Origin of the sequence: Pseudovibrio sp. Ad37 (assembly GCF_001623075.1) — a bacterium.
Lineage (GTDB): Bacteria > Pseudomonadota > Alphaproteobacteria > Rhizobiales > Stappiaceae > Pseudovibrio.
In genome coordinates this window covers 115,064-218,669 of the sequence record NZ_LMCF01000223.1, presented here as the reverse complement: position 1 = coordinate 218,669, position 103,606 = coordinate 115,064, and the positions used below count along the sequence as shown (strand labels likewise).

At 51.3% G+C, this 103,606-nt stretch carries 98 protein-coding genes and 2 tRNA genes (1 of these 100 only partly in view); 58 read left to right on the top strand and 42 right to left on the bottom strand.

Translation table 11 applies throughout. The features are described from left to right. Nucleotides 1-874 precede the first annotated feature (874 nt). From PsAD37_RS26830 to PsAD37_RS26815, 4 genes are all read left to right on the top strand, one after another. Nucleotides 875-1,897: a prolyl oligopeptidase family serine peptidase gene (locus PsAD37_RS26830; RefSeq protein ID WP_063298678.1), complete on the top strand. Its 1,023-nt coding sequence runs from the start codon at nt 875-877 to the stop codon at nt 1,895-1,897. 529 nt (nt 1,898-2,426) lie between these two features. Then, the gene (locus PsAD37_RS26825; protein WP_063298677.1) at nt 2,427-3,158 is read left to right on the top strand and encodes an energy-coupling factor ABC transporter ATP-binding protein; all 732 of its coding nucleotides are present in this window, start codon (nt 2,427-2,429) and stop codon (nt 3,156-3,158) included. Further along, nucleotides 3,155-3,772, top strand: coding sequence for an energy-coupling factor transporter transmembrane protein EcfT (locus tag PsAD37_RS26820; protein ID WP_063298676.1), 618 nt, complete (start codon nt 3,155-3,157; stop codon nt 3,770-3,772). Before PsAD37_RS26825 ends, PsAD37_RS26820 begins: the two co-directional genes overlap by 4 nt. Nucleotides 3,773-3,777: 5 nt before the next feature. Continuing rightward, entirely contained in the window at nt 3,778-4,344 is a 567-nt protein-coding gene (locus PsAD37_RS26815) for a biotin transporter BioY (protein ID WP_084408133.1), read from the top strand. A gap of 100 nt (nt 4,345-4,444) precedes the next feature. Here the strand turns inward: PsAD37_RS26815 and PsAD37_RS26810 are convergent, their stop codons facing one another. Both PsAD37_RS26810 and PsAD37_RS26805 read right to left on the bottom strand, forming a co-directional pair. Then, nucleotides 4,445-5,653, bottom strand: coding sequence for an ROK family protein (locus tag PsAD37_RS26810; RefSeq protein WP_063290401.1), 1,209 nt, complete (start codon nt 5,651-5,653; stop codon nt 4,445-4,447). A gap of 198 nt (nt 5,654-5,851) precedes the next feature. After that, entirely contained in the window at nt 5,852-7,090 is a 1,239-nt protein-coding gene (locus PsAD37_RS26805) for an MFS transporter (RefSeq protein ID WP_063290400.1), read from the bottom strand. A 129-nt stretch (nt 7,091-7,219) separates the two neighbouring features. Here PsAD37_RS26805 and PsAD37_RS26800 point away from each other — a divergent pair, with 129 nt between their 5' ends. The 4 genes from PsAD37_RS26800 to PsAD37_RS26790 all read left to right on the top strand — a co-directional run bounded on the left by PsAD37_RS26800 (nt 7,220) and on the right by PsAD37_RS26790 (nt 9,951). Next, on the top strand, nt 7,220-8,488 hold the full coding sequence (locus PsAD37_RS26800; RefSeq protein ID WP_063298675.1) for an SLC13 family permease: 1,269 nt from the start codon (nt 7,220-7,222) through the stop codon (nt 8,486-8,488). A gap of 215 nt (nt 8,489-8,703) precedes the next feature. Next, nucleotides 8,704-8,841: a hypothetical protein gene (locus PsAD37_RS28490; protein WP_193778338.1), complete on the top strand. Its 138-nt coding sequence runs from the start codon at nt 8,704-8,706 to the stop codon at nt 8,839-8,841. Nucleotides 8,842-8,871: 30 nt separating this feature from the next. Further along, on the top strand, nt 8,872-9,468 hold the full coding sequence (locus PsAD37_RS26795) for a hypothetical protein (protein WP_063291818.1): 597 nt from the start codon (nt 8,872-8,874) through the stop codon (nt 9,466-9,468). Between the two features lie 69 nt (nt 9,469-9,537). Continuing rightward, nucleotides 9,538-9,951, top strand: coding sequence for a hypothetical protein (locus tag PsAD37_RS26790; RefSeq protein ID WP_063291817.1), 414 nt, complete (start codon nt 9,538-9,540; stop codon nt 9,949-9,951). Nucleotides 9,952-10,026: 75 nt separating this feature from the next. Here PsAD37_RS26790 and hppD read toward each other — a convergent pair whose 3' ends face one another. Beyond that, nucleotides 10,027-11,139 carry a 4-hydroxyphenylpyruvate dioxygenase gene (gene hppD, locus PsAD37_RS26785; RefSeq protein ID WP_063298674.1) on the bottom strand — a complete coding sequence of 371 codons (1,113 nt, stop codon included), beginning with the start codon at nt 11,137-11,139 and terminating at the stop codon, nt 10,027-10,029. Between the two features lie 233 nt (nt 11,140-11,372). Here hppD and PsAD37_RS26780 point away from each other — a divergent pair, with 233 nt between their 5' ends. From PsAD37_RS26780 to PsAD37_RS26760, 5 genes are all read left to right on the top strand, one after another. Beyond that, complete coding sequence (locus PsAD37_RS26780) at nt 11,373-11,840, top strand: Lrp/AsnC family transcriptional regulator (protein WP_063298673.1); 468 nt, start codon at nt 11,373-11,375, stop codon at nt 11,838-11,840. Between the two features lie 183 nt (nt 11,841-12,023). Beyond that, nucleotides 12,024-12,800 carry a tellurite resistance TerB family protein gene (locus PsAD37_RS26775; protein ID WP_063298672.1) on the top strand — a complete coding sequence of 259 codons (777 nt, stop codon included), beginning with the start codon at nt 12,024-12,026 and terminating at the stop codon, nt 12,798-12,800. 85 nt (nt 12,801-12,885) lie between these two features. Beyond that, on the top strand, nt 12,886-13,353 hold the full coding sequence (locus PsAD37_RS26770) for a DUF1203 domain-containing protein (protein ID WP_063298671.1): 468 nt from the start codon (nt 12,886-12,888) through the stop codon (nt 13,351-13,353). An 83-nt stretch (nt 13,354-13,436) separates the two neighbouring features. Further along, complete coding sequence (locus tag PsAD37_RS26765; protein ID WP_063298670.1) at nt 13,437-15,047, top strand: GMC family oxidoreductase; 1,611 nt, start codon at nt 13,437-13,439, stop codon at nt 15,045-15,047. A gap of 29 nt (nt 15,048-15,076) precedes the next feature. Further along, nucleotides 15,077-15,715 carry a VOC family protein gene (locus PsAD37_RS26760; protein ID WP_063298669.1) on the top strand — a complete coding sequence of 213 codons (639 nt, stop codon included), beginning with the start codon at nt 15,077-15,079 and terminating at the stop codon, nt 15,713-15,715. Between the two features lie 128 nt (nt 15,716-15,843). Here the strand turns inward: PsAD37_RS26760 and PsAD37_RS26755 are convergent, their stop codons facing one another. Continuing rightward, nucleotides 15,844-16,530 carry a YafY family protein gene (locus PsAD37_RS26755; RefSeq protein WP_063298668.1) on the bottom strand — a complete coding sequence of 229 codons (687 nt, stop codon included), beginning with the start codon at nt 16,528-16,530 and terminating at the stop codon, nt 15,844-15,846. Between the two features lie 144 nt (nt 16,531-16,674). On the opposite strand from PsAD37_RS26755, the gene PsAD37_RS26750 reads away from it, so the two are divergent. From PsAD37_RS26750 to PsAD37_RS26680, 15 genes are all read left to right on the top strand, one after another. Then, nucleotides 16,675-17,163, top strand: coding sequence for a RidA family protein (locus PsAD37_RS26750; protein WP_063298667.1), 489 nt, complete (start codon nt 16,675-16,677; stop codon nt 17,161-17,163). A 190-nt stretch (nt 17,164-17,353) separates the two neighbouring features. Continuing rightward, a complete protein-coding gene (locus PsAD37_RS26745) occupies nt 17,354-18,241 on the top strand; it encodes an NAD(P)/FAD-dependent oxidoreductase (RefSeq protein WP_063298666.1) in 888 nt (295 codons plus the stop codon). Nucleotides 18,242-18,484: 243 nt separating this feature from the next. Next, nucleotides 18,485-19,273, top strand: a complete 789-nt coding sequence (gene modA / locus PsAD37_RS26740) for a molybdate ABC transporter substrate-binding protein (RefSeq protein ID WP_208992106.1) — start codon at nt 18,485-18,487, stop codon at nt 19,271-19,273. Further along, nucleotides 19,270-19,974 carry a molybdate ABC transporter permease subunit gene (gene modB, locus PsAD37_RS26735; RefSeq protein WP_063298665.1) on the top strand — a complete coding sequence of 235 codons (705 nt, stop codon included), beginning with the start codon at nt 19,270-19,272 and terminating at the stop codon, nt 19,972-19,974. Before modA ends, modB begins: the two co-directional genes overlap by 4 nt. Beyond that, entirely contained in the window at nt 19,967-21,034 is a 1,068-nt protein-coding gene (gene modC / locus PsAD37_RS26730; protein WP_063298664.1) for a molybdenum ABC transporter ATP-binding protein, read from the top strand. Before modB ends, modC begins: the two co-directional genes overlap by 8 nt. 88 nt (nt 21,035-21,122) lie before the next feature. After that, entirely contained in the window at nt 21,123-22,952 is a 1,830-nt protein-coding gene (locus tag PsAD37_RS26725; protein ID WP_063298663.1) for an ATP-binding protein, read from the top strand. A gap of 1 nt (nt 22,953) precedes the next feature. Continuing rightward, the gene (locus tag PsAD37_RS26720; RefSeq protein WP_063298662.1) at nt 22,954-24,321 is read left to right on the top strand and encodes a sigma-54 dependent transcriptional regulator; all 1,368 of its coding nucleotides are present in this window, start codon (nt 22,954-22,956) and stop codon (nt 24,319-24,321) included. 179 nt (nt 24,322-24,500) lie between these two features. Then, nucleotides 24,501-25,502 (top strand): DctP family TRAP transporter solute-binding subunit, encoded by a 1,002-nt coding sequence (locus PsAD37_RS26715; protein WP_063298661.1) that lies wholly within the window; start codon nt 24,501-24,503, stop codon nt 25,500-25,502. A 121-nt stretch (nt 25,503-25,623) separates the two neighbouring features. Further along, nucleotides 25,624-26,256: a TRAP transporter small permease gene (locus tag PsAD37_RS26710; protein WP_063290431.1), complete on the top strand. Its 633-nt coding sequence runs from the start codon at nt 25,624-25,626 to the stop codon at nt 26,254-26,256. Between the two features lie 5 nt (nt 26,257-26,261). Next, the gene (locus tag PsAD37_RS26705) at nt 26,262-27,662 is read left to right on the top strand and encodes a TRAP transporter large permease (RefSeq protein ID WP_057460816.1); all 1,401 of its coding nucleotides are present in this window, start codon (nt 26,262-26,264) and stop codon (nt 27,660-27,662) included. A gap of 152 nt (nt 27,663-27,814) precedes the next feature. Then, nucleotides 27,815-28,828 (top strand): DctP family TRAP transporter solute-binding subunit, encoded by a 1,014-nt coding sequence (locus PsAD37_RS26700; protein WP_063298660.1) that lies wholly within the window; start codon nt 27,815-27,817, stop codon nt 28,826-28,828. An 81-nt stretch (nt 28,829-28,909) separates the two neighbouring features. Continuing rightward, complete coding sequence (locus tag PsAD37_RS26695; protein WP_063298659.1) at nt 28,910-30,094, top strand: citrate synthase family protein; 1,185 nt, start codon at nt 28,910-28,912, stop codon at nt 30,092-30,094. A gap of 346 nt (nt 30,095-30,440) precedes the next feature. Further along, nucleotides 30,441-31,373: a LysR substrate-binding domain-containing protein gene (locus PsAD37_RS26690; protein ID WP_063291799.1), complete on the top strand. Its 933-nt coding sequence runs from the start codon at nt 30,441-30,443 to the stop codon at nt 31,371-31,373. A gap of 331 nt (nt 31,374-31,704) precedes the next feature. Continuing rightward, complete coding sequence (locus PsAD37_RS26685; protein WP_063298658.1) at nt 31,705-33,351, top strand: U32 family peptidase C-terminal domain-containing protein; 1,647 nt, start codon at nt 31,705-31,707, stop codon at nt 33,349-33,351. A 348-nt stretch (nt 33,352-33,699) separates the two neighbouring features. After that, entirely contained in the window at nt 33,700-35,079 is a 1,380-nt protein-coding gene (locus tag PsAD37_RS26680; protein ID WP_063298657.1) for a methyl-accepting chemotaxis protein, read from the top strand. A 136-nt stretch (nt 35,080-35,215) separates the two neighbouring features. Here the strand turns inward: PsAD37_RS26680 and PsAD37_RS26675 are convergent, their stop codons facing one another. Further along, entirely contained in the window at nt 35,216-36,298 is a 1,083-nt protein-coding gene (locus PsAD37_RS26675) for a MaoC family dehydratase (protein WP_063298656.1), read from the bottom strand. Nucleotides 36,299-36,830: 532 nt separating this feature from the next. Between PsAD37_RS26675 and PsAD37_RS26670 the strand changes: the two genes are divergently transcribed. The 3 genes from PsAD37_RS26670 (at nt 36,831) to PsAD37_RS26660 (ending at nt 38,342) form a co-directional block, all read left to right on the top strand. Further along, nucleotides 36,831-37,022, top strand: a complete 192-nt coding sequence (locus PsAD37_RS26670; RefSeq protein WP_063298655.1) for a hypothetical protein — start codon at nt 36,831-36,833, stop codon at nt 37,020-37,022. A 109-nt stretch (nt 37,023-37,131) separates the two neighbouring features. Further along, nucleotides 37,132-37,515 carry a RidA family protein gene (locus PsAD37_RS26665; protein ID WP_063298654.1) on the top strand — a complete coding sequence of 128 codons (384 nt, stop codon included), beginning with the start codon at nt 37,132-37,134 and terminating at the stop codon, nt 37,513-37,515. Between the two features lie 149 nt (nt 37,516-37,664). Then, entirely contained in the window at nt 37,665-38,342 is a 678-nt protein-coding gene (locus PsAD37_RS26660) for a carbonic anhydrase (RefSeq protein ID WP_063298653.1), read from the top strand. A gap of 62 nt (nt 38,343-38,404) precedes the next feature. On the opposite strand, the gene PsAD37_RS26655 is transcribed toward PsAD37_RS26660, so the two are convergent. The 4 genes from PsAD37_RS26655 to PsAD37_RS26640 form a co-directional block, all read right to left on the bottom strand. Next, entirely contained in the window at nt 38,405-39,844 is a 1,440-nt protein-coding gene (locus PsAD37_RS26655; RefSeq protein ID WP_063298652.1) for an APC family permease, read from the bottom strand. Then, the gene (locus PsAD37_RS26650) at nt 39,844-41,274 is read right to left on the bottom strand and encodes an amino acid permease (RefSeq protein ID WP_063298651.1); all 1,431 of its coding nucleotides are present in this window, start codon (nt 41,272-41,274) and stop codon (nt 39,844-39,846) included. The genes PsAD37_RS26655 and PsAD37_RS26650 overlap by 1 nt, the downstream gene beginning before the upstream one ends. Before the next feature lie 119 nt (nt 41,275-41,393). Next, a complete protein-coding gene (locus PsAD37_RS26645; protein ID WP_063298650.1) occupies nt 41,394-41,729 on the bottom strand; it encodes a hypothetical protein in 336 nt (111 codons plus the stop codon). Further along, entirely contained in the window at nt 41,726-42,067 is a 342-nt protein-coding gene (locus tag PsAD37_RS26640) for a helix-turn-helix domain-containing protein (RefSeq protein ID WP_063298649.1), read from the bottom strand. The genes PsAD37_RS26645 and PsAD37_RS26640 overlap by 4 nt, the downstream gene beginning before the upstream one ends. A gap of 82 nt (nt 42,068-42,149) precedes the next feature. On the opposite strand from PsAD37_RS26640, the gene PsAD37_RS26635 reads away from it, so the two are divergent. Further along, nucleotides 42,150-43,040: a DMT family transporter gene (locus tag PsAD37_RS26635; RefSeq protein ID WP_063298648.1), complete on the top strand. Its 891-nt coding sequence runs from the start codon at nt 42,150-42,152 to the stop codon at nt 43,038-43,040. Between the two features lie 47 nt (nt 43,041-43,087). On the opposite strand, the gene PsAD37_RS26630 is transcribed toward PsAD37_RS26635, so the two are convergent. The 3 genes from PsAD37_RS26630 to PsAD37_RS26620 form a co-directional block, all read right to left on the bottom strand. After that, nucleotides 43,088-44,908, bottom strand: coding sequence for a hypothetical protein (locus PsAD37_RS26630; protein ID WP_063298647.1), 1,821 nt, complete (start codon nt 44,906-44,908; stop codon nt 43,088-43,090). After that, nucleotides 44,905-45,384 carry a CesT family type III secretion system chaperone gene (locus tag PsAD37_RS26625; RefSeq protein ID WP_063298646.1) on the bottom strand — a complete coding sequence of 160 codons (480 nt, stop codon included), beginning with the start codon at nt 45,382-45,384 and terminating at the stop codon, nt 44,905-44,907. Before PsAD37_RS26625 ends, PsAD37_RS26630 begins: the two co-directional genes overlap by 4 nt. A 201-nt stretch (nt 45,385-45,585) precedes the next feature. Continuing rightward, nucleotides 45,586-46,965, bottom strand: a complete 1,380-nt coding sequence (locus PsAD37_RS26620; RefSeq protein ID WP_063298645.1) for an MATE family efflux transporter — start codon at nt 46,963-46,965, stop codon at nt 45,586-45,588. Nucleotides 46,966-47,270: 305 nt separating this feature from the next. Between PsAD37_RS26620 and PsAD37_RS26615 the strand changes: the two genes are divergently transcribed. Then, complete coding sequence (locus tag PsAD37_RS26615) at nt 47,271-47,666, top strand: VOC family protein (RefSeq protein ID WP_063298644.1); 396 nt, start codon at nt 47,271-47,273, stop codon at nt 47,664-47,666. Nucleotides 47,667-47,678: 12 nt separating this feature from the next. Here PsAD37_RS26615 and PsAD37_RS26610 read toward each other — a convergent pair whose 3' ends face one another. Then, nucleotides 47,679-48,602 (bottom strand): NAD-dependent epimerase/dehydratase family protein, encoded by a 924-nt coding sequence (locus PsAD37_RS26610; protein WP_084408131.1) that lies wholly within the window; start codon nt 48,600-48,602, stop codon nt 47,679-47,681. Nucleotides 48,603-48,791: 189 nt separating this feature from the next. On the opposite strand from PsAD37_RS26610, the gene leuB reads away from it, so the two are divergent. Further along, nucleotides 48,792-49,913, top strand: coding sequence for a 3-isopropylmalate dehydrogenase (gene leuB, locus PsAD37_RS26605; RefSeq protein ID WP_063298643.1), 1,122 nt, complete (start codon nt 48,792-48,794; stop codon nt 49,911-49,913). 62 nt (nt 49,914-49,975) lie between these two features. Here leuB and PsAD37_RS26600 read toward each other — a convergent pair whose 3' ends face one another. After that, nucleotides 49,976-51,100 carry a linear amide C-N hydrolase gene (locus PsAD37_RS26600; protein ID WP_063298642.1) on the bottom strand — a complete coding sequence of 375 codons (1,125 nt, stop codon included), beginning with the start codon at nt 51,098-51,100 and terminating at the stop codon, nt 49,976-49,978. Nucleotides 51,101-51,317: 217 nt separating this feature from the next. Here PsAD37_RS26600 and PsAD37_RS26595 point away from each other — a divergent pair, with 217 nt between their 5' ends. Together PsAD37_RS26595 and PsAD37_RS26590 are read left to right on the top strand one after the other, a co-directional pair. Next, the gene (locus PsAD37_RS26595; RefSeq protein ID WP_063298641.1) at nt 51,318-51,734 is read left to right on the top strand and encodes a hypothetical protein; all 417 of its coding nucleotides are present in this window, start codon (nt 51,318-51,320) and stop codon (nt 51,732-51,734) included. A 73-nt stretch (nt 51,735-51,807) separates the two neighbouring features. Continuing rightward, complete coding sequence (locus PsAD37_RS26590) at nt 51,808-52,302, top strand: hypothetical protein (protein WP_063298640.1); 495 nt, start codon at nt 51,808-51,810, stop codon at nt 52,300-52,302. An 18-nt stretch (nt 52,303-52,320) separates the two neighbouring features. Here the strand turns inward: PsAD37_RS26590 and PsAD37_RS26585 are convergent, their stop codons facing one another. The 3 genes from PsAD37_RS26585 to PsAD37_RS26575 form a co-directional block, all read right to left on the bottom strand. Next, nucleotides 52,321-52,830 carry a GNAT family N-acetyltransferase gene (locus PsAD37_RS26585; RefSeq protein WP_063298639.1) on the bottom strand — a complete coding sequence of 170 codons (510 nt, stop codon included), beginning with the start codon at nt 52,828-52,830 and terminating at the stop codon, nt 52,321-52,323. 70 nt (nt 52,831-52,900) lie between these two features. Continuing rightward, nucleotides 52,901-53,398 carry a hypothetical protein gene (locus PsAD37_RS26580; RefSeq protein WP_208982061.1) on the bottom strand — a complete coding sequence of 166 codons (498 nt, stop codon included), beginning with the start codon at nt 53,396-53,398 and terminating at the stop codon, nt 52,901-52,903. A 199-nt stretch (nt 53,399-53,597) separates the two neighbouring features. Beyond that, nucleotides 53,598-54,359: a murein L,D-transpeptidase family protein gene (locus PsAD37_RS26575; protein ID WP_153039865.1), complete on the bottom strand. Its 762-nt coding sequence runs from the start codon at nt 54,357-54,359 to the stop codon at nt 53,598-53,600. Nucleotides 54,360-54,423: 64 nt separating this feature from the next. Here PsAD37_RS26575 and PsAD37_RS26570 point away from each other — a divergent pair, with 64 nt between their 5' ends. The 7 genes from PsAD37_RS26570 (at nt 54,424) to PsAD37_RS26540 (ending at nt 61,378) form a co-directional block, all read left to right on the top strand. Continuing rightward, nucleotides 54,424-55,191, top strand: a complete 768-nt coding sequence (locus PsAD37_RS26570; protein WP_063298637.1) for a 2-phosphosulfolactate phosphatase — start codon at nt 54,424-54,426, stop codon at nt 55,189-55,191. A gap of 401 nt (nt 55,192-55,592) precedes the next feature. Next, nucleotides 55,593-56,630 (top strand): aspartate-semialdehyde dehydrogenase, encoded by a 1,038-nt coding sequence (locus PsAD37_RS26565; protein WP_063298636.1) that lies wholly within the window; start codon nt 55,593-55,595, stop codon nt 56,628-56,630. A 681-nt stretch (nt 56,631-57,311) separates the two neighbouring features. Continuing rightward, nucleotides 57,312-57,761 carry a GNAT family N-acetyltransferase gene (locus tag PsAD37_RS26560; protein WP_063298635.1) on the top strand — a complete coding sequence of 150 codons (450 nt, stop codon included), beginning with the start codon at nt 57,312-57,314 and terminating at the stop codon, nt 57,759-57,761. 275 nt (nt 57,762-58,036) lie between these two features. Beyond that, a complete protein-coding gene (locus PsAD37_RS26555) occupies nt 58,037-58,729 on the top strand; it encodes a TenA family protein (RefSeq protein WP_063298634.1) in 693 nt (230 codons plus the stop codon). Nucleotides 58,730-59,100: 371 nt separating this feature from the next. Next, nucleotides 59,101-59,847, top strand: a complete 747-nt coding sequence (locus tag PsAD37_RS26550; protein WP_057465114.1) for an amino acid ABC transporter substrate-binding protein — start codon at nt 59,101-59,103, stop codon at nt 59,845-59,847. 128 nt (nt 59,848-59,975) lie between these two features. Beyond that, nucleotides 59,976-60,650, top strand: a complete 675-nt coding sequence (locus PsAD37_RS26545) for an amino acid ABC transporter permease (protein WP_057465115.1) — start codon at nt 59,976-59,978, stop codon at nt 60,648-60,650. Then, a complete protein-coding gene (locus PsAD37_RS26540; RefSeq protein ID WP_063298633.1) occupies nt 60,647-61,378 on the top strand; it encodes an amino acid ABC transporter ATP-binding protein in 732 nt (243 codons plus the stop codon). Before PsAD37_RS26545 ends, PsAD37_RS26540 begins: the two co-directional genes overlap by 4 nt. Before the next feature lie 45 nt (nt 61,379-61,423). Here PsAD37_RS26540 and PsAD37_RS26535 read toward each other — a convergent pair whose 3' ends face one another. Further along, nucleotides 61,424-62,374 carry a threonine/serine dehydratase gene (locus tag PsAD37_RS26535; RefSeq protein WP_063298632.1) on the bottom strand — a complete coding sequence of 317 codons (951 nt, stop codon included), beginning with the start codon at nt 62,372-62,374 and terminating at the stop codon, nt 61,424-61,426. A 74-nt stretch (nt 62,375-62,448) separates the two neighbouring features. Beyond that, nucleotides 62,449-63,621 carry a M20 aminoacylase family protein gene (locus PsAD37_RS26530; RefSeq protein ID WP_063298631.1) on the bottom strand — a complete coding sequence of 391 codons (1,173 nt, stop codon included), beginning with the start codon at nt 63,619-63,621 and terminating at the stop codon, nt 62,449-62,451. A gap of 239 nt (nt 63,622-63,860) precedes the next feature. Between PsAD37_RS26530 and PsAD37_RS26525 the strand changes: the two genes are divergently transcribed. Then, the gene (locus PsAD37_RS26525) at nt 63,861-64,226 is read left to right on the top strand and encodes a hypothetical protein (RefSeq protein ID WP_063298630.1); all 366 of its coding nucleotides are present in this window, start codon (nt 63,861-63,863) and stop codon (nt 64,224-64,226) included. Nucleotides 64,227-64,241: 15 nt separating this feature from the next. On the opposite strand, the gene PsAD37_RS26520 is transcribed toward PsAD37_RS26525, so the two are convergent. The 6 genes from PsAD37_RS26520 to tsaD form a co-directional block, all read right to left on the bottom strand. Beyond that, a complete protein-coding gene (locus PsAD37_RS26520; protein WP_063298629.1) occupies nt 64,242-64,895 on the bottom strand; it encodes a methyltransferase in 654 nt (217 codons plus the stop codon). A 7-nt stretch (nt 64,896-64,902) separates the two neighbouring features. Further along, the gene (locus PsAD37_RS26515; RefSeq protein WP_063298688.1) at nt 64,903-65,331 is read right to left on the bottom strand and encodes an EVE domain-containing protein; all 429 of its coding nucleotides are present in this window, start codon (nt 65,329-65,331) and stop codon (nt 64,903-64,905) included. Between the two features lie 84 nt (nt 65,332-65,415). Further along, nucleotides 65,416-65,706: a YciI family protein gene (locus tag PsAD37_RS26510; RefSeq protein WP_057461912.1), complete on the bottom strand. Its 291-nt coding sequence runs from the start codon at nt 65,704-65,706 to the stop codon at nt 65,416-65,418. 85 nt (nt 65,707-65,791) lie between these two features. Further along, entirely contained in the window at nt 65,792-66,802 is a 1,011-nt protein-coding gene (locus PsAD37_RS26505) for an NAD(P)H-dependent glycerol-3-phosphate dehydrogenase (RefSeq protein WP_063298628.1), read from the bottom strand. A 10-nt stretch (nt 66,803-66,812) separates the two neighbouring features. Beyond that, nucleotides 66,813-67,295: an NUDIX domain-containing protein gene (locus PsAD37_RS26500; protein ID WP_244272574.1), complete on the bottom strand. Its 483-nt coding sequence runs from the start codon at nt 67,293-67,295 to the stop codon at nt 66,813-66,815. A gap of 646 nt (nt 67,296-67,941) precedes the next feature. Continuing rightward, a complete protein-coding gene (gene tsaD / locus PsAD37_RS26495; protein WP_063298686.1) occupies nt 67,942-69,054 on the bottom strand; it encodes a tRNA (adenosine(37)-N6)-threonylcarbamoyltransferase complex transferase subunit TsaD in 1,113 nt (370 codons plus the stop codon). Nucleotides 69,055-69,181: 127 nt separating this feature from the next. Between tsaD and hemC the strand changes: the two genes are divergently transcribed. From hemC to PsAD37_RS26460, 7 genes are all read left to right on the top strand, one after another. Then, nucleotides 69,182-70,105, top strand: coding sequence for a hydroxymethylbilane synthase (gene hemC / locus PsAD37_RS26490; RefSeq protein WP_063291779.1), 924 nt, complete (start codon nt 69,182-69,184; stop codon nt 70,103-70,105). Further along, complete coding sequence (locus PsAD37_RS26485) at nt 70,105-70,815, top strand: uroporphyrinogen-III synthase (RefSeq protein WP_063298627.1); 711 nt, start codon at nt 70,105-70,107, stop codon at nt 70,813-70,815. The genes hemC and PsAD37_RS26485 overlap by 1 nt, the downstream gene beginning before the upstream one ends. A gap of 202 nt (nt 70,816-71,017) precedes the next feature. Further along, nucleotides 71,018-72,931, top strand: coding sequence for a hypothetical protein (locus tag PsAD37_RS26480; RefSeq protein WP_063298626.1), 1,914 nt, complete (start codon nt 71,018-71,020; stop codon nt 72,929-72,931). Nucleotides 72,932-72,952: 21 nt separating this feature from the next. Next, complete coding sequence (locus PsAD37_RS26475; protein WP_063298625.1) at nt 72,953-74,761, top strand: heme biosynthesis HemY N-terminal domain-containing protein; 1,809 nt, start codon at nt 72,953-72,955, stop codon at nt 74,759-74,761. A 161-nt stretch (nt 74,762-74,922) separates the two neighbouring features. Next, a tRNA-Thr gene (locus PsAD37_RS26470) sits at nt 74,923-74,998 on the top strand. A gap of 193 nt (nt 74,999-75,191) precedes the next feature. After that, complete coding sequence (locus PsAD37_RS26465; RefSeq protein ID WP_063298624.1) at nt 75,192-76,391, top strand: AGE family epimerase/isomerase; 1,200 nt, start codon at nt 75,192-75,194, stop codon at nt 76,389-76,391. A 32-nt stretch (nt 76,392-76,423) separates the two neighbouring features. Next, nucleotides 76,424-77,428 (top strand): Gfo/Idh/MocA family protein, encoded by a 1,005-nt coding sequence (locus PsAD37_RS26460; protein ID WP_063298623.1) that lies wholly within the window; start codon nt 76,424-76,426, stop codon nt 77,426-77,428. 117 nt (nt 77,429-77,545) lie between these two features. On the opposite strand, the gene PsAD37_RS26455 is transcribed toward PsAD37_RS26460, so the two are convergent. Continuing rightward, on the bottom strand, nt 77,546-78,700 hold the full coding sequence (locus PsAD37_RS26455) for an alpha-hydroxy acid oxidase (protein WP_063298622.1): 1,155 nt from the start codon (nt 78,698-78,700) through the stop codon (nt 77,546-77,548). A gap of 1,146 nt (nt 78,701-79,846) precedes the next feature. Between PsAD37_RS26455 and PsAD37_RS26450 the strand changes: the two genes are divergently transcribed. Continuing rightward, nucleotides 79,847-80,332 (top strand): hypothetical protein, encoded by a 486-nt coding sequence (locus PsAD37_RS26450; protein WP_063298621.1) that lies wholly within the window; start codon nt 79,847-79,849, stop codon nt 80,330-80,332. Nucleotides 80,333-80,519: 187 nt separating this feature from the next. On the opposite strand, the gene PsAD37_RS26445 is transcribed toward PsAD37_RS26450, so the two are convergent. Next, on the bottom strand, nt 80,520-80,795 hold the full coding sequence (locus PsAD37_RS26445) for a hypothetical protein (protein ID WP_063298620.1): 276 nt from the start codon (nt 80,793-80,795) through the stop codon (nt 80,520-80,522). Nucleotides 80,796-81,283: 488 nt separating this feature from the next. On the opposite strand from PsAD37_RS26445, the gene PsAD37_RS26440 reads away from it, so the two are divergent. Continuing rightward, the gene (locus tag PsAD37_RS26440; protein WP_063298619.1) at nt 81,284-81,484 is read left to right on the top strand and encodes a hypothetical protein; all 201 of its coding nucleotides are present in this window, start codon (nt 81,284-81,286) and stop codon (nt 81,482-81,484) included. Nucleotides 81,485-82,078: 594 nt separating this feature from the next. On the opposite strand, the gene PsAD37_RS29660 is transcribed toward PsAD37_RS26440, so the two are convergent. The 9 genes from PsAD37_RS29660 to PsAD37_RS26400 all read right to left on the bottom strand — a co-directional run bounded on the left by PsAD37_RS29660 (nt 82,079) and on the right by PsAD37_RS26400 (nt 88,071). Further along, nucleotides 82,079-82,315 (bottom strand): Rha family transcriptional regulator, encoded by a 237-nt coding sequence (locus PsAD37_RS29660; protein ID WP_063298685.1) that lies wholly within the window; start codon nt 82,313-82,315, stop codon nt 82,079-82,081. 1,174 nt (nt 82,316-83,489) lie between these two features. Then, on the bottom strand, nt 83,490-83,906 hold the full coding sequence (locus PsAD37_RS26430) for a hypothetical protein (RefSeq protein WP_063298618.1): 417 nt from the start codon (nt 83,904-83,906) through the stop codon (nt 83,490-83,492). A 34-nt stretch (nt 83,907-83,940) separates the two neighbouring features. Continuing rightward, entirely contained in the window at nt 83,941-84,069 is a 129-nt protein-coding gene (locus PsAD37_RS29460; RefSeq protein WP_275078352.1) for a hypothetical protein, read from the bottom strand. A 367-nt stretch (nt 84,070-84,436) separates the two neighbouring features. Then, nucleotides 84,437-85,153, bottom strand: coding sequence for a hypothetical protein (locus PsAD37_RS26425; protein ID WP_063298617.1), 717 nt, complete (start codon nt 85,151-85,153; stop codon nt 84,437-84,439). Between the two features lie 64 nt (nt 85,154-85,217). Beyond that, nucleotides 85,218-85,577: a hypothetical protein gene (locus PsAD37_RS26420; RefSeq protein WP_153039864.1), complete on the bottom strand. Its 360-nt coding sequence runs from the start codon at nt 85,575-85,577 to the stop codon at nt 85,218-85,220. A gap of 17 nt (nt 85,578-85,594) precedes the next feature. Then, a complete protein-coding gene (locus PsAD37_RS26415) occupies nt 85,595-86,041 on the bottom strand; it encodes a hypothetical protein (RefSeq protein ID WP_063298615.1) in 447 nt (148 codons plus the stop codon). Then, complete coding sequence (locus PsAD37_RS26410) at nt 86,038-86,292, bottom strand: AlpA family transcriptional regulator (RefSeq protein WP_063298614.1); 255 nt, start codon at nt 86,290-86,292, stop codon at nt 86,038-86,040. Before PsAD37_RS26410 ends, PsAD37_RS26415 begins: the two co-directional genes overlap by 4 nt. Nucleotides 86,293-86,610: 318 nt before the next feature. Continuing rightward, entirely contained in the window at nt 86,611-87,840 is a 1,230-nt protein-coding gene (locus PsAD37_RS26405) for a site-specific integrase (RefSeq protein ID WP_063298613.1), read from the bottom strand. 154 nt (nt 87,841-87,994) lie between these two features. Further along, nucleotides 87,995-88,071: transfer RNA gene (locus tag PsAD37_RS26400), tRNA-Arg, on the bottom strand. Between the two features lie 315 nt (nt 88,072-88,386). Here PsAD37_RS26400 and PsAD37_RS26395 point away from each other — a divergent pair. Together PsAD37_RS26395 and PsAD37_RS26390 are read left to right on the top strand one after the other, a co-directional pair. After that, nucleotides 88,387-89,085, top strand: a complete 699-nt coding sequence (locus PsAD37_RS26395; protein ID WP_244272576.1) for a nuclease — start codon at nt 88,387-88,389, stop codon at nt 89,083-89,085. An 84-nt stretch (nt 89,086-89,169) separates the two neighbouring features. Beyond that, nucleotides 89,170-90,576 carry a M48 family metalloprotease gene (locus PsAD37_RS26390; protein WP_063298612.1) on the top strand — a complete coding sequence of 469 codons (1,407 nt, stop codon included), beginning with the start codon at nt 89,170-89,172 and terminating at the stop codon, nt 90,574-90,576. Between the two features lie 23 nt (nt 90,577-90,599). Here PsAD37_RS26390 and PsAD37_RS26385 read toward each other — a convergent pair whose 3' ends face one another. The 5 genes from PsAD37_RS26385 to PsAD37_RS26365 all read right to left on the bottom strand — a co-directional run bounded on the left by PsAD37_RS26385 (nt 90,600) and on the right by PsAD37_RS26365 (nt 96,584). Further along, nucleotides 90,600-91,469, bottom strand: coding sequence for an RNA polymerase factor sigma-32 (locus PsAD37_RS26385; RefSeq protein ID WP_063298611.1), 870 nt, complete (start codon nt 91,467-91,469; stop codon nt 90,600-90,602). 121 nt (nt 91,470-91,590) lie between these two features. Beyond that, complete coding sequence (locus tag PsAD37_RS26380) at nt 91,591-92,175, bottom strand: CarD family transcriptional regulator (protein ID WP_063298610.1); 585 nt, start codon at nt 92,173-92,175, stop codon at nt 91,591-91,593. A 514-nt stretch (nt 92,176-92,689) separates the two neighbouring features. Beyond that, nucleotides 92,690-93,028, bottom strand: a complete 339-nt coding sequence (gene fdxA / locus PsAD37_RS26375) for a ferredoxin FdxA (RefSeq protein WP_057461898.1) — start codon at nt 93,026-93,028, stop codon at nt 92,690-92,692. A 186-nt stretch (nt 93,029-93,214) separates the two neighbouring features. Further along, nucleotides 93,215-93,616: an RNA-binding S4 domain-containing protein gene (locus PsAD37_RS26370; protein ID WP_063298609.1), complete on the bottom strand. Its 402-nt coding sequence runs from the start codon at nt 93,614-93,616 to the stop codon at nt 93,215-93,217. 22 nt (nt 93,617-93,638) lie between these two features. Next, a complete protein-coding gene (locus tag PsAD37_RS26365; protein ID WP_063298608.1) occupies nt 93,639-96,584 on the bottom strand; it encodes a helicase-related protein in 2,946 nt (981 codons plus the stop codon). 959 nt (nt 96,585-97,543) lie between these two features. Between PsAD37_RS26365 and PsAD37_RS26360 the strand changes: the two genes are divergently transcribed. The 3 genes from PsAD37_RS26360 (at nt 97,544) to PsAD37_RS26350 (ending at nt 102,955) form a co-directional block, all read left to right on the top strand. Further along, nucleotides 97,544-98,263, top strand: coding sequence for a LuxR family transcriptional regulator (locus PsAD37_RS26360; protein ID WP_057461895.1), 720 nt, complete (start codon nt 97,544-97,546; stop codon nt 98,261-98,263). A gap of 339 nt (nt 98,264-98,602) precedes the next feature. Beyond that, nucleotides 98,603-102,049 (top strand): pyruvate carboxylase, encoded by a 3,447-nt coding sequence (gene pyc / locus PsAD37_RS26355; protein ID WP_063298607.1) that lies wholly within the window; start codon nt 98,603-98,605, stop codon nt 102,047-102,049. Nucleotides 102,050-102,349: 300 nt separating this feature from the next. After that, nucleotides 102,350-102,955: an acetate uptake transporter family protein gene (locus PsAD37_RS26350; protein ID WP_063298606.1), complete on the top strand. Its 606-nt coding sequence runs from the start codon at nt 102,350-102,352 to the stop codon at nt 102,953-102,955. Between the two features lie 50 nt (nt 102,956-103,005). On the opposite strand, the gene PsAD37_RS26345 is transcribed toward PsAD37_RS26350, so the two are convergent. Further along, nucleotides 103,006-103,606: the 3' portion of a glutamine amidotransferase gene (locus PsAD37_RS26345; RefSeq protein ID WP_063298605.1), read on the bottom strand. Its footprint extends 149 nt past the window's final position; 601 of the gene's 750 nt are visible here — the last part of the coding sequence; its start codon lies off the right edge, out of view; its stop codon occupies nt 103,006-103,008.

The window sequence follows — 103,606 nt, the reverse complement described above, 5'->3', positions numbered from 1 at the left end:
ACAACCCGTTCACGTAATTCTATCGGATATGGCTTGCCCATGTGCCCTCCAAAAACAAGGATGGCAACATTGAATCACAAAAAGTTAAAATGAGAAACCTGAATCAGATCTGGCGCAGCACGCTCTAGATAACCGCTCAAGGTGCGAGGGAATCTGGGTACGCTGAAGCGCTGGATCTCTGACTGGTGTCCACGCCGTGCGAAGTTCCATTGATCTGCGACGTGTCTTTGGTCCAAGCACTTGGAGACAACCAGATCTGTCGCCTCTCTTCCCTCGTCTTTTCGCCAGGAAAGCCAGTGTTGGAGCCGAAGGAGCTGGTTGCGTAGGTAATGTCTAATGGGGCTTTTGCTCCTCGGCAATTGCATGGGTGATCATGTTCTTTGAAAGATCAGCACCAGACATGCGAGCACCCGCTCTTGTCAGCTTGCGGGTGTTGTTGTCTTCCCCGCAACCGAGATTAGTAATGCGCTCGCCGCTGACATTGCCCAGAAAGGCCTCAAAGGAACAAGAAATTATGAGGTATGACTTTTTGAGCCCATTGCAGTCCTTCGTAAAGGCGTAGGCATTTGCGGGCGCAGCATGGTGTTGATGGCATATTTGCCGGTATTCTTCTCAGAGCAGGGCCTCGCCGGTTTTATGTTCTTGCTATTTCTGATTGCGTGCGTCCCGCGAGTTAGCACAGAGTGCAAAAGAAGGCCCAATAGCAGCAGAGCGATAATCATGGGTATCTGGCATCAGGCGAGGTCCTTTTCCTTACTTAATAGGACCTAAATCCTGATCTGCGTGACCTTAAACCGGATCTAGGTCGAATAAAATCTCGTCAGCGTCTGAATGAAGGTGTCAACATTCAAACCACTTCACCGATAGGCACTCCATGAAAACTACTGTCCTTGCCCTCGCTTCGATCCTCTCTGCTGGCACTGGAATCGCAGCACAAGATGTCGGCCTCAACGAGCTGACTATAGCGGCTCCCCATCATGACCAAGATATGCAGATGGCTGTCATGTTCCCTACCGTGGGTCAGCACCAGACTGTGATTGCTGAAAATGAGATATTCTATGGAACTTCTGTGTTCAAAGACGCCGAGCCAATACAAGGACAATACCCAGTCGTTCTTCTCTCACATGGATGGGGCGGAAATTACGCGCGCATGGCTTGGCTTAGCGCCGGGTTGGTTTCGAGAGGGGCAATCGTTGTAGCGGTCAATCACCCAAATACTACAACCTTCGACTTTGACTACGCCTCCGCACTCGACCATTGGACTCGCGCCGAAGACATGTCCGCCGCGTTGGACTATGTTTTACAAGATCCGATTTTCGCACCCATCATCGACGAAACACGGATCTTTGCCACAGGTTTATCCTACGGGGGATGGACTGCCCTTTCTCTTGCGGGCGTCCAAGGCAGTCGCGATGGGTTTTTCGACTATTGCAAAACTGCTGGTGCAGGGTCACAGTTTTGCAATGAACTGACAGCAGAGGGCGTCGACATTACGGCAATCGATCAAGACAGGTATGAGGCATCCTACAGGGATCCACGTATCAGTGGCGTCGCGGCTATTGATCCTGGTCTAACTTGGGATCTTGCGCCACAGGATGTGCAGGATGTAACGGTTCCGCTTCTTCTTGTAGGGTTGGGCGAAGGAACCCATAGGCTTAATGCGACAGACACGAGCGCCATGGGCAGCAATTTTGAGGCTTTGGTGCCGCAGGCTTCTGTTAAGACTATCGCACCCGCTACGCATTTTACAGCACTTGGACTGTGTAAGCCCGCAGGTGAAGCTCTTCTGATCGAAGAACAAGACGATCCTGTCTGCACTGACCCGGTGGGGACGGATCGAACTCAGGTGCTTAACACCATTATCGACGCCTTGGCGGATCACTTTGAATTAAACTGAGGCACTCCATGGGGCATCTGGGCATGGGGGTACAGATGTCCTTGCTATCTTTCAATGCGGCACACTGATACCTACTGAATTGGCGTAGTATTGCCGACTTGATTCAACGTTGCATGCCCAACGCCAAGCCGAGACAGTCGATATTGGTGCAGACCGCAGCAATTGGCAAATAGGCTCAACGACCCGTGACACATCCAGCAAAAGTGAGCACAGAGGTCCAACCGAAAAGTGTTCATGAAAACGCCCGCAGTAACTTCTAAAAGAATTGCCTCAACCCCAGATGGAAACGCTCGAATTTCCGTTGTTGGCCAGACTCGATCAGCAATAACTTGATATTGATCTGCGTTTGGCCTCAATGGTTGGCAACAAGGGCATTGGTGAACTGCTTTGCTGAAAAGGTTGCGGACATGACACATAGGACTAGGCTTGTCGAACCGTGATGGTCAGCCCTGATCTCTTAGATTTCCGTGGTGTTGGCATGCTGCATTGTGTATAGGAATGCAACTCCTTTGGCAGGTGATATTGCGGCGTGAACGACACTTCAAAAACAATCAATTTTGACCATGTTTCCATTGAACGGAGCGGTTTGACGATCATCAGTGATCTGAGTGTTGCGCTGCCGGATCAGCGGGTTGGGATTATTGGTCGGAACGGGTCTGGCAAGTCTACGCTTGTGCGCAGCCTGAATGGTTTGCTGCCGGTGAGTGCCGGATCTTTGCTGGTTCACGGTGTTTCTGCTGAGGAAGGGGCCAAGAAGCTGGCACGGGTGACTGGGTTTGTGTTCCAGAACCCGGATCATCAGCTGATCTTTCCGACCGCTCTGGAAGAGTTGAGCTTTGGCCTGCGCCAGATTGGGGTGGGCAAAGCGGATGCAAAGGTGCAGAGCCTTGCGTTGTTGAGAGACCATGGCATTGAGCAGTTGGGAGAGCGTCCGGTTCATGAGCTTTCTGAAGGTCAAAAGCAGCTGATCTGTATTTTGGCCGTGCTCATCATGGAACCGAAACTGCTGGTGCTGGATGAGCCGTTTTCCAGTCTGGATTTGCGGACACGAGTGGCACTGCGGCGGAAGCTGGAGAAGCTGGATCAGCAGATCCTCTTTGTCAGCCATGAGCTGGATGCGCTGAGTGACTATGACAAAGTGCTCTGGATTGAAGACGGTAAGCTCAAGCAGTTTGGTGTGCCTGCGGATGTGCTGGCAGACTATCAGGCGCATGAGCTTTCTGGCGTGGACCTTCATTTTGAGGGGGTAGCGCGCGCATGATCTCCCTTTACATGGCGGGTAACAGTTGGGCGCATAAGCTTCCTGCCAGAGTGAAGCTGATCTTTTTGTTTGTGCTGAGCCTGCTGATCATTCCGTTCAATACGCTTTGGTTCTCTGCTGCTCTGCTGGTGTTTGTGGTGGCGCTGTATGCGACGCTTGGCCGGCAGGGGCTGGAGAAGGTGAAGGTGGTTCGCCCGCTGCTCTGGATGATGGGGATCATTTTTCTGGTGCATGTGTTTTTAGGCGATATTGAGCAGGGCATCATTGCTGTGTTGCGTCTATTGGCGATGGTGCTCCTTGCCAATTTTATTAGTATAACAACGCATATGGAGGCCTTGATGGATGCGGTGGAACCGTTGTTCCGGCCTCTGCGTGTGTTTGGTATGTCTCCAAGGCGCATCTCGCTGGCAGTGGCTTTGGTTATCCGGTTCGTTCCGGTGCTGCTGGCGGTTTATGCGTCGCTGCAAGAAGCGTATAAAGCCAGAACAGCCCACGCCAACAGCTGGCGCTTGCTTGCCCCATTTGCGTTACACGCGATTAAAATGACAGATCATGTTGCCGAAGCTTTGACAGCCCGAGGCGGGGCTGACGGCTTTGACCGTGATAAGAAATAGATAGGATGACTATGTCTAGCGATCGTTCTCTTGTTCAGATTGCATTTTATGCGGCGCTGATTGCTGCTCTGGGTTTGGTGCCCAGGATTGAGCTGGGTCTTGCTGGTGGAATTCCAATTACTGCGCAGTCGCTTGGTGTGATGTTGGCTGGCATGATGCTTGGTCCAGTGCGTGGTGGGCTTGCGGTTGCTTTGCTGCTGTTTTTGGTGGCGCTTGGCCTGCCGTTTCTGGCTGGTGGCCGTGGTGGCATTGGCGTGTTTTATGGCGCGACAGCTGGCTATCTGGCAGGCTACTTTGTTGGTGCGATTGTTGTTGGGGCGATCATGAAAGCTATGCGCAACATGAATGTGGTGTTTGGCGCAGTTGTTTCCGGCGTGATTGGCGGCATTGTTGTGGTGCATGCGCTTGGCGTGCCGGTGCTGGCTTACAAAGCTGGTATGACCATGGAGAAGGCCATCATGGTTGGCAGCTTGCCGTTTCTTCCGGGAGACCTGATCAAGGTTGCTCTTGCTGCTGTTGTTGCGCACACAATTGCACGCGGTTTGCCTTCTGCAATGCTGTCACGCAACTGAGCGTGCTCAAGCGAGTTTTGAGAAAGCCGGTTCCTTTGGGGCCGGCTTTTTTTGTGTACACGCTTATCCGAAAACCGGAGCCACTTTTCGGGAGTACGCCTTAATGGATCAGTGCCTCATCCAGATGCTTCAGGGCTTTGATCAACAAGCCCTGGAGGATGAAATCTTCATCCCATGGTAGCACTTCAAGGTTCACTGAATCCAGCAGAGGTGCCAGCAGGCCACTTTCCAGCCCTTTGTTCATGCCGTGCTTGAAGAGGTCGTAGGCTTGCATGGCTTTGCCGGTGAGGACGATGCGGCTTGGGTCCAGCAGGGAAATGGTGCGGGCGAGGCTGACGCCCAGAGCGAAGCCTGCATCTGTGAAGACCTTTTGCGCCTGCGCTTCACCTATGCGGGCTCTTGCACGTAGGTTCTGAATGTACTCCGGCCCATAGAACATGGCGGAGGGAGAGGTTTCCTTGGGCAGCTTCTGGGCTTCACGGTAGAGCGCGTAGTCAGCGATGTAGGCTTCCAGACAGCCCTTCTTGCCACATCTGCATGCCGCTCCTTCTGGCGTAAAGGGTGAGTGGCCGTATTCAGCGGCGGCTCCGGTTTCGCCACGGTAGAGCGCGTTTTTGATGAAGATGCCCATGCCGACGCCGCGGTCGATATAAACCACCACGAAGTTGCCGCTGTATTTCTCAGCGTCTTGCCGGTGCAGGGCCTCGGCGATCATGTTGGTGTCGTTGTACAGCGTGCAGGTGATGCCGAGGGTCTTGGAGAGCTTGGCAGTGAGTTCCACCTGTCGTTCTGCAATGGTGGGTGACCAGATGATGGAGCCGTTGCGTTTGCCAACGATGCCTTGCGTTGCCACGGTGATTTCCATGACGCTGCGGGCGCGAAGCGGCTCTGTTTTCATCAGCGCTTTTATTTCGCGGGCGAGCAGGGCGATGAATGCTTCGCCGCCCATATCTGAGGATTCCACCATGAACTTAGCTTCGGCATGCTGGTGGCCGGTATAGTCCACCAGAGCAAGCGAAACACGGTCTACTGAGAGCTTGACTGTGACCACATGGGCGACATCATCACGCAGACGCAGATAGGTGCGCGGGCGGCCACGGGTGTTGGCATCCGGATTGGGCTGTTCTTCCACCTCTGTGATCAGACCGCGATCTTTCAGATCAGCGGTGATGGAGGTGACGGCGGCTAGAGAAAGACCTGTTAGCCGGCCAAGGTCGACACGGGCCAGAGTGGTATGACGCCGCAACGTGGACAACACCACGAACCGGTTTTGGCGACGAACCTGCTCTCTACTGGCTTTTTCGATCATTCGAGTACTGGCCTGCACTGTGTGTTCAAAACATGTCCGCGTTCATTTGTATTCACGCCTCAGGCCCTGAACATTTGTTTTCTAGCGCATTCTTTTATCTGCGAGATAAGCATAAGTATTTGAGGACCAGTAAATAAAGAGAGTAATCGTATAAATCAGCGTTTTCACCCGAAAGTTGAGGTGACCTAATCGTAAGTCCTAGCTCGTTTGTTGAGGTGCTGTTCCGTCATCTTCATCTGTTTGAGCTGGCAAAGTTTCCGGCATCAGAAACAGGTACATTGTGCCGCCAATGAAGGCCAGAACCGCAAGGGTGATGAAGGCGGGAGAATAGCCGAAAAACTGGACGATTTCTTCAGCCAGCAGGTTGGATGCAGCCGAACCAATGCCAACCACGGCGGCGAGGGCGCCTTGCACCAGATTGAAGCGGCCTGTGCCTCGGGTCAGATCTGCAGCGATGAGCAGGATAATCACACCGAAGATGCCGTTGGCGATGCCATCCAGTGATTGCACGGAGATGAGTGCGACGGGGTCTTCCAGCCACATGAACAGCATGCCACGAATGGGCAGAATGAAGAAGGCGAGCAGGAAGAGTGGCTTGCGGCCCCATATATCGGCTCTGGCAGCGCAGATGATGGACATGATGGTCATCCAGAACTGTGCCACGACGATGCAGGTTGCCGCGAAGGCGACGCCGATGTTGACGTTGGAATTTACCGAGAGCTTCTGCCCGACCAGCGGCAGCATGGCAGCATTGGCGAAATGGAACATGAATACGCAGAGCACCAGTGTGAGCAGGCGTTTGTCTGCCAGGATAGTGCTGACGGTAGACGGTTCATCGCCATCGTTGGGAGTGTGGTGCAAGCCGCCTCGGGCTGCGTTGTGGTTGATGGCCGAGCCGCTGACCATGCCGATGCTGATGGCCATGCCGACGGCCATGAGGGCAACGAGCCAGAACACGCCTTCTGCCGAGATCCACAGTGCGAGACCTGCGCCCAGAATGGCGGCAAACACATTGCCGGAATGGTTAGCGGCCTGATTGGCGCCCATTTGTACAGTGAAGTGGTCTGGTCCTGATATGCCCAGAGTTATGGCAGCGATGCAGGGGCCGACAAAGGCGACGGCAATGCCCATGAAGATCTGCGCAATGTAAATCACCGCCGGATACTGCGAGAACAGCAGGATCGAGATGGTTGCGAAGCCGATGAGCAAGGCACACGAGGCGAGGAGCAGGCGTTTTTTGCGGGTGCTGTCGATGAAGGCGCCAGCTGGTGTTTGCAAGGCGACGGTTGTCAGCGAGCCAATGGCGAGGACCATGCCGATGTTGCCGGGGGACCATTGCAAGCCCGTGAGCAGGTAGATTGCAAGATAAGGTCCAATTCCACCCACGACATCGCCGGCGAAGAAGTTCGTCGAAAGCATTGCCTTGTTGAGTTTCATGGAGACCCTGGACTGTTGCGTGATCTGCGTTGAGAATAGGTGAGAGTTCTCTCCAAGCCCCCAAGGATTTTGGTCTATTGTCGAAGTGGCGGTTAAGCTGCTGTCAAACCACGGTGGCTACGGTGGGGTATGTCGGTTTCTCTTGCTGTTTCCGCCCTCATTTTCCTCGGAATTGCCGTACGCCAGTGGCTTCCGCCCATGGTGCGGATCTGGCACATCATGCTGACGGGCGCGATTGTGCTGTTGGTGCTGGGGGAGATCAGGCCTGTGACTGCGTTTCATGCGGTGGACTGGCAGCTGATCTTCTATCTGTTTGCCGTGTTCAGCATTGCTTCGTCGCTGTATGACACAGGTCTTTCGCAGGAAATCGCGGATATGCTGCTGAAGCGGGCCAATGCTGGCGTCGTGCTGCTGTGGTTCATTGTGGCCTCGGCGATTTGTGCAGCGGTGCTGACCAATGATGCGGCGGCGGTGATTGGGGTGCCTATTGCTATTATCCTGAGCCGTGCCTTCAAGTGGAAACTGGCGGTGGTTTTGGTGACGCTGTGTGCGGCGGTGACGGTTGGTTCCATGGTCTCACCCGTTGGCAACCCGCAGAACATTCTGGTGGTGAATGCCGCTAATTTTCAGAATATGCTGGCGACGTTCATTGTGTGGGCTCTGGTGCCCGGTGTGGTCTGCCTTGTGGCTGTGTTCTTCCGCTTCCACCAGCTGGTGAAGAAGAATGGATCGGATGAGAGTGCGCTGGTCTCTGAAGACGTAGAAACGCAGGCAGAAGCGGTTGAGGTGAGCCCTCGGCAATGGCCAGCGATGGTTTCTGTTGTACTGCTGGTGGGCATCATCACAGGCGATAGTTTGGGGCGGACGTACTTTCACCTTGGTCCGCTGCCGTTTGGCTGGGTTGGGCTGTTGTCCTGCCTGCCGATCTATCTGGCAGGAGATGAGCGCCTGCGGGTGTTCAAGGAGGTGGACTGGGCGACGCTGATCTTCTTTGTGGCTATGTTTATCGTCACTGGCTCACTCTACCAATCCGGCTCCCTGCAATATCTGCTTGGCTCCTTGCAAGGGGAGCTGGCAGACCTGACGATAACCGCTGTGGTGAGCTTTTGGGCCAGCCAGCTGTTTTCCAACGTGCCAGTGGTGGAACTTTACCTGAAGCTGCTGGATGGTGGCAGCACTGGCACCTTCATGATGCTCTCCACCATCTCCACCGTGGCCGGAAACCTCTTCATCATCTCCGCTGCCAGCAACGTCATCGTGGTCCAGCAAGCTGAGAAATTCGGCGCCACCCCCTTCACCTTCTGGCAATTCTGCTGGTGGATGCTCCCGATTACGGTGTTTTGCGTGGTGGTGAGCTATGGATGGATTGTGGGGCTGACGTGGTTGGGTGTGGGGTGAGTTTTGGAGACTTACAGCTTAAGATTGTGATTTAATGTAGTCTCCAATAGTCTGACATCTGTACTTATATTGCTACTAATTAGCCCTAGTTTGTTGAGGGTACATTGCTTTAAACGTAGTTCGCTGACGAAGATGGTTCAGCTTGTTTCCAGCAAATTTGTTAAGCCGGATGACCGCCAGAAAATTTTGAAAGATTGGGTAAAATGGAAACTGGCATGAGAATACTTTACGCTGTTGTTTACAGCGTCGTCGGGTTTACCCTGATTGAGTTAAGTGGTTTCGGTATGCTCTGGCCGATTGTTATTCCGTTCGTTGTTGGTTTCGCATGGTTGACGCAATTCCTACGCGAATAGATTTTTACTCTTTGCAGAAAGCATCGAAAGATGACCCATCCCTTAAAGTTAATTGATTATCGCGTAAACGAGCGTGGTGATGTCTCAGGTGTTTTGTTCGAGAACCCACGGGTTAGCGTTCGGCGGAATCTTTATTGGTCTGCTTGTATTGAGTTATCCCGATTCACTTATTTTGGAGAAGACTGGAAAACGATCTTAAGTTTTGAGTGGCTGGTATTGCCCTCAGAGAAAACATCCTTTGAGATATCTGACCAGAATATCGATGGCGTGGAGTGCTCATGGTACTTCATTTATCAGCACATCGCTGCGAAGTCGGGAACTCTTACGTTGGAACCAGTAGACGAGTATCGCGCTTTTGAGATCTCATTCTCAGTAGTTGTCGACTCCCCCGGATGGGACGATGATCCATGTCAAGATATTGAAATCGCAGGTACAGTGAAACTCCCTTGTTCCGGGATATCACTCATGCGGAACAGTTTTTTCCCTAAACCCAACTCAGAGATTGAGGCTCGAGAGATGATTGCACCTTTCTTTCCTAAGATTGCTGATTTCACCCTTAAACAGCAGGAAGATGAAGACGGCTGGCCAATCCAAGAGAAAACTAAGTTTCATTTTGTTCCGCAATAAGTGTTTTGCTAATTTCTATCTCTGGATTGAGCGTAAGTTGATGTCGTTGAGGTTCGTGTTTGAGGGACTATGCTTCAGTTGGTTAAAATCCTCGTCAGAAGTGTTCTAGCAATAACTATTGTTTCCGGAATTACATTTTACATTCTTGTAAATCATTCCACAGATGCCATGAATCTTACCTGCAAAGGAAAATGGCTGCAGTCTGGCAAAGGTGAAACTCTGTTTGCTGCCTTTGAATTTTATCGCCCTTGGATTTTGTGGGCTGAAGCAGATGGAAATGTTAGAGTAGAAACGGCCCAATTCCCATTATCTTCATACTTTTCTGAAGTAAAAACTATCGGACGAGAACCGCTGCGATTGTTTGAAATTACAGATTCTTATCGAGCAGGGATGATCGGGGGGTATCGTGAAGCTAGCAAAGAAATTGCGATAAACTTCTCAAAAGGTCTTACTTTTACGGGGAACTGTCGAGACGGGATTTGATTATCAATCCTACACAAAAAAGACCGAAAGCGCCCCCGTCGCTTTCGGTCTTTTTTCTAGCAGGTGTACTGCTAGTTATTCGGCTGCGTCGTGTTTTATGACGCCGCGTTGGATTTGGTCTTCTTCTATGCTCTCAAAAAGGGCACGGAAGTTGCCTTCGCCGAAGCCTTCGTCGCCTTTGCGTTGGATGAATTCGAAGAAGATTGGGCCGATGACAGTTTTGGAGAAGATCTGTAGCAGGATCTTTGTCATGCCGCCGCCAATGACGCCTTCGCCATCAATAAGGATGCCGTGTTTGGCCATGCGGTCGAGCGGCTCGGTGTGGCCGTGTACACGCTCGGTACTGCGGTCGTAATAGGTCTGTGGTGGGCCGGGCATGAACTTGAGGCCGTCTTCTGCCAGTTTGTCGGTGGCTTCATAGATGTCGTCGGTGCCCACAGCGATGTGCTGGATGCCTTCGCCTTTGTACTTCTTCAGGTACTCTTCGATCTGGCTGGTGTCGTCCTTGGACTCGTTCAGCGGAATGCGGATTTTGCCACATGGGGATGTGATCGCGCGGCTGACGAGGCCGGTGATGCGGCCATCAATGTCGAAGAAGTGGATCTGCTTGAAGTTGAAGAGCTCGCGGTAGAACGTCCACCACTTGTCCATGTTGCCGCGATAGACGTTGTGGGTCAGGTGGTCGAGGTAATAGAAGCTCTTGCCCGCTGGTTTGGGGTCTGCTTCGCCCAGCCAGTCAAACTCTTCTGAGTACGCAGAGCCTTTGTCGCCGTACTTATCGATGAAGTAAAGCAGGGAGCCGCCGATGCCTTTGATTGCGGGTGCATCAAGGGTTTTGTCGGAGCCGGTGTAGGCTTCTGCCCCGCAGCTCACCGCGTGCTCAAATGCGTGCTGTGCATCAACAACGCGCCATGCCATGGACGGGGCGCATGGGCCGTGCTCGTCAATGAAGCGGGAGGCGAAGCTGTTTGGCTCTGCATTGAGGATGTAGTTCACATCACCCTGACGGTAGAGCGTGATGTTTTTGCTCTTATGCTTTGCAACAGGTGCAAAGCCCATGCGGCGGAAGAGGACGTCCAGCTTTTCCGGCTCTGGGTGGGCAAATTCAACGAACTCGAAGCCGTCGGTGCCAGCAGGGTTTTCTGCTGTAATCTCAGCTGGTCCTGCATCATGCGGAAATGGGCCCATTTGTTCCTCCTCAAACAAGGCGATGAAGGCTGTTTGTCATCGTTTGATACGATGAAAACTGCCTTCCTATTCGTCCTGCGTATCTTTGTCCGAAAACCGGTTCCCACTTTTCGGCGATACACTGCAATTTATAGCCATTCTGAAATATCTGTGGCGCGACAGGTTTGCATTCTTACGTAAAATCACGCAGTATATGCACAAAATGTGCGTCATATATTGATTTGGTGCGAATGATGATTGAGCTTGACCAGTTTGACCTAAAGTTACTTGCAGCGCTGCAGGAAGACGCCAGCCAGACCAATCAGGAATTGGGGGAGGTGATTCACCTTTCTGCCTCGCAGGTCTCGCGTCGGCGGACACGGCTGGAGCAGGAGCGGGTGATCCGTCGCTATAAGGCTGATCTTTCACCGGAGTATCTGGGGCTGGATGTGATGGCGTTTGTTGGAGTGGCGCTGGCTACGCACAACAAGGAGAACGCCAGGTTGTTTCGTGATCTGGTGCGGACCATCCCCAGCGTGCAGGAAGCCTACGCTATGACGGGGGACATGGATTACATGCTCAAGATCCGGGTGAAAGATCTGAAGGCCTTGAGTGAGATGATCAACAATGATCTGCTGCCTCATGAGGCGGTGCAGAACGTGCGCAGCTCCATCGCGATGGATACGCTAAGGGACGACAACCATTTGCCGCTTGGGCAGTAGATTAACTGATGGGTACTCTAATCCGAAAACCGGTGTCCACTTTTCGGGAGTACGCTCTCAAACATTACAATTTTGTCAGGTTGTGTTTTTGCGGGATGGGGCATCTTGAAGTGAAAACTTTGGGTTCCCATCTCCATAGAGATTTGACGGGTAACGTCCAAAAGCAAAGGGATAGGTTTACAGATGTTCGACAGCAAGGCACTTCTTGATCAGTTCTTGGGTTCCAACGGTGGCAATCAGGCCCGTGGTGCCTTGGACAAAGGGCAGTCGTACATCAAAAACAACGCCGGCGGACTTGCTGGCGGTGCCGTTGCTGGTGGATTAGCCGGATACCTTCTTGGCAGCAAGAAAGGCAAGAAACTTGGCAAAAAGGCTGTGAAATACGGCGGCATGGCGCTGGTTGGTGGCCTTGCCTACAAAGCATTCCAGACATGGCAAGACGGTAAGAACAATAGCGGCGGTGGTGCAGCTGCGCCTCATGGTTCTGCGCAGACGCAGACTCAGGCAGCGCCCGCAACCGTTGTACCTGTACCAGAGCCGCTTGCCTTGCCGGACCCGACTGGCACAGCGTTTGACCCGGATGCAGGTGCTGGTGATGCCAAAGAGTTTGCTATGGCGCTGATCGTTGCGATGATCCAGGCGGCCAAGGCAGATGGCACTGTGGACGGCGATGAAATGCAGCGCATTTTTGAAAAGCTGGATGAGCTTGGTCTGGGTGCTGAAGAAAAAGCGTTTGTGCTGGATGAAATGCGCGCGCCGCTGGACATTGACCGCGTGGTGGCGTTTGCGACCTGTCCGGAAACGGCTGCTGAGATCTACACCGCATCGCGCCTTGCAATTGACCCGAACCTACCTGCCGAGCAGGCCTATCTGATGATGCTTGCCGCACGGCTGGAGCTGGATAGTGGTTTGGTTACGGAGTTGGACAAGGCGATTGCGGCGGCTCAAGCGCAGGCATAACTGCGCTGACATTTGAATTGCTCGCAAATCGGGTGGTTACGGTTTGCGGAAGGCCATAGGTTGCTCCCAACTTGAGGAGTGACCTATGGCTTTTTTTATTTCCGGATTGAAATCCGACGAGTTTGATGTGCTGAACGGCCTGAGCGAAGAGCAGCTGGCAGAGCGTAATGTGGTTGTTTATGTGGCTGATGAGAAGCCGGGCTTTCCGTGCCGTGTCACACTGGATGATGCCGAGGTAGGGGAGCGGGTGTTTTTGCTGAACTATGCCTACCAGCCCAATGACACGCCCTACAAAGCGTCCCATGCGATTTTTGTGCGCGAGAATGCAGCGGATGCAATGCCCTTTGAGAATGAAGTTCCGGTGTCTCTGTCCTCCCGGTTGTTGTCACTGCGCGGGTTTGATGCAAACCACATGATGATTGAAGCGGATATCGCGCAAGGGTCTGACATCAAGCCGATGCTGGAGGGCTTCTTTGAGAACCCGGATGTCTCTTATATTCAAATGCATTATGCACGGCGTGGGTGCTTTGCAGCGGTGGCTCATCGTGGGTGATCTAAACATATCTTACTAGTGCAAACCTCCCGCTCAGTTTCTATCCTAGGCAGCATCGAGACTTAGGGCTTGGGAGGGCCGGCATGCGCGCATTGGGAACCTGGGATTACATCGTGGTTGGGGCTGGCTCAGCGGGCTGTGTTGTTGCAAACCGACTTTCTCAGGACCCGGATGTGAAGGTGCTGCTGCTGGAAGCTGGTGGGAACGATAAACATCCGTGGGTGCATATCCCTGTCGGCTATCTGTACTGCATGGGCAATCCGCGTATGGACTGGGGGTTCCAGACCGAGGCCGAACCGGGGTTGAATGGCCGCAAGCTGAACTATCCGCGCGGCAAACTGTTGGGCGGGTGCTCTTCCATCAACGGCATGCTGTATCTGCGCGGACAGGCGCAGGATTATGACAACTGGCGCCAGTTGGGTCTGACTGGCTGGGGCTGGGATGATGTGCTGCCGTACTTCCTGAAGTCAGAGGATCATTATGCCGGATCTTCCAAGGTGCATGGGGAAGGCGGGGAATGGCGCGTTGAAGAGCAACGTTTGTCGTGGCCGATCCTTGACCGTTTCCGTGATGCTTGCGAGGAAGTGGGCATTCCGAAAATTGACGACTTCAACGGTGGTGACAACTTCGGCTCCTCCTATTTTCAGGTGAACCAGCGCAAGGGCGTGCGTTGGAGTACGTCCAAGGGGTTTTTGAAGCCTGCTGAGAACAGAGGAAACCTGAAGGTTCTGACGAATGCACAGGCGACTGCGCTCGTGTTTGGCGGGCGCCGCGCCACTGGTGTTTGCATGATGGTGAACGGGGAAATGACTTCTGCTGCCTGTACAGGAGAGATTATCCTGAGTGCAGGGGCCATTGGGTCACCGCAAATTCTGGAATTGTCCGGTATTGGGTCTGGAGAGCGTTTGACCCAGCATGGCATCGATATGGTGCTGGATCAGCCTCAGGTTGGCGAGAACCTGCAGGACCATCTGCAGATCCGCAGCATCTATAAGGTTCAAAACACTGTTACGCTGAACCAGCGAGCCAACTCGTTGATTGGCAAGGCGAAGATAGCGGCTGAGTATGCGCTGAGCCGGTCTGGTCCAATGTCCATGGCGCCCAGTCAGCTTGGGGTGTTTACGCGCTCTGACAGCTCCTATGAAACGCCGAATATCGAGTATCACATTCAGCCGTTGTCGCTGGATAAGTTTGGCGATCCGTTGCACGAATTTCCGGCGATTACAGCGAGTGTTTGTAATTTACGGCCAGAGTCTCGCGGCAGTGTTCATATCGGGTCCGGCAATGCAATTGCACATCCAAAGATCCAGCCAAACTATCTTTCTGCCGAGAGTGACCGACGTGTGGCAGCTGACAGTTTGCGCCTGACACGGACAATCATGGAAACCAGGGCGATGGCCGAGTTTTTGCCGGAGGAGTATCTACCGGGTGCGCATGTCGTCAGTGATGAAGACCTTGCTATTGCAGCGGGGGACATCGGCACCACCATCTTCCACCCAGTCGGCACCTGCTCCATGGGCACGGTGGTTGATGAGCGTCTGAAGGTGAAAGGCGTTGAGGGCCTGCGCGTTGTTGACGCTTCCATCATGCCTCGCATCGTCTCCGGCAACACCAATTCTCCGACAATTATGATTGCGGAGAAGGCATCGGATATGATCCGCGAGGACCGGAAAAACGCGGTGGTTGCCTGTTAGAGAGCTTACTGGAATGGAGATGTCTGGATTTGTTGAAACTTGACCACATAACCGTCATTGCACCAACCTTGAATGAGGGTGTGTCTCATGTCCGGAGTTGTCTTGATCTGGATGTACCGTTTGGGACGCGCCACACTTATATGGGGACGCACAATCGCAGGCTCCAGCTTGGAGAGAGTGTCTATCTGGAGATCGTTGCGCTTGATCCGAATGGAGTTAAGCCGAACCGGGCGCGATGGTTTGGCCTTGATGATCAGGAAAAAGTGCGAGCGGATTGGGAGGAAGGCCGACGTCTTCGGGGCTGGGTCGCAAGTTCGGAAGATATCGGCGGAATTTCATCCAAATACACTGGGATTTTTGGTGATGAAGTTTCGCTTCCTTTTGTCGATCCTGAATTTGCATTTTCGATCCCCAAGGATGGTTCCCTGCCGCTAGATGGGGCTTTGCCTTCGCTGATTGACCACTGGGGCGTGCCAACTTCCATGTCGGAAATTCCAGATATGGGTGCACGACTGCATGGTCTGACAGTAGAGCATCCTGATCCAACTGAGATCGAAAGGCTCTACAACGAATTCGCCTTAGACCGTCCACCGTTGGTCACTGAAGGGCCCAAAGTGCGTTATCGGGCGCAAATCGAGACGTCTACGGGTGTTAAAGAGCTGAGTTAGCAAACAAAGGAGAAGCTGCCGGTGTTTTGGTCACCATTGGTTTTGTGCAGTGGGACACATCAGCCCCAAGGTGTGAGGACCAGAAAAATGCGGTGGCAGCTTAGACGTGGTCTGACTGGGCTCTGTGGTTACTCACATTCTTTTTCGCGCTCGAAGTAATCGCGCAACAAGCCTACACGTTTGGGGCGGAAGGATTCTTCCAGGAACTCGACTGACTGGATCCGGTCCAGCCGGAACATGCGGAAATCTTCTCGTAAACAACACCAGGAGATCAGAGCCTGCACTTCGCTGAAGAAGTAGATGGTGAGCGGCCAGACTTTGCGTTTTGACAGGCGGTCTTTCAGATCCAGATAATTCAGAGACACCACCTGTTCATTCCAGATTGCTTCGCGAAGACCGGGGAAGTCCGCCTCAGATGTGGGCGTGTTGCGCAAGATGTGGCTGCCGACGGTTGCATGCCGCAATCGCTGGCGCATGCTTTGCGGAAGGCTTGCTTCCAACTTCACCAAAGCATTTTGTGCTGCATACGTGAATTCTATGTTGCCGAGTTTGGCGACGGTATGCAGGCCAAGAGCCAACGCCTCCACCTCGTCGGCTTCAAAATGCATTGGTGGCAATGAGGGGTCTTCTGTCAGCGTATAGCCAAAGCCTGCTTCCCCATCAATGATTGCGCCGGAGGACCGAAGGCTTTGAATGTCTCGGTAGATGCTGCGCTGGGAGACTTCCATTTCCAAAGCCAGCCTTGATGCCGTCACTGGTGAGGGCAATCGCCGCAAGACTTGCATTAGGCGAATTAGGCGGTCAGAGCGGCTCACGAACAGTCTCCAGTTTCAACATGTCTACGCATGATTGAGTTTAAGTATAACCATGCTGACAAGAATTGTCAGGAGCTCCTTCGTATTTAGGTGCAGCATAGAGCTAACACATCAAGTTCCATGAAACTGGTCAGGGAAACCGGCATGTCGCACTTAAAGACTATTTTTGTAATCGGAGGTCTCCTCGCAATGTCTACTACTTTTTCAACCACTGCTTCAGTTGCTGAAACTGCGGATAAACTCACTATCGTCAATCCTCAGAGCCTTTATGATCCATCTGCCCATGGCTACAGCGTGTCCGTGGTAGCGCCAGCTGGCGCACGGGTTGCCTATGTTTCCGGGCAAGGTGGTGCCGATGACAAAGGCGCTTATTCGCCTGATTTTTCGGTACAGGTTAAGCAGTCATATGCAAATCTGAAAAAGGTGCTTGATGCACTTGATGCCACACCAGCTCAAGTTGCCAAGCTTACCGTCTATGTGGTTGACCATGATCCATCGAAGCTTGGCGTGCTGACACAAAATGTCATTGAGATGTTTGGAGAAACGCTGCCAGCACAGACGCTGGTTCCTGTACCCAAGCTGGCAATTGACCCGATGCTGTTTGAAGTGGAAGCGGTCGTTATCCTTCCATAGCTTTTGCAAAGGATGCGCTTCCTTTTGGATGCGTGAGACCCTGCGATGAAGTCCCCAAGTTCATTGCAGGGCAACCCCTTTTGCTGCGTTTAATGATGCCTTTGCAGAAGTTGAGGCATCATTGCCAGAGTGTTTTCGGCGCGCGATGAGCGAGACGAATATCTGAACGCCAGCAGCAGGAGGCCTGAGGATGCATGATGTGATTGTGGTTGGGGGGAGTTACGCCGGAATGGCTGCTGCCTTGCAATTGTTGCGTGCTCGCAGATCTGTTCTGGTGATTGATGCAGGTGAGCGACGGAACCGCTTTGCCAAGCATGCCTACGGTTTTCTGGGCCAGGATGGGGTGAGGCCTGATGACATATGGAAACAGGCGAGAGACCAACTTGATGCCTATCCGGGGCTCACTTGGTATACGGGGACGGTTCAGGAAATTTCTGGTGAGATTGGAATGTTTCGTGTTTGCACCGATATGGGCGCGGACTTCACATCTCATCGGGTTTTGTTTGCGACAGGTGTTTGTGACGAGCTTCCCGATATTCCGGGTTTGGCTGAGCGCTGGGGCAAATCGGTTTTGCATTGTCCGTATTGCGATGGATACGAGCTGAACAACGGACCAATCGCTGTGATTGCCTTCAATCCCGTCTCTCTGCATCAGGCTGAGATTATGCCGGAGTGGGGACCAACGACCTTTTTCACCAATGGTGCGTCTTCACTGGAGGATGAGCAACGAGCACATCTGCTTCGTAGAGGCGTTACTCTTGAAGATACTGGGATCAGCCGCATAGACGGCACCGCTGATATTGTGCTTGAGGATGGCCGTAAACTTGAGTTCTCCGCTGTTTTTGTTGTCTCCAACACATATCCACCCAACTCTTTGGCTCAATCGGCTGGCTGTGCGCTGGAGGATCACCCTATGGGGCAACAGCTTGTGACTTCTGAGTTCAAAGAGACGACTGTGCGCGGTATTTTTGCTTGTGGTGATATTGCGCGCGTTCCGCACTCAATCTCCTTTGCCGTTGGTGATGGTGTCTGGGCCGGAATGCAGGTGCATCGGTCATTGATTGATCCCAGTCTTTGAGGGGTGAGGTGCAACCTCCGAGATACCTGTTTGACTGAGCTTTCGCGGAGGAGGCAGACGGTGCTGTCACTTTGGGAATCGCAACCTGAAAGACTTGGCTGAAAAGGTGAGAGAGCCAGGAGCTGTTGCGGCTTAGAGAATGAATACGCTTGACGAAACCCACGTGGGCCTTGATATGAGTCAGTGGTTCGGGTGGGTTAGGTCCTTATAGTTCAAGCTGGACTCGCGAAATGGAGTGTCTTGGTGGTGACTGGTATCTGGCGTTTTCTTTCTGCAGTTGTTGTGAGCCTCGCGCTGGTTGTTGGCGGCGGGGCTAGCTCGTTTGCGCAGGAGCCGGAGCGCATACTGGTGTTTGCCGCGTCCAGCTTGAAAGATGTGCTGGAGGATGCTGGCGCGCAGTTTGATCAATCCCATAACACCAAGACAGAGTTCTCCTTTGGAGGTTCGCAGACCATAACCCGCCATGTTGTGGCTGGTGCGCCTGCTGATGTGCTGGTAACGGCAGATGATGCGTGGATGGCGTATGCTGTGAAGAATGGCGTGCTGGTGGATAACAGTGTGGTGGATCTGGCCTCCAACGGGCTAGTATTGGTTGGCTCAGATGCGCTGGGCGCTGAGGCGGTTGAGCTGAATGCAGAGGTGTTGCAAGCTGCTTTGGCGGATGGGCGTTTGGCGATGGGAGAGCCGGAGACGGTGCCTGCCGGACGTTATGGCAAAGAAGCTCTGAGCAATCTCGGTTTGTGGGAGAGTGTGGTGCATCGGGTGGCTCCAATGGAGAACGTGCGTATTGCTCTGGCAGCCGCTACGCGGGGGGAAGTGCCAATGGCGCTGGTCTATTCTTCTGACGCAAAAGTGGAACAAGGTGTGCGGGTGCTTGCGGAAATTCCGCAGGACAGTCATCGTGCTATTGTTATTCCGGGTGCCTTGACCTCTGGCCATTCCAAGGCTAGCGAAGGGTTTATGGAATTTTTGAAGAGTGCTGAGGGGCGCAAGATCTTTCAGGCTCATGGTTTCAAAGTGAGCGGCGATTGAGCTTTTATCTGACGGATGCAGAATGGGCGGCTATCCAGCTGTCGCTGCAGGTTGCGAGCCTCGCAATTGCGATTGCGCTGCCGCCTGCGATACTGCTCGGCTATGCTCTCGCCCGCTGGAAGTTTCCCGGTTATACGCTGGTGAATGCCTTGGTGCATTTGCCGATTGTGCTGCCGCCTGTGGTGACCGGTTATGTGCTGCTGGTGCTGTTTGGACGGCAGGGCATGTTGGGCAGCTTCTTTGCTGATGTGTTTGGCATTGTGTTTGCCTTCCGCTGGACAGGGGCTGCGTTGGCTGCGGGGATTATGGCGTTTCCGCTGATCATTCGGCCTGTAAAGCTTTCCTTTGAGTTGTCCGATGGGCAGTTGGAAGAAGCTGCGCATTCGCTGGGGACGTCGCGCATCAGAACCTTTTTGCTGATTACGCTGCCATTGGCGCTGTCGGGTATCCTGAGTGGCGCGGTGCTTGGGTTTGCCAAGGCGATGGGTGAGTTTGGAGCGACGATTACGTTTGTCTCCAACATTCCCGGAGAGACACGGACGCTGTCGCTGGCGCTTTATACGGAGATGCAAAGCCTTTCCGGTGATGCGGGAGCAATCCGCCTGACGGTGATTGCGATTGTGGTTTCCATTGGTGCTCTGGTGTTCTCTGAGGTGATCTCGCGTCGCCTTTCCCGCAAGTTGGGAGGTCAGCATGATTGAGGTTGATGTTGCCAGCCGGTTGGGTGATTTCTCGCTTTCCGCCAAGTTTGCGGTGAACAGCGGGATAACGGCAATCTTCGGCAAGTCCGGTGCTGGCAAGTCCTCGTTGATCCGCATGATTGCGGGCTTGAGCGCGCCGGATAGTGGACGCATTGCGCTGGGCGAGCGTGTTGTGTTTGATCGGGCAGCTTCCATCAATATGCCAATTCAGCAGCGCGGTGTGGGCATGGTGTTTCAGGATTCCCGCCTGTTTCCGCATATGAATGTGGAACGGAACCTGCTTTATAGCCAGTGGGCAGCGGGGCGGAAATCTGCTGTTGGTCTGGGTGAGATTGCAGAGCTGCTGGGGATCTCTCACTTGCTGAAGCGCCGGCCTCATGGGCTTTCCGGCGGCGAAAAGCAGCGTGTGGCGATTGGGCGGGCGTTGCTTTCCAATCCGCAGCTGCTTGTGCTGGATGAGCCGCTGGCATCGCTGGATGCCTCGCGCAAAGCGGAGATCCTGCCGTATCTTCTGAAGCTGAAGAACGAATTCGGCATTCCTATGCTGTATGTGAGCCATAGCCTTGGTGAGATTGAGCAACTGGCGGATACGCTGGTGTTGCTAGACGCTGGCAATGTGGTTGCGCATGGACCGATTGCGCAGATGCTGAGCAATCTGGAACTGCCGCAGTTGGCGAGTGGGCCGGACGCGGGCTCGCTGCTGTTTGCCACGCTGAACCATTACGATGAGCAATGGCAGATCACCGAGTTTGGTTTGGAAGGGCAGGCATTGCAGCTTCCGGGGCAGTTGGGGAACGTGGGGCAGGATGCGCGTGTTCGCATCAAGGCCAAGGATGTAGCTCTTGCGCGTAAAGCGCCAGATGAAGCTTCCATCCGCAATGTGCTTTCTGTCGTGATTGAAGGCATTACGGAGACCTCCGGCCCATATGCCGAGGTGGACTGCCGTGTTGGAGAGCAGCATTTGCGGGCGCGGCTGACACGCCATTCTGTGCATGAGTTGCAGCTGGCTGCCGGACAACAGGTATTTGCTTTGATCAAAAGTGTTGCGCTAGACCAGTGAACGAACACGGGTTACACCGTAAGTGATTAGGCGCATTTGGTGATGTCTTGGGAGGCATCACGACGATATTCAAAACCGGACAAGCGACGTGAACAGGACAAGCAGATCTGAGCGATGGCAGCGGGTCTCCAGTGTTGCACTGGTGACGTTTGCTGTGTTTGCGCTTGTGGTGGCCTGGGTCGCGATGCAGTTGAGCAGCCAGTTTTATATGGCTGACTTGCAAACGCGTGGGCAGGCGACTTTGTCTGTGCAGGCGGCAGGGCTTGAGAAGTACCTCGATAAATATCGCTTGCTGCCACCGTTGTTGGCGCGGCGCTCTGACATCGTACAGATCCTTGCCAATGATGAACATGAGCGCGGGCAGAATGTTGCCAAGGTAATTGCAGGGATGTCTGGCGCGCAGGAGGTCTGGTTCCAGAAGCCTGACGGCCAGATTGTTGCGTCCAACCTGATCGACAACGCCAGTATGGCGGAACAGGGCATGTCCTCTTATGCGGATGCGTTGCAAGCTGCGCAGCAGGGGCGTCTTGGGCGGCAATTGGTTCTTTCCCGCAGTGGTGGGCCTGCCAGCTATGTGTTCATCGCTCCGGTTCGGCAGGGGGAGCACGACTACGGCTTTATTGCGGTTCGTGTGAGCCTTGAAGGGGTTGAGCAATCCTGGGCGCTTTCAAAGGATCGCCTTGTTGCTGTGGATCAGAACGGCATTGTGGTTGCCACCAACCAATCCAGTTGGCGCGGAGAGCGGTTGTTTGCACAGCGTACAACGCGACGCGGACGTGTGTCTGCTACTCTCAATGGGGTGATTGAGCAGCGCTGGTATGATCTGGATTTCCAGCTTGTGCGATTAAGCCCACCTTTCAACAAACCCAACTTCCAGATGATTGAGCAGGAGCTGCCTGTGCTGAACTGGAAGGTGGTGTTGTTTGCCGATACCTCTCAGGTTCGGCAACAGTCCATCTGGGCGGCGCTGGTGGCTTTGCTGCTGTGTGTTGTGAGTGGTGGTCTGTTCTGGATGGCGGGTGAGCGGCGGCGGCGTTTGCTGGAACGTATCCGGCAGGACAAGGTTTATGCGGCGAGGTTGGAAGAGCGCGTGCATGAGCGTACCCGTGAGCTTTCCACCATGAACGCTTTGCTGGCACAGGAAGTGAAAGAACGTGAAGCTGCAGAAAAAGGCTTGCAACAGGCGCAAGCCAGTCTGGTGCAATCTGCCAAATTGGCAACACTGGGCGAAATGTCTGCTGCGCTTTCTCATGAGTTCAACCAGCCGCTGGGTGCGATCCGCACGCACTCCGAAAACGCTCAGGTGTTGATTGAGACAGGCAAGTCAGACCGCGCACTGAAGAGCCTGGGCAAGATTGTTGCCATGGTGGAGCGGATGGCGGCGATCAGTCAGATCCTGAAAGGGTTCACCCGTAAAGCGGGACGTGACCTTGTTCCGGTGAAGGTTTCTGCCGTTGTTGGTGAAGTGCTGATGCTGACGGGGCCACGTTGCAAGCAGATGGGCGTGCACACTGAGGTGGTGCAGGACGACAAATCCATTGAGGTTCTGGCTGGGCAAGTTCGGCTTGCACAGGTGCTGATGAACCTGATGAGCAATGCGCTGGATGCCATGAAAGTGCAGGCTGAACCATGTATCCGGATTTCAGTTTCTCATTATGAGCAGCAGGTGGTCATTCGCTTTGAAGACAATGGACCAGGCGTGCCAGAGGATGTTGTTGCGAGCATTTTTGATCCGTTTTTCACCACAAAGGATGTGGGTGAAGGATTGGGGCTTGGCCTTTCCATTGCCTATAAGATAATCGAGGATCTGGAAGGGCAGTTGCGCTATGAGCAGTCTGAGCTTGGCGGCGCATGCTTTGTGATTGTGCTGAAGGATGCCACGGAGACTTCCGGCGATCTTGAGGAAGAAGAAGTTTAGTATGGACGTATGGGCGATCGATAAAGCCACCATTCTTCTGGTCGATGACGACGAAGATATGCGTGAAGCGCTGGTGGAAGGGCTGGAACTGGCCGACTATCATGTAGTGTCGTTTTCTCGCGCTGAAGAAGCGTTGGAGCATATCACGCATGAGTTTTATGGCGTTCTGGTCAGCGATATCCGTATGCCCAAGATGGGCGGCTTTGATCTGATGAAAGCTGCTTTCGAGATCGACAGTGCGTTGCCTGTGGTGTTGATCACCGGTCATGGTGATGTGCCGCTGGCGGTGGAAGCCATGCGGGCCGGGGCCTATGATTTCAAAGAGAAGCCGTTTCCGGTTAGCGGGCTGGTTGCCGTTGTGGAGCGTGGGCTGGAAAAGCGCCGTTTGACGCTGGAAAACCGCGTGCTGCGTGAGGAGCTGGGCAAGCTCTCAGGTCTGGAAGAGCGCATTGTTGGCAAGTCCCCGTCCATGGAAGAGCTGCGGTGTACGATTACCGCGCTGTCTGGTACGGATGCGGATGTGCTTATTCTGGGTGAGACAGGTTCTGGTAAAGAGGTCGTTGCTCGTGCGTTGCATGAAGAAGGCTTGCGCAAAGATGGACCGTTTGTGGCGTTGAATTGCGGAGCGCTGCCTGCTGATATCATCGAGAGTGAGTTGTTTGGGCATGAGAAGGGCGCCTTTACCGGTGCAAGTGGCCTGCGGATTGGCAAGCTGGAGCATGCGCATGGCGGGACGGTGTTTCTGGATGAGATTGAGTCCATGCCGCTCGACTTGCAGGTGAAATTGCTGCGGGTTTTTGAGACGCGGACGATTGAGCGTCTTGGGTCGAATAAATCCATTCCGCTGGACCTGCGTTTTGTGGCTGCGACCAAGGAAGATCTGGAAGCGGCCTCCAACCAAGGGCGGTTCCGGAAGGATTTGTTTTACCGCCTCAACGTGATCACGCTGGCTATTCCGCCGCTCCGAGAACGGTTGGAGGATATTCCGGTGCTGTTCCACTATCTGACGCGTGGGGCGCGGGCGCGTTATCGGAAAGAAGTGCCGGAAATTTCGAGGGAGTTTCTCGGTGAACTGATGCAGCGGGAGTGGCCGGGAAATGTGCGTGAACTGCGCAACGTGGCGGACCGGTTTGTACTGGGGCTGGAAGGTCAGCCAAAGGCCGCTGGTACGACTGCTGCAGTTGCGGGCCCGCAGAGTGGTACGCTGGCAGAACGTGTCAGCACCTATGAGCGCGATATTATTGCTGCTGAACTTGAGAAGAACGATGGCAAGATCAAACCGACCTATGAAGCGCTGTCCGTCTCCCGCAAGGCGCTTTATGAGAAGATGAAGAAATACGGGCTTGGGAAGGATGAGATTGGTGAATAGAAATGTGTCGAATTCGACGCATCTTTGAGTAGTCAATGTTACTTATTCGTAACAAATGTAAATCGAATAATTAGGTAGATATCCGTAAGTAGCTGAAAATACTAATAGTATTAAAACTGGCACGCAGATTGCTTTTGGTATCGCGAGGAGCTTCGCTCCGTTCCATCTGGGAGGATACTATGAAGAAATTGGTTACTGCTGCCACAGTTGCAGCTGGCATGTTCACCGCTACTCAAGCCGTTGCTGCTGAAGCGTGTGATCCGGGTGAAGTTGTTATCAAGTTCAGTCACGTTGTGTCTGCGACCGGCCACCCAAAGGGTGACTTTGCAACTGCATTGGCAGAGCGTATCAACACTGAGATGAATGGTAAGGCCTGTATGCAGGTTTTCCCAAGCTCCCAGCTGTTTGATGATGACAAAGTGATGGAAGCTCTGCTGCTCGGCGATGTTCAGATCGCTGCGCCTTCTCTTGCTAAGTTCGAAGCTTACACACTCAAGTACCGTGTGTTTGACCTTCCGTTCCTGTTCTCCGACATGGATGCAGTGAACAACTTTACGCAGGGTGAAAAAGGTCAGGAACTGCTGGGCGCGATGTCTGACATCGGCTTTGTTGGTCTCGGCTACGTTTACAACGGCATCAAGCACTTCTCCGCCAACAAGCCTTTGCTGACACCTGCTGATGCTGCTGGCCTGAAGTTCCGCGTTCAGACCTCTGACGTTGCTGTTGCGATGATTGAAGCAATGGAAGCAAACGCGCAGAAGCTTGCGTTTAAAGAAGTATACGGCGCGCTGCAGACCGGCGTTGTTGATGGTCAGGAAAACACCTGGTCCAACATCTACACCAAGAAGTTCTTTGAAGTTCAGGACGGTATTACAGAAACCAGCCACCAGCTGCTGTCTTACCTTGCTGTGACCTCTCAGGAATGGCTTGATAGCCTTGATCCAGAAATTCGCGACCAGTTCATCACTATCTTCACCGAAGTGACCAACGATGCGAACGCTCGTAGTTCCGCTATCAACGAAGCGAACAAGCAGAAGATCATTGAATCTGGTGTAGAAGTTCGCAGTTTGACACCGGAGCAGCGTCAGCAGTGGGTTGACGTGATGAAGCCTGTATGGGGCAAGTTTGCTGATGACATCGGTCAGGATGTGATCGACGCTGCCGTCGCAGCAAACAACTAATCCAATACATCTTGATAGGTCTGTCCGGCTATTGGTCGGGCAGACCCTGAAAAACCACAATGGTTTCTTTCTCCGTGCCGCAACACACTGAGAAATGAGAGTGCTGTTGGGGGAGGGCGCTTTGTCTCGACTAAATAAAATAATAGATGCTTTCGAAGAAGGCTTTATCGCCACTATCCTTGCGGTGATGACGCTGGTCACCTTCTGGCAGGTCGTCATGCGGTACGGCTTTAACTCGGGTTGGGGTGGCGCGCTACAGTTCACCCGCGTGCTGTTTGCATGGCTTATTCTTTTCGGCATGAGCTATGGCCTGAAAATTGGCTCGCACCTTGGCGTTGATGCTTTCATCCGCCTGTTTCCGAAACCGGTCTTCCGCACCTTCGGGCTGATTGGTGCGCTGGTGACGTTGCTGTATGCGGCGCTGCTGTTTGATGCAGACTGGTTTGGCTGGTTGCTTGGGCTTGATAACCGCGGGTCTTCCGGCGGTGCGTTTGATTACGTTGCCAAGTACTACAAGCTTCCAATCGGCATGGAAGATCTGAAGTTTCCTGAGTGGTATCAGGAGATGTTTGGCGTGAAAGAGCGTGTTCCGCGGTGGTGGGGCTATGTCATCTTGCCAATCGGTCTTGCCCTTCTGGCTTTCCGGTCGCTGCAGATGTGCTGGTTCATTCTGACTGGCCAACGCGACACGATGATTGCCGCGCACGAAGCTGAAGAGCTCGTTGAAGAAAACAAAGACGTGCTGAAGGACTAAGCCCAATGGAAACCGCTGTTCTCTTTTTGCTGCTCTTTGGGCTGCTTCTTATCGGGGCACCAATCGCGATTGCGCTTGGCTTGTCTTCCGTTCTCTATATCGCATTGTTCTCTCATGACTCTATGAGCTCTGTGACCATTCAGATGTTCAATGCGTCGCAGAACTTTACACTGCTCGCGATCCCGTTCTTCATTCTGGCTTCCAGCTTCATGTCCACTGGCGGCGTTGCTCGCCGTATTGTGAACTTTGCTGTGGCCACTGTTGGCTGGGTGCGTGGTGGTCTGGCTATGGCTGGCGTGCTGGCCTGTATGATCTTTGCTGCGCTTTCTGGTTCGTCTCCAGCGACCGTGGTTGCGATTGGTACCATCGCGATTGCTGCGATGCGTCAGGCTGGTTACTCCAAGGAATTTGCTGCAGGCATCATCGCCAATGCTGGTACGCTGGGAATTCTGATCCCGCCTTCCATCGTGATGGTTGTTTATGCGGCTGCAACCAACGTTTCTGTTGGGCGCATGTTCCTGGCGGGTGTCATCCCGGGCATTGTTGCTGGTCTGATGCTGATGGTGACGATCTACATTATCGCCCGCAAGAAAAACCTGCCTGCGCAACCGTTCCCAAGCATCAGGGTGCTGTGGTCCACGTTTGCTGAAGCTGCGTTTGGTATGTTCCTGATTGTGATCATCCTTGGCGGTATTTACGCAGGTGTGTTTACACCAACAGAAGCTGCGGCTGTGGCAGCTGTGTATGCGTGCCTGATTGCTCTGTTCATCTATCGTGATATGGGGCCGCTGAAGGACAAGAAATGGCGTAAGTCTGGTGAAGGACTGCTTGAGGCAATTGTCCGTAATATTGGATTGAGTGTTCTTTACTTCTTCCCTGCTTTCTTCCACCGGGATACCCGCAAGGTGCTGGTTGAGAGTAGTAAGACCACGATTATGTTGATGTTCATCATCGTGAATGCGCTGCTCTTTGCTCACACACTCACTGCTGAGCGTATCCCGCAGGTCATTACCGACTGGATGTTAGGTGCGGGTTTCAACTGGTTCACCTTCCTGATTGCCGTCAATATTATCCTGCTGATTGGTGGTCAGTTCATGGAACCATCCGGTTTGCTGCTGATTGTGGCGCCTGTGGTGTTCCCGATTGCTGTGGAGCTGGGCGTTGATCCAATTCACCTGGGTATCATCATGGTGGTGAACATGGAGATTGGCATGATCACACCGCCTATCGGGCTCAATCTGTTTGTGACCTCGGGCATAACGGGTATGAGTCTGGTGCAGGTGGTGCGTGCCGCTGCACCGTTTGTGATGGTTCTGCTGGTGTTCCTCGTATTGGTCACGTACTTGCCATGGCTCTCCACGGCGCTGCCGACCTATATGATGGGGCCAGAGGTTATCGTCAGGTAGCTGGCACCAAGATATGTTTTGAAAGGCCGGGGCATTTGCTCCGGCTTTTTTGTTGCTGCTTATTCGAGGCAAATGCGCCGCAATAGCTTAGGCGGATTTTGGGGGTAAACTGCGATAATAGGTGGGTACTTTAATGTTGCCGTGAGGAGCTGATGAGGAGAGCATTTACTGCCGTAATTCTCGCTCTGGGCATTGTCTTTGCCGCACCTGCATTTGCCCAGATTGACTGTAAGCTTGGTGAAGTCGTCATCAAGTTCAGCCATGTTGTGCCACCGAGAGGGCATCCCAAAGGGGATTTTGCGCGCATGCTGGCAGAGCGGGTGAACACCGAGATGAATGACCGGGCATGTATGCAGGTGTTTCCCTTTTCCCAGCTTTATGATGATGAGAAAGTGATGGAAGCCCTGATACTGGGTGATGTGCAGTTGGCTGCGCCCTCTCTTTCAAAACTGGAAGTCTACACCAACAAGTACCGGCTTTTTGACCTGCCTTTCCTGTTTGAGGATATGGACGCGGTGCAGCGATTTACTGCCAGTGAAAAAGGACAGGAATTGCTCGGTGTCATGTCTGATTTTGGGGTTGTTGGGCTTGGGTACCTCTTTGATGGATTAAAGCACTTTTCTGCTGATAAGCCGCTGCTTGTGCCTTCTGACGGGGCAGGGCTGAAGTTTCGGGTACAAAACTCTGATGTGGCAGTTGCGATGATTGAGGCGATGGGGGCGAGTGCGCAGAAGCTTGCGTTCAAAGAGGTTTACGGGGCTTTGCAGTTGGGAGTTGTCGATGGGCAGGAGAACAGCTGGTCCAATATCTTCACCTCGCGTTTCTTTGAGGTTCAGGACGGGATTACTGAGACCAACCATCAGCTGCTGGCTTATGTTGTGTTTGCGCCTAAGGAGTGGTTGGAAAGCCTGGAGCCTGATTTGCGGGAGCAGTTTTTGACTATCTTCCGAGAAACGCTGGTAAAGGCCAACGGGCAAGCTGCAAAGACGAGCGAAGAGAACCGGCAGCGGATTGTTGATGCGGGTTACACCGTCCGTGAGCTGACGCCAGAACAGCGGCAACAATGGTCGGATGTGATGCGGCCTGTATGGGGCGAGTTTGAAGATGAGATCGGCAAGGATCTGATTGATGCCGCAGAAGCAGCTAATGTGACCAAGAACAACTGATGGACTTTTAATCGGTCTGAAAGCTATTGTGTGAGTACGTCTATTTCGTATGATCAATGTTGATCATGTGATAGGTGTGCGATGTCTGAAGTTATTTATCTTTCTGCCAAAGAAGCTGCCAATGAGTTGGGCGTACGCCCAGCCACGCTCTACGCTTATGTGAGCCGTGGGCTGATCCGTTCTGTTCAGGGGCCGGGGCGGACGCGGCTTTATGATGCATCAGACATTCGCTTCCTGAGAAGTCGCCGGGCTGGAGAAGGTCCTGAGGAGCGAGAAGGGCAATCGCGTAGTGCTGCTGCCAAGGGCGTGCTTGAGACCAAGCTAACGCTTTTGACAGATGAAGGGCATTATTATCGTGGTCAGTCTGCATTGGAACTCGCAAAAGCTGGGACGCTTGAGAGTGTAGCTACGCTGTTGTGGGATTGTGAGAATGATCCATTTGCTCAACCTGCTCCAGATGCCGTCGAGGTGGTGAACGGGCACCGCCGACCAGTTGAGCGCGCGATTGTGGCGCTCTGTTCCTGGCCGGAACAAGACAGCGCGGCCTACACGCTGTCTCAGGAGCTGCTCAAGCGGAAAGGGGCGAGCCTCATTCGCCTTGCAGCGAGTGCTTTGCTGATGCAAGCGCCGAGCACTGAGCCGATGCACAGACAGATTGCGCAGGCATGGGGTGTGAAGAATGAAAAGGCCATCGATCTGATCCGTGCGACGCTTGTTTTGTGTGCGGACCATGAGCTCAACACCAGCGCATATGCGGTGAGATGTGCTGCTTCGACTCGGGCGCCGCTGCATGCTGTTCTTGTTTCCGGACTTGGGGCGTTTATGGGGCCCAGACATGGAACAAACGCAGAGCGTGTGCTGAGTTGGCTGAAGCACATTCATGTAGTTGACGATATAGAGAACGTGTTGCAAGAGCGATGTATGAACGGAGAATATCTGCCGGGACTTGGGCATTCCGTATACGGTGGGCCTGATCCAAGGGGCGAATTTCTATTAGACAAACTCATGCAAAGTGAGCTGGATCACCCGCTTGTTGAACTGATTCCACCGTTGCTGGAAAGATCTCGTGAGCTTTTCGGAAAGCACATGAATGTGGATTTTCCACTAGCACTTTTGGAGCAGATTTTGGGCTTACCAAAAAATTCTGCAGGAATTTTGTTTTGTATTTCAAGAATTAGCGGCTGGATTGCTCAAACGCTCGAACAGTATCAAATGCAAGAACAAATACGTCCGCGCGCTGCATATGTTGGTATTCGTCCGACCTAAAGCAGGCGTCAGTTGAATAGTTAATTTTTTTGATCTTTAACCTAGGCGTGTATCTAGGGGCTATTCTATGATCTCCTAGCGTAAAATTGATAATGTTATGTTCTTTCTCTGTAATGAAATTTATATCGATTATTTTGTCTGATTATCTGAAAGTATTCCTTAGATTATCAATAATTGAGTAGTTCATATGTGGTGTTATCTATTGTGGAAATGTGCTCTTTTACATAATTTTTGACGTGACCTAGTTGATTTGAGGGTGTTCAAATTGGGGAGGCGCTATGTTACGTCTACATCATTAATCGGAATATTGGTTGTATCTCTCACTCTATCAAGAATAAGGCATTTCATGAATCGTTTGCCCCCTTTGAATGCTTTGGTCGCGTTTCGTGCAGTTATGGAAACTGGGAGTTTGGTTTCGGCGGCCCAAAAGCTAGCAATTACGGCTAGTGCGGTCAGTCACCGGCTCAAAGCGCTGGAAGATCACCTGGGATTGGAGCTGTTTGAGCGCCGTTCCAGAGCGGTTTTCCCGACTGCAGCGGCCTATCGATATGCCTCGGAGATTGCCGAGGCATTTGACAGAATCTCAACTGCGACGCGCACTATTGAGGCCGTCGGGAACAGAGATACCTTGAGTATCCATTGTTCTTCAAGCTTCGCCAGCAATTGGCTGTTGCGCCGCCTTCGTTCGTTTACTGCGCATAATTCAGAGATCACGGTGACTGTTTCCAGCAGTGGCTCTGATCAGAATATTGAAGGCGGGCTTTATGACCTTGTCTTTACGCGCCAGTCCAATACTCCAGAAGAGTTTCAGGAGATCTCTTTAGGACGCGAGAAGTTTCGTCCGCTGATTTCACCTGAACTGCTGGATAATCTTGGCTACCCGAAAAAGCCGAATGAGTTGCTGAAGCTGCCGATTATTCGCAGTGAAGGTGCCACGGTTTCCTGGGAGACATGGCTGTCTGAAGCTGGTGTTCCAAACCCGATCGTCAACGAGATGATGGTGTTTGAGAATGCGGCTCTTTCTCTTGACGCTGCCGAAAAGGGGTTCGGCATTGTTCTAGAGTCCAATCTGCTGAGTGCCGAAGCTGAAACCGCCGGACGCCTTGTGCCGATCTTCCCTGAATATCAGCGGGATGGTCGTGAACATAAGCTGATGTGGCGTGAGAAGCGTGGAGCTGAGCCCAAAATTCGCAGCTTCCGTGATTGGTTTGAAAATCAGTTGCGCTACGATTTCGTAGATGAAGAAGCTTATGAACCAGTGGCTGCGCTCGTCGATTAAGCGAGTGTTGCTGTTTGTAGCTGACGGCGGGGGCAATTAACCGTCAGCTTACATGAGTGTTCTTATGATTTGGGTGGGTACTTAGGTATCCGCCCATTTCTTTGTAAGCATAGTTATACGGATTTATTGGAGTGGTGTGCTGCTGAGCGATGGAATTGCTGTAGCCCATCAAACTGGGTGAGACAAAATTGTTCTGTTCATCCTTGATGAAATCCCTTAGAAGCACCCCTAAATACGCGCCCTTTTGCTGTTTCCCAAAGACACTGCCGAGGCGCTGGTCAATAGCTTGACAACAGAGCTTTAGAAAACACCAGAGAATTTGGTCGCCACTATGAGAACTTCAGAACTCCTGATGCCTGCGGGCAACCTTCAGAAGCTAAAGATTGCTGTGCTTTATGGAGCAGATGCGATCTACCTTGGTACGCCAGATATGTCCCTGCGTACGAAGGCAGAGTTTACGCTTGAGCAGGTTGTTGAAGGGATTGAATTTGCGCATAAGCATGGCAAGCGTGTTTATCTGACGCTGAACTTGTTTTCTCATAACAAAGACGTTCCTAAACTGAAGGAATATGCCGAGACTATTCGCGATATTAATCCGGATGGGTTGATCATTGCTGATCCGGGTGTGTTCCAGTTTATGCGTAAAGAGCTGCCAAATGTGCCGCTGCATATTTCCACGCAGGCGAACGTTTGCTCGTGGCTTTCGGTTGATTTCTGGAAAGAGCAGGGCGCTGACCTGGTTGTGTTGGCGCGTGAAGTGTCCTTTCCTGAGCTTTCTGAAATTCGTGAGAAGTGCCCGGACATTCGTCTGGAAGCATTTGTTCATGGTGCGATGTGCATGACCTATTCTGGTCGCTGCCTGCTTTCCAACTTTATGGCGGAGCGTGGCGCGAACCAAGGGAACTGCGCAAACTCCTGTCGCTGGAACTACAAAGTGCGCATGCGCATGAAAGACGGCACGATCAACGAGCTTGAGCTGAACGAAGACAACATGGACATGTTTGAGTTCTTGCTGGAAGAGGGATGCCGCCCTGGCGAGTTGATGCCAATTCTGGAAGATGGTCGCGGTTCTTACATTCTGAACTCCAAAGACCTGTGTCTGATGCCGAAGCTGAATGACTTCCTGCGTATTGGCGTGGATTCTCTGAAGATCGAAGGGCGTGGCAAGTCCATGTACTACGTTGCGGTTGTTGCACGTGCCTACCGCATGGCGATTGATGATTACTATTGTGACCCTGAGAACTGGAACCCGCAGAAGTACATGGATGAGATGTATAGTGTTGCCAATCGTGGCTACACCACTGCGTTCCATGAAGGCCGTTTGAACTACTATGCCCATAACTATGAAGACACACATTCAATTGGTGAGTGGGAATTCGCTGGTATTGTTGAGAAGGTGACTGACGAAGCGTTCTACATGAAAGTGAAGAACAAGATTGTTGCCGGGGAAGTGCTGGAGTTTCTGCAGCCTCTGTCCGACGACAGCGTCTTGCTGCGTATCTATGAGTTTGAAAATGCGAAGTCTGGTGAGATTACGCAGGAAGTACACGCTGGCAAGCAGCCATTGGTGCGTATCCCGTTCTCCCTGTTTGATAAAGACGATGCAGCGGACTTTAAAGATCGCTTCCCGGTAAACACTGTGGTGCGTAAAGAGCGTCCGTTGACACCAGAGCAGTGGAGTCGCCTGAAGCTGGATCGGACTGCAGAGCGTATTGAAGCGCGCGGTGAAGCGACGAATGCGCAGCAGAACAAGTATGAGAGGCAGCGTGGTCGATTGATTGATGCGATCGTTGAGGGAAGTCAGGATCGTAAACCAAAATCTCCTCGTCTTGGCTTGGAAGGTTGTTGTGGTCGTGGCTGTAACGGTTGCATGATCTTCTGGGAAGATCCGAAGTTTGAGAAGGCTCGCGAGATTCTGAAGACTAAAAAGCAGGGTGTGATGCTGGCGCGGAATGCGTTGAAGCACGAAGTGAGCTGATAGCTTAGTTAGATTGATGTACTCAAAGCCCCGGTCCGAAAGGTCGGGGCTTTTATTCTGTCTGGCCCTTATGAGAACATACTGAATTTCAAAGCCAAAACCATATTTATTAGGCTAGTAAGCTATTATTAGTAATAATTTATGTATGTTTTAAGCATGAGTCTTTCAAGCTCATAAGTTTGACGTTGGGATAGTTGCACTTGTTGTCTTGAATGACTTGTTGTGGGGTACGTAAATACGCTGATCTTACTTATTTTTCCTCTACTGACTTGGCTGGGTTGTGGTGGTGAGAGATTGGCGGTTAGGGAATTATCTGCACTGAATGTGCAGTTTGGAAGGTAATTCAAGATGAACTGGTCCGAAATGTTGAAGAGCGCACCTAAGGCTGAGGGATCACATCAGACAGATGTGGGCGGCATCAATCGTGAAGGAATTGATGCACTTCTGTCGGCTTTGATGGAAGATCGTCCACTTCCCGAAGTGGAAGGTGTTTCAGCAGATCTTTACGAGCGCTTTGAAGCACTAAAGCAGAAGCTTGATGATCAGGATGAGCGCACCCTTGGCCAAACGGTAGAGTACTCCCTGCAAGCCAGTGAATCGATGGCAGCGATCTCCCAAATCACATGGCATATTCGCAAAACGGATGAAGGCGCGCAGACAATTGCGACCGGTGTTGAAGAGCTAAACGTTTCCTTCTCTGAAATTGCCTCTAGCGCTCAAGGAGCTGCGGATGCGGTGGAATCTGCAAATGAAGCCATGCAGCAGGGAGAAACAGCAACTCGAGAATCTGCAGATGCCAGCCAGCATATTGGTCGGTTCTTTGAAAGTATGACTGCTGCTGCAAATGAGTTGACCGCTGCCGCTGTTCAGATTGGCACATTTGTCGGTACGATTGAGGCCCTGGCCAAGCAAACAAATCTGCTGGCACTGAACGCGACGATTGAAGCGGCGCGTGCTGGCGAGGCGGGCAAGGGCTTTGCTGTTGTGGCTTCCGAGGTGAAGGATCTCTCCGGTCAAACACAGCAGGCAACAGATGATATTCGGTGCCGGATTGAGACCTTGCAAGCTCACGTGAACGATGTGAACTCAGCTGTGAGTGATGCACAGTCTCTGGTTGGCAAGAGTATTGATAATTCACAGAATGCCGAGAGTTTGATTTCCGAAGTGATGCGCGATGTAGGAGTTGCGAGTACGCAGATGCGTGAAATTGCACGCCAGCTGACGCAGCAGGAAGAGGCAACCAGCGAAATCAATCGCGGTGTGCATGCAATTGCAGGGCATGCACGCGATGTGAATGAGCGGATTGAACATGTGATCGAGACGGTTGCTCAATCTGAATCCATCGTGGAAGAGCAGTTTACTGAGTTTGATAAGCGAGGCGTGCCGAACTTCATTCTGCATCGTGCTAAGGCTGATCACATAATCTGGAAGAAGCACCTTGCCGAAATGTCAGTTGGCCTCAGTCATTTGCAGGTGAGTGAGCTTTCAGATCATCATCAGTGCCGTCTTGGTAAGTGGTATGACAAAGTGGATGATGCTCGTGTTCGCGATAGTCTGGCGTTTAAGAAACTGTTGCCTGTTCATGCTGAAGTTCACGAACAAGGCAAGGAATGTGCGCGCCTTTTTGGAATAGCAGATCATGCAGGCGCAGATGCTGCCTACAAACGCATGGAAGATGCTTCAGTCGAGGTACTTCGCCATCTGGACGAGTTGTTGTCTAAGCGGTGAGGTGTATTCTTCGAGTTGATTGAAAATCAGAAAAGCCCGGGCACATGGTGCACCGGGCTTTCTTTTCGTGTTGTTTTATTTCTATCGTTTTGTCGCATCCTTTAGAGACCTTGGCTCCTCAAGGATACGTTGAAGATCAAACCGGGATGACGACCCAGTAATCCAGATCAAGGATTACGCCGTCTTCGTATTTCCCGTCTTCATTCTTGTATGGGAAATCTCCGCAAGTAAGATCTTTTGTTGCGATGAGGCGCAGGCGTAGTGCTGCGATATCGCTTCTTTCTTCAATCCGTTTTTTGTCCAGAACTTCAGACCATGCGTAAACGGTGTCACCCGCAAAGAGCGGTGCAACGTGTCGTCCTGCATTGATGCCCGTGATATGGAAAGCATTGCCGAGTCCGTTGAAAGACAAAGCACGCGCAAGCGAGATGACATGGCCACCGTAGATCAGGCGTTTGCCAAAGCGACTGTTTTTCTCGCTGTGATGATTGAAGTGGACTTTCGCTGTGTTCTGGTAAAGACGTGTTGCGAGCTGGTGTTCAGCTTCTTCCACGGTCATACCGTCGACGTGAGCGATCTTTTCACCCACTTCGTAGTCATCGAAGCGGAATGGTGAACCGGAAAGGTCAAAGTCCCAATTATCGATTGAAAGCTCTGGAACGGCTTGCCCAAGGCAGTCCTCGGAAATTCCGTCTGGCAGATCCGGCAGGGCGGTTTCTGGTGCAGACGCATCTTCATCGCGCTTTTTCACCATGACCCAGCGGGTGTATTCCAGAACCTTTTCAGGATTCCCTGGCTCTTTGTGGCGATAGCCAGTAGAGCGCACGTAAACAACACCGGTTTTGCCGTTTGAATTTTCTTTCAGCCCGATGACTTTTGACGTGGCAGAGACAGTATCTCCGGCATAGACAGGCATCAGGAAACGGCAGTCGGAATACCCCAGATTCGCGACGGCATTCAGTGAGATATCTCCCGCTGTTTTACCGAAGACCACGTGGAAGACTAGCAGGTCATCCAACGGGTAATACGGGTATCCAATGGTTTCTGCAAAAGCAGTTCCCGACTGTACCGCAAATCGAGATCCGTATAATGCAGTATAAAGAGCTGTATCTCCCTCGTTTATTGTCTTTGGTGTGCCATGTCTTATGACCTGGCCCACGTGAAAATCTTCAAAAAAGTTACCGCAAGACGTTTTTGTCTTAACCGCAGTTAACGTCATGTATGTAGTCCCCCAACAACAACACGGCAGGCATTGAATAAGAAGTATTTTTAGTTATCAAGCAATACCTTAGAAAGTTGACACTTTGCATAGTATGTGTCGCTTTTGATCTTTTTTCTTATCCCTTTATATTTTCCTTAGTTGTCCAATTGACTTGTTTAATTAAACAAATTCAATAAGTTGCCGGATGACGTGATGATTTCCGTAATCCGTGCTCCAGATGATCGACAAAAATACTCAAGAGAAACAAGCAAGCTTTCTGTCCATTTGAGATCCTTTATATCCCAGAATTAGTAGAAATGAGCAAATTAAATGTAGGTTATGATTATGTAATTGTGTCGTGTTTTTAGCTAAACTTACATCGTGACGTTGAAATTGTAGGATTATGCAAGCGAATCAGTAAAAATGTTAGCAAATCTCGCCTGATTCACTTTGAGTGACTGTGCTGAGTTGTTCACTGTTTGGCCCCCCAAAACCGTAGGTTTTTCTTCAAGATCAAAGCGTTACTATGAGTGGTAGGAGGATTTCGCCCATGATGAGCTTTTTCTGGCGGATTATAGGTGTTGTTTTGCTGGCGTGGGTCGCTTGGGATCTCTATGCGGGATACACGCTTCTTTATGATGTCATCTACAGAACTGTAGACCCACTGATGTACTGGATTGGCATCGCTTTATGGACTGCACTTGGGCTGAGCTGCTTTTTCTCATCAAGTCGTCAGGAATAAGGTGCCAATTTCTCAATTGATCTGAACTGTCCCGGTTGTATCCTGCAAATAGTGAATGCTGCTGATGGTTCTGCCGCAGTATGTTGAGTTGTAGTCGAGGGAGGTTGTTATGTCGGAGAGAACTTTAATTTCTTCAGGATCACCCTTTGAAAAGACCGCTGGATATTCTCGTGCAGTTGTAGATGGCGACTTCGTCCATGTTTCTGGCACGACCGGATATGATTATTCGACGATGCAAATGCCAGAGGATGTGGGCGCACAAGCCGTTAATGCGCTGGAAACGATCAAAGGCGCGCTTGGCGAAGCAGGATGTTCGCTCACGGATGTGGTTCGTGCGCGCTATTATGTGACTGACCGGAGTAACGTTGAGGCGGTTTTTGCCGTGCTTGGTGAGTATTTTGGTGAGATCCGTCCTGCCGCGACGATGGTTATTTGCGCTCTCATTAAAGAAGAAATGAAGGTCGAAATAGAAGTCATGGCTCGAAGAAGCTAATCTGGCTTTTCGCTTTCGTGAGACTGACAATGTACATTGTGGAGATGTACGTGAAGAGACTTTTAAGTTTCTGGTCTTTTCGCCAGTTGAAAGATCGTTTGCCTTAGCTATATACGCAGACAATATCGACACTAACGAGATGGCGACGCATGACTGATTTTCCGAAAGAACTGCTGACTGGATACGGCCTTTATAAAGAGCGGATTTATCGCCAGTTTGAAGAGGAATATCAAAACCTCGCGATCTATGGTCAAGAACCTGAAGTAATGGTGATTTCCTGCTGTGATAGCCGGGTTACTCCTGAAGGTATCTTCCATGCGCAGCCGGGTGAGCTGTTTGTGGTTCGCAACGTGGCGAACCTTGTGCCTCCGTTTATTCAGGGCGGTGGTACGCACGGTACCAGTGCAGCGCTCGAGTATGCGGTGACTGGCCTAAAGGTGAAGCATCTTGTTGTGTTGGGCCATTGCAAGTGTGGTGGTGTTCAGGCTTTCCGCGAAAGTAATGGCAAACTCAGCAAGACTGGTCAGTTTGTTGGACCGTGGATCAAGATGTTGGAACCGGCTGCGATTACGCTGGCTTGTACTCCCGTTGATAAACACGAAGATCCGCAACTTGCACTGGAATATGCTGGTATTCGCCAGAGCTTGAAGAACCTTATGACGTTCCCGTTTATTGAAAAGCTTGTCACACAGGGAAACCTGGACATCCATGGTGCATGGTTTGATATCGGCTCCGGGGCTTTGCGGGTTATGAGTAAAGAAACTGAGATCTTTGAAGATGCGCAGGATTTGCGTGCGCAGTTGAAAGAGCAGGAAGCTGAGGATTAAGCCTCTGTAGGGCAGAGAACCAATCAAAGTGTTGGTTCGATAGAGTTTTGGAGAGTCGCGTTCTATGGTGTAGGGCGCGGCTTTTTTGCTTGTTTGCGGGCTTTCCAATTGGGGCGGCGGACCTTCCAGAGAATGAACGGAATACTGAGTGTGAGGAACACGCCGGGGATAATGATTGCCAGATAAGTTGTTGCCGGAAAGTCGGGTTCGTCTGGAGGCCTGAAGCCGATGATGAATGCGATGAGTGAGATACTGAAGCCGATGCTGCCCAACACCCAGATGCCCCAGTTGCCGAACGGGACCTTATAGGTCCGCGGAACATTGGGGTGTTTGTAGCGCAGCCGGATTGCGGTGCTGTAGAAAAGTAAATACATGACGGAGTAAAGCAGCACCGCTGTTGAGGTGAGGTACAAGAACACCTCGTTGGTCTTTACGTGAAGCAGGAAAGCGGTTGCTATGAGTGTGGCGATGGTGGCCTGCACCAACATGAGTGGCACTGGCATATCGTGAGTGTTTGAGCCATGCAGGAATTTGGGTAGCATGCCATCGCGGCCTGCGACTGCGAGGCTTTTCACTGGTCCTGCAATCCAAGTGCTAACTTGTCCGGCAGCGCCAACAGCGATGAACATGGCTGCAACGGGTAAGATGTTCGGCACGCCATAGTGATCCAGCAGTATTGTGAAGGTTTGCAGGACCCCAAGCGTGTTTGAGATCTCCGTGACCGGAATGATCATGGCAATCGTCAAACCGCCCAGAAGAGAAATTGAAAAGCCAATCAGTGCTGCGATGAGGATTGCGATTGGATAGGTGCGTCGAACGTTCTGAACTTCTGTCGCGTGGCCCGCTGAAACTTCCATACCGATGAAGCCGAAGAGGAAGCTAAGGAAGAGGAACAAGGTTGAGGTTTGAGAGAGGGAGGGGATGATATTGGCGGTGGTGAGGCTGACATCAATAGCGGGTTGAGCAGGGCCAGAGACGTAGAGCAGGCCCAATATAATCATGGAGAGAGATGGGAAGATAGTTCCTGCCAGCAGGCAGACGCTGGCAATGCGTTTTGTAATTCTTGTGCCTTTGAAATTTGCGAAGGTTGCGCCCCAGTAGATGATGATAACACCTGTGAACATAAGCCATGGGTTTTCATCAAGAGGGCGATCAAACACAAACGCGAGGGCTGCGGTAGTGTAAGCAACGGTTGCGACCATGGCGAAAATGGCCTGAAACCACTGTAGGAAGACTGCCATGAACCCGAAGGGAGCGCCGAAAGCTTCCTGCACCCAAGTGTAAACACCATGTTTGGGCCAACCTGTTGCCAATTCTGCTGAAATGAGGGCTACAGGCAGGATGTAGCAGAGGATCACTGCTGTGTTGAAGAACAGGATCTTCATGCCGGTTTGTGCCATGAGTGGCATATTCAGCATCGTCATGAAGAGAGCTGTGGTCATAAACACCAAGTGCCAAAGGGTTATGTGGTGCTTTGGCTGATTGCGTGGTGTTTTGCCCATCACTCTTGTCCTCTACTTTTCGAGGCGTTCGAGATTTTCTTGCGACGTAGGAACCATATGCTGAGTGGAACCAGCAGGGCGAGAATAACAGCCACAACCATGAGGCCTTCAAAGCTCTTTATTGAGAATGGCAGGGATGGTGGGGGAATGAAACCAATTGCAAAGCAGCTTATGGCTGTCAACATGCCGATGATACCGAGCAGCCAGATGCCCCAATTGCCGCCGGGCACTCTGTAAGGGCGCGGGATATGCGGATGAGTGTAACGCAGGCGAATGGCTGCTACGAACATCAGCAGGTACATCAGTGAGTAAAGCAGTACTGCTGTTGAGGTGAGGACGAGGAACACCAGATTGACGTTCTCGAAGAGGATGAAGCTCAGGGCAATGAATGAAATGAGAGATGCTTGCAGGATCAGAAGTGCTGCAGGGACGTTGTTTTTGTTGGCTTTCGCAAAGCGTGCAGGCAGCAGGCCTTTTCTGCCAGCGGCCCACATCCCTTTTACCGGACCAACTATCCAGGTGCTGACCTGACCGGCAGCGCCCACGGCAACGAGCAGGGCAATGAAGGGCGTGAGAATGGAAAGGCCATAGGCGTTCAGATAAGCGGAGAAAGCCTGAAGGGCACCGTTGATGTTGGAGATATTGCCTTTTTCGAGGATGAGTGAGACGGCAAGCCCACCCGCAAGGGTGATGACGAAGCCTGCGATTGCTGCTGTGAAGATGGCACGCGGATAATTCTTTTGCGGGTTTTCAACTTCGTTTGCATGGCATGCGGAAACTTCGATGCCGACAAAGCCAAAGACGAAGCTCATGAAGAAGACGAGGCTGGTGGTGTCGGGTAGTGAAGGAACCCAGTTTGCGACTGTAGCGGATGTGTTGAGGGCGATTGGTTCGCCAGAGATCAAGTAATAGATGCCAAAGAGGATCAGCAGTGCAGAGGGAAAGAAGACGCCGACGGAGACCGCATAACCCGATATTTTCTCTGAGGTTTCTGTTCCTCTGAAATTGATCAGTGTTGCAGCCCAATAGAGGGCGAGCACCGAGAACGTAATGTAGTAGCGATTTGAGCCCAGCTCAGGATCAAAGGCATACGTGAGTGTTGCGGTGGCATAGGCGACGATTGATGTGACGCCGAAGATGGACTGGATCCATTGCAGAAATACAGCCACGAAGCCGATGGGCGTGCCAAAGGCTGCTTCGACCCAATGGAATACGCCGTTTTGGGGCCAGCCTGTTGCAAGTTCTGCTGAAATTAATGCTGTTGGAATGAGGAAAGCAAACACTGTGATGGCGTTGAGCAGGACCATTTGCATGCCGGTCTCTGCCATCATTGGCATGTTGCGCAGGGTCATGAACAGCGCTGTGGTGATCAGCACCAAGGGGATGAATGCGATTTTGTGTTCAGCGCTGGGCGGTTTTTCCTGCTGCATGGGCCACCGGCTTAGTCTTTGATGCTCTAAACTTTAAATTGAGGGCCTGAAAAAAGACTGAGAGTGCAGGTGGGAAGCGCCTTGGTGGCATTAAGTTGCTGTTAGGTGTGAGCGCTGGGCTAGATGTCTTCTTTGCAGATAGTACGGTCAACTTCCATCAGCTCAACCGGAGCTCCATTTACCTCGATAAAGGCGACAGTGAGTCCTTCGATAGGGGAGTTGGGTTTGATGATAACCTTCTGGTCTTTCAACGCCTCTGCCAAATCGTCAACTTCAAACGCCACGTGTGCCACTGTCTTCACGATTTCAGGGTAGGGCGCACCTTCGTCATAGCGCTGCCATTGAATGCCGAAGGGATTGTTTTTGTGGTCGCTGACGGTCATGTGCAGGTGAGGCAGCGGAATCTCTTCCTCGAAGTATCCCTTGGTTGGAATGCCGATATGGTTGAATTTCATTGGTCATCTTTCAATTTGGCTGCATGGGACCATGTTTGAGACCAGTGGCCTAAGGGTTGCAGGTAGGTGAACAGGTCTTCGCCTTCTGCTGTCAGTTCGTAGCCGCATTCTCCATTCATGACGATCCCGCATTCTCGTAGTTCTTTCAAGCGCGTATTGAGCACAGTGGGTGAGACAGAGTCACAATTGGACTGGAGCGTGCGGAAGGTCTGCGGGCCGGTTGAAAGGTTCCAGATGATGCCAAGAGCCCATCGTCTACCCAGCAAATCAAAGAGAACCATGATTGGTTTGCCGGATTTTGAGCCACGAACCGGTTTGCCTGCCTTAGGTATTTTCACAGAAATGGGGCTTTCCTTTTTGCTATGATTGTTGTAGCGGTGTCTTGCTACTTTTATTGTAGCACGTTTGGAGAGTTTTGCTATGGTTGTTTTTGCGGTGTCGTCTGCCCTGGCGGCTTCCTTAGGGTGGGCGTGTGGATCAATGTTGGCCCACCGACCGCTACAACGTGTTGGGGTTTTTGAGTTTACGCGCATTCAGTTGCTTACATCCGGGGCGATCCTGTGTTTGCTTTGCTCTGTGTTGGGGTATTGGCATACTGTTGATTGGAGCCAGTGGCCTGCCTTTGTGGTGAGTGTTGTTGTCAGCGTGATTATTGGAAACCTAGCTTTGATGGCGTGTTTGCGCCGAGCCGGGCCGCGACAAACGGAGCTGCTGCTTTCGCTCAAAACTCCAATCGTTGCTGTCCTTGCCTTCGCGTTTCTTGGTGAGGAGCTGAGCTTTACCGAAATTGTTGGTATCTCAATCGCTCTGTTCGGCATTTGCTTGGCAATTTTGTTTGGAAGTTCTGATCAAGAAACTGAAGCTACTCGTCGCAGTGGCGGGTTGGTTGTGATTGTGTTGCTGGCGCTTGTTGCAGCTGCTTCGCAAGGGATTGGAATGCTTGTTCTTAAGCCGTTGCTTGTTGCAGGGACCGAGCCTTTGGCAGCATCAGCGGTGCGGGTTACCGGCGCTGCGTTTATTGTGGCCCTGGTTGGATTGATGCCTGTCTCGGCGGTTCAGGCTTCAACAGAGATGAGCTGGATGCTGTTGTTCCGCGTCGTGCTGCCCGGTTTCATTGGATATGGCATATCTGTCTCGCTGCTGCTCTATGCCTATGCTCATTATGATGCAGCCGTTGCCAGCATTCTTGGCTCGCTGTCGCCTGTCTTTATTCTGCCGTTGCTCTGGATGCGAACGGGAAACATGCCCCGCCCGCTGGCTTGGGGTGGTGCACTGCTCTCGCTTGGCGGAACTGCTGTGATTTTGTTGTAAGAGAGTTGGTGCCAGCAGTCGAATTGCTGCTGGCACGCTTTGCTTTATTAGAAGCTGAGCTGCAAGTCGTGTCTTGCAAAGAGATCATGGAAGCCCTTTACGAGACCGTTTGCAATTCCAGTTGCGTTTTCCGACGGATCACTCGGGAAGAAAAAGACATCTGTTACTGCCTGCTTTTGTTCCAAGAATTCACCTTCTGAGATTGTGTTTTCATCAGGGGAATCTAGCGAGTCCAGTAAGGGTGCAAACAACTGAACGAATGGGCCTTTCAGTGTGGATGAGATCACTGAAGCGGTTGCATAAGCTTCTGTCGGATGTTTCCCAGCCTGCTGAAGACGATTGACCAGCTGTTCTTCGACATTTGTTGAAATGAGCTCGATAGCCTCACTCACAACTTGCGATTTTTCCTTGAGCTTCTCGGAGCGGAAAGCGTTGTTCAGCTGTTGCTGGATCTCCGGGTGCTCTTTGAAAATCTTCGTGAAGTGACGCTCTGCGGCGAACTTGTTGTCGTCACCACCCAAGCCATCCGCATTGTTGGAGTGCTTTGCTATGAACTCGGTCAGCAGCTCTGCATTGATTTCATCAGCGGTCAGGTGTTCTACAAAGCCTTTGATGATTTCATTGGCGGTTTGAGCTGTTTCTATCTGCTTGCCAAGCTCAGCCTTTGCTGCGTTGACGATGCCGCCTTGTTCCTGAAAGTCATTGCCGTCTTTTATAGAACGCACGATTTCCTTGGCAGCCAAATCAGGCAACCATTTCTGTGCGGCCCTTATTTCTTTTGGGGTTCCTTCAGGCACAAACGGGGCAATTTGCGAGCTGAACTCATCTGTTTGGGCTGCTTCTCTCAGTGTCGATTTCAACACGTCCTGAACAGCGCTGTTGATGATGCTTTTTTGGAGAATACCTTCGATCTGATCAGTAATGTCGTTCGTGCCTTCAGGACCGGAAACCGTGTTGAAGACGCCGTTCAATACGGTTGCGATTTCACCGAATGCCCCTGCGCTTATCTTCTCTGCGGGCAGGCCCAACTCTGAAAAGATGCTTTCAAGCAAAGTATCTCCTGCGCTTGCTGATTGCAGTGCTGCGATGGCTCGTAGCTGATTGCCTACTGCTTGTTGTACCTGTTCATCCTTCAAACTGCTGCGAATGGATTGGTTGGAGTTGCTTGGTCTGGATTGGTTTTCCAGTTTGCCTTGCACATTTTCCTGCAGTTTTGTGATCTGCTCGGAGGAGACATTATCCCAGTTGATTTGGAAGTCCGCAGTTGATGCAGCAGCTTTCAGATGCTCCCTATCACCCAGTTTTTCAATATGGGTTGCAATGTTTGCGTCGGTTTCTGCTGCCAGATTCTTCGCAACATCCTCTGCAATCTGTGAGACAATTGCTTTTATTTGCTCAGGATTTTCGCCAGCCTTTGTAAACTCACTGGAGCCTTCCAGCAATTTGGTGACATTGGCTGCTACCTCTGCACCATGCGTTTTGGCGACGCTTGAGAGGATAGCCGCTTGTGTAGTTACATTGAGCTCTTCGGCTTTATTTTCCTGAGTTGTGAGTGCCAACTCAACCGAGCTCAGTACTTGTGCATTGGTCAGGCTGTGGGCTTTCCCATCACCTGGTGCGAAAGCCTTGTAAGCGGCTTCACCGACGTCTTTGCCGAATTCTGTTTTCAATGCTTCCTGAAAACGGGTCTGATCTGCAGATTTCTGGCCATCTCCAGTGATATGGAGCTTGGCCCAGGAGAGTACTTTTCCGCCAACCGATGTATGAGAGGTGCGTTGTGTAACGGCTTCTTGCGTGGTGTGCAGTTTGTCCAGACCGTTGTCGAATTGGGCTGCAGTTACAAAACTGGAGAGTTCAATGGTGCTCATACTCTTGCTCCAAAATCTGCAAAATTATCGGCCTGACAAGGGTTGGTGTGGTTTGGGTTATCCCAATTTGGGCTGAGGCCTTCCGGGTTCTTGAGGCGCTCGTGCCAGGAGGCAGCTGTGCGGATGAACATGTCCAGCTTGTTGTGGAGGGCAAAGGAGGATCTGTCGGAGATTGTCACCACCATGGAGAGATTTATGCAACTTGCTTTTGGGCTGATGTTGAACGCCATGGCATGGCTGTCGGCAAACACGCAATTGGCCTGCATCAGAGCTTCAAGGACTTGCGGACTGTTGGTATCGCGTTTGCTGATAACTGTGTTGAAAAGCAGGGTTTGGCTTTCGCCTCGCCAGACGATGCTCATGGCGAGGTCCTGATCAAGACCAAGGAAAATCTGACCATCTTCGTTCAAAGAGAAGTTGTCAAAGCCAATTCTGTTGCCGAGTTCGATCAGCAGTGCGTTTACCAAATCAGTCATGCAGTCTCGCGCGCCTCACCATAGGACTTGTATGTCGTTGATGCTGTTCCTTGCAGTGAAGACGGTTTGTCTGCTGCAAGGAACAGCATCTGTAAGGCTAGGTTTAGCGAGGGTGAGGAGAGACTGCTGTCTTGTTTGGTACAGGTTGCCGACAAACTTGTGCCCCTCGCATACTTTGATGCGTATGCGAGGGCTGGTTGGTTATGTATTCGCGAGAACTGTAGCCGGAGCGGCGGCTCGTTTGTGGGCAAACACGATGACAAAGGTGAGCCCCAGTAGCAGAACCTCGGAGAACACACTGGCGTACCAAATACCGGCTTCTCCCATTGCATAAGGCAGGATGAGAGTAAGCGGGACTGCGAACAGGTAGGTTTTGGCCAGCATCAGAATGCCTGCGCGGGCAGCGTCACCGATTGCCTGAAAGAATGTGCCTACCATCATCAACGGACCAGACAGGAAGAACATCATAGACACGATTGGGATGATGCGTTCGACGTCTGCAATTGTGGCTGCATCATCGACAAAGATCGCGCCCAGTTGGGAGCTGAACAGGAAGTAGATTGCCTGAACTCCACCGCAATAGATGAGCGAGATTATGATCGCGATTTTCAGGGTTTGTGCAGTTCTGTCGTGCTTTTGGGCGCCGTAGTTGTTTCCTGAAATGGATTGCAGCGCCATGCTGAGACCCAGCAGAGGCAGGAACGTGAAGGTCATCATTCTGGTGATGATGCCATAGGCTCCAGCGGTGACTTCATAGTTGCTTCCGGCCCAAAGCTGAATTGCAAACAGCGTGACGGCTGCAGCCAGAGAAACACCCGTATAGCCAAGGCTTTGGGGGACACCAAGAGCGATGAGGGACTTCCATTGGAAGCTCACTGGTCGCCAGTTCAGGAAGGAAAGTTCCCCGCGTTTGGATGTGTAGTAGACTACTAGTGCAACTAATGAAATCAACTGTGCAGTCAATGTTCCATAAGCAGAGCCGGCCACGCCCCAGCCGAATTGAACCACATAGAGCCAATCAAAGAAGATATTCAGGAATGCAGAACTCAGGGTGATGACTGTAATGAGAGGCAGTAATCCCTCACAACGGAGCCTGTCGATGTTGATGGATAGGACGAACCCCAACGGTGAACCTAGAATGAGGATCGCCATGTATTGATAGCCAATACGGGCTAGTTCGTCAGAGCCGTTGGTCAGGAACAGAGCTAACTGAAATCCTGCGACCAGAAAACTCACGATAAGGCTGCCGCAGACGATCAATGCGAGGGCGATTGCGCTGTCGATGATCTTCTTTGCGATGCGGTGGTTGTTAGCGCCAAAGGCCCTTGCGTAGATGCTGGCGAAACCGTTGGACACGAGCGTGAACAGGGAAACCAAGATCATGAAGAGAGGGAACATGAGTGTGACGCCAGTCAGGGCCTGTGTACCCACATAGGTTCCCAGAAAATAGGCGTCGACGACCGTGTGCAAGCCGTTGACCATCATGACAAGGCTGAGGGGGATTGCGGTTTTTGCAAAGAGAATAGGTATGGAGCCGGACAGAAAAATATTGTCCGGTTTGGAAGAAAAAACGTCAGACATCAAAACTGCTTTCAGTTCAGAAGCGGGAAAATGCTGGAGCTCGCGTTGCCAGTAAACCGCTGAAATTATGCGGTTTGATGCAGAAAATATGGAGCTTCACCAGAGCGGTATGCTTGCGAGCGGCGGGTGTCCGAACCACACCGCGATCATAGGTGGAGTGCATTTTTACTGCAAGTGGATGCGCTCAATTGAGCAAGATTTGTGAACTGGTATATGGCAGTTTGAATTTGTGTCGTGTTGCGGTTGACGAGGGTAGCTTGCGCGACCTACTCCTCTTGCAGTTAATTCTGCTGAGAGGTCCTTCCATGGCAAAAGCAATTCACATGATGATCCGGGTTTTGGATGAAGAGCGTTCGCTTGCGTTTTATCGTAGGGCGTTTGGTCTGGAAGTTGCCGAGCGGCTGGATTTTGACAGCTTTACGCTGGTTTATCTGCGCAATGCGGAGAATGACTTTGAGGTTGAGCTTACAATCAACAAAGACCGCAGCGAGCCATACTCATTAGGTGACGGATACGGGCACATCGCGTTCTGTGTGGATGGGCTGGCTGCAGAACATAAGCGTTTTCAGGAGGAAGGGCTTGCTCCGGAGGACATCAAAGAGTTCTTCGTGGAAGGCAAGTTGCTGGCACGGTTCTTCTTTGTGACTGATCCCGATGGATATCGAATCGAGATGTTGGAGCGGCACGGGCGATACCAGTAGCCGCTCTTTTGCTTAGGACTCAATCGCCTTTTCAGCGAAAGTCGGAGGGGAGCTTTTGGCGAGCTCCTCTTTGCTGTGGCTTTTGAAGGTGTGGGTGAAGCCATCACGTAGTTTGTAATGCGGTTGCCAATCGAAGTTTTCCAGGTATCTGGTCACATCGAGTGCGCAATCGTAATCGCGGAAGGGGAAATACTCACGGGCTGGGATGCTGGGCGCCATGTCATTGCCGTAGAGAACTTCTGGTTCGACCTCTGCAATATCGCAGAGCATCTTCACCCATTTTTCGATGGTGAGGATATGCGGGTCCGCCAGGTTGACGGCCTCAGTCGGCATGGCATGCATAGCAAGCAGATAGAGGATGAAGCTGGCGAGATCTTCTTCGTGCAAAAACTGCAGTTTGGTCTGGCCATCACCGGGCAGGATGATCGGGCGTTCTGTTAAAGCTCGCGCCCAGACAAATTGCTCTCGGTCGATATCATTGTTGGGGCCATACAGATAAGGCGGGCGGATGGCGACGGCTGGTGTGTGTTCCTGATTCAGCAGGAAGTGATCTGCTCCAGATTTATCTCTGCCATAAACACCCCACACGGACGCTCCACCGATCGGGTCTTTTTCGCTCGGTAAGTGTCCTTTAGTTTCTTTGTAAACCGCTGCGCTGGAGAGATGAATCCACTTTTTGGCATGGATACCGAAGGTGTTGAATGCAATCCTCGACTGCTCTCGCGTATAAGCGCTTGTATCGATTACCGCTTCGAATTTGTCGGTGATCTGCTGCATGGCAAAAGGATCGTTTCTGTCTGCAACCAACTGCTTGGTTCCCGGAACCGGGCGTGTGCCTCTGTTGAGCAGGGTTACATTATATCCCTTCGAAAGTAGGGCCGGGATGAGAGATGCACCCACAAAGCCCGATCCACCTATAACTAACAAGTTATGCATATTTTGCAGTGCCTTAGAACTGTCCACTCTCAGTTTTAGAAAACTAACATGGTGGGATTAAAGAAACCTGTCTGCATCGCAATAGTTGAGCACCCATCCATTTTCGTTGAAATATTGAACCTTGCAATGACTGAGGCGAGGCGGCACAAATGGTCAACTTCAATTTGCAGAAAACGGGGATATTGACCCATGGCATCCAACAAGCTCCTGCTTCTTCCTGGTGATGGAATTGGTCCTGAAATCATGGAGGAGGTGAAAAAGGTTATCGCCTGGCTCAACGAGCAGGGCGAAGATACTTACGAGTATGACGAAGGCCTTGTTGGCGGCAGTGCCTACGATGCACACGGCGTTTCCATCTCTGAAGAAGATATGGCGAAAGCACAGGCAGCTGATGCTGTTATTTTCGGTGCTGTTGGCGGTCCTAAATGGGACGAGGTGCCTTATGAGGTTCGCCCGGAAGCTGGCCTGCTACGTCTGCGTAAAGACCTTGGCCTGTTTGCAAACCTTCGCCCTGCGATTTGCTATCCGGCGCTGGCTGACGCGTCTTCTTTGAAGCCGGACGTCATTGAAGGATTGGACATTCTGATCGTTCGCGAACTGACCGGTGGTGTTTACTTCGGTGAGCCGAAAGAGATCATCGATCTGGACAACGGCCAGAAGCGCGGTATCGACACGCAGGTTTACGACAGCTATGAAATTGAGCGTATTGCTGGCGTTGCATTTGATCTTGCGCGCACCCGTGACAACAAAGTTTGTTCCATGGAAAAGCGCAATGTGATGAAGTCCGGCGTGCTTTGGAACGAAGTTGTGACCGCAACGCACAAAGCAAACTACGCGGATGTTGAGCTGGACCACATGCTGGCAGACGCTGGCGGCATGCAGCTGGTGCGTTGGCCAAAGCAGTTTGACGTTATTGTAACCGACAACCTGTTTGGTGACATGCTGTCTGATGTTGCGGCGATGCTGACTGGTTCTCTGGGTATGCTGCCGTCTGCTTCTCTTGGTGCGCCTGATGACGCAACCGGTAAGCGCAAAGCCCTTTATGAGCCAGTGCACGGTTCTGCTCCTGATATTTCCGGTACAGGTGCTGCTAATCCAATTGCAATGATCGCAAGTTTTGCAATGGCGCTGCGCTACTCTTTCCAGAAGATTGCAGAGGCCGACATGGTTGAAAAAGCAATCTCCAACGCACTGGACAAAGGTCTGCGCACAAAAGACATCGCGAAGGATGGTGAAGCCACCATCACCACCGCACAGATGGGTGATGCTATTGTCGCCGAGCTGACCGCTCTTGCAGGTGTTTCAGCATAAGCTGGCAGTTCAGAGTCTAGAAATTTGAAACAGGGCTTCCGTTGGTTCGGGAGCCCTGTTTTTTATTGCATGGGTGGAAGTAGTGGCTGAGTGGGTTTAGGACTTGGCAAGTTCACGTATTGTATCTGCGATCCTGAGGCATCGAAGTCTTCAAAACTTACGCCATGCAGCGTTGGGTTCTCGTAGGTTTTGATGAAATACTTTCTGTTTTCAATGTCAGCAATGGTCGACCACTGGGTGTAGTCGTTGGCTTCCTGTTCCTGCTCGACTGGCAAAATGGCAGGCCTTACAAACCCTTTTGGAATGTCGAAGTTGTTGAGCACGTGCTCCATGGTCACAAGCCGGTTCTTGTTTAGTTCAGCGGCGTCAATAGTGGAGATTAAACCCAGCGCACGGATAAACCGGGAAGGTGGAGTTGGATCACCTGGGATTCCAAGCAAGCCAGAACCCTGACCGAAGGGGGTTAGTTCCTGTCCCATGATCTCAGTAGAGCCGATGTTGAATGGAGAGAGGAACAGGTAGTTGCGGATGTTCTGGACATGCCACTCGAAGTCTGGCGAGTTGGTGAGCACGGTGTAAGGATTGTCATAGACTTTCAATTCGCCGTTTATGGGCTCTATGACAATAGAAAAGCCAGCTGCATCATGTAGAGTGTAGTGAAGCGGCGGGATTTCATCCATGCTCTCGTAGAAGGTCCCGACTAATGAGACCTGATCCAGATTGACTTTAATTTCTTCGACTGTTTTGAAGGTTGAAAGCATCCAGACGAGGAAGTCTACCTGATTGATTTCCTTGGTGCGTTGCGCTTTATCATCTGACGGGTTTTTGTAGGCAGCAGAGCCGGGGAAGTAGAGGGCGCCGCCGGACAGACCGTATTCGTTCATGCCATCAACCAAGGCGGGGCTGTCGAAGATGCTGGCGCCAATCACAGCAATTTTGCCGGTCCAGCTGTGGCCCGCTTCATCATTGATTTGAGATTGGAACTTGTAACCGCGTGGGATGAGCCCAATTTTAGTGGGGATCTGCTTGCCGAACTCCATCGTGCGGCCATACATTTTGATGTTGTCGACGGTGGACAGGACGAAGCTGGTGCAGGCATTTGCGGCTATTGGCTGAAGAACAAAACCGAGCAGAGCTAAGCTGATCTTGAACAAGGCAATTGGTTTGCTGGCAAAGCGCTTGAGCATGAGACCTCCGGAGTGAGTTCTTTTGCTTGTGATTGTCAGCGAAGAGCGCAAAGGTTCCGTTAGATGTGCCTGCTGCTTTAAGATTGGTTTTTTGGCAGTTTGGCCACTGGATGTTAATCACGGGAGTTAGCCGTGTGATTTGGTTGCGCGAAAAACTCCTGTGCGGCATAAGCCTGAGCCAAGATAAATTTTGAGAAGCATTGCTGAAAGACAGAGCATGGATGAACGTTTAAGACCTTTCCTCGGAACCTGGATTCTGGATCCTGATGCCTCAAACTATGAGCAGGGTTCTATGCCTTGGGGTGGCAGTTTGAAAATTGTCGAGAAGAATGGCGAGATCGGTTTCTTCATGAAAACCGTTGAAGGCGAAGGCGAGACCGTTGAGGCCAACTTCTCAGGCATTCCTGATGGGGAAGATCGACCTATGCCGCAAAACCCGTTTGCGGATACGCTTTCTCTCTCTTTAAACACGGATGGTGATCTGGTTTCTGAAGCAAAGCGCGGCGGCCTAAGCATTATGGTTGCCAAGCGTGAGCTGAATGAAGACGGTTCTCAGCTCACGGTTTATCAAACTGTACACCTGTTGGATGCTGGTTCGTTTACCAACGAAGCCGTCTATATGAGAGCACAGTGAGTGGTTTAAACCTGCATTAGCTTGTCTTTGTTGAACTTGGTTGTGTGATTTAAAAACGTAACAGGACACAACCATGTTCAATCGAAACAGGCTCGCCGGAGCCTGCGCAATACTGGCGGTTTGTGGTGTATCGAGCGCTAATGCCCTGGTGTTTGATGGCATTCCTTATATGGATGATCGCAGCACCCCCCAAGCGGTGATCGAAAGCTATTATAATGCAATCAACCGCAAAGAATATGTGCAGGCGTATAGCTACTTCAATACCCCACCTAAGAACTTTGAGGAATGGAAGGACGGATTTCGAACAACGGAGTCTGTGCAGCTGCGCTATGGGTCAACCCAGCCAGATGCAGGCATGAGCCAGCTCTATTGGCCGCTCCCGGTAGTTATTGAAACGCACCTTTCTGACGGGACTTCACAGGTTTATGCGGGCTGTTATGTTTTACATATGGTGGTGCCGGGCACGATTACCGATCCGCCTTACTCACCCATTGCGATTAACAAGGCTGAGTTGAAGCCAACGGATAAGCCATTGAGCCAGGCCCTGCCCGACAAATGTGATGAGTAGCCGTAATTCTTCATCACGTTAGCTTGCTGCGAAGGCCGCGGAATAAGCGACGGTACCTGTTGGTGTCTCTCCTTCAAAGGTGTGCTGCATAAAGTACTGTGCTGGCACGCCGGGGAAGATGAGGCCATTTGTCTGCTGAAAGCCGAAGCAGCTGTAATATTCCGGCTCCCCAAGCAAAACGACACCTTTGGCACCAAGCTGCTTGATTTGCTGCATTCCCTCCATGATCAGGGTTGAGCCAAAGCCCTTGCCCTGATGTTTTGGAGCAACGGCCACTGGGCCAAGGCCATACCAACCTTTGTCCTCACCATCGATTGTTATAGGAGAAAACGCGATATGACCTATCATGCCGCCTGCTTGCCCTCCGATGAGTGACAATGTCAGTTCACCATTAGCACGCAGCTGGTCGATGATCAGGCGCTCAGTTGGCTTTGCGCCGGGTTCATGGTGTGGGTGGTTTTCGAATGCTGCATAAACGAGATTGCGGATTGCTTCGACGTCAGATGGCAGCTCTGTGCGGATGATCATCGGTTTTGTCCGTTCTGTTTAGCTTAGCTTTTGTGCCACGAAGAATAAGAAAGCTCACTGACTTATCGGACTAGAGATACCCGAACATTCTCCCGCAGATCAGGACGCCGAGCCAGCTGAACAGCGAGATGAAGCCAGCGGATTTGAAGCGGGGGATGGTTCCGCGGGAGTCGACTTGTGCCAGATAGCGCCATGGTTTGTTGAAGCGCAGGAACAATGCATTGAGCAGGGCGAGTGTAAAGAAGCCTGACTTAGCCCAGAATATGGGTGCGTTGACGTATACTTGCGCTTTGACTGAAAGCAGGAAGATGCCAGTCGTGATCGCGATCAGGCCGCCCAGAAGGGCAATGCGGGTGAGGGGACGTGCAAGGTCGTACAATGGTATGGACCGCCACATGCCCATCATGCGCAGGTCAAGCGGGACAAGGGAGCCGAATAGCATTGCTAGCCCGACGATGTGGCCTGTGTTGATTGCCGGATAGACCCACCATGCATACTTGAAGACCTCTGGCAGCTGAGAGCGTTCGAGATCGACAGCAAGTGCTTGCAATTGAGAAAGGAGGTCCATCATTATTCCGTTGTGACTTTTGATCGCTCTGTTCAAACTGAGTGCAGACGCGATGCCATGCAAGGATTGATTGGCGCACTTATTCCGGTGCCCACGGTTTTATTATTCTGAGGTTGTTTATGCCTGACTTTGTGCATTTGGAATGGGGGTGAAACGCCTGCGGTGATGGTTATGCAGCGACTGAAGGCGTTAGTAATATTCATTGAAAGGCGTAAGACTTTGCCGCAACTGAAACTCTCGGCGGGACGCCTCTATCATTGAAATGAGCATACCCTTCTCGCAAGTTTCTCCAGAAGGGTAACCAACGGCTGTTGGCATGGATAGCCATGTTGGTCTCTGTCATATGGAATGGGAAGATGTGAACGTGCACGGAAGCTTGACCACTTAGCAGGGCATTTTCGACCAGTAAGTAAATTTCTTCCATTCCTTTGTCAGTCATTGCATAACAGCCTGCTGATAAGCAGTTGCCGTGAACCATCAGGAATGATCCGGTTCGTTTATTGGATTTGTCAAAGGCGTTTGGGAAACCAAGATTGAATGCAAGGTGATTTACGCTTTTAGGATTTAGCTGACGTGTTGTTACTTGATAAAATCCTTCAGGCGCTTGCCTATCACCTTCTTTTAGTTTGGGTCCTAATCCTCCAGAAAACGAGCAAATATCGTAGGTTTTGAAGAGTTCATAATCGCCGTTTTTTTGCTTCCAAACTTCTAACTGAGCTTCTTCTTTGAAAATACGCAGAAAAACAGGCTGCTTGAGACTCAAATTCTTCTCTCTCAGTTCTGCTACAAGATATGGGGTGAGAGTCTTTCTTACGTCTTTGATGTTCGCTGATTTAGCAAACCAATAGGATTCTGACGAGAAATAGGGCTGTGAGGAATCGTATCTAGTTGCGATTATGATTGATGGTAGAGTGACGGTGGCAACCATACTGATAGCGATCAGGTATTTAACGAAACGCATAGAGAAATCTTTTAAAAAGAAACTTATAGAGAAACGCAAAATTATTATCACCTAGAGGTTGTTTATGGCTGACTTTGTGCATTTGGAGTGGGGGCGGAACGCAAGCAGTGATGGCTTTGCTGCGACTGTGATTGTTGATTGCCTGAGTTTCTCGACAGCGACTTCTGTTGCGTGTGGCAGAGGGGCAAAGGTGGTGCCTGTTGCTGGTCGCGATGAGGGGAAAGCGCTGGCTGTTGAGATTGGCGGAGTTTGTGCCGGGAAGCGCCGAGAGGATGGTTACTCGCTGTCTCCACCAACGCTCATGGGGCTCTCTGCTAGCGATGTGTTGGTCCTGCCCAGCCCCAACGGTGCGACGCTTTCTGCTTTGCCAAGAGAAGGGCGGGTGTTCGCTGCTGCACTTCGGAATGCAGCAGCGGTGGCGGCTTGTTTGAAAGAGGTTTCCGGTAAAGTCTTACTGGTTGCTGCAGGGGAGAAGTGGCCGGATGGCAGTTTGCGGCCTGCGTTTGAGGATCAACTGGCCTGCGGTGCACTTGCACATGTGCTGGACTGCGCGATGTCGCCAGAAGCCTCGATTGCTCGGGCGGGTTATCTTTCGTGTGCTGATGATTTACTCGGTGCGCTAAAAGGCTGCGTGAGTGGGCAGGAACTGACACACCGTGGTTACACAGTTGATGTGGAGTGGGCAGCTGACCTGGATTCGGAATACTGCGTGCCTGAACTGCGGCAAATTGAACTTGGTGGAAAGGCCGCGAATGCCTTCCTAGACGTTTCGCATGTAGATCATGGCGGTTCAAAAGTTGAGCTTACATCAGGGTTTATTTTGCCTGAATGAAGGTTCTCATCGGTAAATCCCAGTATTTCGGCGGTTTTGCTGGTGCGTGCGTGTCACGCTTGAGTGATGTTGAAGCTCTGCCATAGCAAAGACTGTTGACAAATCTTTCCTGTGAAGGCATGAAACCCGCGATCTATTTATTGGGAAAGAGTTACGCGGAATGTTCCTTCGCAAGACCGACACAACAAAATTCATGCGCACTGCGGCGAAAACCGCGGGCATGATGTCGGCTGCAAAAGTGACCGCGACTACTACCAAGACAATCACCACGAAAACGACAAAAACCACCGTCTAAGGTGCCTCTCTTTCCCGCGCTCTCCCCGGGACGGAGGGCGCCAGAGGGCTCACCGGGCGCAGTCAGCCTCCGGAAGCCAGCGGGGGAGACGAAGAGGACAAAACCAATGGGTTATAAGGTTGCGATTGCAGGTGCTACCGGCAATGTAGGTGCGGAAATGCTGGATATTCTGGCAGAGCGCGGTTTCCCGGCTGATGAAGTGATTGCATTGGCATCTCGCCGTTCGCAGGGCAAAGAAATCTCCTTTGGTGATAAGACGCTGAAAGTTAAAGCGATGGAGAACTTTGATTTCTCCGAGGTTGATATCTGCCTGATGTCTGCCGGTGGCTCTATTGCAAAAGAGTGGGCACCAAAGATTGCTGCCAAGGGCTGTGTTGTCATCGATAACTCTTCTGCATGGCGTTATGATCAGGATGTTCCACTGATCGTGCCTGAAGTGAACGCTGATGATATTGTTGACTTCAAAAAGAAGAACATCATCGCGAACCCGAATTGCTCCACTGCACAGTTGGTTGTTGCTCTTAAGCCAATTCACGAAAAAGCTGGTATCAAGCGCCTCGTTGTCTCCACTTACCAGTCCGTTTCCGGTGGTGGCAAAGATGCGATGGACGAGTTGTTTAATCAGACCCGCGCTGTTTTCGTAAACGACCCGATTGAGCCTCAGCAGTTCACCAAACGCATTGCGTTTAATGTGATCCCGCATATCGATGAATTCATGGAAGATGGTTACACTAAGGAAGAGTGGAAGGTTCTTGCTGAGACCAAGAAGATGCTCGATCCAACCATCAAGGTAACCTGTACTGCTGTTCGCGTGCCTGTGTTTGTTGGTCATGCCGAGTCCGTGAACATGGAACTGGACAGCCCACTTTCTCCTGAAGAAGCTCAGGACCTGCTGCGCGAAGCGCCGGGTATTCTGGTTGTCGATAAGCGTGAAGACGGCGGCTATGTCACTCCTTACGAGTGTGCTGGCGAAGATGCGACTTACGTTTCCCGTATTCGTGAAGACGCGACCGTTGAGAACGGCCTGAACATGTGGGTTGTTTCCGATAACCTGCGTAAAGGCGCTGCGCTGAACACAGTTCAGATTGCTGAGGTTCTGGTGAACCGCGGCCTGATTAAGCCAAAAGCAGAAGCTGCTGCATAAGCTTTTCAGCTACTGATGAGATTAGGGAGGGCACCTTTTAGGGTGCCCTTTTTTGTTAGAGGTGAAAGAGGGTTACTGCTTCATTCGGAGAGAATGAGAATGCTCTGGTCACAAAACTTATCCCCCTCCTCAATTCCTTCGATACTCTGTGTCTATGCCTACGTAGCGGGCTGCTGGCGGAGCGACCGTCAGTTTGTCGTAGGTTGGGTTGGGCTGTTGGGAGACGTAACGCACCTTTCAGTGGTCCGGTGAACCGAACTTCAAACGTGACCGCATGGTTTGAGGGGAAGGGCCCAGGACTATAGGGTATCACGCGGTGACAGGTGCAGATGTACCGGCAGTAAGACCTGCTTTTGCAGATGTGTTTGTCAAAGACGGAGGAACTGTTTGGGCATGGAAACGTGTCTGGATAAGCCACTTTCTTTCCGGGAAACCGGCTATCGTGCCTTATAGGCAAAAGAGGCGACGTTGTTCATTATAAAAAGCCCGGGCAAGGCGTGTAGCCAATGCTGAAGAAACATTTTTAAACAAGTAGCGCAGGCATTGCCTGCCGCCTTGCTCATCCCGACTTCCGGGATTTCTGGTTCAACACTGCATGGGATGCCATGTGGTGCTATTGGTGTTTGCGGGAATACTTTACGTAGAGGTTATGCTAGGTTTATCCCAAATTATGGGGGGAATATGCAGACACTTGAAATTAGAGCTGCGCGGTATGATGAGTTGCCTGAGGTCGCTCGCATGTACCGGTATTCGCGAGACCGATGCCTTTCATTTATACCTAGACTGCACACGCCAGAAGAAGATCTTTGGTTCTTTCAGAATATTGTTTTTAAAGAGAATGAACTGACAATAGTCATGGGAGATGAGCAAATCATAGGTATGATGGCCACCAAAGATGACTGGGTAGAACAGCTTTATCTGGATCCGCGGCACCTGCGGAAGGGCGTTGGTACAAAGCTCTTAGACCAAGCAAAAGCTCACTCTTCCGGAAATCTGAAGCTTATGTGCTTTGTTGAGAATGTGGATGCGAGAGCATTTTACGAAGTGCATGGGTTTAAGGAAGTGAAGCGGACAAGCGGTTCAGAGAATGAAGAAGGTGCACCAGATATTTTGTATGAGTGGAAGGCTTAGTTTTCCCGGCAAAGTAGAGGGTGCAGTGTGTTGCAGGAAGACGGGCGCGAGATGATACCCCTAAAATTGCAGGGGGCATATACGGTGATTTCCGTCTAGTGCAGCGTAACTCTGAGTGGCATTGTTCGAAGTAGATGTAAGCCAGAGCACTTTGCGTTGTTCAAGATTGACGCTTCCTGCTCTTAGCGTTTTTGCCATGCGTATCCTTTTTGGGAATATCCGAACCACTTTTAGGAGGATGCGCTTCAGGACAATGTGTTGGGAGGCACACGAGAATGCTGAACACTGCAAGTTATGCCAACTACAAGATCACTCATACGGATGAGACCTTTACGGATTGGCTTGTGAAATCTGCAGGACCTGCTTGGAATAAGGCGATCAATCACCCGTTTACCAGTGCTGTTGGCAATGACACAGTGAGTGCCGAGGTGTTCACCCGTTACTTGTTGGAGGATTACCACTACATTCAGGACTTGGCATCTGCGCTTGGATTCCTGATTGCCAAGGCGCCGACAATGGCTGCTAAAGCACGGTTGTCTGGTTTTGCGCAGCAACTGACTTCCAACGAACTGGGGTATTTTCAGCGCACCTTTAAAGAACTGGGCATCGCGCCTGATGTTTATGAGGCTGCAAAGCCCAATACGATTACCCGGGCAATTGGCGCAACGCTGTTGTCGACAGCTGGCAAAGGTCACTACGTTGATGGCATGGCAACATTGCTGGCTTCGGAGTGGATCTATCGCGAATGGGGCCATCGGGAAGCAGCCAAGCCACGGCCTGAGCGGTTATACCTTGCTGAGTGGGTTGAGTTTCTGGCGACCGATGAGTTTGGAGAGTTCATTGAGTGGATTAAGCGGGAAGTGAACTCGATTGGCGAAGAAGAACGTGTGAAGCGCCAAAGCGAGATCTCAGAGAGCTTTACTCATATGTGTGAGCTTGAAGCCGAGTTCTTCGACATGGTGAGCTGACAAAAGGCTTCATATCTGAACCAGAAATGCTCTCTGTTTTGCAGGGAGCATTTTTTTTCAATGAGGTCGGTCCCTAGTTATACGTATTGGCTAAAAACTAGGGGTAACTGCACGTTTTACCTGTAACATCTCCGTGATATTGCTGGTAAATTGCAGGAAATGACAAGATGTTCTCAAATGAGATTTTGTCTCTGAACACCTTATGGGAAGTATTTTTTATGCATGTGAGGTTTTGTGGTAACTGGTTCTAATAAATTCCAGTATTGGTAGTTTATTTGATTTAAATAAGCTCACAGCTTCGCTAATTGTAGAAAATTTTCCTCATTCTGATAGAACGAGCTCAACAAAATAATAGTAATCAGGAATAGATTATGTTCTCTCGTTCTACTGTTGCTGCACTTGCCCTTCTCGTGGCTGTTCCTGCTCAGGCTGAAACAATCCGTGTGGGCATGTCTGGTGGGTATTTCCCATTCACATTTGTCAAGCAGGACGTTCTGCAGGGCTTTGAAGTTGACGTTGCTCGTGCGATTGCTAAGCAGACTGGTGATGAAGTTGAATTCGTTACCATGAGCTTCTCCGGCCTGATTGGCGCTCTGGAAGCTGGCCGCATTGACACTATTGCGAACCAGATCACCATTACGCCTGAGCGTGAAGCCAAGTTCACCTTCTCCCAGCCATACGTTTATGACGGTGCGCAGGTTGTTGTGAAAGCTGGCAACGAAGAAATCGGCGGCGTTGAAGACCTTAAAGGCAAAAGCGTTGCTGTAAACCTCGGTTCCAATTTTGAAGAGCTTCTGCGCGGTTTGCCATTTGCTGATGAAATCGACATCCGCACCTACGAAAGCAACCTGGCTCAGGATACTGCTCTTGGTCGTGTTGATGCGTTTATTCATGACCGCATCAGTGCAACACAGGTGATCAAAGAAACTCCGCTGCCGCTGGCGCTGGCTGGTGCTCCATTCTCTGAAATTCGCAACGCAATGCCGTTCCGTACTGATGAAGATGGTAAAGCTTTGGCTGCTAAGGTAGATGTTGCAATCGACGAACTGAAGGCTTCAGGCAAGCTGGCTGAGATCTCCGACAAGTGGTTTGGAGCGGACATCACCAAAGCTGACTAAGCTGTCCGTTCAGAATTAGTAAAGCAGTTCGCATCTAAGAATCTTTGGTGGAACTGCTTTTCCTTTTTCATGCCTTCGGGAATTTACTCCCGTCGTTCGAGGGCATGCTCTAATAATAAGAACTGATTATGCGCGCCTTAGATCTGGACTACATGCTCGGCCTTTTGCCGATCCTTTTAAAGTACTTACCCCTAACCTTGGGTATGGCAAGTGTGTCCATGATTTTGGCGCTTATACTTGCATCGCTGTTTGCAATTATCCGCGTGGTGCGCTTTCCTGTCTTGGATGCAATCACGCGGCTCTTTATCAGCTTCTTTCGTGGGACGCCGCTGCTGGTGCAGCTTTTTTTGTTCTACTACGGTTTGCCGCAGCTCTTTTCGTTCCTCACAGCGATTGATGGGGTTTCTGCTGCGATTATCGGTCTGACTCTGCATTTTTCCGCTTATATGGCAGAGAGTATTCGTGCGGCGATCCTGGGTGTTGACCGTAGCCAATGGGAAGCAGCAAAGTCGATTGGTATGTCTACTGGTCAGATGATGCGCCGGATTATTCTGCCGCAAGCAGCGCGTGTTGCTGCGCCAACGCTGATTAACTATTTCATCGATCTGATCAAAAGCACCAGTCTGGCCTTTACGCTTGGTGTGACTGAATTGATGGGTGCTGCGCAGAAAGAAGCTGCAGGAAGCTTCCTGTACTTCGAGACGTTTATTGTCGTTGCCGTTATTTATTGGGCTGTGGTTGAGAGCCTTGCTTTCGTTCAGACTCAAATTGAAAACCGACTTTCAAAGGCTGTTTCCAGATGATCCAGATCCGCGGGCTCACAAAAATCTATAATGGTGTCCCTGTGTTGAACGGGATCGACCTGGATATCAAAAAAGGCGAACGTATCGCCATTATTGGTCCGTCCGGGACCGGTAAATCCACCTTGCTGCGTTGTCTCAACTTTCTTGAGACGCCAGAAGAGGGCGAGTATGTTCTTGATGGCAAGAGTATCGATGTTCGAAAAGCAAATGCTGCGCAGATTAAAGAGATGCGTCTGAGAACTGCGTTTGTGTTCCAGAACTACGCCTTGTTTGCCAACAAGACAGCGCGTGAGAATATTGCTGAAGGCTTGATCACCGTTCGTGGTGAAGCCAAAGAGACTGCGTTTGAACGGGCTGATGAGATTCTTCGGGATATTGGTCTGGCAGATAAGACAGATGCGTATCCTGCATCTCTTTCTGGTGGGCAGCAACAGCGAGTTGGTATTGGCCGTGCGATGGCGAGTAACTCAGAGCTGATGCTGGTTGACGAGCCTACCTCTGCGCTTGATCCTGAGTGGGTTGATGAAGTTCTGCAGCTGCTTACCCGCGTTGCGCAGGCTCATCAGACGATGTTGATCGTGACCCATGAGATGGCATTTGCAAAAGAGATTGCGGATCGTGTTCTGTTTATGGAAGGCGGGCGCATTGTTGAGCAAGGCCCACCTGAGAAGATCTTCACGAGCCCAGATGATCCAAGAACGCGCAGTTTCTTGCGGAAAGTTCTTTAGAGAGTTTCGAGAGCGGTACCTTCTTATGGATGTACCGCTTTTCTTTTATCGACCGGGCAGGGTGTTGTTGACCTGAATGAGTTCAGCGTTACCACCACACAATAGGACGCCGATGCGCTCGCCTTCTTCTGGCTTGTATACACCGGAGATCAGAGCTGCCAGTGCAGTAGCGCCGCCTGGTTCGACGACGAGCTGCATCTCCCTCCAGAGACGGCGTTGCGCGGCGAGAATGGCGTCATCCTCAACAAGGATGGATTCTGCGATATGGTTTCTTGCGACCTCAAACGGGAAGGTGCCGCATCGCTTTGCACCAAGTGCGTTGGCCGCGATGCTGTCTAGTTCGACATCAACTGGCTCGCCGGCTTTAAGCGCTGCATTCATGGAGCAGGAACCAAATGGCTCTATGGCAATGACTTTGGTGGGGCTGTTTGCATAGTAACTTGCGACACCAGCTGCGAGGCCCCCGCCACCGACAGCTACAAGGATGGTATCCAGATCGGGGCTTTGCTCAGACCATTCTAATGCTACGGTGCCCTGACCGTTGATTGTATCTATGGCATCGAATGGATGAATATCAATTGCGCCGGTTTGCTGCTGGTAGTGGGTGCAGAGTGCTGCAGCATCCGCATAGGCGGCACCTTCGACATGGACGTCTGCGCCGAAGCTGCGGATCTTATCGATCTTCGCTGGATTGGAGATCTCAGGGACGAAGATCTTGGCTTTCTTGCCAAGTGCATGAGCTGCACAGGCAACGGCAGCGCCGTGATTGCCACCTGAGGCTGCTGCTATGTCAGCTTCAGGAATTGAGTTGTTTAGTAATGAGTTGAATGCTCCACGGGCTTTGAAGGAACCTGAATGCTGCAGGTGTTCCAGTTTCAAAGAAATGGAGTACTTCAGGCCAAAAGTGCCGTTACCGCTCACAATAGATGGTGTCTTGCGAATGTATTTCTGAATTCGTTTATGAGCGACTTCAATAACTTGCTTAGATATTTGCACGGTAATGGCCTGAATATTTTTAATATAGAGAAGCCCCGGAAAAATCCGAGGCTTCGAAAATTGCAATGTGTATTTTAGGTTGCAGGCATCGCAGTTTCAATCAGTTTAATGAAATAGGAACAGCCATATGGAATAGCTTCGTCGTTGAAGTCATATTTCGGATGGTGCAGTCCTGCAGACTCTCCGTTTCCGAGGAAGATGAAAGCACCGGGCTTTTCTTCTAAGTAGTAAGCAAAGTCTTCACCGCCCATGGTTGGGTCGATGTTTTCATCAACTTTGTCTGCGCTGCCTGCAATTTCAGCAGCAATCTGGGTTGCGAACTTGGTCTGATCCGGATGGTTTGATGTGGATGGGTAACCATCTGCGAAATCGTAGTCCACACCAGCACCGTTTGCAGCACAAACGCCCTCAACAACCTGCTTCACGCGTTGAGCAGCTTGCTTGCGGACATCCTGATCCAATGTGCGGATGGTACCACCCAGTTTCGCTGTGTCTGGAATGATATTGTATGCAGTGCCGGCTTGGAAGAAGGTTACAGAGATTACGATAGACTGCAGTGGTCCAACATTACGGGATGCGATGGACTGCAGGGCAGATACGATCTGAGAGCCAACCACCACAGGGTCGATTGTGTTGTGTGGGTATGCAGCGTGACCACCTATGCCTTTGACTGTGATGGTGAACTCATCGGTGGATGCCATCAGTGGACCAGAGCGGGTTGCGAAGTGGTCAATCGGAGTGCCAGGCTGGTTATGCAGGCCGTAGATCTCGTCAACGTTCCAACGGGTAAATAAGCCGTCGTCCATCATTGCTTTTGCGCCAGCTCCGCCTTCTTCAGCTGGTTGGAACACGAGAATAACTGTGCCGTCGAAGTTGCGGGTCTCGGCAAGATATTTCGCTGTACCCAGTAGCATTGCGGTGTGGCCATCGTGACCACACGCGTGCATTGCGCCTTCGTTTTTGGATGCGTATTCCTTGCCGGTTTCTTCGGCCATTGGAAGGGCATCCATGTCAGCGCGAAGTGCGATGGATTTGCCAGCGCCGCCGTTGCGGCCTTTGATAACACCAACTACGCCTGTGCGGCCAACACCTGTGGTGACTTCATCAACGCCGATCTCTTTCAAGATTTCGGCTACTTTTGCTGATGTGCGGTGTGTCTCATAAAGAACTTCAGGATGTTCATGAAAATCACGGCGCCAAGCGGTGATTTCATCGTGCATTTCTGCAAGACGATTAATGGTTGGCATCGGAGTGCTCCCTCAAATACTTCGGATTCTTATTGAGATTAGAAAATGAACCTCACTTTGGCCCAGTGCAGTGAAATATTGCAAGAGCAAATCAATCGCAAAAGGGTCAGTTGAGTAAAATTAAATGAACTGCCAATGCGCCTCCTTAACTAACCCAAGGACAGCTTAATCACGCTAAGTTATTGCTGACGTCAGGTCACATATTGCAGTTTGTTCAACTTCAACAGCGGTGAGGCAGTATGGCGATCTATCGGAGTGTTTTTCGGAATGTCACAGAGGAGAAACAGCAATGGATGTTTCTCAACAAAGCCAATCGATACACCAGCCTTTTACCTGCCAAAGCCGAGTTTGAAACTGGTCTTTTTGATTTTCGACGCAATGTCTCTATCAATCTTCTCGTAAATGGTGGTCTGTTTGGAACCTCTTTGCGCTACAACTCCTTGCGTGACAGTTGGAGCATGTGGCCGCTGACCAGTGACTTCTCGCTTCAGATTGATAAGCGGAATGTGATTGTCGAGTGTGCTTTGACATCCCCCTATAAAACCGATGCGAATGTGGAATCGCTTGCTCGGTTCTTTGAGGAAATGAGCCGGCCTAGCCGGTAATTGATACTCAGAGAGTCAAGAAAACGCGTAGACGGATGTCTTTTTTGTCTCGTTGTCTTCCAGCTCTCGTTGTACTGGAATTTCATAGGTTTGCAGGTGGGTGAGGCGTGAGGTTGGGAAATAGGAGCGTCGAGGGTCTCCGACCAAAACCGGAATTAGCTTTTCCTTAGGACTGGAGTCCAACCAACTGAGAACCCGTGTGGTCATATCCGGATCATAAAAGACATCGCCGCAGCAGATCAGGTCGTAATTGCCAAGAGAGCTTTTTAAAAGATCTTTAGTGCTGACTTTGATTGTAACCTGGTTCAGCTCTGCGTTGATAAGTGCAGCATCGGAGGCGAACGGATCAATGTCTGCTGCGACAGCTGAGGCTGCTCCGGCTTTCATTGCAGCGATGGCGACAAGGCCTGAGCCGCTGGCGAAGTCGAGGACGTGTTTGCCTTTAACAGCCTCGGGATTGTCGAGAATGTAGCGTGCTAGTGCTTGTCCGCCTGCCCATGCAAATGCCCAGAACGGGGAGGAGACACCGAGTTCTTCCAGCTCTTCTTCACCCATGCGCCAGAGATCGACGCTTTCGTCTGCCAGGTGAAGGAATATGGACGGCGCATGAGGAACAGGGTGTTGCCGTGTCTGTTCCAAAATAAAAGCGCGCCGGTCCGTAATTTTCATCGTGAGATCAGACCTCAGATGGGTCCATTCTTGCCATTTCCAGAACCACGGCCCATTCTTCCGGCTTTACCGGCTGAACAGAAAGGCGCATGGAAGTCACGAGGGCCATATCGGAAAGGCGTTCTTCGGCCTTCACTTGCGCCAGTGTTACTGTCTGCGGGAGGTCTTTGACGGCTTTGATGTCTACGCATTCCCAGCGTGGGTCATCGGTTGTGGAATCCGGGTGTGCGAGCGCGCAGACCTCTACGATGCCGACAACTTCTTTGCCGATGTTGGAATGGTAGAAGAAGCCCCGGTCTCCGATCTTCATGTCGCGCATGAAGTTGCGGGCCTGATAGTTGCGTACGCCGTCCCACTCTTCGCCTTCTTCGCCCTTGGCTTTTTGATGATCCCAAGACCATTTGTTAGGTTCGGATTTGAACAGCCAGTATTGCAACTTTGCCTCCATTAAAAAAGAGCACCTGTCTACAATGAGAGACTGGTGCTCCAGAATTGACGTGTTGTAATACTTACAACAAAATTAGGCTTCCGGGTTCTTAATTACCCAGTTCCAAGGACGGATCTCAACAGATTCAAAGAGGCCTGCGAGTGAATAAGGATCTTCATTAGCTACTGCCAATGCTTCGTCCCTGTTCGCAGCTTCTACCAAGACCAGCGAACCCGTCGGAGATACGAGGTCATCACACATAAAAGGACCAGCTGCCTTCAAGCGATCACCAAGACCTTTTAGAAAGTCGAGATGGTCTTGACGTGTTTTTTGGCGAAGGTCTTCAGAATGCGCCTTATCAGTGCAGATGAGAGCGTACAGCATATTGGATACTCCAGTAGCAGGTTTTCAACCTAACCATTTGATCCCTGATATACAACCAGGCAATTCCTAGCTTAAAAGGATTCTACTAGGGGTGTGTCTCTCGTTTGAGGGGGCGCGTCATTAAGTCGCTCAAAGCCTGTGCGACGTCGATTTTCCCAGCTACGATTTGTGACACGGTGTTTGCAATTGGCATGTCGACACCATGTTCGGCTGCCAAGGCGACCGCGATATTAGCGGAGTGAGCGCCTTCTGCAAGCTTTTGTCCCGGTGCAACCAATTCCTGCGGTGTTCTACCCTGTCCAATCTTTAACCCGAAGGCAAAATTGCGTGATTGGGTTGAGGAGCATGTGAGGACCAGGTCACCAAGACCAGACAAGCCTGTGAGTGTTTCGCTTCTGGCATTCAGTGCCATGCCGAGGCGGGTCAGTTCTGCGAAGCCACGGGCCGTCAAAGCCGCCTGTGCGCTGGCGCCGAGGCCATAGCCGACCGCTGCGCCGCATGCGATTGCGAGCACGTTTTTGAGGGCTCCACCAATTTGCACGCCGATGAGATCATCAGTTGCGTAGGGGCGGAAGCTGTTTGAGGCGAGTGCTGCGGAAAGTTGGTCTGCAATTACACCGTCTTCAGCCGCGATTGTGACGGCTGTTGGCAAGCCCTTTGCCACGTCATGTGCGAAGCTTGGGCCGGACAGCGCTGCCGGGATGGCATCAGGCGCCACGGACTTGATCACCTCAGACAGGAGCTGGCCAGTTGATTGCTCGATGCCTTTTGCGCAGAGAACGATTGGTGTTGCTGGCTTTAAGAACGGCTTGATCGCTTCTGTCATCGCCCGTGTTGTTTGCGCCGGGGTGACGAGTAGGAGCGCGTCAGCACCGCTGACAGCATGCTTGAGGATGCCGGTTGCGGTGATTTGCTCTGTCCACTCGATGCCGGGCAGGTATTTCGGGTTCTGTTTGCTGGCGTTTATTGCGGTGATGGTTTCCGTATCGCGGGCCCATAAGGAGACTTCCCGACCTGCTCTTGCGGCTGCCAAGGCGAGCGCAGTTCCCCAAGATCCTCCGCCAATTACAGCGATCTTGTTTAGAGCAGTGGTCATGTTGTTTTCCTTATTGGATGATGTTCAGTCGTTCACACAGTTGCTCAAGAGGGATATCGAACCCTCCGTGCATTGTTAGCTTGGACTTAGTTTCGTTGTCTGCCAAATCAACCCAGAAGAAGCGAAAGAGGATAGGATCTCCACCGTCATTTGGGCTCATTTCGTAATGATCCCAAGTCTGCTTTGCTTTTTCCTGAATTTTGAGATGGAAAAATTTGCGACGGTGTAGCTCCGGACCTGAAGTGAGGGCATCGTCATACAGGAAGTCATGGCCAGTGAATTGCTCAAGTGCGCCGGAAACACTGAGGCCTGTTTCTTCTTCAAACTCGCGTTTGGCAGCTTGCAGATAGCTTTCACCCGGGTCCAGTGTTCCACCTGGCACTTGCAATGTGCCTGCGATGTCAGTTTCCGGTTCGTCAAAAACGAGAAGATGTGTGCCGCAGGTCATATAGACGTAGGCTTTGTGCCGAGGCTGCAATGTCGTTTCCACCATGAATCAATCAAATCGATGTTGTTTGAATTTGGCAGATGTTATTTGCAGGAGTTTGTTGCAAGCAAGGCGTTATAGCAGTTTGCACATAAATAGCAGCATGACACGCGCTTCAGCGCCGCATGGCTTTGCCTGCAGCGTGGAACTGAATGCCCCGAAAGTTCGGGTGTGAGCAAGGCGAGCAGGCAGTGCCTGCGCATTGTGAGTAAATTAGTTTCTTCGGCATTGGCTGCTCGCCTTGCCCGGGCGTTTTTGTATGAAACAAGATCTCCTCCGAAAGGCATTGGGAGCAGGCACTGTCAGCAACGCACAGACTTGCCAGAGGCAAATGCGATTGTCGGAAACAGTTCAACGCCTGCCAGTGTAGACGCCCATCGGGTGACCAGCTTCCGCTTGGTCCCTGCACTAAAGACTTTCAAGGGGTGTTTCAACGAACCCGCCGGGTGATGCGTTACTTCACCCGGTAGCCCCGCCCAGCCCACGCCACACTGATGGACGGTCCACCAGCTGCCCGAATACGTGAGCACAACACTGAGAATAAGCGCGGTTGAGGGCAGGGGGATAAGTTTTCAGTGTTCCAATCCCAAAAAATCCCGCAGTTACTGCGAGATCCTGAGAGGTATGCATGCTGATTGCTTTCGTCGGTTGATTAAACCTTCGCGCCTTTGCGACCAAAACCAACGACGCTTTCGGAGATTTTGTCTAGCGGCCAGCGTGGGCGTGGGGCTTCGTTCATGTCGTCACCTTTGCCGTTTTGCTCCAGAATGGAAGGGTCTTCGGCAACGAGTTTTCTCAGACGCTCTGCTCCCGCCCATGCAATCATTGCGGCGTTGTCTGTGCACAGTTTGTGCGGTGGTGCGATTAATTCTGCACTATGTTCCGCGGCAACTTCGTTTAGACGAATCCTAATTGCTTCGTTTGCTGCAACACCGCCCGCAATAACCATTTTGACAGGCGTATCCGGATAGCGATCTTTAAATAATTCGAAGGCTCTTGCACTGCGTTTTCCGAGAACATCCGCGACAGCTTCCTGGAAGGAGGCGCACAGATTGTTGACGGCTTGCTCGCTGACAGGCTCTTCTTTTAAGGCGGCGGTGCGCACTGCTGTCTTCAACCCGGCAAAAGACATGTCGAGGCCGGGGCGGTCCAAAAGTGGGCGTGGCAGTTTGTAGACGGTTGGATCCCCAAGTTTTGCAGCTTTTTCTACAGCCGGACCACCGGGATATGGCAGGCCGAGCAGTTTGGCTGTTTTGTCAAACGCTTCACCAATCGCATCATCAATGGTTGTGCCCAATCTTTCGTATTCCCCAAGAGCTTTTACGAGGAGATACTGGGTGTGTCCGCCGGAGACGAGGAGCAGCAGGAATGGGAATTCAACCTGATCCGTCATGCGTGCGGTGAGGGCGTGCCCTTCCAAATGATTCACTGCAATCAATGGCTTATCGATTGCCATGGCGATAGATTTTGCTGTCATCAAGCCCACGATGACGCCGCCAATGAGGCCGGGGCCAGCGGTTGCAGCAACTGCGGATAGATTAGAGTACTTCACATTTGCTGTTTTCATCGCCTGATCTACGATACCATCCAGCAACTGAATGTGGGCGCGCGCCGCAATCTCTGGTACAACTCCGCCGAACGGTGTGTGCTCATCGATTTGAGAATGCACCACGTTGGACAAAATTACGCATTTGCCATCTTGATTAATCTCAAGGACAGCAGCGGCAGTTTCGTCACAACTCGTTTCTATGCCGAGGATGGTCAGCACGTTTGGTCTCCTTTGGCCGCTTGGTTTTTGTCGTTCTCTCATGCGCAAAGCATGGTTGATTTCGCGGGCCGATGATTTTATGTCGCTCATCTAACATGAGCCCCTAGCATTGGGAATGTGATCCTTGCAAACAAAACCTATAAGAATTGGTACACGTGGAAGCGCCCTGGCACTGGCCCAGGCGTATGAAACACGCGCTCGTCTCGCGAAGGCACACGGGTTAACCGATGATGACTTTGAGATTGTTGTTATAAAAACAACGGGAGACCAAATTCAAGATAGGCCTCTTTCCGAAGCAGGCGGCAAAGGCTTGTTCACTAAGGAAATTGAGGAAGCTTTGCTGGATAAGTCCATTGATCTGGCAGTTCATTCTTCCAAGGATATGCCGACAGTGCTGCCGGATGGTCTGGGCATGACCGCTTACCTTCCACGTGAAGATGTGCGCGATGCTTTCATTTCTCCAAAGGTTGAAAAACTGACAGATCTTCCACAGGGTGCTGTGGTCGGGTCTTCCAGTTTGCGTCGTCAGGCACAGATTAAGCGTCTGCGGCCTGATCTTGATGTGGTGATGTATCGCGGTAACCTACAGACCCGTTTGCGCAAGCTCGGTGAAGGTGTGGTTGACGCAACCTTCCTTGCTTACGCTGGTCTGCGACGTCTGGGACAAGGTGATCTGGTAACGTCTTTGATGGATGTGGAGCACTTCCTTCCTGCTGTCGGGCAGGGCGCGATTGGTATTGAGGCGCGTCTTGGTGATGAAGAGACTGCGCGCATTCTTGCGCCGATCCATCACGCTGAGACCGAGAGCCGCCTTTTGCTGGAGCGTGCTTATCTGGCTGAGATGGATGGTTCTTGCCGTACGCCGATTGCTGGTCTCTCCCATGTGGAAGGGGATCGTATCCGTTTCCGCGGTGAGGTGATCAAACCGGATGGCAGCCAGACGCACACAGTTGAAGGCGAAGGCCCGTTAAGCGATGCTGAAGAGATTGGCCGCGAACTTGGCAAAGAGCTGAAGGCGAAGTCTGGTCCAAACTTTCTGGAGCTCTAATGAAAATACTCGTGACCCGTCCTCAGCCTCAAGCGGATAAAACTGCACAGAAGCTGATTGCTATGGGACACGAGGTGATTGTTGAGCCGATGCTGAGTTTCCAGCCGCTGACCGTTGACGGTGATGTGGCTGGGGACGCCAAAGCGATTGCTGTGACGAGCGCGAATGCCATTGAAGCCCTTGTCTTCAATGGTCTTGTTTCACAGCTACAGCACCTTCCTCTCTATTCTGTGGGTGAGGCGACAGCCAAAGCTGCAGAGGCTTCCGGTTTCCAAGAGATCATATGTGCGGATGGGGATGTTGATTCCCTTGGCGGACTGATTGCGGACAGCAAACAGGCGGGGCCTGTCTTTTACCCTGCAGCGATTGACCGCAGCGGTGACCTGGTCGGACAACTTGAGCAGTACGGCATTGCCTGCCGTATGGTGGAGGTCTACCAAATGGCTGCTGCGACTGGCTTTTCTGAGAAAACCCGTGAACTGATTGAGGCAGGGATGCTGGATTGTGCGTTGTTTTATTCTCCGCGAACAATTCAAATTTTTCTCAGCCTTTCAAATCTTGAAAAAACCATAGTGTTTCTTAACTCTATGAAAGCATTATGTGTTTCTAAGCGGGTTGCAGAGCAGGCTGGAGTGTTTGGCGAGGTTTTTACTGCGAAAACGCCGCGTGAGGATAGCTTGTTTGAACTTCTCAATGGTTCGATAAGTTGAGAGGAAGTGATTTGCACTTCTCTGAGCCCTATGGAGAAGTCGCAGTTTGTTTGGCAAGGTGCTAATTCTCCCTGATAGCAGTTTGCTAAAGGGATGCTTATGTTAAGAAAGAGGCCTCTTAAGAGGCCTTGTTAAGATTGCGTGACTATGAAAATTGGCGCGGCTGGAAACTGCTTGAAACGCGCCATTCTAGGAGGTTTTGATGGCTGCTGATGACAAAAAGGGTGGGGCGTCCACCGGGGCAGGCTCGGGTGGTGGAATATCATCACGGAAATCTCCGCTCTCCAGTGGATCCCGAAAGCCTGTCACGATTGACCTGCCTGCGAAAGACGTTTCCAAGACTGATAAGCCTGCCGCGAGCGCTGGTCCTGAGGCCAAGCCTGCTGCGAGCAAGGCGACTTCTACCAAGGCGGGCTCTGTGCCGCCAACTGACAAACAACAATCACAATCATCCGCGAAGACTGAAAATACTGAAGCAACGAAAGCTGCTGCTGCGAAGCCTGCAGCGGGCGCTAAACCAGCTGTGGGTGCATCTTCTGCCTCAACAACAGCCAAGCCGACTGCTGCTGCAAGCGCAAAGGCCGCAGTTGATGAGAAGAAGGATGCTGCTGCATCTAGCACAGCGAAGCCTTCAGCTACGAAGACGACAGGCGCTAGCAAAACTGCTGCCGCGAGCAAAACCTCCACCGCTTCTGCTGCGAAAGAGCCTGTGAAGGGCAAGGATGATAAGGCTGGTTCGGGTGGCAAGGATACGCCTCCACCACCGCCTCCTTCTGGCAAAGGTCCCGGCGGGCCTGCTGATAAGCCTCCGCATCCGCCCAAGCAAGGCGCTGGGTTTGGCGCAATGCTTGCTGCTGGCGTTATTGGTGCGCTGATTGTTGCCGGTGCTGGCGTTGGTCTGCATCAGGTTGGCATGCTTCAGATGATTGGCGCCGGCTCTGGTCAGAATGCGACCGAGGTTCAGGCTCTTCTGGAAAGCTCAAAGAACCGTTATTCGCAGCTGAGTCAGGAAATTACGGCGCTGAAAGATCATGCGGCGGGTAGTTTTGCGGCTAAGGAAACCATTCAGAACCTGACTGATCAGCTGGATGCGATTCAGAAAGAAACCAGCAGTAAATTGAGTGATGCGACTGCAGGTGTGACCGCGAAGGTGCAAGAGCAGGTTTCGACGCTTGGTGCTGAGATTAAAGAGCTGAACGAGCTGATTTCCAACGGTGCTGCCGGTGATGGTGCTGCTGTTGCCAGCATGAAGAAGACACAGGATCAGCTGACTAAGCAGGTTGCTGATCTGACCGCAGCGTCCCGAAAAAATGCCGAGCAGGTTCTTAAGGGCATGCAAGGCAGTCTGACGGATTTGCAGAAACAGTTTCAAGCATTGAAAGAAGCGCCGACACAGCTGAAGGATCTCGGTTCACAGTTGGCTGTGACTGGTTCCAAGGTGGATGAAGCGCTAGCACAGATTGGCAAGTTGACGGCTGAGCAAAAAGTTCTTGAAGGCAAGATTGAAGCGCTGACGCAGGCGAATGCCGAGACAACACAGCAGATTACTGCACGTGTTGACCGGTTGGAGAAGGCTCTGGGCACTGCAAGTGCACAGGAGCGGGCGGCGCGTGCAATCGCGATTGCCTCTTTGCGCAATGCTGTGGACTCTGGTGAGACCTATGAAGCAGAACTGGCTGCTGTTGAAGCTGTGCTGCCAGGGGATGCTGCTGAGCTGGCGCCGCTTAAGGCGAGCGCTGCGAGTGGTATTCCTTCCTCTGCGGCGTTGATTGCCGGATTTGGTAAGGTCGCGCGTGATATGAGTGCTGTGTCGTTGACGAGTGAGAATGATGATGTGGTTGATCGTCTGTTCTCAAGCGCCAAGTCTCTCGTTTCTGTCCGTACGCCGACTGACAGTGATGGGACGAGTTCCAGCGAGCTGCTTGGCACGATGGAGTCCCGGGTTTCTGCGGGTGATCTTGGCGGAGCGATTAAAGCCTATGATGCTTTGCCAGAACCGATGCAACAGGTTGGTGCAGCGTGGGCTGAGCAGGTGAAGGCCCGTTTGGCAGCAGATGAATTGGTGAAAAAAATCACCGCTCAAGTTTTGAAGTCGCTTGTTTCTGAAAACAAGTAGTATCGGAAAGGAGCGAAGGACATGGTCCGCGTTCTCATCTTTTTCGCGTTTGTATTTTTACTGGCTCTTGGCGGAGCCTGGATGGCAGATCGTCCGGGTGTCGTTACGCTTGAATGGCAAGGGTATGTTGTTCAGGCAAGCTTGCTGACAGCTGTTGTTGCGTTTGGTGCTTCCATTGTGGCGTCGATTGTGGCTTGGGGTTTCTTCCGGTTGATCTGGAAATCACCGACGCTGGTCTCCCATTTCATGCAGAGCCGCCGCAAAGACAAAGGCTATGATGCTCTGTCTCAGGGGCTGCTGGCTCTTGGCTCTGGCGACACGCTACACGCGCGCAAGTTTGGCCTGAAGGCAGACAAACTGCTGGACGGTAACGAGCCTGCAGCACGTCTTCTCTTGGCACAGACTTCACAACTGGATGGTGATCATGCCGAAAGCCGTCGCCGGTTTGAGGCGATGTTGGAAGATGATCGCTCCATGGCTGTGGGCTTGCACGGCCTTTACATTGAAGCGGAACGGGAAAGTGAGCCTGCAGCAGCGCGCCACTTTGCTGAGGAAGCCTTTAATCTGGTTCCGGGTCTGCGTTGGGCAGGCAATGCGGTACTTGGGTATCAGGCCGTTTCCGGTGATTGGGAAGAAGCTATTGCAACGCTTGAGCGCAACTATGCTGCTCGCATGCTGGACAAGAAAACTCTTCGCCGCCAGAAAGCTGTTCTGCTGACTGCGCGTGCTCTTGAGCTGGAGAATGAGAACCCGGATCGTGCACGCACGCTTGCTGTTGAAGCGCATGGCCTTGCTCCTTCGCTGGTACCTGCTGCGATTGTTGCAGCCCGTTTGCGGACACGCTCAGGTGAAGTGCGTAAAGCAAGTAAGATCCTTGAGGCGACGTGGAAGTTGAGCCCGCACCCAGACCTTGCTGACGCTTACGCCCATGTTCGTCCTGGTGATTCCGTCACTGATCGACTGAGCCGCGTCAGAACACTGGCAAGCATGCGAGCTTACTCTTCTGAGGGGGCGATTGCGATTGCTGTTGCTGCGATTGAAGCCAAGAAGTTTGATGAAGCGCGTGATCAGCTCAAGCGGGTTCTGCGCTCTGAGCCAACGCAACGTGCGTTCTTGCTGATGGCTGATCTTGAAGAGCGTGAGCATGATGATCAGGGCCGCATTCGTGAGTGGTTGTCCCGCGCTGTGCGTGCGCCAAGCGACAAGGTCTGGACTGCTGACGGTGTTGTTTCCGCCAACTGGGCTCCTGTTTCTCCAAAGACAGGCCGTGTGGATGCCTATGAGTGGGCAGCACCGGAAGGTGCCGTGGATCAGGATCAGTTAATCGAGGTTATCGATGACAAGTTGTTTGAGCCGCCTGAACTGGCTGCCCCTGTACAGGTACTGAAGGAACCGGTGGAGGCGGATATCGTTGTGCCTAAACCACAGGAGGCAGAAAAACCTGCTGCAGTGAAGGACGAGCCTGTGGCAACCCCAGCGGCAATGCCTGACGCCGCAGAGCCTGTTGTTGTGACAGAAACGGCGAAAGAGACATCTGCTGAGAAAAAGCCGGATGAGAAAGCCAAGGCTGAAGAGCCTCGTGCCACTGTCGTACCTGTGGAATCTTCTAGCTGGGCGCCGACCAAAGCCAATGAAAAGGCTGAGGAAAAGGTAGAGGGGCCTTCCAAGACTGAGGAGGAAGGCGCGAGCTCACCGGATGAAAAGCCTGAGAAGAAAGATGAGAAGCTGGTGGAGTTCCCGCTTTCTCAACTTCCTGATGACCCAGGGCCTGAACCAGACGATGAAGATCCTAAAACGCCAAAAGATCAGAGTTTTAGGTTCTTCCGCTAAGAAAAATGCACAGGCAGGACGCGTGCTCTTTGCTGCGTCTCCTGCCTTTGTAGATTGATGGTGGATGCATTCTCTGCCATTGCAAAATCATACTTGCATCTTATTGGGAGCTTGGGTATCAAACTTCCACTTTCCGGCACACCCCTTGTGCCAGTTGGAACGCCGCTGTAGCTCAGATGGTAGAGCACGTCATTCGTAATGATGGGGTCGAAGGTTCGAGTCCTTTCAGCGGCACCACTAACTCTCTGATACTTTATAATCCCCCAAAAACTTGCTCATTTGGCTTTGTCTTGTCGCCTACTCGTCGTAGGTTCGGATTTGTGTTTTTTGGTCCTTTAGTCGAACCTTTAAGCGCATTGATTTCATTTGCACATATGGAGGCCATCGAGGTTTCGTGGGAGCGGGCTGATGATGGTGTGGAGTATCGGAAGTGATTGTCGATCACCTGAATAAGTTGCGCGCGTGGTTGTTTGAAGATGCATTGCCGCTTTGGTTGAAAGCTGGCGAAGACGCTGCAAATGGTGGTTTTGCTGAGACCATCACGCTGGATTGTGAAGGCAGTGCGGATAACAGACGTGGTCGCGTCAATCCTCGTATGGTGTTTGTGTATTGTGAAGCCGGACGTCTGGGCTGGGATGGCCCCTGGATGAATGTTGCTCTGCGCACGCAAGCCTATGTGGAGCGGGTGTACGGCACTGCTGATGGATATATCGGTGCACTTGCTACACCAGATGGTAAGCTGCTCGACACTTCGTTTGATCTTTACAATCAAGCCTTTGCGCTACTGGCTCTTTCCAGCATTGCTGATGTGAACAGTGAACAGCGTGAGGAAGCCTGTGCGAAAGCTGGGGCTTTGCTTGATGTGTTGAAGAACCGCTTCAAGCATCCTGTTGCTGGCTTTCAGGAAAGTGAGCCTGCACGTGCGCCACTGGGTGCCAACCCGCATATGCATCTGTTTGAAATGTGTCTTGAGTGGGAACGTTCTGAGAATCTGAACACTGAGCAGAAAGCCGTCTGGTCTGGGTTGGCAGATGAGCTCGGCGAGCTTTGCCTCAAACACTTCATCTGCGAGAAAACGGGCGGTTTGCGGGAGTTCTTTGCGCTGGACTGGTCTCCGATGCCGGGTGATGAGGGCAGGGCGCTTGAGCCGGGGCACCACTTTGAGTGGGCTTGGTTGCTGAGCCGATGGAACAAGCTGCGTGGTGATGAGCGTGCCAAAGCTGCTGCTGCACGTCTCTTTGAGATTGCGGAGGTCTACGGTGTGGACCGTGAGCGCGGTGTTGCGGTGATGGGCATCAATGATGACTTCTCCATGCGTGATCCACTGGCGCGTCTGTGGTCTCAGGCTGAGTGGCTTAAAGGCTCTATCGCCATGCTGGAGAGTACTCCTGAGAGTGAGTGGCCTCGGTATCGCCAATCCATGCAGGATGCGCTGAAGGCGTTGGAGCTGTTCTTTGAGGATGTGCCAGCAGGTCTCTGGAAAGACAAGTTTTTGCCGGATGGTAGCTTTGTGAAGGAAGCGGCGCCGGCCAGCTCACTCTATCACATCATCTCGGCTATTTCTGAACTCGACCGTTTTTCAAAAACTGAGGTTGGGCAGAAAGTGGTTTCTTGTGAGAGCACTAAATAGCGGTTCCTGCAGTATAGATTGGGAGAATTATAATGGTTAAATGGGGTGTGCTCTCGACTGCACGGATTGGCCGCGACAAGGTTATTCCTGCACTTCAAAAAGCCAAGGGCGTCGAGGTTGTTGCGATTGCTTCTCGTAATGAGGAGAATGCGAAGAAGGTTGCTACTGAATTAGGTATTGAGAAAGCCTACGGCTCTTATGAGGCTTTACTGGCCGATCCTGATATTGATGTGATCTACAATCCGCTGCCAAACCACATGCATGTGCCAATGACGATTGAGGCTGTGAAGGCTGGAAAGCACGTGCTTTGCGAAAAGCCGATTGCGCTTGATGCAGATGAAGCGCGTCTTCTACTGGAAATGCCGGACAACCGCTTTGTTATGGAAGCCTTTATGGTGCGCGCGCATCCGCAATGGCAGCGGGCGCTTGAGATTGTTGAATCCGGTGAACTGGGCAAGCTGCAGAGCATTCAGGCGTTCTTTGGTTACAGCAATCAGGATCCGCAGAACATTCGCAATAAAGCAGAGCTTGGCGGTGGTGGGCTGATGGATATTGGCTGCTACCCGATTGTGGCGTCGCGCTACTTCTTTGATGCTGAACCAGAGCGTGTTGTGAGCCTTGTTGATCGTGACAAGAACTTTGGTACGGACCGTCTGACATCGGTGATGATGGACTTTGGTGAGGGGCGTCAGGCTCAGTTTACGGTCTCAACCCAGTCTGCTCCGTATCAGCGGATCAATCTGGTGGGGACAGCCAAGCGTCTGGAAATCCTCATCCCGTTCAATGCACCCGCTGGTGAAGAGACTATCTTGCGTCTCGATTCTGGCAGTTTGCCGGGGGATGGTGCGATTGAAGTGGAGCGCGTGGCTGCCTGTGATCAGTATACGCTGCAGGGAGAGCTGTTCTCTCGTGTGGTCAAAGGTGAAGAAGAGCTGCCTTATGGCGTTGCTGACGCGATCCAGAACATGGAAATCATCGATGCGATTGTTCGTTCTGAACGCAATGACAGCTGGGAGACCGTTGGGTCTCCCGACTGAATGTCTTGCTGGTGTTAGAGCATGTTGCGCTCATTTGCATTCACGCCTCATGCCCTAACTTCTTTATTTTGAGCGAATTCGTGTCGTTTGATTGAACACAATCAAACGACACGCGCTCTAGACTTTTTCGCCTCTGATGGAATACAGGTTGTCGCGATTGAGCGTGTTGAGATCGCGACGGCCACACAGTGCCATGGTGGTATCCAATTCCTTCTGGATGGTCTCCAGTGACTGTGTCACACCCTGCTTGCCGCCTGCGCCCAAACCGTACAGGAATGGTCTGCCGATGTAGGTGCCTTTTGCGCCGAGACAGATGGCTTTCAGCACATCCTGACCTGAGCGAATGCCACCATCGATGTGGATCTCCACCTTATCACCGACCGCATCCACGATTTCCGGCAGGATCTCGATGGAGGATGGTGCGCCGTCGAGCTGACGCCCGCCGTGGTTGGAGACGATGATCGCGTCACAGCCAGATTCAGCAGCGAGACGGGCGTCTTCCTTGTCCAGAATGCCTTTGAGGATCAGCGGGCCACCCCACCGTTTTTTGATCCACTCAATGTCATCCCAACTCAGGCGCGGGTCAAACTGCTCTGCCGTCCATGAGGACAGGGAGGAGAGATCGCCAACACCTTTTGCATGGCCGACAATGTTGCCGAAGGTGCGGTTCGGCGTTGTGAGCATTTTCATGCACCACATTGGGCGTGTTGCCATCTGCCAGATATGTTTTGGCGTAAACTTTGGCGGGGCAGACAAGCCGTTGCGCAAATCTTTGTGGCGTTGGCCCAGGATCTGCAGGTCGAATGTGAGAACCAGTGCAGAGCAGCCTGCGTTCTTTGCGCGATCGATCAGGGCGTTGATGAAGTCCCGATCCTTCATCACGTAAAGCTGGAACCAGAATGGTTTCGTGGTCTTCGCCGCAACAGCTTCAATAGAGCAGATGCTCATGGTTGAAAGTGTGAAAGGTACGCCGAACTCTTCAGCTGCCTGCGCTGCGAGAATTTCACCATTGGCGTGCTGCATCCCGGTCAGGCCGGTTGGTGCCAGCGCGACAGGCATGGAGACATCCTGTCCTACCATCTTGGTAGCAAGCGTGCGATCTGTCATGTCGACCGCGATGCGCTGACGCAGCTTGATCTTCGCGAAGTCGCTCTCGTTGGCCTGATAGGTGCTCTCAGTCCAGGAACCTGAGTCCGCGTAATCGAAGAACATCTTTGGAACGCGTCTGCGAGCGCGCTCTTTGAGGTCACTGATTTCTAGTATTGGTGCCATGTACGGGCCTCCCCCCGAAACATTAGTTTTTATGTATAGAGGGATTGCACGTATCGGTGATATGTCAACATTACATGTATACGACTTCAGTCTACCAGTATTGGGAAAAGCGTTATTCGCATTCATCTATGAATGCCGTAAGTACTCTGAAATATCTTTGAATTGACGGTACTGACTAAAGCGTAACGGTCAAATAACTATCTGAATTTGCTTGTTTTGTTTGTTTGCATAAACGTTTAGCGAGTGTCTGGTTGAGACTTCATCTTGCCTGGGTGCTGTTTGTGATATGTAACTGAAATATATCTCAAAAAAGCGACATAAGCTTACTTTGCTGATGCCTAAAAAATAGATTTAGTGAGTGAAATTACGTAGCTTGTCGATGTGTGTTTGTGGGGTGGGGACCTGAAATTTCATGTAAGAGCGAATGTAGATGAGCGAGGCGATGCTATAAAAGAGGGGCGTTGGCAGTGAGTGCTGGCCTTGCCGTCTCGTTGAGCAATCCGGGCGATGAGTTCTTCTGATTTTGCACAGCTGATACGGTGGGAAGCGGAGGTGCAGCTTCCCATTCTTAGTATATGTATGGGAGGATCAGAGAGGCTTTGTGCTCTTATTTCTTCTGCCGGCTGATCCAGGCCATCCAATTGTAAAACCAGTTCCGAAGGTTATCTCCGCACCGTTTAAGCACATTGGATATATAGTTCATGGCTTACCCTCCATGTGCAGTTTTGGCTGCCTCAATGGTGGGCTCAATTAGCTAAATGCAAATGAAAGAACTGCTTCAAGATTTAAGTTTGGATGGTGACCCCGAGTGTCACCTTGAGTTTTTTAATTTATTATACAGTTCAATGGTTTGCTGGTGTTACCTGTTTTTGTACCCCATAATCTACCCCACAAACTGAGTTTTCACGGCGCACTGGAGGTTAGTCTTCGAGGGCTTTTTTGTTGGGGTATGCCTCAGGGTATACCTTTTGAAGGTGCTGGGGCTCTCAAGTAATTTCTGGCTTTGGGTAGCGATCTGCGGCCTTTCCTTTGCCAAAGTATGCAACTGATAGCTTTCTTCGTCACTTGGTCATGCTCAAAGGCCATCGTGTTGCGCGCTTGGGGCGGTTATGATTCTGCTACTCATTCATAGCCGGAGTAGTGCCCATGCCTGCAGTAAAAGCCCTCGATCATTTAGCAGCTGAAGCCCTATGCAGTTCCTTTGGAATTGAGATTCTGCCCTACAATGTTCGCTTCCGTACCGGAGTAGATGCACCACCTCAAATATGCGGCTCCGCGCGTCTTCAGCGCCTCATAGAGCGTCATGGAGAGGATGTTGTATGGAAGGCTCTCTATGCCTTGCTGAATACCACCTACGACAGCAAACAGCTGCAATCGGCTGTTGTCAGTGCTCTGGTTGATCTGCTTCTTCAGTACCCGAGCTGGGGTGAACACTTGGGCGAATTTTGCGATGCTTTGGACAAGGTCAAGATTGGTGAGCTTTACGATATGTGCAGGAATGCACCTGGCATTGATGGCGCAGCCCCAAAGCGCCGTGTAATCTTTGCTGCCTACTTGGAAGTCTTACTGTTGCCTGAGATGGAAGCCAAAAGCCTGCTGTACGCGCCTGAGGGGCTGCTGGAAGCGGCTTAACTGTACCGGGGGAAGACCCTTCGTAGGCCCAGCGGAAGGGTAGCTTAATCCTTTAGATGGTGCCTAAACTTCCAGTGTTCATGGTCCTTGCCCCTTGGCTGCCGCGATAGCGCTGGTATAGCCACGCCCCTACCGCGATACAGCAACAGGGGCGAAAAGCCTGTCTGGGTGGTGTTCTGTTTAGTTCTTAACCAAAACCAACGTTGCACATCCCATCGTAAATTGTGATCTCCTCACCGCTTACGCTTATCAGTTTCCCCTCAACGCCCATGTCTCCGCCCATGAGGTAAACTTTGCCACGGTTAACCTCACCCGCTAGAAATGGCTGCTTCGTGTCAAGGTTCCCGAGAACAGAGTTTTTGAGTGGCAACTCCAACCCATCGCCAAACATCTCCATCAATTTCATGAAGTCAGTTTCAGTCTTCACCCATTCACCTGACTTGCTGATGGTTGTCTCGGACATGAACATGCATTTCACAGTAGCGGCAGAGGCTCCGCTGCAAATGGATAGGGTTAAGCAAAACGCTGCTGAGGCTAGCAAAGTAGATTTGTGAAACATAAAAAATTCCCATTAGAATATTGGTTTGCGGATCATGGCACCTGAAATAAATAAAGCAACTCCGCGGGTCGAAAACTAGCACGCTCTGGCAGGGTTTCAGCACGTATTGCCGTGGCTGTTGACAGCTACAACAAATCACACCATGGTATTTCGCAGCTGGCCGAAGGCTGGTGAGTGCATCAAACAGAGGTGCGCGGGGATTGGCCTCCCTGATAGTTACAAGGCGTTTCCACCACGCCACGCATCCCTGTGAGCGTGGTTTTCTATGGTCGGGCGAATGAGAGCGCGTATGCGCGCCGCTTCCTTGTAGCGGTAAGGCCAATCTTGTTTTGCCCGACCGCCAGAGATTGGCCTCTCTGCAGTTGGGTTTGTTCAATGCAAGGAACCCGATTATGCATACTTCAAGCAATTTCTCAGACCAGACAAACAGCTTGCTCCAAGTGGCAGTGGACTTCGTCGCGCAGCGCTGTGAGGTCAACTCTGTTGGGGAAGAGATCCATCTGCATGTGATCCTCACCCAAGATGAGATGAACCGGCTAGCGCTCTTTGGTGCGATGGTTGATGAGCTGGAAGATCCAGACAGCTATGAGTAGATCAGTGATGTTGGAGCCTGTCTAAGTGGTGGGCTCTACGTGCTTATTGCCTGCCCACTATGCCTGACACTAACAGCGTTTGGCCGAGCAGCTGTCGTGCCACTGTCGCGCTTCTCTGGAATTAGAGCTTCTTAGTTCCTGAATCTGAAGGGATATTCCCAGTTCTCTCGCGTTGCGATATCCGGTGGGTGCCTGTCGCGCCTGCAAGGGCAAGAGCTTTGCCAACTCCTTGGCTGGCTCATTCCCCAGATACAGAGGCGTGTCTGTTTGTGTTCTGATATCGAGTGTAATTACAAATAGTTGTCGAGCTTCCCGCTGTGAGGCACGGCTACCGGCTACCTAAGCTTGGTTGATCTGCTGGTTGCCCCGGTGGCAAGAGCGCGGCTTAGATATTGATTTCATTTGCTCATACCTGGTTGCTTTGCCGGTTGCTATCTGCTCTGCTTCGCTCTTCCCCCACTGGGGTAACAGCAGTCATCCCCTCGTTCCTCTTCAACCTTCAGCAAGAACCGGGGTGCCGAATTATTTTCGTATCCCCAAAATCACCCTTCAACAAAATAGAACATTGAATTAATTGACGTTTATGCAAGCTCTTCAAGCTCCTGTCGCCGGTCTACTAGCCTTGCGTAGTTTAACATTGTAGCCAGCAATCAATGTGAAGGTCAGGTCTTTGGGCAATTTGTAGCCCTTTTGGGCTCGCCCATAGCTGTCTTTTGAGATGTGCCCATATTTGGACCTATCCTCTGACAGGTCATTCAGCATCTTTCCAATGTCACGAAAGGCGTGTTTGTGCTGCTTGCCTGTATACTCAGCAAGCTCGCGACTGCACATTGTTAGAGGGTGTTTGCTATTCCGCTTGCTGATTGGTTTGCGGTCTGGTTTGTCGCAGGCTGGCTTAAAATTATACAACTCACTGTAACCACGCAGCTTTAGCCGCTTACTCGTTTTCAGAAAGCGCACCTCGCCTTGAAAGGTGGTCGCTCCTATCTGATCGAGAAACTGGTTTGCGCTTCACTGCTGCTGTGGTAATGAATTGAACAGAGCTTCAGAGTACCAAGAGTACCAGAGAGCCGTATTAAGCCTGTTCTGGGCGCTTTCTCATCCTCGCTTTGATATAATTCTGCTCATTTGCCTTGAAACTGTCTCATCATGGCTTCTAGCGCGTTTGCTGTGCTTTGATGGGGGAGGGGCGTTGCAGTGCTACGCTGGGCGTTTTAAAGCGTGCTGCAGTTCGATTTGAGCTTCTGCCTATGGTTGTGTGGCGTTTGAGAGTGTTTCCTGCTCTATACGCGCTTTCTAAGCCTCAGGGTGTGTAGTCCAGCTTTCCTCTTTGCTCGAGTGCTCTTGAGGGGCAAAATGGAGCAGATGCTGTGGTAGGGTCGAACTCTGCCGTTTTTCAGCTTTAGAGGCCTTGCTTACCTTCCCCTTTTAAAGGCCCTTAGAAGCAGAAAAAGGATATGAAATCAATCCATTGCACCTGTTTGGGTGAGGGAGTTGTTGTTTGCTTCTCACTCGCTTTTTAGAGCAGTTGGAAAGCAACGCCAAGCGGACAAAGGGGAGATCGGCCAAATGCAGCCAAAATGCGAAACTGAGTGAGTTCGTCAAAAGAGGGTGACTTTACATGTTTTCAGGGTTGGTGCTTTGATTTGTTTAACTTTTTGCGCCTGAACCTGACATGTAACCCCGCTGTTTTTTCAGCTGTAACGGGCCATTATGTGGGCTCCGCCACCGTAGCGGACTGAAAATACCGAAACACGGTCCCTAAACCGGGGGGGGTAGTTGGGTGGCCGTCAGGCTGGCTGGGTAGTCTTTCACGGCATCTTAGTCGGTGGCACTGAGTGAGGGCGCTTTGCGCTCAACATCTGTTACGGTTATCTGCCCCGCGATCCTGAGGCGGATCTCTGTCCAGTGCCGACCGAGTGAGGCACAAGGACCACTCGGCATTGTCCATCCGCTCTAACTGGAATTTGTTACCGGTGGCCACACCCTGCTCCCGCTGGCCTTATCAAATGTTAGGTTCACGTAATCTGGTCTCGTGCTCTGCTGTAGCTGCTATCCGTAGGAGCCTGAGCCGCTCTTGTGCGCGTCGTATGGAAATCTTTCGGTAAGTGTCAGGCTCAATAACTGCCAACACATCACCCCAAACATCGATCTCCCGAATGGTTGCGATAGCTTGGCGCTTTGCCTCTTCGACCTTGATTACGGCCTCATTCAATCTGCCCATATCGTCAAGAGCCTTTTGTGTGCACTCTTGGCTTTCAGGTGCTTCACGAAGGTTCTCGACCTTACTTATCAACCTTCCCGTAAGAGCATCAACAATAACAGACAGACAATCCCCGAACTGTTCTTCGACGGAACGGATGTATTCTTCTTTGGTCAGGTCAGTTGGTATGCTGTCACTCGGAAAATGGTTTGAACCCATGTGCTGTTGCTCCCTGCTGTAAGATTAAGGCGGCCTATCCGTAGATTTGTGCCTGGCCCCATGCGATAGCCCAGACAATCGACGACGCTGTAAGCGCCTTCAAGGTCCACTCAATCACGGTCATCTTTTGTTCTGCTGTGAGCTTGGTAGGCTGTTCTTGCATCGGTCTCTCCGTGGTTTCAGGTGTGGGATTGAGGCAGGGAGCAAGCGCCGGAGGCGCGTCCTCTCACCAGTCTGTGTGCTGTCAAATCGACCGAAATGAAAATCACCCCTTTTTGCTGTCTTTTTTGGACTGGTAGGGCTGATTATTCCGCTGGGCTGAGAGAGTGGCACGATGGAAACTGTATATATAGATCCGACGAAGCCACTTTGTTGGGTACTTTGGTGAAGGGCGTTTAAGCCGCTATTTTCTGCGGTTTGTGACCCGTCCCTCACCCCGATTTTGTATCTGCTTACGTGTCGTTTTTTTTACCGTCGGCAGTCGGTTTTTTTACCGTTGCGTGCTGTTATTTTTACCGTCTGGATCTGTTTCACGCCGCTTTTCTAGGCTCCTCAGGACGCCAATGCCTAAAGCACTCTGTTGCCTTCTGTTCACCGCATCTAAGCATGTCTGTAAAGCTGTAGGTGGCTCGCTGGCCTACACCCTCACGATGCAGGAAACCCTTTTCGACCAGCTCTGCAATCGCTTCTCTGGCCTTTCGATCTTTGCAGTTCAGGAGCGCTTTCACCCCATAAATATCGATTGGGAACTTGTTCTTCGAGCGGTACTTGTGGCTGGCCTTGAGGGTGATGTGCAGCTTGCGGCCCTCGTTCGAGAGGTAAATCCATGCTGGGATGTTCCGCCATTTACGGTAAAGCCTGAAGTGTGGCCAGCCTTTCTCATGCTCTGGCGGTGTAATCCGGTATTGCGCGGCCCTGTGCGCTAATGGGCCCTCCAAGGCTCCACCCTGTTCTTTCTGGAGCCAGTTGTACTCAACCAGTTCTTTCAATGCCGCGTGTGCTGTAGGTTCGCTTACTCGGGCCTTTTCAGCAGCCTCCCTGAGAGAGATTTGCACCGGCTCGTGGTTGTCGTTCTCGCAATCGAGAAACATCTCTGTGATGAGGGTTGTGGCTGCCGGAGAGATCCTTATCCAGATCGCTTGGGTTACCCACTTCTGGTAGACTCTAAAATGACTATCTTGTCTCACATGTCGCCGCTCTCTAACCCCGTGGCTTCTGCTTCCGTGCTCTTTGCGCCGTCCGCTCATGCATTGCACCTCGCTCTCAATCCGATCCAATTGAAGGGGAAAGGCCGCTTGCGCGACCCTTTTGTTAGGCTGCTTTTCTGGTTTTGCGATTCAGCAGGATTTCCTTCACCAACTCAGAGTCGAACTCTACTGTCTCCCCTTCCTCCGCAGGGTCGAATAGAGCCGGAAATAGCAGGCGCAGATGGGAAACAAGTTCAGTTTGGGCTCTCCAGCAGTCTTTCTGAAGTTTCTGGACTTGTTCCATCTGCCCAGTCACCCAGCTTGCTGGATGGTTATTGCCGTTGCCAAGTGCTTCTATGAGCCATTCCTGAGCTTGTGCGGCGAGATCAAGGGCGCTTGTATTTGGGGTGTTCTCAAGACAGATTACAAACTCGTCGTCAGTAAGTTCCGGATATTCAATGCGTGATAATAATTGCTTTTCCATGTTCATCTAATTGCCTTTCAAAGTGCTTGGGAGGGGCAAGGGGTTTCTCGGATCGTACGAGCCTCAACTAGGAAGCTCTCAGGCCGCAAGAGGGTGATAAAGCTGCGATTGTGCTTCACTTGTCGCTTGATCCAGCTGTGTTTGTGTAGGACTTTAAGGGCGCGGTTTAGAGGGTTGACCCTTAGTCCTGTTTCCCATCGCAAGGACTCGACGCTGGTGGCAATTGTCCAGTCTGGGAGCGGCTTTCCCGCCCAATGCCTTGAGCTTTTCTGACAAGCTAGCAGCAGGTGCAGATAGAGACGACATACGGCTGCGTCTGTAGCCCATTCCCATTGCAGGAAGTCCCTGCTTAGGCAGATGTAATCCGGTGATGGCTCAGCGGCCTTTCTGGTGCGTGTGAACAGGGTTTCTTCCTGCTCAGGGTAGACGCTGCTGTTTGCCGCAACAGCTCGCAGTTCAGTCATGCCGCTTTGCCTTCTGCAATTTGTGTATCGTCGTTGGCAGCTTGCTTGCTATCAAGCCAGCGTTCGATTTCATTGAGCCGCCAGCGTTGCCCTCTTGCTCCCTTGCTAATGTTGATTGGGGTAGGAATGTTGCAGGAAGGGTCTTTGCGAAGCGCCCACAGACGGTTGAGCGACAAGCCAAGGATCTCAGATAGCTCTGTGGCTGTGATCAGCTTTGGCAGTTCGTTTTTTTCAGTGTCTACGGTCTTCATTTCTCTATTCCTTTCAAAATTTGGGCACAAAAAAACCCGCATCGTGATGACGCGGGCATAAAAAAACCGCCTACAGATTGAGGCGGCAAAAAGCTTAGTCCATTAGAAGGCGGAATAAGCCCGTTGATTGTAAAGGCGTTCTATGTTCGGGGGTTACAATGCGCAGAACACGCAACACTCCCCAGTAGGATCTCGTATACTCTAAGCTACCCTAAAGTGAATAATAGCAATTTGGAATGAATTCATTCTTATCTCTAATGATTCAGGGTAAGCTTTTGTAATGATTTCATTAACTTCATCTCTGGTAGTTGTATTTTTTTAGTGAGCAATCAAAGGGCGTAGTTGAAGTACGTTCTTTTTAGTTTGCCCGGTTACGACATCTGCCCAATTTTGCATGATCACGCGCCTTTGCTCTAACAGGTCGGCCTGATTGTAGGAGCGCTCAACCTTCTTTCTCACCTCGTGGCCTTGCTGGATTTCAGCGGCATCGTAGGGAAGGTTCATTTCCGCTGCCCATGTGCGAAAGGTTGCACGGAAACCATGAGGTACATAACCGGTTTCATGTGCCTTCATCAGATCAGACATGGCGTTCTCATGCAGAAAGAGATCTCTTGCTCGTGAGTGCTTCGCTTGGCGGGGGAATAGGTAGCCGTTCCTTACATGCGGCTTCGAAAGCTCAATTATTCTGAGAGCCTCTTCGGTCAGGGGGATGCGTTGCGGTTTCTGATGCTGCCCAACCCTTCCTTTCATATCCTCAGGGGGGACATTCCAAACATCGTCTACAATGTCGGATAGCCTCATTCGCCTGATTTCTCCTGACCGTCTTGAAGTAAGAATAACTAGCTGTAGTGCTCGTGCTTGGACAGTTCCCAGCTCATCGAGCTTCTGATAATAAGCTGGAACGTCCGAGAGTGGCATCGACGGGAATGGTTCTGCTTGGCTGATTTGCTTTCCTAAAAGTCGCTTTGCTCGCTCTGTTGTGTCTAGTCGTACGTCAAGGCCCATGTCCACGGCATGAGCAAAGCCAATCTTCAGCCGTTGCATTGCCTTCTTTGCGACCTCTTGCTTGGAGTGCCAGATCGGTTTCAGAACCTTAATTAGATCAGCTGGAGAAACCTCTTCTATTGGTTTGCTACCAATCTTGGGAAGGACATGGGTGTTTAATGCTGACCACCACCGCCCATTGACACCTTCGCCCTTCAAGCCAGACTTCCGAGCCTCGAATGCCTGTTCTAGGACGTATTTGAGTGTCAAGCTGTGCTCTTGCGCCTCTAGCTGCTCTCGGTTGCGCTGGGCTACGGGATCTTTGCCTTCTTCCTTTACGGCTCGCCATTTAGCAGCCATCTCACGGGCCTGTTGGATGGGAACTGCGGGATAGGAGCCAAGGCCCATTTCTCGGCGCTTTCCCGTAATTGGGGAGGTGTAGATATATGCCCAGCTCTTTCTGCCTGATCCACTTGTAATGAAATACAGGCCTCCGCCATCACTTAACTTGCCGGGTGTCTTGCTCCGCAATTGTGCTGGTTTCAGGCGAAATAGGCTTGGCATGATAAGTACCCCTCAACGCTACCCCACAATCTACCCCACAAAATTCTCGCAATGGCGCATAATCTTGTACAAGCTAATGAGGCTCTATTGCACTATAAGGCCCTGATTTGCCTGAACTTTGCAAGATGTAATGAGAACTAAGGAAAAGTAGTATTGGTGACCCCGAGTGGATTCGAACCACTGACCTGCCGCTTAGGAGGCGGCCGCTCTATCCAGCTGAGCTACGGGGCCTTTAGGCGTGTCTTGATCCGTGACCGGATCAATCCGCTTAAGATGTTATCATCCGTTGAGGATGCAGCGCGTTTTCAAATATCATGAAATTTGGCTGTAGGCGAGATAGATTGCTTCTCTGTGAACAAGCTAGGTATCAGTTCATGCAAGAGAATTTGCTCAACCGGTGTCTTTGAGGTTTGCTCTCAGGGAGTTCTCGGGGGCGTTCTGACTGCATCGACCTGATATAATTCCCAAATAGGATTTTGTTGGTGGGTTGTTGTGTTGCGGAGATTTGTTGCTTTTTTCTGCTTTTTGTTGAGCTGTATAGGAACCGTGTTGGCGACGCCGTGTGATGAGCGTTCGGTTCTTGATGAGAACTTGCCGACCATCATGATGGAGGAGGTGCTCGCAAATCCATTGAAATTTACCGCGAGTGACGGTGAGTTTTATTATCTCGCAGATTTGACAATGCCAGAGCGGGATTTGTTGCTTGCTGATGACTTTTTTGAGGAACGGGAAGTCAGGGTAAAGGCGTTGATTGAGCAAAGGGATCGGTGGGGACGCCGACCTGCGATTCTGGTTGATCCTGAATTGGGTGATTTGTCGGTGAGGTTGGCCAAAGCTGGAATGGCCATTGTTAGGCCACAATTAAGAGCTTTCAATTGCTTGAAATTCCTTATTAATTTGGAGAGTGTGGCTCGCGAGAAAAATGTTGGATTATGGGTCATTAAAAATGTAATTAATGATTATAAGTCAATTAGCTACGAGCAAATCGGCCTTTATGGAATTGTGGAAGCCAAGCTGATTTCTGTTGGGCAAACACGATCCAAAACATACTTGAATTTTGGTGAGCGCTGGACAGAGGATTTAACCGGGATTATTCAAAGGGGAACGCTGGCGGATTTTTCGGAGTTCGGGCATGATCTTTCAGTGATGAAAGGTAAGCGAGTTCGCCTCAGGGGCGTTATGCAACTGAACCAAGGACCATTAATAGAGCTAAAGCACCCAGCGCAGTTGGAGCTTCTGGACTAAGGCAAAGAGCCGGAAACGCGAATGACTTTGAGTAGTGCATTGTCTGGATTTCAGACAAGCCTGAGAATTCTAGTGATATCTGCAATGACCGCAGCTCTTGTTGCGTGTCAGCTGATCGGCTCTGCCAATCAAGGTGCTCAAAAACCTGGTAGCTTGCGAACCGGACTTGGGAGCGACGTTGGGGCGAGAGAGCATCCGCGTGTCGTCGCGACTTATGGCGGTGTCTACAAGGATGGAAAGGCTGAAGCAGCTATTGCGCGTGTTGTTGGTGGTCTTGTTGCAGCTTCAGAAGACCCTGAAGCGCACTACCGCATAACTTTGCTCAATAGTCCTGCAGTCAATGCCTTTGCTCTTCCTGGTGGTTATCTTTATGTAACGCGCGGTTTGTTGGCGCTTGCCAATGATACGTCAGAGCTTGCTGCTGTGCTTGCTCACGAAATGGCACATGTGACAGCACGTCATGCGATCAAGCGCCAACGTCAGGCTGAAGAGGCTGAGTTCGTTACTAAAGTGATGACTAATATCGGCAAAGATCAGCAGACCATTGATGCCACAGTCAAAGAAAAGCAGGTGCAGTTCGCGCGCTTTTCTCAGGAGCAAGAGCTTGAAGCTGATGATGTGGGTGTGAGAACACTTGCAGGCGCTGGGTTTGACCCTTACGCTGCAGCGCGCTTCCTGAACACGATGGGGCAATTTGCACGCTATCAGCAGCTTGGTGGGCAAAGCAGTTCAGCGCCAGACTTTCTTTCTTCTCATCCAAACACGCCCGACCGTATTCAACGCGCTGTGCGTAGTGCACGGCAGATTGGTGCGCCGGGGATTGGTCTAAATGGTCGTGAAGACTATCTGACCAGCTTGGATGGCATGTTGTTTGGTGATGATCCGCTGGAAGGGTATGTCCGTGCGCGGCAGTTCCTTCACAAAGGCCTTGGCATCTCCTTCAGTGTGCCAAAGGGTTTTGTGCTTGAAAACTCTGCTGAGGCTGTGTTGGCGAGTAATAACTCCGGCACTGCCATGCGTTTTGATGGTGCTGATCTGACGGGATATGCCAGCTTAACCGATTACATGTTATCTGGCTGGATTAACGGCCTGATTGATAACAGTGTGCGACCGACCACGATCAATGGTCTGCCTGCTGTTATTGGCTCTGCAATTACAGATGGTTGGTCTTTCCGCATCGGTGTTGTTCGTATTGGCTTAACCGGATATCGATTTATCTTTGCAAATCGTTCGCCAACTGCTGTATTTACTCGAGATTTTGAGAAATCTCTTGGTAGCTTCCGACAGCTAAGCCCGACGGAACAAGCCCGCCTTAACCCGCTTCGAGTTAAGATTATTCAAGCTAAGGGTGGAGAGACGGCTCGTAAGCTTGCTGTTGGCATGAGCGGTATTGAGCCATCACGTCGGTTGGAGCTGTTCACAATCCTCAACCAGGTTAGGGCGAACCAACGCTTCAAGCCAGGTGAGCTCCTGAAGGTCATTACCGACTAGAGAAGCTTGTTTTTCAGGCAGTGTTATGAGCCGCTGGCTTCATAGCCATCCGAACGCGTGAGAGCGTCTTTTAACTTTTGCATTGCTCGCGACTCAATTTGCCGGACACGCTCCTTTGAAACACCCAGTTTCTTGCCAAGGGCTTCCAGTGTAACGCTTTCGTCTTTTAGCTTGCGGTCTTTAATGACGCGCTGCTCGCGTGGTGGCAGTGTTTTGATTGCATTAAAAAGACGGCGTTTTGCGCGTTCCTGGTCTAAGTGCACTTCGACGAGTTCGTCTGGCAGAGGTTCTTCAGCCGCGAGGGTGTCCTGAATCTGCAGGTTTGTTTCGCTACCTTTCAGGCTCGCATTGAGGGATGTATCTTTCCGGCCTAATCTGGAAGACATCATTCTTATATCCCTCAGTTTTGCTCCCGTCTTTTCTGAGATTTGCTGATGCAGCTGTTCCTCATTCAAATCAGGCTGTTTGCTTGAAAGTTCTGCTCGCATACGCTTGAAGCCGAAAAACAACATTTTCTGGCGAGATGAAGTTCCTCCGCGAACAATTGACTGGTTGCGGAGCACATAGTCCTGAATGAATGATTTGATCCACCATGATGCATAGGTGGCGAACCGGACGTCTTTGGAGAGCTGGAACCTGTTGGCTGCTTCCATAAGGCCAATATGGCCCTCCTGAATTAAATCAGAGAGCGGGACGCCGTAGGACTTGAACCGAAGTGCTTGAGCGATGACCAAGCGGGAGTGAGACAAGGAAAGCTTATCGAGTGATCTGTGATCGCCTCTGACAATCCAGCCTTCCAAGAGCTTATATTCTTCTTCTTTTGACAGATATGGGGCTTTTCTTGCCAGACGGGCAAGAGGCCCGAGACTTTGGTCTCTTTCATAATGAGCCATTTACGCCTCCCTCAATTAAATAGAGATACGACGCTGAAGTTCATTTGGATCTTTTGACAAAAAAAGAAAGCCCCGCTTGGAGCAGGGCTTTCTTTTAATCAGTTAGATTAGGAGAGGCTGATTAAGCTGCCTCTTCCTGACCTCCGCCTTCGCTATCAGTTGCTGGAGCAACTTTGGCAGCACGACCTGGAGACGTGGAAAGAACGCCTTCGATCTGTCTGATTGCTTCTGTGTCAGTCTGTTTTTGAACAGCTGCGATTTCACGTGCCATACGGTCTAATGCGGCTTCGTAAAGCTGACGTTCGGAGTAAGACTGTTCAGGCTGAGAATCAGAGCGATAAAGGTCACGAACAACTTCAGCGGTTGAAATAAGATCGCCAGAGTTGATCTTTGCTTCGTATTCCTGTGCGCGGCGACTCCACATGGTACGCTTCACGCGAGGTTTACCTGCGATGGTCTCAAGAGATTTCTTTACGGTAGATGCGTCAGACAGTTTACGCATTCCAACAGAAGCAATTTTTGCAACTGGAACACGGAGCGTCATCTTATCCTGTTCGAAGTCAATTACGAGGAGTTCAAGAGAGTATCCAGCTACGGTCTGCTCTTCAATTGCAGTAATCAATCCAACGCCGTGAGATGGATAAATGATGTGCTCACCTGTTTTAAACCCCTGACGCTGCGCGGTCTTTTTTGCGGGTGTGGCCATACGCTATACTTCTCCTGCGCAGTGGTTGTTTGCTGTCTGGGAGACGCAACCAACCTAGATGCAGCGCGTTCGCCGCATCTTTCTCTTTGGAAAAACGTGAAAAGTCCAATGTATGCGGAAAGCTACTTCTCGCATCAATTGGTTCCGCGTTCAAATGTGATCAGTCGAATTCTATGTTGTGGCTACTTCGGCGAATGCTGGAGTAAATTATTGTGCGCACTTCAATGGAACTGCGACCATAAAAAAACCTCCGAGTGGGGAGGGTGCAACCAGACTGCCAAATGACTTTAAAAAACTGTATAGCACATTATCCACGGATTTCCAACCTCTCTCAAGCAAGAGAGGAATTAAGACATCCGCGGATACTGTCTGGCAAATAATAAATATTTGGTAGCTCTAAGCTTTTGGGACTCTAGAACACGCTGCGCTCATTTACATTCACACCTCGTACTCTAGCATCTTTCGTTGAACGAATTCTTGTCGTTTGATTGCAGCCAATCAAACGGAATGCGCTCTAGTCGCCAGTGCCTGGCTTATCGGAGAAATACTTTTCGAGTTTTTCTGCAACACCATCAAACTCAGCAGCTTCTGGAAGCTGATCTTTCTTAACGGTCAGATTCGGCCACTTTTCTGCGTACTCAGCATTAAGCTCAACCCACTTTTCCAAGCCAGGCTCAGTATCTGGGAGAATTGCATCTGCTGGACATTCCGGTTCACACACACCGCAATCGATACATTCGTCTGGATGAATGACGAGCATATTCTCGCCTTCGTAAAAGCAATCGACCGGGCAAACTTCAACACAGTCGGTGTATTTGCATTTGATGCAATTGTCTGTGACGACGTATGTCATCGCAATCCTCTTAGTCTCTGGCGCTGCAAATTTGTCTGAAGACAAACGGCACGGGCTCTCGTGGCCCTGACGATTTTCTCGTCCTTTAAACTTGTGCTCTTTGCTACCGGTTTTCAGTGGGTAGTGCAAGCGCTGTCATAGGCGAAGAGATTGCAATATTGGGGCAAAATTTGCCTAAAGTGGTCGCTAAAAAGGATCAATTTCGTTGAAGCCCCGAATCCGGGCGATTTGGCGTCGATCTCGTTTCGTTGGGCGTCCTGCACCGGCCTCGCGCTTGGCAACCTGGACCTGTGTTTCCTTGGGCGGTGGAGGAGGGGACATGTCCTCATAAAGCAACTGTGCTTCAGGGGCAGGACCTCGCCGGGCGCCTAGTTTTAACACTTTAAGGATCAAAAGACGTCGCGGCATTGTGATCGTCAGTACATCACCGGGCTTTACAGCTATTTTGGCTGCCGCAATCTTATCTTTGTTCAATCTAACATGCCCGGACACTGCCAGCTTTTGTGCCAGTGTCCGAGATTTTGTTATGCGGGCATACCAGAGCCATTTGTCGATGCGAAGAGACTCTTGTGCTTCTGGTGTTGCCATATCAGTTAGCCCGATGGGGCGACTATTTGTCGCCCTTTTCCAAGTTCTGTTTCAAGGACATCAGTGCTGCAAACGGAGAATCCGGATCCAACGGCTTGTCTTTGCGAGGAGCAGGCTTGCCTTGCTGGCCGCGGTTCTGGTCTTTGCTAAAGCCACGGCCTTTACCGCCAGGCTTACCAGGATTGCGACGCTGCTGAGCGTTGTTGCTGCGAGGACCGCCACGACGTTCGTTGCCACTGCGTGTATTGCGCTGACGTTCGTTGTTGTTGCGACGTCCACCGAAACGACCCGGGCGCCAGATTTCAACAGTAACTGTTTCCATCTCTGGCTCGGCAGCTTCTTCTTCAGAAGCTTCAGCAGGTGCTGTTTCTTCTACTGGTTCAGCTGGGGTCTCTTCGGTTGCAGGTTCTTCTGCTACCGGTGCTGCAGTTTCGCCTTCAACCTGTTCCGCTTCCGCACCTTCAGGTGTTTCAACTGGAGCTTCAGGCTTTTTGGCGACAGGGCGCTGTTCTTCGCGTGTTTCCAGACGGTAACCGAGAGACTTCAGGATGTTTGTGAAGTCTTCGCCTGCACAGCCGAGCAGGGAGGTCATGGAAACAGTGACGGTGAATGCGCCGCCTTCTGTCAGTGCACCTTCTGGGGGTTCCACACCCTCTTCCAGAGGTTTCCAGGCTACCAGCGGACGGATGATGTCTGCCAGGCGCTCCAGAATATCGACGCGTACAGCACGTGGACCACAAACGCGGAAGCCTACGACGCGATACAGTGCGCCTTCGATCTCCGGATCTACTGGAACGGACGTACGGCCAGATGCGGACAGCTGAGGAAGTTCAGTCAGGCCTTTGATCTCGCCTTTGCCTTCTTTCAGCGCCCAGAGCTGTGCGAGCAGCTGGCTTGGTGCTGGTTTCAGAAGAGCAGGGACATAGATGTGATAGGCGCCAAAGCGAACACCGAGCTTGCGGAGTGAGCCGCGCATCTGCTGGTCGAGCTGACGGATGTCATCTGAAATTTCCTGACGCTCAAGGATACCAAGGCTCTCGGTCAGGCGGTATGCCACGCCACGAGCGATGCCTTCGATCTCTTCGCCCTGTTCCAGGTCGAAAAGCGGCTTCAGGAGTGTTTCGATGTGTGTCTTGATCCATAGATCAAGGCGCTCCTGCACCATATCGCGTGCAGGTCCCGTCAACTGCTCATCAGCAAGAATGATCAGGGATGGGCGCAGGGTCTGTTCACCAGCTATCAGGCGGGCGATAGATTCACCCTGCCATCTTAATGTGCCGTCTGCGGAGAGGATGAACTCTTCGTTGGGCGCGCGGGATAACCGTTCTGCACGGTTTTCAATCTCGCTAGCTAGTGCTTTTTGGGCCGCAGCACGGACAGCTTTTTCTTCCTGTCCTTCTGCCGTTGCATCCGGAGCAAAGCGGAAGCCGTGAAGCTGGCCAATGTGCTGTCCTTCTACAAGGACATCTCCGGTTGCGGTGATCTCCGCTTCGAGCATTTTGTTCTCTCTCAGACGTCGCATCAATACGCTGGTTCGCCGATCCACAAACCGCTGTGTAAGCCGTTCGTGAAGGGCATCTGATAATCGATCTTCTATGCCGCGCGTCACTTCCTGCCAATGAGCAGGGTCGTTCAGCCAGTCGGCACGGTTTGCCACAAAGGTCCACGTACGGATATGTGCTATCCGGTTCGCCAGTGTGTCTATATCCCCATCGGTTTTGTCTGCCAGTTTTATCTGACTGTTAAACCAATCATCCGGAATGGCTCCATCCCGGATCAGATGGGAATAAATCCCTGTTACGAGATCTGCATGGTTTGCCGGAGCTATCTTGCGATAGTCTGGAACCTGACAGGTATCCCACAGTAATGAAACTCTTTCTTGCGTCGTCGCGAGGGAAAGAATGTCCCTGTCACGATTGGCAAGTTCGAGAACACCGATATCCTCCGCCGGAGGGGCTTTGGTCAAGCCCTCTTCTCGCGGAGAATGCTCCAAACTGCGCAAAAGTGCGCGAATCGAGGAAAAATCGAGATTTGGGTTGCGCCATTGCAGCACTTTGAGGGGCTCAAACTCGTGAGATTCGAGTTGATAGACAAGTTCGTCGTCAAAACCGGGGACCCGGCCCGTTACACCAAAAGTACCATCTCGCAGGTGTCGGCCTGCTCGTCCGGCGATCTGGCCGGTCTCTGACGGGGTCAACTGGCGGTACTGATAGCCATCAAACTTGCGGTGCCCGGCAAACGCGATGTGGTCTACATCCAGGTTCAGACCCATACCTACAGCGTCGGTGGCAATGAGCCAGTCAACGTCGCCGTTCTGGAACAGGTCAACCTGTGCATTGCGCGTTCTTGGAGAAAGGGAGCCGAGGACAACTGCTGCACCGCCGCGCTGACGGCGGATGAGTTCTGCGATGGCGTACACTTCATCGGAAGAGAAGGCGACGATTGCAGAGCGACGCGGGAGGCGGGTGATCTTTTTAGACCCTGCGTATGTCAGAATGGACATGCGCGGTCGCGTGATCACATTCAGACCCGGCATCAGCTTTTCGAGCAGGGGGCGTATTGTCGAGGAGCCAAGCAGCAGAGTTTCCTCTCTGCCACGCAAATGCAGGATGCGGTCGGTGAAGACATGGCCACGTTCCAGATCGCCAGCCAGCTGCACTTCATCAATGGCGACGAAGTCCACGTCGAGATCTTTTGGCATTGCCTCTACAGTAGAAACCCAGAAGCGTGGGTTCTTCGGGATGATCTTTTCTTCACCTGTAATCAGCGCGACAAGATCTGGTCCCTTCTTCTCTACAAGACGCCCGTAGACTTCTCTGGCCAGCAGACGGAGTGGTAATCCGATAAGGCCAGACGAGTATGCGCTCATCCGCTCGATAGCCAGATGCGTCTTACCAGTATTCGTTGGCCCCAAAATCGCAGTGACAGACCGTGATCTTGTTGTTCGGTGCAGCGTGTTCTTGTTCATCTAGAAGTGCAATTCCGTAGTCTATGGCCAAACGTATCTCGGTACCCAATTCTTCGGCTGGGATACTGAAAATGCCCGTGCGGTGCCTCACCCAATGAAGTGGCATTTATATGGCAGAGAAAATCGCTGTAAAGCTCTGGAATGAATAAAGACGAAAAATGCTGATGATGAGTGCTGGAATGAAGTTTCAGTTTCATACCGGTATAAAAGGGTTTTTTGCGTATACGTGATTATCTGCCTGCTGGTTTCGCTGAATAAGATGCATGACTATAACGTGCAGTATATGCCGTTTTGGGTAGGTTACATCGTGTTAAATGGTTACAAGAAGCCTGAAGTTTTGCGGGTTATGTGTAACACATTCGCCATTGTTACTAGCCGATTTCATTAGTAAATGTCTTGTATTAGCATAAATTTTGCCAGTTCTAATTGCCCCCAGACATGCCGCGGATAAGTGTTGGATGAGGCTTGTTGCCACTTCTGTTTTAACCAGTGAGTTTCATCGGGGAGGAGTTATCCCCGCTTTCCCCTCAGCCGTATCGTTAAGTTTTTTGCATCTATGTAGAATGAAAAGAAACACGGAATCTAACTGGGATACCTTGCTAATTGCTGGAATATTTTTCCTATATTACATACGCATCCGTATTGGTGGGTGCGCAATCTAAGGTTAACGTTTTATTAACCCGCTCCTAACAATAGCTTTTTCCAAAGAAATACTAATTCGATCTTTAAGTTTAAAGTTTTTCCTTCAGAGCTTTTCGAAAAAGACATAGTGCAATTTAACAATGTCAATATATATGGACGTAATTCTATTGGTATAGAAGTTAAATTGAATAGATTTCTTTCCCAATATGAAAACAATGAGCCTCGAATAGAAGATGGGTGATAGATACACCTTCTATATTGAGTGGATATTGCGTAGAGTAAGGTTGTTGGAGGCATAATATGTAGGGGTGTATAAAATGAATCCGTTGACTGCTGCACTAGAATTTGTTGAATCTATTAATAATGAAGAAACATCCGAAGGTGTTTCTAAGCGCATTGCTGAACTTGGCCAGTCTTTTGGCTTTACAAGCTTCTGTCTCGCTGCGATCCCCGAAGCTGGCGCATCCTTTGATGGGTCTATTATGTTGAGTGGTTGGCGCCCTGAGTGGCAACAACGTTATCTCGACCGTGATTACGTACAAAACGATCCGATTGTTGCGAAGGCGCGCACCGCAAGTCGCCCATTCTTATGGTCAAGCGTTGCTCGTGATCGCAATATTACTGCCGCTGCACAGCAAGTTCTGTCTGAAGCGCGTGACTATGGAATGTACGACGGCGTCTGCGTGCCAGTGCATGGCCTTCAAGGATATCAAGGCATGTTGATCTTTGGTGGGCCGGAAGTACGTCTGAATGAACGCGAAATCAGTGTTCTTCATCTCGTTGGCATTTATTCGAGCAATAAGGTGCGGGAGTTGATTGGTGCTAATACCAGTCGTCCTCGCCATCGCCTTACGCCTCGGGAACTTGAATGCCTGAAATGGTCTGCTGCTGGTAAGACAAGTTGGGAGATTAGTCAGATCCTGAGTATCTCTCAGCATACGGCAGATTGGTACCTAGCTTCCGCTGCCAGAAAACTGCATGCTGCAAACAGAACACATGCGGTGGCCGAGGGTTTCCGGCTAGGCCTAATTCGTTAAGCCAAAATGACACCTATCTATGCTCTCGGCAGGGTTCGTATCGCGAATCCTGCTGTTTGCACATGAGCGATCGGATAAAAGTTGCACCTTTAGTCGTAAAAGTAGAAAATTTTCTGTGAGATATATTATAGAAGTCAAAATTTACGGTGTTTGTGTATATATTTTTACGTGTTTAGTTTTTCTCAATTGTACGATAAATTCCTTAGAATTTCCCCGTTTCTTAATGTTTTGTGACCCGCTAAATATAGTAATGGCTCAAGTGACTATAAATTAATCTTTCCATAGAGGGATTTGCTCGACTATAAAGCCCCAAAATACATAGAGACTGGGGGACCTACTTTGGCTATTCAACGAATATTGGTTGCTAACCGCTCAGAGATTGCAATTCGAGTTTTTCGAGCTGCGAACGAACTTGGTCTCCAGACAGTTGCTGTCTTTGCCGAAGAAGACAAGCTAGCTCTGCATCGCTTTAAGGCTGATGAAGCATATCAGGTTGGTAAAGGCCTGGGCCCAATTGAGGCCTACTTGTCTATCGACGAGATTATCCGCGTCGCGAAAGAGCAGCGCGTTGATGCAATCCATCCGGGTTATGGTTTCCTTTCCGAAAGTCCAGAGTTTGCTGAGGCATGCGCTGAGAGCGGCATTATCTTTATCGGCCCATCGCCAGATACAATGCGCCGCTTGGGTAACAAAGTAGCTGCGCGTGAACTGGCGATTAAAGCTGGTGTTCCTGTCATGCCTGCGACGGATCCGCTTCCTGAAGACATGGAAGAAGTGAAGCGTCTTGCTTTGCAGATCGGCTATCCGGTGATGCTCAAGGCATCATGGGGCGGTGGTGGCCGCGGCATGCGTGTTATTCGTGATGAAGAGACGCTTCTTCGCGAAGTTGTCGAAGCGAAACGTGAAGCGAGAGCTGCCTTCGGTAAGGATGAGGTTTACCTCGAGAAGCTTGTTGAGCGCGCCCGTCACGTTGAAGTTCAGATCCTTGGTGATCAGCATGGCAATCTCGTACATCTGTTTGAACGCGATTGTTCTATTCAGCGCCGCCATCAAAAAGTGGTTGAGCGTGCGCCTGCACCATATCTTGATGAAGAAAAACGTCGCGAGCTTTGCGAATACGGTCTGAAAATTGGCCGTGAAGTGGATTATTGCGGTGCGGGCACCGTTGAGTTCCTGATGGATGCGGATACCGGCAAGGTTTACTTCATTGAAGTGAACCCACGTATTCAGGTAGAGCATACCGTTACTGAAGAAGTTACCGGCATTGATGTGGTTCGCGCGCAGATCCGCATTGCAGAAGGTGGCCGCATTGGTGATAAAACGGTTACCGGTGTTCCTGAGCAGAACGCGATTGAGTTGAATGGTCATGCGCTTCAGTGTCGTATTACGACGGAAGATCCTGAGCACAACTTCATTCCAGATTATGGTCGCCTGAGCGCTTATCGTGGTGCGACCGGATTTGGTATCCGTCTTGATGGTGGCACGGCTTATGCCGGTGCGGTGATCACCCGCTTCTATGATCCACTGCTTGAGAAAGTGACTGCCTGGGCACCAACACCAGAGGAAGTATGCGCACGTATGGATCGTGCACTGCGCGAATTCCGTATTCGCGGCGTTGCGACCAACCTGACTTTCCTTGAGCGGATCATTGGGCATGCGTCCTTCCAAAACAATTCTTATACAACGCGCTTTATTGATGACACGCCTGAGCTGTTTGAGAACATTAAAACAGCTGACCGTGCGACGAAACTACTGAACTACATTGCTGATGTCACTGTAAACGGCCACCCTGAAACAAAGGGACGTCCGAAACCACCAGCTGATGCACCGGCACCTGTGGCGCCGAAGTTCAAGCTGCCAGTAATGGATGGGACGCGTCAGAAGCTGGAGCAACTTGGCCCTAAAGAGTTTGCCAAGTGGGTAAAAGCTCAGCCGCAAGTGTTGGTTACCGACACGACGATGCGTGATGCGCACCAATCTTTGCTTGCTACACGCATGCGTACCTACGATTTGGCGCAGGTTGCTGATAGTTATGCGCAGGGTTTGCCTGAGCTGTTCTCTCTGGAATGCTGGGGTGGCGCGACCTTTGATGTGTCCATGCGCTTCCTAACTGAAGATCCGTGGGAGCGTCTGCGTCTTGTCCGCGAGAAAGCACCTAACCTGCTAATGCAGATGTTGCTTCGCGGATCCAACGGTGTGGGTTACGCGAACTATCCAGATAACGTTGTTCAGCATTTCGTGCGTCAGGCTGCAGAGTCTGGTGTTGATGTGTTCCGTGTGTTTGACTGCCTCAACTGGGTTGAGAACATGCGTGTGTCTCTGGATGCCGTTCAGGAGCAAGGCAAGCTGTGCGAAGCAGCGCTTTGCTACACTGGCGACATTTTGAACAGCGCACGTCCGAAGTATGATCTGAAGTACTACGTCAACCTAGCGAAAGAGCTTGAAACTGCGGGTGCGCATATTCTTGGTATTAAGGATATGGGCGGTGTGTTGAAGCCGCAGGCTGCGAAGGTTCTGATTAAGGCGCTGAAAGATGAGATCGACATTCCGATCCACTTCCACACCCATGACACCTCCGGTATTGCAGCCTCTACAGTTTTGGCAGCTGTTGAGAGCGGTGCTGACATTGTTGATCTGGCGATGGATTCTCTATCAGGTCTGACATCTCAGCCGTGTATGGGCTCTGTTGTTGAAGCTCTGAAGGGAACGTCTCGCGATAGCGGTCTGGACACAGATCGTATTCAGCAGATTTCCTTCTACTGGGAAGCAGTTCGTACTCAGTATCGTGCATTTGAGAGTGATCTGCGCTTTGGGGCTTCTGAAGTTTATCTGCATGAGATGCCTGGTGGTCAGTTCACCAACCTGAAAGAACAGGCGCGTTCGCTTGGTCTTGAGATGCGTTGGCACGAAGTGGCGAAAGCCTATGCGGACGTGAACATGATGTTTGGTGACATCGTAAAGGTGACGCCAAGTTCCAAAGTTGTCGGTGACATGGCGGTGATGATGGTGTCTCAGGGTATTACACCGGAAGATGTTATTGACCCGAACAAGGAAGTCTCTTTCCCAGAATCCGTTGTCAACATGATGCATGGTGACCTTGGTATTCCTCCGGGCGGCTGGCCTGTTGAGTTGCAGAAGAAAGTTCTGAAGGGGCAAGAGCCGATTACGGTTCGTCCAGGTTCTTTGCTTGAAGCTGAGGACATGGATGCCAAGCGTAGTGAGCTGACAGGTATTCTGGGTCGCAAAGGTTCTGAGCAAGAGCTGTCCTCTATGCTCATGTATCCGAAGGTTTACACTGAGTTTGCCAAGGCTCAGGACAAATATGGTCCGACCAGCGTGCTTCCAACGCCAACCTACTTCTATGGTTTGAAGGTTGGTGATGAGATTATGGCAGAGCTGGAGCCGGGTAAGACAATGGTTATCTCTTGTCTTGCGATTGGTGAAACTGATGAGCACGGTGAAAAGCGTGTGTTCTTTGAACTGAACGGTCAGCCTCGGAACATCCGTATTATCGACCGCACTCATAGTGCTGCAAACACACCTGCGCGTCGTAAAGTTGATGACGACAATGAGCTTCAGATTGGTGCACCAGTACCGGGCGTTATCTCCACGCTAGCTGTGAAAGCTGGTCAGGCTGTGAAAGCTGGTGATCTGCTTGTCTCCATTGAGGCAATGAAGATGGAAACATCTGTTCATGCCGAGCGTGACGGTGAGATCAGCGAAGTCTGTGTGGCTCCGGGTGATCAGCTTGATGCGAAGGATCTGATTGTTACCTTTAAGGGATAAGCCCTGAAGGTATTTACTAGTTTGGATTAACCAGCAATGCGTTTGGTGCATGAGCACTATGCATTGCTGGTTTTTTCGTTTTAGTGACGAAAATATATATAATTATCAGAATGTTATGTGTTTTCGATTGCGATGCGTGACGTTAGGTATTGCTACGTTCCGTAGTAGTGCGGTTGTTCCTGTCTGTGTCCTTCTGTACTCAGCGCTCCAACTAATTCAACAATGTGTTTCCCAATTTCTGATCTTTAGGAACTGCCTTCCTACCAGGCCAGAGTTGGGTTTTTTATTGAGGGTGCAACCGTGCAAACTAAAACAGGAAACCCAGCAGTTATCGGCCTTGCTGGATTTGGTATGACGACTTTTGTTCTGCAAATGGTGAACATTGGTCTTCTGGAAAACATGGGCCCAGTGCTCTGGCTTGGCGTTTTTGTTGGTGGTCTTGCGCAGTTGGTTGCTGGTTTCCAGACAGGAAAGACCGGCAATAACTTCGGTTACAGCGCTTTCACCATTTACGGTGCATTCTGGCTGGCGTTTGCAGGCATCCTTGTTGGCAACAAACTGAGCTTTTATACATCTTCCCATTCTGACATCGGCTTCTTCTTGCTGCCATTCACCATCTATACCGGCATCATGTTCTACGGCGCGTTGCACATTCACACTGCAGAAGCTTCCATCTTCGGCAGCCTGCTGCTCGGTTTCATTCTGTTGGTTCTGGGCCATTTCGGTCCGGCGTTCTTCAACGTGATTGCTGGTTACGTGCTGATCCTGTGTTCATTTTGCGCTTGGTACGTTATGGCGCACATCATCTACAAAGATGTTTGTGGTCGTGATGTTTTGCCAGTTGGCTCGCCAATCCTGCAGCCGGGAGAAAAGATGTCTGGCGCAGAGGCTGTTGCAGCTGAATAACTAGAGTGTAAACTTATATGAAAAGGCCCGGCAACGCCCGGGCCTTTTTGCTATTTAGCTGAGTGAGATGACCAGTGACTGGCGGGTTCGGATGCGTAGCCGATCCAGTTGTCCATGAAGTTTTCCAGCCAATGTAGAACTGCCGGGTCGTACACAAAGCGCTCGCGGAAGTGCTCGCCGCGCTTTTTGGCTCCAGGCAACACAAGACGACTTGCAGCGCGAGTGGTCCAGCGGCTCATCATGGCGTAGGTGAGTTCCGGGTGAAACTGGATGCCGAATGCATTATCGCCCACGCGGATCGCTTGATTTTTGTAGGTCGGGCTTGAGGCCAGAAGTTCGGCACCCGTGGGAAGAGAGAAACCTTCCCGGTGCCATTGATAGACCTGCTGTGGCCATTCCATGAGGTCAGTGCCAGACTGAGTTGCTTCCAGCGGATAATAGCCGATCTCAACCAATCCATCATCATGGCCTGTGACTTGGCCACCAAGGTTTTTGGAGAGCATTTGTGCACCAAGGCAGATGCCCAGGAAGGGTTTGTTTTCTTTGAGCGGAACGCTGACCCAGTCGATCTCTTGCTTCACGAAGTCATCGGTGTCATTGGCGCTCATTGGACCACCAAAAATGACAGAACCCGCGTGGTCAGCAAGAGTG

What these genes read in the sequence shown, in the direction of transcription:
- PsAD37_RS26830 (WP_063298678.1), top strand. Translation starts at nt 875, where the DNA reads ATGAAAACTACTGTCCTTGCCCTCGCTTCGATCCTCTCTGCTGGCACT.
- PsAD37_RS26820 (WP_063298676.1), top strand. Translation starts at nt 3,155, where the DNA reads ATGATCTCCCTTTACATGGCGGGTAACAGTTGGGCGCATAAGCTTCCT.
- PsAD37_RS26815 (WP_084408133.1), top strand. Translation starts at nt 3,778, where the DNA reads ATGACTATGTCTAGCGATCGTTCTCTTGTTCAGATTGCATTTTATGCG.
- PsAD37_RS26810 (WP_063290401.1), bottom strand. Translation starts at nt 5,653, where the DNA reads ATGATCGAAAAAGCCAGTAGAGAGCAGGTTCGTCGCCAAAACCGGTTC.
- PsAD37_RS26805 (WP_063290400.1), bottom strand. Translation starts at nt 7,090, where the DNA reads ATGAAACTCAACAAGGCAATGCTTTCGACGAACTTCTTCGCCGGCGAT.
- PsAD37_RS26800 (WP_063298675.1), top strand. Translation starts at nt 7,220, where the DNA reads ATGTCGGTTTCTCTTGCTGTTTCCGCCCTCATTTTCCTCGGAATTGCC.
- PsAD37_RS28490 (WP_193778338.1), top strand. Translation starts at nt 8,704, where the DNA reads ATGAGAATACTTTACGCTGTTGTTTACAGCGTCGTCGGGTTTACCCTG.
- PsAD37_RS26795 (WP_063291818.1), top strand. Translation starts at nt 8,872, where the DNA reads ATGACCCATCCCTTAAAGTTAATTGATTATCGCGTAAACGAGCGTGGT.
- PsAD37_RS26790 (WP_063291817.1), top strand. Translation starts at nt 9,538, where the DNA reads ATGCTTCAGTTGGTTAAAATCCTCGTCAGAAGTGTTCTAGCAATAACT.
- hppD (WP_063298674.1), bottom strand. Translation starts at nt 11,139, where the DNA reads ATGGGCCCATTTCCGCATGATGCAGGACCAGCTGAGATTACAGCAGAA.
- PsAD37_RS26780 (WP_063298673.1), top strand. Translation starts at nt 11,373, where the DNA reads ATGATTGAGCTTGACCAGTTTGACCTAAAGTTACTTGCAGCGCTGCAG.
- PsAD37_RS26775 (WP_063298672.1), top strand. Translation starts at nt 12,024, where the DNA reads ATGTTCGACAGCAAGGCACTTCTTGATCAGTTCTTGGGTTCCAACGGT.
- PsAD37_RS26770 (WP_063298671.1), top strand. Translation starts at nt 12,886, where the DNA reads ATGGCTTTTTTTATTTCCGGATTGAAATCCGACGAGTTTGATGTGCTG.
- PsAD37_RS26765 (WP_063298670.1), top strand. Translation starts at nt 13,437, where the DNA reads ATGCGCGCATTGGGAACCTGGGATTACATCGTGGTTGGGGCTGGCTCA.
- PsAD37_RS26750 (WP_063298667.1), top strand. Translation starts at nt 16,675, where the DNA reads ATGTCGCACTTAAAGACTATTTTTGTAATCGGAGGTCTCCTCGCAATG.
- PsAD37_RS26745 (WP_063298666.1), top strand. Translation starts at nt 17,354, where the DNA reads ATGCATGATGTGATTGTGGTTGGGGGGAGTTACGCCGGAATGGCTGCT.
- modC (WP_063298664.1), top strand. Translation starts at nt 19,967, where the DNA reads ATGATTGAGGTTGATGTTGCCAGCCGGTTGGGTGATTTCTCGCTTTCC.
- PsAD37_RS26720 (WP_063298662.1), top strand. Translation starts at nt 22,954, where the DNA reads ATGGACGTATGGGCGATCGATAAAGCCACCATTCTTCTGGTCGATGAC.
- PsAD37_RS26715 (WP_063298661.1), top strand. Translation starts at nt 24,501, where the DNA reads ATGAAGAAATTGGTTACTGCTGCCACAGTTGCAGCTGGCATGTTCACC.
- PsAD37_RS26705 (WP_057460816.1), top strand. Translation starts at nt 26,262, where the DNA reads ATGGAAACCGCTGTTCTCTTTTTGCTGCTCTTTGGGCTGCTTCTTATC.
- PsAD37_RS26700 (WP_063298660.1), top strand. Translation starts at nt 27,815, where the DNA reads ATGAGGAGAGCATTTACTGCCGTAATTCTCGCTCTGGGCATTGTCTTT.
- PsAD37_RS26695 (WP_063298659.1), top strand. Translation starts at nt 28,910, where the DNA reads ATGTCTGAAGTTATTTATCTTTCTGCCAAAGAAGCTGCCAATGAGTTG.
- PsAD37_RS26690 (WP_063291799.1), top strand. Translation starts at nt 30,441, where the DNA reads ATGAATCGTTTGCCCCCTTTGAATGCTTTGGTCGCGTTTCGTGCAGTT.
- PsAD37_RS26685 (WP_063298658.1), top strand. Translation starts at nt 31,705, where the DNA reads ATGAGAACTTCAGAACTCCTGATGCCTGCGGGCAACCTTCAGAAGCTA.
- PsAD37_RS26680 (WP_063298657.1), top strand. Translation starts at nt 33,700, where the DNA reads ATGAACTGGTCCGAAATGTTGAAGAGCGCACCTAAGGCTGAGGGATCA.
- PsAD37_RS26675 (WP_063298656.1), bottom strand. Translation starts at nt 36,298, where the DNA reads ATGACGTTAACTGCGGTTAAGACAAAAACGTCTTGCGGTAACTTTTTT.
- PsAD37_RS26670 (WP_063298655.1), top strand. Translation starts at nt 36,831, where the DNA reads ATGATGAGCTTTTTCTGGCGGATTATAGGTGTTGTTTTGCTGGCGTGG.
- PsAD37_RS26665 (WP_063298654.1), top strand. Translation starts at nt 37,132, where the DNA reads ATGTCGGAGAGAACTTTAATTTCTTCAGGATCACCCTTTGAAAAGACC.
- PsAD37_RS26660 (WP_063298653.1), top strand. Translation starts at nt 37,665, where the DNA reads ATGACTGATTTTCCGAAAGAACTGCTGACTGGATACGGCCTTTATAAA.
- PsAD37_RS26655 (WP_063298652.1), bottom strand. Translation starts at nt 39,844, where the DNA reads ATGGGCAAAACACCACGCAATCAGCCAAAGCACCACATAACCCTTTGG.
- PsAD37_RS26650 (WP_063298651.1), bottom strand. Translation starts at nt 41,274, where the DNA reads ATGCAGCAGGAAAAACCGCCCAGCGCTGAACACAAAATCGCATTCATC.
- PsAD37_RS26645 (WP_063298650.1), bottom strand. Translation starts at nt 41,729, where the DNA reads ATGAAATTCAACCATATCGGCATTCCAACCAAGGGATACTTCGAGGAA.
- PsAD37_RS26635 (WP_063298648.1), top strand. Translation starts at nt 42,150, where the DNA reads ATGGTTGTTTTTGCGGTGTCGTCTGCCCTGGCGGCTTCCTTAGGGTGG.
- PsAD37_RS26630 (WP_063298647.1), bottom strand. Translation starts at nt 44,908, where the DNA reads ATGAGCACCATTGAACTCTCCAGTTTTGTAACTGCAGCCCAATTCGAC.
- PsAD37_RS26625 (WP_063298646.1), bottom strand. Translation starts at nt 45,384, where the DNA reads ATGACTGATTTGGTAAACGCACTGCTGATCGAACTCGGCAACAGAATT.
- PsAD37_RS26620 (WP_063298645.1), bottom strand. Translation starts at nt 46,965, where the DNA reads ATGTCTGACGTTTTTTCTTCCAAACCGGACAATATTTTTCTGTCCGGC.
- PsAD37_RS26615 (WP_063298644.1), top strand. Translation starts at nt 47,271, where the DNA reads ATGGCAAAAGCAATTCACATGATGATCCGGGTTTTGGATGAAGAGCGT.
- PsAD37_RS26610 (WP_084408131.1), bottom strand. Translation starts at nt 48,602, where the DNA reads ATGCATAACTTGTTAGTTATAGGTGGATCGGGCTTTGTGGGTGCATCT.
- leuB (WP_063298643.1), top strand. Translation starts at nt 48,792, where the DNA reads ATGGCATCCAACAAGCTCCTGCTTCTTCCTGGTGATGGAATTGGTCCT.
- PsAD37_RS26600 (WP_063298642.1), bottom strand. Translation starts at nt 51,100, where the DNA reads ATGCTCAAGCGCTTTGCCAGCAAACCAATTGCCTTGTTCAAGATCAGC.
- PsAD37_RS26595 (WP_063298641.1), top strand. Translation starts at nt 51,318, where the DNA reads ATGGATGAACGTTTAAGACCTTTCCTCGGAACCTGGATTCTGGATCCT.
- PsAD37_RS26590 (WP_063298640.1), top strand. Translation starts at nt 51,808, where the DNA reads ATGTTCAATCGAAACAGGCTCGCCGGAGCCTGCGCAATACTGGCGGTT.
- PsAD37_RS26585 (WP_063298639.1), bottom strand. Translation starts at nt 52,830, where the DNA reads ATGATCATCCGCACAGAGCTGCCATCTGACGTCGAAGCAATCCGCAAT.
- PsAD37_RS26580 (WP_208982061.1), bottom strand. Translation starts at nt 53,398, where the DNA reads ATGGACCTCCTTTCTCAATTGCAAGCACTTGCTGTCGATCTCGAACGC.
- PsAD37_RS26575 (WP_153039865.1), bottom strand. Translation starts at nt 54,359, where the DNA reads ATGCGTTTCGTTAAATACCTGATCGCTATCAGTATGGTTGCCACCGTC.
- PsAD37_RS26570 (WP_063298637.1), top strand. Translation starts at nt 54,424, where the DNA reads ATGGCTGACTTTGTGCATTTGGAGTGGGGGCGGAACGCAAGCAGTGAT.
- PsAD37_RS26565 (WP_063298636.1), top strand. Translation starts at nt 55,593, where the DNA reads ATGGGTTATAAGGTTGCGATTGCAGGTGCTACCGGCAATGTAGGTGCG.
- PsAD37_RS26560 (WP_063298635.1), top strand. Translation starts at nt 57,312, where the DNA reads ATGCAGACACTTGAAATTAGAGCTGCGCGGTATGATGAGTTGCCTGAG.
- PsAD37_RS26555 (WP_063298634.1), top strand. Translation starts at nt 58,037, where the DNA reads ATGCTGAACACTGCAAGTTATGCCAACTACAAGATCACTCATACGGAT.
- PsAD37_RS26550 (WP_057465114.1), top strand. Translation starts at nt 59,101, where the DNA reads ATGTTCTCTCGTTCTACTGTTGCTGCACTTGCCCTTCTCGTGGCTGTT.
- PsAD37_RS26545 (WP_057465115.1), top strand. Translation starts at nt 59,976, where the DNA reads ATGCGCGCCTTAGATCTGGACTACATGCTCGGCCTTTTGCCGATCCTT.
- PsAD37_RS26540 (WP_063298633.1), top strand. Translation starts at nt 60,647, where the DNA reads ATGATCCAGATCCGCGGGCTCACAAAAATCTATAATGGTGTCCCTGTG.
- PsAD37_RS26530 (WP_063298631.1), bottom strand. Translation starts at nt 63,621, where the DNA reads ATGCCAACCATTAATCGTCTTGCAGAAATGCACGATGAAATCACCGCT.
- PsAD37_RS26525 (WP_063298630.1), top strand. Translation starts at nt 63,861, where the DNA reads ATGGCGATCTATCGGAGTGTTTTTCGGAATGTCACAGAGGAGAAACAG.
- PsAD37_RS26520 (WP_063298629.1), bottom strand. Translation starts at nt 64,895, where the DNA reads ATGAAAATTACGGACCGGCGCGCTTTTATTTTGGAACAGACACGGCAA.
- PsAD37_RS26510 (WP_057461912.1), bottom strand. Translation starts at nt 65,706, where the DNA reads ATGCTGTACGCTCTCATCTGCACTGATAAGGCGCATTCTGAAGACCTT.
- PsAD37_RS26505 (WP_063298628.1), bottom strand. Translation starts at nt 66,802, where the DNA reads ATGACCACTGCTCTAAACAAGATCGCTGTAATTGGCGGAGGATCTTGG.
- PsAD37_RS26500 (WP_244272574.1), bottom strand. Translation starts at nt 67,295, where the DNA reads ATGGTGGAAACGACATTGCAGCCTCGGCACAAAGCCTACGTCTATATG.
- PsAD37_RS26485 (WP_063298627.1), top strand. Translation starts at nt 70,105, where the DNA reads ATGAAAATACTCGTGACCCGTCCTCAGCCTCAAGCGGATAAAACTGCA.
- PsAD37_RS26480 (WP_063298626.1), top strand. Translation starts at nt 71,018, where the DNA reads ATGGCTGCTGATGACAAAAAGGGTGGGGCGTCCACCGGGGCAGGCTCG.
- PsAD37_RS26475 (WP_063298625.1), top strand. Translation starts at nt 72,953, where the DNA reads ATGGTCCGCGTTCTCATCTTTTTCGCGTTTGTATTTTTACTGGCTCTT.
- PsAD37_RS26460 (WP_063298623.1), top strand. Translation starts at nt 76,424, where the DNA reads ATGGTTAAATGGGGTGTGCTCTCGACTGCACGGATTGGCCGCGACAAG.
- PsAD37_RS26455 (WP_063298622.1), bottom strand. Translation starts at nt 78,700, where the DNA reads ATGGCACCAATACTAGAAATCAGTGACCTCAAAGAGCGCGCTCGCAGA.
- PsAD37_RS26450 (WP_063298621.1), top strand. Translation starts at nt 79,847, where the DNA reads ATGCCTGCAGTAAAAGCCCTCGATCATTTAGCAGCTGAAGCCCTATGC.
- PsAD37_RS26445 (WP_063298620.1), bottom strand. Translation starts at nt 80,795, where the DNA reads ATGTCCGAGACAACCATCAGCAAGTCAGGTGAATGGGTGAAGACTGAA.
- PsAD37_RS26440 (WP_063298619.1), top strand. Translation starts at nt 81,284, where the DNA reads ATGCATACTTCAAGCAATTTCTCAGACCAGACAAACAGCTTGCTCCAA.
- PsAD37_RS29660 (WP_063298685.1), bottom strand. Translation starts at nt 82,315, where the DNA reads ATGTGCAGTCGCGAGCTTGCTGAGTATACAGGCAAGCAGCACAAACAC.
- PsAD37_RS26430 (WP_063298618.1), bottom strand. Translation starts at nt 83,906, where the DNA reads ATGGGTTCAAACCATTTTCCGAGTGACAGCATACCAACTGACCTGACC.
- PsAD37_RS29460 (WP_275078352.1), bottom strand. Translation starts at nt 84,069, where the DNA reads ATGCAAGAACAGCCTACCAAGCTCACAGCAGAACAAAAGATGACCGTG.
- PsAD37_RS26425 (WP_063298617.1), bottom strand. Translation starts at nt 85,153, where the DNA reads ATGAGCGGACGGCGCAAAGAGCACGGAAGCAGAAGCCACGGGGTTAGA.
- PsAD37_RS26420 (WP_153039864.1), bottom strand. Translation starts at nt 85,577, where the DNA reads ATGGAAAAGCAATTATTATCACGCATTGAATATCCGGAACTTACTGAC.
- PsAD37_RS26415 (WP_063298615.1), bottom strand. Translation starts at nt 86,041, where the DNA reads ATGACTGAACTGCGAGCTGTTGCGGCAAACAGCAGCGTCTACCCTGAG.
- PsAD37_RS26410 (WP_063298614.1), bottom strand. Translation starts at nt 86,292, where the DNA reads ATGAAGACCGTAGACACTGAAAAAAACGAACTGCCAAAGCTGATCACA.
- PsAD37_RS26405 (WP_063298613.1), bottom strand. Translation starts at nt 87,840, where the DNA reads ATGCCAAGCCTATTTCGCCTGAAACCAGCACAATTGCGGAGCAAGACA.
- PsAD37_RS26390 (WP_063298612.1), top strand. Translation starts at nt 89,170, where the DNA reads ATGACCGCAGCTCTTGTTGCGTGTCAGCTGATCGGCTCTGCCAATCAA.
- PsAD37_RS26385 (WP_063298611.1), bottom strand. Translation starts at nt 91,469, where the DNA reads ATGGCTCATTATGAAAGAGACCAAAGTCTCGGGCCTCTTGCCCGTCTG.
- PsAD37_RS26380 (WP_063298610.1), bottom strand. Translation starts at nt 92,175, where the DNA reads ATGGCCACACCCGCAAAAAAGACCGCGCAGCGTCAGGGGTTTAAAACA.
- fdxA (WP_057461898.1), bottom strand. Translation starts at nt 93,028, where the DNA reads ATGACATACGTCGTCACAGACAATTGCATCAAATGCAAATACACCGAC.
- PsAD37_RS26370 (WP_063298609.1), bottom strand. Translation starts at nt 93,616, where the DNA reads ATGGCAACACCAGAAGCACAAGAGTCTCTTCGCATCGACAAATGGCTC.
- PsAD37_RS26365 (WP_063298608.1), bottom strand. Translation starts at nt 96,584, where the DNA reads ATGAACAAGAACACGCTGCACCGAACAACAAGATCACGGTCTGTCACT.
- PsAD37_RS26360 (WP_057461895.1), top strand. Translation starts at nt 97,544, where the DNA reads ATGAATCCGTTGACTGCTGCACTAGAATTTGTTGAATCTATTAATAAT.